A 115,343-nucleotide genomic window follows, 5' to 3' on the forward strand; every position below is an offset into this window, starting at 1 on the left:
GCGACACAAGCGATGATAAAAACGGGATTAAATCCAAATGATAAACTGGTTATTACTCCACTAGGGCAAGTGAGTTCTGGAACTCAGGTAAGTATTTTAGGCGAACAAAGCACAGAGCAACCTAAAAGCCGAGGAGCTAATGGGCAAGGTAAAGGAAAGCGCCCGACGCCAGAGCAGCTTGAGCAAAAAGCAAAAGAGCAGGGTATTAGTGTTGAAGAGCTAAAAAAACGCCGCGCAGCAAAGCAAGGAGATAAGCCATGATCGCTTGGTTTGCCAAAAACCATGTTGCTGCTAACTTATTGCTAGTAACGCTGTTACTGTCGGGACTTTTTAGCTTATCAAGCAAAATACCGCTTGAGGTATTTCCTTCATTCGAAACTGACATGATAAGCGTAAATGTAAGTTTGCGTGGTTCAACACCAGAGGATGTAGAGCAAGGTGTAACTATACGAATAGAAGAAGCAGTACAAGATTTAGAGGGCATAAAGCAAATATTTAGTCGCTCTTCTGAAGGTTCTGGCTCTGTGACAATAGAAGTGGAAAGCGGTTACGACCCTCGTGAGCTTTTAGCTGATATAAAAAGTCGTGTAGACGCAATTAACACTTTTCCAGCCGATGCTGAAAAGCCGATAGTAGCGCTTGCTGAGCGAATTCGTGAAGTTATCGCGGTTACCGTATCGAGTGACTATGGCGAAAAAGAAACCCGCGAATACGCAGAAACAGTACGCGATCAAATCCTACGTTTACCTAATGTAACGCAGGTAGAGCTAAGTGGCGTTCGTGATTACGAAATAGCCATTGAAGTAAGCCAAGATATTCTTCGTCAGTACGATTTAAGCTTGGCACAAATATCGAGTGCTATTTCAAACTCAAGCTCAGATATTTCTGCTGGTAACTTAAAAACAGAAGGCGGGGACGTACTTATAAGCTCTAAAGGGCAAGCATATCGTAAAGATGAATTTGCCAGCATTGTTGTTAAAAACCAAGCCGATGGCACTATTATTCGCTTAGGTGATATAGCGACTATAAAAGATGATTTTGAAGAAACACCAGTACGTACTCGCTTTAATGGTAAGCAAGCTGCATTTATCGACGTATATCGAATTGGTCCACAAAGTGCGATTACAGTTGCTGACGATGTTAAAAACTACATAAAAGAGCAACAAAGCTCTCTCCCGCAAGGGTTTGAACTAAGTTACTGGGATGATGATTCGGAGCTGGTTAAAAGTCGTATTTCGACCCTTACTACCAATGCTTTACAAGGCGGTATTTTAGTACTGGCTTTACTTACTTTGTTTTTACGCCCTGCAATTGCATTTTGGGTATTTATTGGTATTCCGGTTTCGTTTATGGGCGCGTTTATAGCGATGCCTATTTTTGGCGTAACCCTTAATATTATGAGCTTATTTGGCTTTATATTGGTACTGGGGATTGTTGTTGATGACGCCATAGTTACCGGTGAAAACGTCTACACCCATTTAAAAACAGCTACGTCGGGCGAGCAGGCCGCAATTTTAGGTACTCAAGAAGTAGCAACACCAGTAACATTTGGTGTGTTGACTACCGTTGCTGCCTTTTTACCTTTGGCCTTTATTGAAGGGGCGCGTGGTGCCTTGTTTGCACAAATACCGGTAGTGGTTATTCCGGTATTATTGTTTTCATTGATTGAATCTAAATTTGTACTACCAGCACATTTAAAATATATAAAACTACGCCACGAAAAAGGCGAACCTTCAAAGTTTGATGTTATTCAACAGCGTTTTGCAGATGGATTTGAAAACGCGATTTTAAAATACTATCAACCCACTTTAAATTTAGCACTGCGCCATAAATTGGCTTCGGTAAGCTTGTTTATTGGTGTATTTGTTATAATTTTAACCATGATCACCAGCGGTTGGACTAAGTTTGTATTTTTCCCGCGCATACCAAGCGAAACAGTCCGCGTTAACTTAACACTACCAACAGGTACACCGTTTGAAGTAACTAATAAATACGTAATTGACATGTCGCAAAAGGCGCAGCAATTACAAGAAAAGTACCGCGATCCGGATACTGGCGAAAGCGTTATTTTAAATATATTAGCCACAACAGGCGGGCGTGGTGGTGTATCTAATTCAGGCTCTGTACGCTTTGAAATAACACCGGCTGAAAAGCGTGAATCAGACATAGGATCACGAGAACTTGCCAGCGAATGGCGCGATTTAATTGGTGTGATACCAGGCGCCGAAAGTTTAACGTTTAGAGCCGAAATTGGCCGAAGTTCAGACCCCATTGATGTTCAGCTTAGCGGCACTTCGTTGACTATTTTACAAGACGTGGCTGATCACATTAAAACCCGTTTATCGACCTATCCAACGGTATTTGATATTGCCGATAGTATGTCCGACGGTAAAGAAGAGTTACAAATAGAGCTTACGCAACAAGGTTTAGCGCTGGGCTTAAATAGAGTCAATGTAGCAGGACAAGTACGTAACTCGTTTTTTGGCTCGCAAGCACAACGTATTCAGCGAGGCAGGGATGACGTACGTGTAATGGTACGCTTACCTATAGATGAGCGCCGCTCTGTAGCTGACCTACAAAACATACTTATAAATACGCCTGATGGAGGCTCAGTGCCTTTATCGCACGTGGCAACACTTACTGCTGGGCAAAGTCCATCAACTATTAATCGAATAGACCGTTACCGCACATTAAACGTAACAGCCGATATCGAAAAAAATAATACCAACATGACCATACTGCAGGCTGACCTAACGGAGTATTTAGATGGGTTAATGCAGCAATATCCTGGAGTAGATTACAAACTAGAAGGTGAGGCTAAAGAGCAAAGAGAGTCGTTTGGGTCGTTGGCTTGGGCACTTGTGTTTGTATTTTTTATTATTTATGCGCTATTAGCAATACCGCTTAAATCTTACTTACAACCAATCATAGTAATGAGTGTTATTCCATTTGGCATGATAGGTGCTGTAGTAGGGCATTGGATCATGGGAATGGACTTAACTATTATGAGTTTACTCGGTATGCTTGCGCTAACCGGGGTGGTGGTAAATGATTCGCTTGTACTCGTTGATTTTATTAATAAAAAGCGCAGTGAAGGTGGTAAAGTTCTCGATGCTATAAAAATTGCAGGTGCATCACGTTTTCGCCCTGTAATGCTAACTAGTTTAACGACCTTCATTGGTTTAATGCCGCTGTTATTTGAAAAAGCGACTCAGGCGCAGTTTTTAATACCAATGGCGGTAAGCCTAGGGTTTGGAATTATTTTTGCGACCTTTATTACTTTATTGTTAGTACCAATAAATTACATGCTGATGGAGCGTTTTCAAGGTTGGTTTAAATAATACCAATCTGCATAAATCTTTGATCAATTTAACGAATTAAATTGCACTATAACGTCGTTAAAAATTTTTTATTTAGAACAACTAGATATAAAAATTTTTGCCTAGTTCTAGCGTAATTTTCTTAACGTTAAATAGACCTCATATATAAGCAGATTGGTATAACTTCACTCTAATACGTGATTATTAAAGCTGTAGGTAAGTAATTACCTGCGGCTTTTTTTATAAGCTAAAAAGTAATATTAGACAATAGAAGATAAGTGAATAAAAAATTTAGATAAATATAAGAATAAACAGGAAGGTTAATTTTTTTTGATAAAGCCTTTTAAAGGCGAGGGTTTGCTAAAAAGGTGTTCCCCAAGATACGGTACTCGGTTTCAGTCCTGAAACCAGAAGGTTTCAGGGCGGGAATCTGCGGTTTACCGTAGGCTTCTCGGTACATGCCGAGCCTGCACAATAGTAGACGAACAGAAACCCTGGTATAAAATTTATCGGCTCAGGGACTTAACTAAGCTCCGGTACCCCAGGGAACAATTTAAGTATATAAGACATAATCCAATCCTTAAACCCCAAACGTAAAAAATTATATCGTTCGCTTAGTTTTTCCGCACCTTTAACTCATCATTTACTTTATCGCATGGTTTTTGAGCTTGATCATACAATTAATTGGAGTTGCTTTTTATCGAGTGGTAGCATTGCCTTAACTTGCAAAGCGAAGATTCGATTATGAACGATTTACCCGATTACGAAAAAGCTCAACTGCTTTTAGAAAAAAACGAAATATTTGTATCACCTGCTGAAGCGCATGGTGTGATTAGTGGTTTACTTGCGTGTGGTTTAACCATTGACGACAAAGAATACTTAGGCCTTTTGAGTGATGTGTTTAACGATGGTGAATCGTTTAGTAACGATTTAAAGCAGTTTTTTGGCACTATTTATAAGCAAGTAGTCGCGAGCTTTAATGATGATGAATTTCAGTTTGATTTATTTTTACCAAGCGACGACGAAACACTCATCGATCAGGCTAATGGCCTCGTATCATGGGTAGCGGGTTTTATGCTTGGTTTTGGTTTAAAGCAAAAAGACTACGGTAAACTATCGAGTGATGTTAAAGAGGTTATTACTGACTTTAGCGAAATCACTCGCCTAGATACTACTTTTGAAGAAACCGAAGAAGACAGCCAAGCGCTGCACGAAGTGATTGAATATGTGCGTGTATCAGCACTACTTTGTTTTGCAGAGCTTGGTAAAGAGCAAAGCACGCAAAGTACTAAAAAAACACTTCATTAACTTTTAAAAAGTAAAACGGGTTGGTTAATAATGGTTGAAGTACAAAAGTCAGAATTTAAAGCACGTCGCGAGCGCTTACTTGCTCAAATGGATGAAAATAGCGTTGCTATTATTCCCGCTGCGAGCGAAGTGACGCGCAGCCGCGATACCGAATATGCATTTAGACAAGATAGCGACTTTTTTTACTTAACTGGCTTTAACGAACCCGACGCCGTACTTGTACTCTGTAATAACAGCGATGCACCCAGTACTTTATTTTGCCTAAATAAAGACAAGCTTGCAGAAATTTGGCATGGCCGCAGAGTTGGCTTTGATAAAGCTAAAAGTGACTACCTGTTTGATGAAGCTTACCCGCTAAGTGAATTAAACGATAAAACACTCGATATGCTAAATGCAAAAAATGCGCTCTATTTTGCACAAGGTGCGTACCCCTCATTTGATACCAAAGTGTTTTCGTTACTAGGTACCCTTCGAAGTGGCTCTCGAAAAGGCCTCAAAGCACCGAGTAATTTAAAAGAAATACGCGGTCTTATCCACGAAATGCGTTTGTTTAAATCGCCAAGCGAGATAGATGTTATGCGAGAAGGCTGTGAAATTAGTGCGCGAGGGCACATGCGCGCTATGCGTTATTCGCATGCGGGTGCCACAGAGTTTCAGCTAGAAGCAGAGCTACATCATCATTATGCAATGAACGGTGCGCCTCATCCTGCGTACGGCACAATTGTTGGTAGTGGCGACAACGCCAATATTTTACATTACACACAAAATAGCGATGTTTTAAAAAGTGGTGACCTAGTACTTATAGACTCCGGTTGTGAGTTACAAGGTTACGCTGCTGATATAACGCGTACATTTCCGGTAAATGGTCAATTTAGCGAAGAGCAAGCCGCGCTTTATAATATTGTACTTAAAGCGCAAGAAGTTGCTTTTGATGAGGTAAAACCCGGTGGTTATATGTCGCATGCTAATAAACTAGCAATGGAAGTAATGACCCAAGGTTTACTCGACTTAGGTATTTTAATTGGCGACTTTGACGAGCTAATGGCAAAAGGTGCGTGTAAAGAATATTACATGCACGGGCTTGGGCATTGGCTTGGTTTAGATGTACATGATGTTGGCGATTACAAAGTAAATAACGCTGAGCGTGCATTTGAGCCGGGTATGGTACTCACCATAGAGCCAGGGCTTTATATAAGCGAAGACTCAAGCGCACCGCAAAAATACAAAGGCATTGGCATTCGTATCGAAGATAACTTGCTAGTTACCGAAACCGGCCATGAAAACTTGACCCTAAGCGTACCTAAAAAAATTAGCGATATAGAAGCACTTATGCAAAGTGCTAAAAACGTATAAAGCTCGGAGAGTAAAGTGGCTAAGCAGTTTGATGTAGTTATTATTGGCGGTGGTTTAGCGGGAGCAAGCTGCGCATTAAGTGTGGCTAAAACTAATCCCGCGTTAAATATTGCCGTTGTAGAAGCTAATCAAGTAACCGGCGACTACCACCCAAGCTTTGACGACAGAAGCATTGCACTTGCTCAGCAATCGGTAGAGTATTTACAAAGCCTCAATTTATTTGAGCAAAATGCCCCTTACACCGCAGCAATCAAAAAAGTGAGCGTGTCTGATAGAGGCCACTTTGGCAAAGCGCACATTAATTGCGACGAATTTGCTAAGCCCTCACTTGGTTACGTAGTAGAAGTTAACCCTTTTGGCCGAGCGCTTCACCTGCGTTTAACGCAGTCAAATATTACGCTTTTGTGCCCCGATAGCGTAATTGCCATTGAGCAAACTTTGCATAGCAATACACTCACCTTACAAAGCGGCGAGCAATTAAACGCCAAGCTATTGGTTATTGCTGATGGCGCACAATCACCAACACGTAGTTTACTTGGGCTTGGTTTTAATACCCAGCCTTATGAACAAGGCGCAATTATTGCTAATGTAGAAGTGGCTGGTGGGCATAATAATCATGCCTTTGAGCGTTTTACACAAAACGGGCCTATGGCGTTATTACCCATGAGCAATAACCGTTATTCGTTAGTGTGGTGTATGAACCAAGATCAGGTTGAACAGCACATGGCACTCAGTGAACAAGGCTTTTTAAGTGCCCTGCAAAGCGCGTTTGGTTATCGCGGTGGTCAATTTACTAAAGTAGGCATGCGCACGAGTTACCCGCTCGTTTACGGGCAAGTTGAGTCTTTAACTGCGCACCGTACAGTGGTTATTGGTAATGCTGCACATGCGATTCATCCTATCGCAGGGCAGGGTTTTAATTTAGGTCTTCGCGACGTACAAGTACTTAGTAATTTAATAGCAAATAGCCAACACGATTTAGGCAGCTATGCGTTTACACGTGAATATTCAAAAAAGCGCAGTGATGATATAAAAACCGTAATGAGTTTAACCGATGCACTTGTTAGGCTTTTTTCGAACTCATCGCGAGTGCTCGCATTGGGGCGCAGTATTGGGTTGTTTTCGATGGATTTATTTCCCGCATTAAAAGCGCCATTAGCTAAACAGTTAATGGGGCAAGTTAAACAAGGTAGGCGTTTATGAAGCAAGCACAGGTTTGTATTGTAGGTGGCGGCTGTGTAGGGCTAACACTAGCACTTGGATTGGCAAAAGCCGATATAAGCGTCGTTGTACTCGACGGCGCACCAACACAAGCGTTACCAACTGACGAATATGGTTTGCGTGTAAGTGCGTTAAGCATTGCAAGCCAAACCTTGCTTGAACAATTAAATGTATGGCCCGAAATTATCGCACAGCGAGCGTGCGCTTATACACATATGGATGTACGTGATGCCGACAGCTTTGGCAAAATAGCGTTTAATAACGAGCAACTTGAGCTTGAACATTTAGGCCATATTGTTGAAAACGACATTATCCGCTTTGCGCTTATAAAAGAGCTAGAGCAACAAAGCAGTGCAACACTAATGTTTGATACACAGTATCAGCAAATACATCAAAGCGAATCTGATGTATTTATAACACTTAAAAGCGGCGAGCCAATTATTGCAAAACTGCTGGTGGCGGCTGATGGTGCAAATTCAGCTATACGTAAACAATTTAATATGGCGCTTAGTTTTAAAGATTACGATCACCATGCGCTAGTCGCGACAGTTAAAACTAAAGAGCAACATGCAAACACCGCACGCCAAGTCTTTTTACCAACAGGGCCACTCGCGTTTTTACCATTGAGCGATGAGCATACTCATTCAATTGTGTGGTCTACCAGCCCCAATCATTGTGATGAATTATTAGCAATGGACGACACCGCCTTTAATAAAGCCGTAATGGCTGCAATTGATGGTCAATGCGGGCTGTGTGAAGTGCAAAGTGCGCGCACTGCTTTCCCACTTAAAATGCGCTACGCCCAGCAATGGGTTTCAGGCAAAGTGGTACTCATTGGCGATGCTGCACATACAATCCATCCACTTGCAGGGCTTGGTATGAACCTAGGCCTAAAAGATGCGGCTTATTTAATTGAGCTTTTAACAAGCGATAGCAAGGAGTTTGCAAGCACTCGCACACTGCGCGATTACGAGCGCACTCGTAAGCTCGATGCACAAAAGCACATAGCTATGATGCAAGGGTTAAAAGAGTTATTTGAAGGTGCAAACCCAGTTAAAAAACTTATTCGTGGAGTAGGGCTATCATTAGTTGATAATCTTGGGCCAATCAAGCACCTGTTCGCCAAAGAAGCGATAGGAAAGTGATGTAGGTTGAGTGAAACAAAACCCAACGAGAAAAGCGGTTAGTTATTCGCTTTTAATAAAAAACCGATGTTTAATTTAAGCATCGGTTTTTTATTAAAATAAATTAAGTACTTACTTTGTATGTTTTTTCGGTAAACTTTGTTATTTTTACATTAAATATGATAAAAAGTTTTTACTAAATTTTAAGGAAGAAATAAATGTTAAAAATAACACTCTTATTTTTTTTATTAACTGCGTCTGTAGTTCATGCAAAAGATAAACCGTGGGAGTCTTACGCTAAACTTCCAATGGTAGAGCAACCACAAATATCGCCAAATGGAGAAATGATAGCAACACTTTATAATACTGCTGAAGGTCCTACTATTAGTTTAGCTAAATTTCCTAGTATCGAATTCAATATATTAGCAAGTCTCAAAAAAGATAAAGACAGAGTCGACTTTATTCGTTGGTCAGGTAATAAATATATCATTGTTTCTGCTAGTTACCCTGAATATGTCAATGGTCAATACATGAGAGTTTCAAGGTTATATTCGATCAATGTTGAAACCAATGAAAGTAAAATGCTAACTACGCGACGTTTTTCTGAATATAGGTGGTATAGATATCAGAGTTTCAGACTCGTTTCCTCACTTAAAAATGAGCCAGATTTCGCGCTAGTGTCAACGTTTGATGAAAAAGATAAAGCTTATTCTGTTTTTAAAGTTGAATTAGGTGATTCTAGTTTTGATAAAATTCAGAGGAATAAAGAAAATATTGGAAGTTGGTATGCAGACCCTAAGGGAGTTTTACGCCTGGGGATCGCAATTGATAAAAAAGATGATAAGTTTATTGCTTCAATATGGTATCGAGCAAAGAAAGATGAAGCATTAAAAATGATTCATACCCATATTTTGGGTGAAGATAGTACTTTCTCCATCCAAGGCCTTAATGAAGATGGTACAAAAGCTTACGTCCTTTCTGATCGTGTATTACACAGACAAGCTTTATGGTCATATGATATCGAGTCAGGGGAGTTTGAAGAGCTTGTTTATAGTAATGATAAATACGATATAAATAATGCAATCGTTAATAGTGAGGGCGATTTTATAGGGGTTGGCTACTATGATGATTTCTACAAGAGCCATTATTTTTCAGAGGTAGACGGTAAGCAAGAGCTTATGGTTGCTAATTTATTTGGTGATAAGCAAGCTAGTATTGTTAGCCGTAGTAAAGATAGAACACGAATTCTTGTAAATGTAATAAGTGATTCAGTCAGCCCTACTTATTATTATTTTGATTTAAACACAAAGAAAGGCGGCGCTTGGTTATCTAAATTTCCTTATTTAGCACGTAATAAATTTGTACCAGTGCAAAACTATAGCTTTAAAGCGAGCGATGGAGCTGAAATCTCAGGCTATTTTACAAAACCAGAAGGGGTTAAAACTCCGCCGCTAATTGTAATGCCTCACGGAGGGCCTCATAGTCGAGACTACAAATACTTTAATCGAGAGCTTCAATATTTAGTTAGTTTAGGTTATGCGGTATTGCAAGTGAACTTCAGGGGCTCAGAAGGTTTTGGTAGTGCTTTTGAAACTGATGGTTATTATCAGTGGGGTAAACGTATGCAACAAGATGTATATGATGCAATGGATTGGGCTACTAGAACCGGATTAACATCAAAAAATAATGCATGTATTTATGGCGCAAGTTATGGTGGTTATGTTGCATTAACAGCTGCATGGCAAGAGCCCGATCGCTTTAAATGTATTATTAGTATTTCTGGAATATCGGATTTAAAAGGGTTAGTTGAAGATGAAGAGCGACAAGATGCCTACCTAGGTAATATTGTTGATATGACTGATAGTAAAGCCGTTGATGCATTATCTGAGGTTTCGGCAATCAATATGATTAACCGAATTAAAGCCCCACTTTTACTTATCCATGGGACAAAAGATACGAGAGTTGACTATCGACAATCAAAATATTTTTATGATAAAGCAAAGCGAAATTTAGATATAAAGTATGTTGAAATTGATGACGGAACACACTTTTTTGATGACCCAGAAAGCTTAAAAGTACAATACAAAGAGGTTACTGAGTTTCTTAAAAAACACTTGTAAATAAATGAGTGAGCGTTTTTTAACTCGAAACCTATTTTAAATTTACTAGTTATTATAAAAAACCGATGTTTAGTTTAAACATCGGTTTTTTGTTTTAAAATAGTTTTGAACATATTTAAAGCCGCGCTTTTCACGCGAGCAAGTTCGGCGCCTACATGCAAAGTTTAACACTGAGCTTAATTTTACCTGTAGGCGTTTAGCTTGCTGACGCGACGAGCGTAGCTCGTAATTACTATCGTTAGTTAAAAAGCGCTTTGCGTTAAATCAGTTACAAATTCTTTTGTGCTTCATTCACCATATCTTTGAGCGCATCAATTAACAGCGGGTCTTTTTTGTTTTCTTTTGCAAGCTCGAGTGCGTGTTTCATGCTGGTAACGGCTTCTTTAAACTGTTTGTCTGCAGTGTACCCTTGCGATAAACGCATGTGAGAATAAGTTGCATTTGGGTAATGGGTAGTAAAGTGTTTAAGCGTGGTAATAGCTTTAGCTGTATTACCAAACTTTTGCTGGCTATGAGCAAACTCTACGTATACATCTTGTGGAATTTTAAGCTCAAACCCGTACTTATCACTAAGTGCTTGGTAATAACCTGTAATGAGCGATACATCAGCAAACTTTCCGTGCTCGTCAGTAACCTTAAATATTAGGTCGCTAAATAAGTGAATTAGGCTATCGCTAAGCGCTGGTAGTATAGTGCCCATATGAGTAAAAGCGGGATAATGTTTATATTCCCATTTAAGCTGCGAGGGCGTTTGTTGTTCTAAATTTATCAAAGTATTTAATACGCCTGTATAAAAGCGTGCTCCTTCGCTTGCTACACTAATAAATAACGACTGATCACCTTTAGGGTTTTTAGTGTATTTTATAATATTATTTTTTAATTCCTCATCACTCCACCAACTGTTTGGGCTTATAGCTATATAGTTATTAAATAACTCAGGCTGATTAACTAAAGTATAAAGCGCTAAAGTACCTGCATTAGAGTGGCCAATTAAGGTGTTGTAGCCGTTAGTTGAGTAATTACTGTTTATATAAGGCATGAGTTCATCAGACACAAAGTTTAAAAACTTGTCGGTTTGTCCTGCGTCAGGCCATTTGTTTTTAACAAAAGTTTGAAACTCTGTTTTAGGCTCGCCTCCTACTTTTGGTAAATAATCGCGAACACGGTTAGTTGTATCAATACCAACGAGCATTGCGTTAGGTATCTGCTCGTAATCAACAAGGGATTTAATAACACCAGACACCGTATGAAAGTGCTCAACACCATCAAGTAAATAAATAACATAAAGCGGCTGATCGTCTTTTACAGTGTCAGGTATGAAAATTTTAATGGGTCTGTCTTCGTTAAGTATTTTTGACTGCAGAATGACTTTTTTACCAACGGTTATGTCAGTTGTATTGGTTTTTGCGTGGCTTAAAAATGGTGTACTAAAAGTAAGTATTAATACAAGCGATAGTAAGAGCTTCATAAATATCCTTATTTAATAATATATTGCTTAATAATTGCACGGCTTTAAGCTTGAGTAAATGTTTATATTTTCGGGGTAAACATACAGCTTAAGCAATTAAAAGCTATCGCTTTTCACGCGAGTAAGCTCGGCTTCTACAAGAGACATTGCACTCTGTGCTTAACTTTTTCGGTAGGCGAGCAGCTTGCTGACGCGACGAGCGAAGCTCGTAATAATTACCTTTTAACTCTTATCTATAAAAGCTTAAAAAACCTGCTTGCTTAATTATCCGTCTAAGCGTAAAATGCGCGCTCATTTCGGCTTTTAAACTATTAATTCCTTGCCTTAAACCGACCGGCCGAAACGGTAGAAGGCTCTATTAACCGTAAGGAATATCCATGCGTCATTACGAAATCGTATTCATGGTTCACCCAGATCAGAGTGAGCAAGTTGCTGGTATGATCGAACGTTATACTGGTTCTATCACTGAAGCTGGTGGTGTTATCCACCGTCTTGAAGATTGGGGCCGTCGTCAATTGGCTTACCCAATTAACAAGCTTCATAAAGCTCACTATGTTCTTATGAACGTTGAAGCACCAACTGAAGTAATCAGCGAGCTAGAAACTACTTTCCGCTACAACGATGCAGTGCTTCGTAACTTAGTTATCCGCACTAAAACTGCTGAAACTGAAGCGTCTCCTCTTGCAAGAGAAGAGAAGAAAGAAGCACCAGCTGCTTAATTGTTTTGAGTCCTAGCATGGCATGTAATCAGCAGTTACTATAATGGTTAGCCCATATATGAATCAGCTGGTTATATCTGGGGTAGTTTGTAAAACTCCCAAGTTTAGCCAAAGCCCTGCTGGCATCCCGCATTGTATTTTTGTTGTAGAACATAAATCGATGCAAACCGAAGCAGACCTTAACCGTAATAGTTACGTGAGGCTTCAGGTAGTTGCCAGTGGAAAGCAAATGCAACAACAGACTCAACATTTGCACGTTGGGCAGGCATTGCAAGTGAGTGGTTTTTTAAATCGCCACGAAGGTCGTAACGGCCTTAGCCAATTGGTTTTGCATGCTCAGCATATAGAAAGAATTATTTGAGGAATTAATCTCATGGCACGTTATTTCAGACGTCGTAAGTTCTGCCGCTTTAAAGCGGAAGGCGTAAAACAAATCGATTACAAAGATCTAGCTACTCTTAGAAACTATGTTACAGAAAGTGGCAAAATCGTACCTAGCCGTATCACAGGTACTAGCGCTAAATTTCAGCGCCAGCTAGCAACTGCTATTAAGCGTGCTCGCTACTTAGCCCTTCTTCCATACACTGACTTACATAAGTAAGCAGCGGATTAACAGTTTTTAAAAGGTGTAGAAACATGCAAGTTATTCTACTAGATAAGATCGCTAACCTAGGTAGCCTAGGTGAACAGGTTGTAGTTAAATCTGGTTTCGCACGTAACTTCCTTTTCCCTCAAGGTAAGGCAGTTCCTGCGACTAAAGCTAACATTGAAACGTTTGACGCTCGTCGTGCAGAACTTGAAGCGAAAATCGCTGAACAGTTAGTTGCTGCACAAGCACGCGCTGAAAAACTAGAAGCATTAGCAGAAGTTACATTAGTATCTAAAGCTGGTGACGAAGGTAAGTTATTCGGTTCAATCGGTACTCGTGACATCGCTGACGCTATCTCAGCTGTTGGTGTTGAAGTTGCTAAGTCAGAAGTTCGTTTGCCTCTAGGTACTATCCGTGAGACAGGTGAATTTGACGTATCAATTTCAGTTCACTCAGACGTAACGGCTACTATTAAAGTAATCGTAATCGCTGAAGCTTAATTTTTAATTAAGCGACAAAAGCCGTGCTATTAGCACGGCTTTTTTGTGTCTGTAATTTGGCTAATTTTAATTAGTTAAGGGCACAGTTAAATAATATCAATCCGCAATAATACTTAATCATTTTGCGGGGCTAAACGTGTCGCTACCTGTGTTAAAAAATTCTCATTTACGACTGCATGGATGCAGAAGGTAGAGCAATGCAGGAGCAATTGCCGAGAACAACTAAATGGCGAATTTTTTGTCTAGCTATCAACACGTTTTTCCATCCTCAAAATAGATCACTTAATTAAGCGAATTGGTATAAAGCCTCGTACAAGCCCCTTTTTTATTCAATTATTTTTTTATTCCCTTTAAACCTTTTCGAACTGTTATTACGTCTAACTTATCAATACACTAACTCAATAATAATAATTAAAAGGCGACATCACGGATGTTACACGTTAAACCCGAACAAACGCCTTTATGCGAAGCTACACTCATTGAGCGTGTTAAATCAGGTGATCAAGGCGCATACACAACGCTTTATGAGTTACATATAAAACGAGTCTACGGTTTATGTTTACGTTTATTAGCCGACCAAGCGCATGCTGAAGATGCAGCCCAAGAAGTGTTTGTACAGGTATGGCGTAAAATAGCATTGTTTGATGGGCGTTCGCAGTTTTCTACTTGGCTTTACAGTGTTGCAAGTAATGTAGCAATTGGTTACTTACGCAAGCAAAAAAATTGGCTGCAAAAAGTAGTGAGCATTGAACACTGCGGGATGGATGAGCAATCAGCTAATGACTGCAAAGGCTTAAATGGTCTCGATAAATTAATAGTAAGGCTTCCTGAGCGCGCACGTATGGTATTTGTGTTGTTTGCAATCGAAGGTTACAGGCACGAGGAAATAGCCGAGCAGTTAGGTATGGCTGTTGGTTCAAGTAAATCGCAATATCATCGTGCTAGGCAGCTACTACAAGAGTGGTATGAAAATGAATAAACCAAATTTTGACGACTATTTAAATGAGTCATTAAACACGCTTGATAAAGACATTACGCCACAAAAAGACCTGTGGGCGGGAATTGAGCGAGCAATGGTTAGTAATAAGCAGGACCTAAAAGGAACTGCTATTTGGCCAAAACTAACAGCAATAGCTGCCTGCACATTAGCGGCTTTAATTGCTGTAAATCTAATTGTTATAGCGCCCAAGCCACAACCCGTAGTGGCTATAAGTGATTACTTTTCGGCGCAAAAAAACAGTTTGTTGGTTGAATATGAAAATAAAGAAGCATTGACCACTAACTGGCAAACGCAGCTACAAGAGCTTGAAAACGCAGAGCAAGCAATAAAGCAAGTTCTTGAAAATGAGCCACAAAACCAAGCGCTACTAACAATGTTAGCGCAAATATATCAACAACAACTTGATTTAATTAACAAGGTGCACGCGCCACGTTGGCAGCACATTTAGGAGTACGACATGAAAGCGATTTTATTAGGACTGAGCTTATTTCCGTTGGCGGTATTAGCGGGTGAAAAAATAGATAAGCAAATAGACGTACCAAGTGGCGGCACTATTTTTATTGAAAACCAACGCGGTGATATACATATTACAGGCTGGGATAAAAACGAATTTAAAGTATCTGGCGAGCTTGATGACAAAGCCGAGGGTTATGAGCTTAAAACAAATGGTGATAAAACTCAGTTTATTGTAAAAATGCCACGTAAATCAAATTGGGGTAATAATGGCGATGGCTCAAGCTTAACCATATTTATGCCTAAAAGCAGTAGTTTAGAGTTTGCTGGCGTTAATGTATCGGTGACTGCGAAAGAGCTAAAAAATGGCGCTGAAGTTGACGTGGTTAATGGCGAAATTACGGTAGATGATATTACTGGCAACATTAAGCTCACCACCGTAAATGGTGATGTAAATGCAGAAAACCTAAGTGGTAATATTCAATTTGAAACCGTAAATGGCGAAATTAACGATAGAAAATCAAGTGGTGAACTACGTTTTAGCGCTGTTAATGGCGATATTAAATCAACCTCAAGCGCCAATGATGTGCGCCTTGAAAATGTAAATGGCGATATAGATTTTACGCTATCGTCAATTAAAAACTTACGTATTAACACGGTGAATGGCGAAGCCGAAGTACATATTAAAGAGCTTTTAAAAGGCGGTGATGTACGTTTTGAATCGGTAAGTGGCGATGGTGATTTTTACTTTCCTGACAGCGTATCTGCAAATTTTGAAATTAAAGCGCACGCTAATGGCAAAATCATTAATAAAGTTACTAGCGATAAAGTCAGTAAAGCTAAATACGGCCCAGCCAGTGATTTAGAATTTAGCATTAATGGCGGTAATGCTAATGTTGAAATGGATACAATTAGTGGACGCATAGAGCTTCGTATTAAATAACGCTCATTCACTTTCACGATTACAAAAAGCAGGAAAAGATTTCCTGCTTTTCTATTTGCACAGCCCCTTCAAGTCGATAGAATAGAGCCATTCAATTTTACTACTGTGAAGTTATGGCCAAACCAGATAAGCAAGTCGATACACTTAAAGTTCCTCCCCATTCAATAGAAGCTGAACAATCTGTTTTAGGTGGCTTAATGCTTGATAACCAAGCTTTTGACCGCGTAGCGGAGCTTGTTGTATCACAGGATTTTTATACCCGCACGCACAAGTTAATTTTTGAGGCGATGACGGCACTTGCTGAGATTGGCGATCCGATAGATTTAATCACTATTTCTGAAAGTTTAGAAAAAAATAATAAACTGGCAGGAATTGGTGGCTTTGCTTATTTAGCAGAAATAGCTAAAAACACGCCAAGTGCTGCTAACATTGACGCTTACGCAAGTATTGTACGCGAACGTGCTGTTGTACGTGAAATGATTGGCGTAGCGAACGAAATTGCAGAAGCGGGTTTTAACACCGAAGGGCGTACCAGTCACGACTTACTCGATTTTGCCGAAAGCAAAGTGTTTAAAATAGCTGAGCAACGAACAAAAAATAATGAAGGCCCGCAAAGCATTCATAGCATCCTTGAAAAAACCGTTGATAAAATAGAAGAGCTTTATCAATCACCACAAGATGGTGTTACGGGTGTAAGTACAGGTTATGCCGATCTAGATAAAATGACGACGGGCTTACAGCCATCTGACTTAATTATTGTTGCAGCGCGTCCATCAATGGGTAAAACCACTTTTGCGATGAACCTTGCAGAACATGCCGCAATGACTCAAGACAAACCAGTATTAATTTACTCTCTAGAGATGCCTTCAGAACAAATTATGATGAGGATGTTAGCGTCTCTTGGCCGTATAAACCAAACTAAGGTACGTACTGGTCAATTAGATGATGACGATTGGGCACGACTTTCATCAACAATGGGCTTGTTGATGGAAAAAGGTAAAATGTACGTTGATGATGCGTCGGGCTTAACACCTACCGATGTGCGTTCACGTGCAAGGCGTATAGCCCGCGACCACGGTGGCATTAGTATGATCATGGTCGATTACTTGCAGTTAATGCGTGTACCAAGCCTTGCTGATAACCGAACGCTCGAAATTGCTGAAATTTCACGTTCACTTAAAGCACTAGCAAAAGAGCTAAAATGTCCGGTTGTTGCGCTTTCGCAGCTTAACCGTACGCTAGAGCAACGTGCCGATAAACGTCCTATTAACTCAGATTTACGTGAGTCAGGGTCGATAGAGCAGGATGCCGATTTAATCATGTTTATTTACCGTGATGAAGTTTATAACGAAGACAGTACTGACAAAGGTATTGCCGAAATTATCATAGGTAAACAACGTAACGGCCCAATTGGTAAAGTGCGTTTAACATTCCAAGGTCAATTTTCTCGCTTTGATAATTACGCGGGACCAGCGGTAGATGACGATTACTAATGCGCTTAGCCACTGCTGAAATTAATTTAGCTGCACTTGCGCATAATTTAGCGCAAGTTAAGTGCTTTGCACCTAACAGCAAAGTAATGGCGGTGCTAAAAGCAAATGCTTACGGGCATGGTTTAGTAACGATTGCGCAGCATTTAAATAATGCTGACGCATTTGCTGTGGCGCGTATAGATGAAGGGCTTGCCCTTCGAGCTGGGGGCTTAACAAAGCCAATAGTTTTACTAGAAGGCTTTTTTAACAAAGCCGACTTACCTATTTTACTCGCTAATAACTTTCAAACTATTATTCATGACGAATACCAATTAGCCGCGCTTGAAAAAGCAAAGCTCGATGCGCCAATAACATGCTGGTTAAAAGTAAATACAGGTATGCATCGACTAGGTATTGCGCCAGAGCAGTTTGAAGAGTTTTATAACCGCTTACAAAAAACACCTAACGCCAAAAATACCGTTAATTTAATGACCCACTTTTCGTGTGCTGATGATGTTGATAATGCCAAAACGGTTCAACAAATCACGTTATTTGATAACTTAGTGAATGGTATTGACCAAGCACATTGTTTATCAAATTCTGCTGGTATTATTGCATGGCCGAGCGGCCATGGTGATTGGGTACGCCCTGGGCTTATGCTATATGGCGTATCGCCAATGGCAAATAGTATTGGGCAACAACACAAATTAAAACCAGTTATGCGCTTAACTACGCGCGTAATTGCGGTGCGTAATGTACCAGCGAATGAGGCGGTAGGGTATGGTGGTCGTTGGAAAAGCGATAAACCAACCAAATTAGCTGTTGTGGCTATGGGTTATGGCGATGGTTATCCTCGGCACGCTAAAGAGGGCACACCAGTAATAATTGGTAAGCAGCGTTATGGTATTGTTGGCAGTGTTGCTATGGATATGATTAGCGTAGATATAGGCGCTAATGAGCACAATATTAAAGTGGGCGACAGAGTCACTATGTGGGGCCCTGAGCTACCAGTTGAAGAAATAGCATTATGCGCTGATACTATCCCTTACGAGCTATTATGTAATATTACACCGCGCGTAAGTTATGAGTATCAGCGTTAATACAGCTATAAAGCGGTATTTACTCTTTTATAAAGTAAACGTCGCTAAAGCCCATACGGGCAAATTCTTGGTCGCGAAAGTTACGAACAGAAGCAGACCCTTTTGAGGTCATTTCTATTTGCTGTACCATGCTTAAGTAATTAGTTAGATCAATACCTTCGGCGGCAGCAATTGCTTGATACATGTCGTGGTATTTATCTTTAGCGAAATTAATCTCGCGCGGTTCGTTTTTATATTTGTAGGTTATTCTACGTGCCATTTTAAGCTCATTTCAATTGAGTGTTGCAGCGATTTTACACTGTATTTAATAACGGCTCTAGCATTGAATGACTTGTTGTAATCGGTAATTAAAATAAAGAGTCAAAAATGAAATTATCAGTAGAGATCAGTAAATACCCACTTCACCAAGATTATATCCCGTTTATTCAGGGCTTTATTGACAGATTAAACGAATACGATGATTTAAAAGTGATTACTAACACGTTATCAACGCAAATTTTTGGTGATTACGATTTAGTAATGCAGGTGTTAAATACCGAAATTAAGCGCTCATATGAAGAATTTGGTAAAGCTATTTTTGTATGTAAGTTTCTCTCTGGCGACTTATCGCCTGAATAACCTATAATACCAACCTGCATAAATCTTTGATCAATTTAACGAATTAAATTGCACTATAACGTCGTTAAAAATTTTTTATTTAGAACAACTAGATACAAAAATTTTTGCCTAGTTCTAGCGTAATTCCCTTAACGTTAAATAGACCCCGTATATAAGCAGATTGGTATAACAATCTGCACAACTAAACGGTAACTGCATAATATGGACTTTTTAACACAAACCTTAAGTGGTTTTACAGCAATGTCGCATTGGGAGTACATTGCGGTAGGGTTGTCGATGGCTTATTTATTATTAGCAATAAAAGAAAGCTTATGGTGTTGGCCAGCGGCATTTTTTAGCACGCTCATTTATACAATAATGTACTGGAATGGTGCATTACTTATGGAGTCATTACTTAATTTTTATTATATGTATATGGCTGTATTTGGATGGGTTGTATGGCGTAAAGGCAAAGCTGCAAATTTAAATATTACATCGTGGTCGATGAACCGCCATGCTGTTTTAATTAGTTTAACAACTATAGCTGCAATAGCTATTGGTTACGTTATGCAAAACTATACACATGCTGATTTTGCTTATCTTGATAGCTTTACAACTTGCTTTGCAGTAGTAACTACTTACTTAGTTGCTAAAAAAGTCCTCGAAAACTGGCTGTACTGGATTGTTATAGATGCAGCTTCTATGTATTTATATTACGAAAAAGGTTATTACCCAACGCTAGCACTCTTTATATTTTATACCATTATGGCAGCGTGGGGCTTTAAAACTTGGTACGAAGAGTACGAACAAAGCCAAGCTAAGCCTCTAGCACAGCTTTAATCAATGATTGAGCATACTCAGTTAGTAAAAATGTGTAGTGCGTTTATAGAGCCTACAAGCATTGTTTCAAGCGAGCGATTACTTAATGGCTTTAGTAACGATAACTTTTTAATACGTACCGAGCAACAAGGGTATTTGTTAAAGTGTTATAAAAGCCATTGGCCAAGTGACGGCCTTGAAGCGCAGCGCTTTTTAAGTGACTTTAATATATGTCCAGCGCCTATTTGGCTTGATAAAAAAAACGGTCGTGCGGTATTTAATTATATTGAAGGCAAGAGCGCGCAATCGGATATAACGCTTAGCTTTATTAATAAACTTGCTCAAGTGCACAATTACACAGTGTCTACCGTGCCAATGGATATAGCTAAAGAGCTTCATTTTTATCAAAACACCGGCGTATATACGCAATATAAACTTCAAATAGAGCAGGCACTCAAAGCAGTTACAGCTATGTCATTTAATGCAGGTTTTTGTCATAACGACTTAGTAAAAGACAACATTATTGTAAATGCTTCAGGTATGTATTTAATTGATTTTGAATACGCACAAACTAACGATGTGTATTTTGATTTGGCAGCCCTTGCAGTGAGCTTTAATTTTAATGAGAGCAGTGAAAGTGCATTGTTAAATAACTATAAAAATAGCATCGATAAAACAAAAACGTTTGATCTTTCAATAGATAAGCTGAATTACTATAAGCTGTTTTTTTTAGTGTTATGTATTGGCTGGTACGAAGAGCGCGGCATAACTAATAAATCTGTAATGTTACGCGCGCAGCTAACTAAACTCGTTAATAATACTTTTTATAGATGTTAAAGGCCACCAAAGCGCTCGGCTAGCTCTTTGTATTTAGTTACTTCGGCTGTATCAAATTGTGGTTCGCCATTTTCATCTTCTGATTTAGCAATTAATAAACTCTCTCTAGAAAGACGTTTTACACGCTCTACTTTTACACCTAAAAACTCAGCAACTTGCTCAGTAGACATTAAACTCATCATTATTTCCTCGTATTAAATTAATCCGCACAGCGACAATCATAGTTTCAATGTTGCTAAACCGTTACTGTTTCTTATTCAATAAGAATAAATAGCGTGTTTTTAAGCCATTGTGAAGTGTTTTATTTAAAAGAGTTTAATTAATAAGCATATAAGCTGATGTTACTGGTATTTATTTAAAGATCTCTTTATCATTGCTGATGCTAAAGCACTGATATCGCGAGTTGGTGTGGAGGCAACAAATGTGCTCTCGTGGTGAAATGGATATCACGTGGCCCTCCGGAGGCTGAGTTGTAGGTTCGATCCCTACCGAGAGCGCCATTTGCTTTTACATCTACTAATATTCCCTCTATATTATCTAGCTTTTCATTAATTACTTTTGTATTTAAAAATGTATTACTGCATAAATTTTGAAATTTTATTGTAAGAACAGCTTTCTAGTTATTTATACAATGCAAAATTGCATTATTCAAAATGTTATCTAACGTTATGTATGCATATACGACGAAATTATAAATGAGGAAAACCGATTCAATGTTAAATAGTCAGTTAGAAATACTCGCTCAAGGACATGCTTATCTTGAAAGTGTAACTAAAGAGGATTATTCGCAAATCGTTGCTCCTAATTTCATTAGTTCAGCTGGGTCACATATGCGCCACATTATCGATCATTACCAATCTTTAATGACGGGCTTTGGTATAAATAATATTGATTATGATAGTCGCCTACGCGGCAGTAATATTGAAAGTAATCCCTGCGAAGCTATAAAAAAAATTGCCGAGATAGCATCGTGGATTGAACAGCTAAGTACAGATGATTTTAATAAACCGCTGTTACTTTCAAGCGAAGTATCAATTAAAAGTAAAAATGTACAAACTGTAACAACCTCATTAGCACGAGAGCTTATATTTGTAGGAAGCCATGCAGTACATCACTATGCGATGATTTCACAAATTACCTTTGCACAAAAAGCATCATTCGACCAGAACTTTGGGTTAGCACCAAGTACAGCCACTTTTTTGAGAGAAAAAAGCCAACAAAGCCAATTAAAATCACTGCAAAGTTAATATGTGCACTTTAAGTTACTTCCTAACTGATGATGGCTACGAGTTGTTTTTTAATCGTGATGAACAAAAAACGCGAGAAATGGCAATCGCCCCAAGTAAGCACACAGATAACGCAATTTACCCTATCGATCCGCAAGGGGGTGGTACTTGGCTTGGTGTATCGCATTGGGGGCAAACATTAGCTTTATTAAACGATTATCAAAGTGCATTTGATATAACTGCCGTAAAGCACAGCAGAGGCCTCTTAATCCCGCATTTACTAAGCAATAATACCCCTGCATTGTCTCAATTAAAAAATATGGATTTATCGGGTTATGCACCTTTTAAATTGTGTATTTTTCCGGATAAATTATCGCTAAATAATAGTCACATCGCTTTTGTTCGGTGGGACACAAAACAATTAATCGATTGCCAAGTTGAATCGCTTGCAACGTCATCTGGCGTTGAGCTAGAAACGGTGACACAAAAGCGTAAACAACAATTTAAACAATTTATTGACTTAAGATATCCTGCAAGTGAGCAGTTTTTAGCATTTCATTACAGCAAAGCCGAGCAAGGCCAATATGGTGTAAATATGCAAAGAGAAGATGCAATGACAGTCAGTATTAGCCATATTAAAGTTGGTAACACTATACGCTTTAATTATTTTGATAAGCAGTCTCAGCTCATTAGCAGCATTAGTTGTTTAAAAGTGGCTGCAGCTTAACTAAATATTTTTATAGCTATAACTATTACATAATTAAAAACAAAAAAGTCGATGTAATTAATTACATCGACTTTTTTGTTAACTGTATTTTACCTGCTGTATTAATACAGCGATAAAAATTATAAGTGATTTATATAACCATCTTTTTTATCGCCAAGATAGAGCTTAAGTAGCTTTTCAGGTGCGCTTGGTAGGTGCACACTTAAAAGTAATCCTGGGGTGTGATTAAAGTTACTGTCAATTCCCATACAATGAAATTGAGCGCCTAGCTTATGATATTGCCTTAATAAAATTGGTATGTCTTTTTTATCTTCTTCTATTCCCATAACCAATGTTGATACATGATCTATGTTTAACGTGTGATCACTAATAAAGTCTTCAAACTCTGGATGAATTTTATTATTAAAAGGCGTATTGGCGCTAACACCTTGTTTATTATTAACCATAGCATGGTCAATAATTGCGACAGAACGAGGGTCGTAAAGCTTACTTAATGAAACCGTGCCATATAAAGTCCTATAACGTGGGTTTTGCGCCATAAACGCACCGATCCCTTTAAATAGCAGTAATAAGCCATGGTAACTGCCTTGATGTTTTTGAACTATAAACGAGCGACCCATTTCCAAGCACGGCTGTTGTTGATTAATAAAAGAGGGTTCAAAATTAAACATTTGCGATAAATAAAGGGCGCTCACGTCGCTATTTTTTTGTAATAAATCAGTTTGTCCAATTCGATAAGCTCCAATGATCTCTTCATTTTTATGATCAAAAATAAATAAATGCATGTAAGTTGCGTCAAACTTATCGGTATCACATGGCTCGCCGCTTCCTTCGTTTAATGTACGAAAGGTTATTTCTCTAAGGCGTGTTATTTCAGCAACACAATTAGGTATTTGATCTTGATAACCGTAATAAACGGAGTAACTTTTAAAGTCTAATAAGTGCTGCTCGCTTGGTAAGCTAGCAATTTCACTCGTCATTTTTGTTTTATCAACATCCTGCATAATCGCTTTTAGTTGCATTGACTGGGCATCTTCTTGCCAAGGTGTTACAAAGCGTTCATCGTTTAAATAGCAAAGCAGGCGCGCAATATCGTTAATGTCGTCAGTTTTCTCAAATTTATTTAATAACTTGGGTGTAAGTAAATTACCAGCACCTAAATTAATGGACCTTTTTTGAATTTTAAGTAATTCACGTATTAGCATTAATAATCTAAATCGGTAGTAAATACGTCCCAAATTGTAAAACATAGGGCTATTTTGACCACTAATAAACACAGGTAATAAAGGGGCTTGTGTTTTTAAGGCTAGTTGAGCCGCTAAGCGATTCCATTGACCGTCGGTTACACGTTGTTTTTTTGATTGAAAAAACGAAACCCTGCCAGCAGGAAAAACCACAAGTAAACCATCGTTATTTACATGTTTAAAACACTGTTTAATTGCACTGGTATTAATAGCTGCTTTTGGTTTTAGCGGATTGGCAAAAATAAAATAATCTTTAATTTCTGTAAATATTTTTAAACCAACGTTAGCCATTACTTTAGTATCGCTACGATAATGGGTGAGTAATTTGGCAATTATTACGCCCTCAATCATGCCATAAGGGTGGTTACATACTACTATGCAAGGGCCTTGTTTAGGTATTTTGTTAATAACACCTTGTGCGCCAAGTACATTAATACCCAATACATTTAAAAGCTTTTCACTAAACTCCTGCTTATCTAAACCCGATAAATTATTAGAGAGGTATATATCACGCAGTTTATTTATACCTAATAAGCTATCGAGTAGTGGAGCGGCTACTTTTAATATATGACCCAAAGGCGAGGCTGTGTTTATTGCAGCCACACTTAGGTTTGATACGGGGTGGTTTAGTTTTGTCATATATTAGTACTCTTAAGAATTTAAAGCAGTTGTTATTAAGTGCTGTGTATATTGAGACCGAGGCAAAACAATATTATGTTCAAGAAAGGTTAATAAAGTTCGCTTTTTTATAATGATTAGATAAATTTTATAGCTAAATCACCTGCTTTTTAGTGATAAGCAATTTAGTGTAGTTGAGATGAAAGCGTTTAATTATTAAAAAGTAAAATAATCAGAATTACAGTGCAGCTCTAATAGGGCTGTAAATAATGGTTTTAGTTATATATAACTACTTACAACTCAAAAACTAGACTTTTAGGCTTAATTAATGCTATTTAAGGTACATATTCCTTAATAGAAAAATCCCGCCTTTATGCTAATTACTTTGCCCGTGTCTGAGCTTACTCCTGGTATGTATGTTGATAGCGTTACTAAGCAACATGAAGGGATCAATAGCATAAAAATTAAGACCAGTGGCTTAGTACGCGATAGATCTATTATTAAGCGTTTAGTCTCTGAAGGGGTGCTTGAGCTGCTTATAGATTTTGCTAAAGGTGATGCCCCAGTTCCTGCCAAATATAAGCCTCAAAGCAAACCTAAAACATCTAATAGCCAGCAAAAAGCCGAAAAAACACCTATAGCAATCTCAATTGAACAAGAATTTGCTAAAGCGAGTGTCAATTACGATCAGCATGGCCGAAAGCTACAGTCGTTATACGGTGACTTAACATCTGGCCTGAGTGTTAATATAAAAGTGCTTGATGAAATAGCCAGCGAAATAGTCAGCTCAGTTTTTCGTAACGCCAACGCCATGACTATTCTTACTCGTATAAAAGATAAACACAGCTATAACTGGCGGCATATGATCAACTGCGCCATTTTTACCGCTGTATTTGCTAAATACTTAGGGTACAAAATGACTGTTGTGCAAGAGCTTGCCATGGGCGCGTTACTTCATGATTTAGGCCAAGCTAAATTACCGCAGGGTATATTTTCAAAGCCAACTAAGGTTACTAATAATGAGCTCTTAGCGATTAAAAAGCATGTAGCGCAAGGTTTGGGTTTAGTTAAAGGTGAGAAGGGTATAACACCCCTTATGCTTGATATGATAGTGAATCATCATGAGCGCTTAGATGGCTCTGGTTATCCGCGAGGCCTGCAGGCTGAAAAGTTAAGTCGCCCGGCGCGTATAATGGCAATTGTAGATGTGTACGATGCAATGACTGCCGATAGAATGCATCAAGATGGTGATGAACCTATTAATGCATTACGTTATTTATTAGCCAATAAACACTTGTTTGATGGTGAGTTAGTGCAGCGGTTTATAAAGTGTTTAGGGGTTCATCCGGTAGGGACTATTGTAAAATTAACGAATGAGCGTTTAGCGCTAGTGCTTGAGGGAAATGTACTTAATCCTATTAAGCCTAAAATTAAGCTATTTTATAACGCTAAGCACAATCATCATGTTACACCAAAAGACATTGATTTAAGTGAGCACACCCAAGAGCTTAAAATACTATCAAGCGTTAAGCCCTTAGATTATCAGATTAATTTGTCTCGCCTGCTAAAAGAGCATTTGTTGAATTAGCCTTACTGCATTGCCTTTTTTTAGTTTGTTTTGCTGAAATAAATGCACCCAAAAAGCAACTTCCCATCAGTGTTAACCATAGCAAAGTGCCTAGCTCTACGTGCAATGCAAAACAACACAGGGCTAAAGAGATCAACGCATTTAACATTGCCCCTAGCCAATAATGGTTTACGGGATTATCGCATTGTCCTGCTTGAGTACAGGCGCAGTAGTTTGCTTTGTAAAAGCAAAACACACTCGCCCCACAAAATATTAGCCCTGTAATAATAAATAAAATGATCACAGTTTCACTTCCTTTGCGATTTTATAATGAGTGTAAGTGGCCGCTAAACTCAAGTCAATCTAAATGATAATTAATTACAGTTAGAGTGTTTGCTCTAATAGCACACTTCTAGTCCGATGAGTTTTAAATTACCGTTAATTTGTCGTTAAAATGTGGTTAAAAAGCGGGTTTTTTGCTGTTTTTTGACACTTTCATAGAGTTTTTTACAAAAAATTAAGGTAGTGTAGCCAAGTTTTAAATCCTAATAACAACACACATAGTACCCAGACGGTCAGTTTGGTTAAGGACTCAACAATGAAATTTTCTAAAACTATTATTGCAGCTTCGCTTGCATTTGTTTCAGCTGATAGCTTTGCAGCTGCGTTTCAATTATCAGAGCAAAATGCATCGGGTTTAGGCCGTGCATACGCTGGTGAAGCTTCTATCGCAGACGATGCGTCTGTAGTTGCACGTAACCCAGCACTAATGACTTTATTTAAAGACAAGCAACTAAGTGTTGCTGCTATTGGCGTAATTCCAGATGTAAGTATTGAAGGCGAAAGTACTAATAACGGTATTAACCCAAGTGCATTAGATGACGACAGCATTGCACCAAGTGCTGTAGTACCTGCTATTTACTTTACTATGCCTTACAACGATAAAGTATCGATTGGTTTTGGTGCATTTTCTAACTTTGGTTTATCTACAGAGTTTAACGACGAATACGTTGCTGGCCAAATTGCTGGCGAAACAGAAATTTTTACTGTTAACCTTAATGCAAGCGTTGCTTATAAAGTAACTGAGCAATTCAGCTTTGGTATTGGTTTAAACGCTATTTATGCTGATGCAACTGTTATTCGTAAAGTGGGTGCTAATGCAAGCGGTATTGATTTTGGTGCTGATGCTGTAAACCTTCAAGGTGATGATACTGGTTTTGGTTTAAACGTTGGTTTAATGTACCAGCTAGATGATAACAGCCGTTTTGGTTTTAACTATCGCAGCGAAACAGACATCACATTTGATGGTGACTTCTCAAACGAGTTACCAGTAGGCGGTACTGGTGGTGCTAAGCTTCCAGGTGCAGTTGATCTAACACTACCAGCTATTGCTGAGTTTTCTGGCTCACATCAGCTAGATGACAAGTTAGGCTTACATTACAGTGTATTATGGACAGGTTGGAGCAGCTTTGAATCACTAGAAGCACAAGTAACGCTACCAACAGGTGATAAGTTTGTTGCGTTTGAAAAGCAAGAGCAGTTTGATGACTCTTTCAGATACTCTGTAGGTGCTGATTACCAATACAACGAAGATTTACTACTTCGTGCCGGTGTTGCATTTGATGAGTCTCCAGTATCGCAAACACACCTTTCTATCTCTATTCCAGATACAGATCGCTTTTGGTTCTCGTTTGGCGGTAACTACACAATTGATCAAAACTCTAACGTTGATCTTGGTGTAAGTATCATCCGTGGTAAAACACAAACGTTCACAGAAGCTGATGACTCGGGCAGCCAGTGGGGCTTCGAATCTAAAGGCCACGCGGTATTACTTGGCGCTCAGTACAACTACAAGTTTTAATGTAGAAGTGTCTTGTGGTTAATCACAGGGCACAAAAAAGCCGCTCACTTTAATTAAAGTGAGCGGCTTTTTTAATGCCTATTAAATAGTGTTAATAGGCATTTTATGAAAGCTTATAAGCTTTCTATTTTAGTTTTTTGCTCAAGTAGCTTAGTTTTAGCATCGCTAAATTCAGCCAGTTTTGCATTTTCTTTAGCAAGTACAGCTTCAGGTGCGTTGTTTACAAACTTTTCGTTAGCGAGTTTGTTTTGCACTTGTGCTAGGCCTTTTTCTGCTTTTTCGAGTTGCTTATTAATACGCGAAAGCTCGGCTTCTACATCAATTAAGCCCGCCATTGGGATCATGATCTCAAGGTTGCCAACATAAGACGTTGCACATGCTGGTGCGTCGTCTTTGTTTTCAAGCATTGTAAACTCTTCAATTTTTGCAAGTGATGCTAAAAATGATTTGTTTTCTTCAATGCGTCGCACGTCGTCGCTCGATGCATTAGCAAGTAATACGCTAAGTGGTTTACTTGGACTAATATCCATTTCACCACGAATATTACGAATAGCTAAAATGAATTGTTTAACCCACTCCAAGTCATCCATCGCTTTAGCATCAACGCTTGCTTCATTATATACAGGGAACGGCTGAACCATAATGCTGGTACCCGCTGTTTCAAGGCCTGCAAGTGGTGCAACACGCTGCCAAATCGTTTCAGTGATGTACGGCATCATTGGGTGCATTAAACGCAGTAAGCTTTCAAGTACGGTAATAAGTGTATTACGTGTACCACGTTGCTGCGCTTCATTACCTTTAAATAATACCGGCTTAGTTAGCTCTAAGTACCAATCACAAAACTGGTTCCAAGTGAATTCGTAAAGCGTGTTAGCAGCTAAGTCAAAACGGTAGTTATCTAAATGCTCTGTGTAGGTTTTAACGGTTGCTTCATATTGACCTAAAATCCAGCGGTCAGCCAATGAAAGCTCCGTTTGAGCACCGTTTGCAAAACCACAGTCTTGCTCTTCTGTATTCATTAATACGTAACGGCTCGCGTTCCATAATTTGTTACAGAAGTTACGGTAACCTTCAAGGCGGTTCATATCCCAGTTAATATCACGACCGGTAGATGCCATTGCAGCAAGGGTAAAGCGAAGGGCGTCGGTGCCGTGTGCTTCAATACCGCCTGCAAATACTTTACGCGTATCTTTTTCGATTTTAGCGGCAAGTTTTGGCTGCATCATGTTACCAGTACGCTTTTGTACTAGGTCTTCAAGTTCAATGCCGTCAATCATGTCTAGTGGGTCAAGTACGTTACCTTTTGACTTAGACATTTTATCGCCATTGTCGTCACGTATTAAGCCAGTTACATATACGGTTTTAAACGGAACTTGTGGTTTGCCATTTTCGTCTTTTACAAAGTGCAGCGTCATCATAATCATGCGCGCAACCCAGAAGAAAATAATATCAAAACCAGTTACCAGCACGTCAGACGGGTGGAAGGTTTTTAAATCATCGGTATTTTCTGGCCAACCTTGTGTAGAGAACGTCCAAAGCGCTGATGAGAACCACGTATCAAGTACGTCTTCGTCTTGGCTTAGCGTTACGTTATCTGCAATGTTGTTTTCACGGCGAACTTCAGCTTCGTCGCGACCAACGAATACGTTACCTTCATTGTCGTACCAAGCTGGGATACGGTGACCCCACCAAAGCTGGCGTGAAATACACCAATCTTGTACGTCGTTCATCCACGAGAAGTACATGTTTTCGTATTGCTTAGGTACAAATTGAATATCGCCGTTTTTAACAGCGTCTTTTGCAGGCTCAGCAAGTGGTGCAACACGTACATACCATTGGTCGGTAAGTAGTGGCTCAATTACAACACCAGAGCGATCGCCGTAAGGAACCGTTAAACCATGGTCTTCAATTTTTTCAAGTAGGCCTAGTTCTTCAAATTCTGCCACAATCGCTTTACGCGCAGCAAAGCGATCAAGTCCATGTAGGCGCTCAGGAATTGGCGCATCAAACTCAATTTCTTTACCGTCAAAGGTGTATGTTTCACCTTGGGTTAAAATAGCGGCGTCTTTATCGAAAATGTTGATCATCGGCATTTGATGACGTTTACCCACTTCGTTATCGTTAAAGTCGTGCGCTGGGGTTATTTTTACACAGCCCGTGCCTTTATCTTTATCGGCATGTTCGTCAGCAACAATTTTAATACGACGATTAACGATGGGTAATAAAATATCTTTACCGATTAAATCTATGTAGCGTTCGTCATCTGGATTTACTGCAACACCTGAGTCGCCAAGCATAGTTTCTGGACGCGTTGTTGCTACTACAATGTAGTCTTTTCCGTCTTGTGTTGTAACGCCATCAGCTAGTGGGTAACGTAAGTTCCACATGTGGCCTTTTTTGTCTTTGTTTTCAACTTCAAGATCAGAAATAGCCGTATGTAACTTAGGATCCCAGTTTACTAGGCGTTTACCACGGTAAATTAGGTTTTCTTTATGAAGGCGTACAAACACTTCTTTAACGGCTTCAGATAGGCCATCATCCATTGTAAAACGTTCACGATCCCAATCAACCGATGCGCCAAGGCGACGAAGTTGCTTGGTAATAGTGCCGCCTGATTCTTTTTTCCATTCCCAGATTTTATTAATAAAATCTTCGCGGCCTAAATCGTGGCGTGTTTTACCTTCTTCAGCATGCAGTTTACGCTCAACCAACATTTGCGTTGCAATACCTGCGTGGTCAGTACCTACTTGCCATAATGTGTTGTTACCTTGCATACGTTTAAAACGCGTCAAGGTATCCATTATTGTATCTTGGAAGGCGTGGCCCATGTGTAAGCTACCAGTGACATTTGGCGGCGGGATCATAATTGAATATGGTACGCCTTTGCCAGATGGCTTAAAGTAGCCTTTTTGTTCCCAGTCTTGATATAGAGACTGTTCAATATCTTGCGGATTGTAGGTTTTATCCATTACACAGAACCTTAAATAAGTACTTAAATTAGTTGGTTAGTTTGCCTGATTGGCTAGCTATTAATATCTTGCGTGGTGAGATTGGCACCGAGTTGGCGTAGCTTTTTAAAACGCTCGCGGGCTGCTTGTTTAGCCGCTGCTTCTACGGGTACAAAATCAAAAACTTGGTTAAACCGACGAATGTAATCCGGTAACTGAGTAGCCAAGTTAATTAAAACTTTACGATTGCCAACAGGTGGCGTAATACCAATTTCTACAGGTGCGCCGCCTTTAGGGCCTTCACCTTGTAAATTATGTGGCACAAAACTATCTGGATCGAATGCCCAAATTATTTCATCAATGGCACAGGCTGCTTCGTTATCGTTAACACAAATAAACACACGCTGCCCATTTCGATACTGATCGGCCGCAATTTGAGCAGCCAAAGCAAAATGATCGTCAGCCTTCGCTTTAGACTCATCTTGTTGCTTTAGAACGAAAAATTTAGCGTTCATGTTCATTGTATCGGGGTTTCCCATGACATTGAATGTATACCAAATTGATATACATAAATTAAGAGGCAGATTTTGCCATATAACGGGGTTTGCTTCAATTAATACACAAATAAATAAGGCGCCAAATGGCGCCTTATAAGTAGCTAAACAGTGTGTTTAATCTTGAGCGGCTTCACTTACGCCAGCTCTATTTAATAAATACTGAGTAAGCATTGGTACAGGACGACCCGTTGCGCCTTTTTTAGCGCCACTGCGCCACGCTGTACCGGCAACATCTAAATGCGCCCAATGATACTTTTTAGTAAATTTAGACAAGAAACATGCCGCAGTAATAGTACCGGCAGAGCGTCCACCTAAGTTTGTAAAGTCAGCAAATGGGCTCTCTAGTTGATCCTGATAGTCATCCCATAACGGTAACTGCCATGCACGGTCGCCACTTTGCTCAGACGCTTTTAATAAATCGTGTGCAAGTGGGTTATGGTTTGATAGTAAACCAGTCGCATGCGCGCCAAGGGCTACAATACAAGCGCCAGTAAGTGTTGCTACGTCAATAACCGTATCCGGGTTAAAACGTTCAACGTACGTTAGTGCGTCGCACAATACTAAACGACCTTCAGCGTCGGTGTTTAACACTTCAACTGTTTGCCCCGACATTGTTGTTAAAATATCACCCGGGCGATACGCGTTTGAGCCAGGCATGTTTTCACAGCCAGCTAAAACACCAATAACGTTAATTGGCAATTGCATTTGTGCAAGTGCACGCATTGCGCCAATAACACCTGCAGCGCCGCCCATGTCGTATTTCATTTCGTCCATGCCTTCGCCTGGTTTTAATGAAATACCGCCTGAGTCAAACGTTAAGCCTTTACCAACAAGTACAATAGGGGCTTGGTCGTCAGCGGCGCCTTTGTAGTTAATAATCGACATAATCGATTCGTTATCACTACCTCGGCCAACAGCTAGGTAAGAATTCATACCTAGTTCTGCCATTTGCTTTTCGCCAATAATATCAACAGTGATGTTGTCAAAATTAGTCGCCAACTCTTGTGCTTGCTCGCCTAAGTACACTGGATTACAAATATTTGGTGGCATATTAGCCACGTCTTTACACAGCTTACTACCTGCAGCAATGGCTAAACCATGCTCAATGGCACTTTCGCCAATCGTTAGTTCGCGTCGTGTTGGTACGTTAAACACCATTTTACGAAGTGGACGACGAGGGTCTACTTTTTTACTTTTTAATTGGTTAAACGTATATAAGCAATCTTGCGTTGTTTCTACTGCTTGACGAACTTTCCAGTAAGTGTCGCGACCTTTAACGTGTTGTTCTGTTAAAAAGCAGACTGCTTCCATAGAGCCTGTTTCGTTTAAGGTATTAATAGTTTTAGAAATAATTTGTTTATATTGCTTATCATCAAGCTCGCGCTCTTTGCCACAACCAACAAGCAATATGCGCTCGCTTAATACATTGGGTACATGATGCAATAATAAAACTTGGCCTGGCTTACCTTCTAAGTCGCCACGGCGAAGTAAATTAGAGATATAGCCATCACTAATTTTATCGAGTTGTTCACCAATGGGGGATAACCTACGTGGCTCGTAAACGCCAACCACAATACATGCGCTGCGCTGTTTTTCTGGGCTACCACTTTTTACGTTAAATTCCATTGTCACTCCTGATTTTGAGTCATTTAAGTTAGTAAGTTGGGGCTAAAAAAGTATTTTCTAGTCTTATCTACGTAACTTATGTGCGGATAATTTTAATTTTAGCTGATTTTGTTAGACTCTTACTGTGTAATTGAACTTTATATGCTTAAGGGCTACTAATGCAACATTATATCGTGCACTTAGGTAGGATAATTAAATTTGATGGCTTATAATAATAGCCTATTTGCCGGTATTAATTGGGTAAAATAGCTATTTAACTATTCAATTCTCACTATCGTAGTGAAATTCCATGTTTAACAGGGGCGAGCATTGCTAATTTTCCGTTATTTGACCGCTGAGGTTTTAAAATCGCAGGTCGCCGTATTTTTAACTTTAATGACAATCTTTTTGTCACAAAAGTTAGTTGGTATTTTAGGTGATGCCTCTGAGGGCAGCATTCCTGCTAAATTAGTGCTATCGATGATTGCACTAAAGCTTCCACAACTGGCCTCGCTAATACTTCCGCTGAGTATATTTTTAGGCATTATTTTGGCTTACAGCCGTATATATGCAGATAGCGAAATGACCGTCCTTAAAGCCTGTGGCGTAAGTGAATGGTATGTTGTGCGCGTAACGCTTATATCAAGCGTTGGGCTTGCCATATTAGCCGCTGCATTGACTATGTATATAGCGCCGTGGGCAAGCGAGCAAGAGTATCAATTAAAAGAACAAGCCAAAGCCGATGCAGGGTTATCTGCACTCAGAGCTGGGCGGTTCCAAGAAACCGGTAACGAAAAAGCCGTGGTGTTTATTCATAATATTGAAAAAGGCGGCAAAGAGCTCAATAAGGTATTTGTTGCACAGTTACCTGATAGCGAAAAAGGCAATCTAGCGCGCTTAGTATATGCACAGCAAGGTGTTGTGGTTGAAGCCGTAAATGGTGAGCAACAGCTAGTACTAACAGACGGTAAACGTTACGAAACAGACGGCACAACGCCTGCACTTAATTTAACAGAATTTGATGGTTACAGCGTACAAATACGAGAACAAGAAATAGAGCATCAACGCCGTAAATTAGAGGCTGTGCCAACTAACCAATTATTGGCTATAAACACTCCTGAATCTATTGCTCAATGGCAATGGCGACTCGCTATTCCGTTATCAATCCCGCTACTTACCTTACTGGCAGTGCCGCTAAGTGTGGTTAATCCTCGCCAAGGTAAATTTGCAAAACTAGTGCCTGCTATTAGCTTGTACTTAGGCTATTTTATTTTACTAAATGCCGCTAAATTTGCAGTTGAAGATGGCAAAATCCCGCCTTCAATCGGCTTGTGGTGGATTCATCTAAGTGCCTTGTTTATAGGTGGGTTATTAATTATAAAAGGGCGACCGCTGGGCGCTTGGCTTAAAGCCGTAGTAACTAAGCGGGAGTTAGGCTCATGATGAAAACGCTTGATTGGTATTTAGGCCGCAGTATTTTACAAACTACCGGCTTTGCATTGTTGGTACTTGTTGGTATTAGCACCTTAATTAAATTTATCGACCAGTTGAAGTCGGTAGGGCGCGGCAGTTACGACTTAATGACCGCAATGCTTTACACGCTTTACACAATACCTGGCGATTTAGTGGTGTTTTTTCCGATGGCTGCGCTAATTGGTGGCTTAACGGGTTTAGGGGCGCTTGCCTCAAACAGTGAGCTGGTAGTGATGCAAGCCGCCGGTATGTCGCGCTTACAAATAATTGGCTCTGTGATGAAAACAGCCATATTTATGGCTGTATGCATGATGGCTCTTGGCGAATGGGGTGCACCTGAAGCGCAATTACACGCTAAAGAAATGCGTAACCAAGCAATACATGGCGGCGATGTGTTTAATACACAAAAAGGTGTATGGGCTAAAGACGGCAATAATTTTATTAATATTGAAGATGTTGATGAAAACGGCAGGCTCAACGGGGTACACATGTACCACTTTGATAAATCGTTAGAGCTTACCCAAATTACTAAAGCAAGAGATGCACTAAGCCGAAAAGAAGGCTGGCTACTTCGTGACGTAAATAAGGTTATTATTACTAGCGAAAAAACCACAACAGAGCAATTACCAGAAGAGTTTTATCCTTCGCAACTCACAGCTGAAAAGTTAGGGGTTGTTTCGGTAAAACCGGAGTCACTTTCATTTACTGGGCTTTGGTCGTATTTAAGTTACTTAGAGCAAAACGAACAAGACACAAGTACCTACGAGCTTGCTCTATGGCGTAAGTTGATGCAGCCAGTATCTGTTGCGGTAATGCTGCTGGTGGCGCTCTCGTTTATATTTGGCCCGTTGCGTACAGTAACAATGGGTGCGCGTATTATTATGGGCGTTGTAACGGGGATCGTGTTTCATTTAACTAATGAAATATTTGGCCCTGTCGTTATGGTTTACCAAATACCTGCCATTATAGGGGCGGTATTACCCAGTATTATATTTATAGGCTTTGCGACATATTTGATGAATAAACGGGTATAGAGTACCTATTCAAAGCATGGAAAAGGGTGACCAGTGGTCACCCTTTTTGCTTTTTAACTACTGCTTAACTCACGATTTGAAAAGTTGCTATTAATCAAGCTCACTATAAATACGTCTGTTTTCTTCTTTAGTAAGTGCAATAACTTCTGTTTTAGAGATGTAATCTTGCAGTGCTTTTTTGTTTTTAAAATCGACTAACACCACCAAATTACCTAAACCGAGTAAAGCGCTAACGCTGCGGATAATCGATTGCGGCCAGCTAATTAAATTACCTTCAAGAGTTTGTACTTTTAAACGCCATGCACGCATGCCAATTGTTTGCCCGCTTTTAGTCCAAAAGTAGCCAAAAAATACTAAGGTAACAATAATTAAAAGAGCGGTACGAATACCCGAAAGAAGATTTGAATTTTGAATAAAGGCAGATACATCCTCTGCGCCATTTAAACTAATTACATCGAGAGAAATAAGCCCTTGAACGGCAAATAAATACAGCACTACAGTTAACATCGCAAACGCAATAATGGCTAACGTATCGTAAACTAACGACGCAAAACGGCGCCAAAAACCAGCACGTGGAAACTCACCCGACATAAATACACTCTCACTATTAATATGCGAGCTAGTTTAGCAAAAAAGCTTACAAATACTAAGACATGTTAATGTTTAGAGAGGGAATTGATTTTATTGCTTTAAGTTATTACCTACAGGGGAAATGAAAAAGACCCTGCTATTGGTAGCAAGGTCTTTTAATTTATAGCGGATTTAACCTAGCTTGATAGCAAGGTATTTTATGTCGTCACCACTTATTTGCGGTAAAAAATAAATATCGCCGTATTTAAAATACTGCTGCGAGTTAATTATTACGGCCTGTGCTGCCTGAGGCAATGAATCGTAAGTTTGGCCCAAGCTATAATCATTCACATTCCCCACTTTTATTGCCTGATTAAGACGGGTTGGTGGCTCATCAACCACTGTATAACCGTCATTCTTTGCGACGTAATACACGTTTTGATATGTGTAGTAGGTGGTATTGTGATGCTTAAAATGCCTGTAATTTCTTGGTAGCGTATTTATACGCAGGCCTCTAGGTGGCGTAACTACGTGGTAGCCTCTTTTAGCTTTACGGTAGTAAAGGCCGTCGTTAAACGTAAACGAAATACCATTAAATCTGATTGATGCGCTATTGCGTGGTAAATGGTTTATAAATCGATTTTGTCTGTAAGCGACTGAATTATTATGGTTTGTTAAGTAGTTATATTTGCGCTGGTTGTAGCGGTATTGTTCACGCTTTTCCTGCTTGTACTTAGCAAGTTTACGTTTTTCTTGCTTACGGTCTTCTCGTTTTTCTTTTTTATGCTCAATACGCTGCTTTTTTTCATGGCGGCGTTCATCGCGTTTATATTCAACACGTTTGTCGTGGTCACGTTTAAAGCTTTTATCATTCTCTCGCTCGTTTTGTGCTCCAAGCGCAGAGCCTGATACTGCGCCAATGGCGAGCAGTGCAGGTAGTAAAAAAGTAAGTTTCATAGTATTGCCTCGTTTATGTTTTTACATAACTGGGTTCAATACTAGCGGTTCAAACTGAATGTTAACTGACATACAGCAGCAAACGGAGCTATGCTTACAGCTTTTTACATTTTACTGACGGTTCTTGACATAATATCTAGTTTTTGACGATTTTTAAGGGTAATTATGTTTTTTGTAAGTATATTTATTACGAGAGATATTTTAATAATATTGCTATTAAATTATGTATTTGGACTTTTTTGTTGTGCTTAGAAAACGTTATTTCTGTGCATTTTAAGATGGGGTAATACCAATAATAGAATTTAAGTGGTGTAAAAAGCTAAGTTTGCGGCACGTTGTTTATTGCCGCAAACATGACTTTATATTTTAAAGTACGCATCTATCTTTTAATAAATTTAAGGTTTGGGTGATACGTTATGACATTAACTTTAACAAATGCTGTGTTATTAACGTTTCTTTTAACAACTTTAACTGGAACATACTTGATTACCTTAGTCTGGTTAGTTTTTTTCAGTTCTCGTTTTAGCTGAACCTTTTTATATTCTTGCTTTGTATATCTATCATGTGGTGCTGCAAATGCAGAACTAGATAAAGTGCCAATAACTAATAGTGCAGGTAGTATAAATGTAAGTTTCATAATATTGCCTCGTTTGTGGTTAACATGGCTAGTATTGACGTTTGAAACTGAATGCCAACTGCATATAGGGGCAACTGTAGGGAGGCTTTACACCCTTTTACTTATCTTTACTTATCTTTACTATTCTTGACGCTAATACCAATCCGCAGTAATACTTAATCAATTTGAGGGATTAAATCTAACGTTAACTCTATTAAAAAATGACTGATATATGGCTGCATAAATGCAGAGGGTAGGGCAATGAAAGAGCAATTGTCGAGAACAACTAATAACAAAATTTTAGCTGTGTTATCAACATTGTTTTCTTAGCTCAAAACAGGTAGCTTAATTAAGGTACCAGGTATAAAACCGTATCGGTTCTATACCAATTCCATATATCGTTTAGAGTTTAGGTTAGCTACTTTTGATAAAACGGGTAATCGCTATAACCTACTTCGGTGCCGCCATACATAGTGGCTGCATCGGCTTCGTTAAACGTCCAATTATTCGCTATACGCTCTGGTAAATCAGGGTTAGCTATAAATGGGCGACCAAATGCAAATAAGTCACCGTAACCTTCACCTAAAATACGCACCGCTTTTGCTACTGTGTATTTACCAGCATAAATAATGCGACCTGAAAATTCAGCTCGTACTGCTTTATAAAATTCTTGTGGTAAATCAGGAGCATTTTCCCAATCAGCTTCCGCTATTGATAAGTAAGCAATGCCAGCTTGCTCAAGCACTTTAACGGCTTGTACATAAGTATGATGAGGGTTTGATTCAACAAGTCCTAGATACACTCGTGTTTCATCTGTACTTTCAAATAAAGGAGCAAAGCGAACACCTAAACGATCAGAGCCTACAACGTCACTTACCGCTTCAACTATCTCTTTTAAAAAGCGCAGGCGATTACTAAGCGTTCCACCGTATTGATCGTCACGGTTATTAGTATGTTCAGAAATAAACTGATTAACTAAATACCCGTTAGCACAATGAAGCTCTACGCCATCAAAGCCTGCTTCTAGAGCATTACGTGCAGCTTGCGCATACATGTTTACCAGTTCGCCAACTTCAGTTGTTGTTAGTGCACGAGGCTCACTTGGGTCAGCCAATGCGCCTTCACCAGGTGCGGTTTCAATAAATACTTTTACATTGTCAGCAATAATATCTGAAGGGCCAACCGGTTTACCTGAATTTGGTTGTAGTGTGGCGTGCGATACGCGCCCTACATGCCAAAGCTGAGCAAAAATAACACCGCCTTTAGCATGTACTGCATGTGTTACTTTTTTCCAGCCTTCAATTTGTGCTTGTGAGTGAATACCTGGGGTCCAAGCGTAGCCTTGACCTCGAGGTTCTATTTGTGTGCCTTCGGTAACCATAAAGCCAGCCGATGCCCGCTGCGCATAATACTCAGCCATTAATTCATTAGGAATATTGCCAGGCTGAGTGCTGCGAGAGCGAGTAAGAGGTGGCATCACAATACGGTTTTTAAGTGTAAAAGGGCCAAGCTCAATTGATGAGAATAAAGGGGCGGTATTAACTAATTCTGATTTCATTTTAAATTCTCTTATAAAGCAAACAAAGGCTTAAATAGTGGTTAAGCAACATTGGCAGCATAGAGATTTAAGGATACAATTTGAAACAACACTTTTTTGTGCAGCATACAATTATGAATGGTATTAGTCGGCTCGATATAAAACAGTTAAGAGTACTCAGTAGCTTATTAGAACTGCAAAATCTTTCGCAAGTAGCCAAAAAAATGGGGTTAACGCAACAAGCTATTAGTGAGCAACTACGAAAACTACGAGACTTATTTGACGATCGCTTGTTTATTCGCCAAGGTAATAGCATGGTTGCTACTCCTAAAGCGCAAGGACTCAAGGCGCCTGTTAATCATATTTTAAAGCAATTAGAATCGTTACTAGAGCCCGAGCTGTTTAGTCCGCAAACTTATAAAGGTGTGTTTACCATAAGCGCAACCGACTACGCCACGCAGGCTTTATTGCCGCAATTATTTAATATTACCCGCCGCGAAGCGCCAGGTTTAAAGCTGATTGTGCGCGACTTTGCGTCTGACAACGTTAATCAACTTATAACAGCAGGCGAGCTTGATTTGCTGATAAGCTTTCCAGAATTTATACCCGACAACCTTTCTTATATCACTTTGTTTGAAGAGCAGCATTTGTGTATTACCGGTATAGGTAATACTACTTACACTGAACCTTTGAGCTTGGCGCAATTTGCAAAGCATCCACAGCTAGTGGTATCGCCATCGCGCGCTAATTTGCGCGGATCGCACGATCAGTGGTTTGAAAGCCAGGGGCTAAAACGTAATATTGTAATGTCGGTACCGAGCTTTTCAGCGGTGCCCGACATTTTACATACAACCGATATGCTAGCGTTTTACCCATCAAGATTATTACCAAATAGCAAAGTTAAACAGCTAAAAATAGAAGCTCTGCCTCCTACCTTTAAAGTAATAGCCGCATGGCATCCGCGTACCAATAACAGCCCAATCCATAAATGGTTGATAGAGCAGCTACAAAATTTATAACGATGTAAAAAATCTAAAGTGATTACTTTTTACTGTTAAATTAGCAACCCAATATTTAGATTTAATCATTTAACCCCTCCTTAACCCTCGACCTAATAAGCTATGTGTAATAGTACGAATTAGGCATAGTTAAATGGTTTATTTTAAAAAGCACTCAACCGGTTTTTTATTTGCACTTAGTTGCACGCTTGCTGCGTGTAGTAGTCAGCCAAGCTATCAAGGTAATGGCATATTGCACAGCGAGATCTCTATAAGTAAATAGCAGCGTACAAACGGATACGCCACACACTGCTAATAACACAAATAAGCCCGCCAATATTGGCTACGGTTTAGGGGTGGAGTTAAGCGAAAAAATAATAAAACGACACGGTTGGGTATACGAAGTACACGACATGCCTGGGCGTTATGAAGTGGTGGTTGATTTTAGTTAATAGACTTTCTTAATACTTAGGTTTTTTACATTCAAAAATATTTAATTTAACGCTGAGAATATAAAAAACTTAGTGATAGTAATGTGTTAAGTAATTTGCTAAAACTATAAATAGAAAGGATGCGAGTGTAGCGCGAATGGAAATACACGTGAATTATGTGCTACTAAATTATTAGGGTTAATGGAGTAACATGCAATATATCGACTATTATAATTCAATTAAAGATAAGGTTCTAAAAGAGCTTACTTTTAATGAACTAGCATTTGTTCATCTAAATGCTCGAGACTATAACGACATAAAGCATGGACAAATACAATCTGTTCTTCCTTTAGTTATAGGAGAGATCAGGCACGCTAAATTTTATAGGTATTCTCAGAATTTTCTACCCCTTGCTTCAGCATTCACTGTTTTAGATCAGCTTGGTTTTTGTTATTCAAGAAGTGATATCCCTACTTATAGTGACATTAATGCAAGCTCAATAAAAAAGTCTCTATATTATTTTTGTGGTTTTTCTGAGAATGATAGAGATACAAAAACATTATATGCATTAAGAAATTCATTTTTGCATACGGCATCATGTTTATCGAAAGCTGAACGACCTAACCAACCAAATCATAGTTTCGTATTTGATAAAAATTCAGATGATTTGATAAAGTATCCAGACATACCATGGGATGGTGATTTTAATAACCTAAATAACAGCATGTCTACGATTGTCAATCCTGTGATGTTGGTAGACTTAATTGAAGCTTCGGTTGAAAATGCACTTAAATACTTATATGACGGAAGTTTGGTAGTATCTTGTGATAGTGGGAGAGCCGAGTTTTACTATCGTTTCCTTAAGTTCTATTCTGAAAAAAATCTAGCATAAACAATCAATATGAACGGTTTTAAAGCACTTAAAGTAAACCTGCTCTTGCTGCTATTAATTAGCTCACGGAAGTCTTATGGAGGATATCGAGTTTAAAGTTTTAAAGTCTTTTCTCGTTGAGTCTAAGAGCCATCGCTGGATTCAGGAAATGTATTAAAAATAGTTGCTCCTGAAAGAGGTGGTGGCTACGAAACAATGAAAATACTCCATGCTTATGTTAAAGGCGAACTTAAAGGAGCTTTAACTGGATATGACATAACTAAAAATAATGTAGTTTGCCCAATAAAAGATTTGATCCCGTTATGCTCTAATTACTACTCAGTCGCGCATAGGAAGAGCCTTCCGTACACAATAGAGGAAATTAAAAGTATGAACGCTAATTAACCATGCTTTCGAGTTTTGCTAGTCAGGTTTTTTCAGTATTTTAGAAAAGTATGGAAGTAGCTGAAAATAAGATCGCAAGCGGATATTAGTAACGTTTAGATTGCTAATTTTACTCAATCAAAGAGTTTTTATCGAGCCTTACAATGCCAATGATCATCGTGTTTAGTGCAGGCTTGATTTGTGGGCTTGGCTTTTACGATAATAATGTTTGGAGAGTTGTGCTCAGTTACTAAAACAGGTGTAACTACTTTAACTACTTTTTTATGTGGTTTATACGCACTGGGACCATGTTGATATACAGTGCAGCCGCTCATAATAAGCGCGGTCGTCATTACTAAAACTATTTTTAAAGATAAGTTCATGTTTATTAGTCCTATATAGCTTAATGCTAAGCCTAGGATAAACTTTTTTTTGTATAGTGCTGTCAGCAAATGTAAGGACATTGTAAAGGTGACTTATATGACTTTTGATGCCTTATTTAACTAATTAATAAGTACATTGGTACTGCGTTAAATATACCAATGCTTATAATATTGAGTTTAGAGCTCAGAGCTTAGTCCGCTGAGTTCAAACTTATAAATCGCTGCGCCAACCCATACCAGACTCTTCCATTAAACGCTCGTACACGCCTTCTATGTTAAGCGGTAACCATGCATCAAACTGTTTAAAGTCACTAAATTGGTCTAACTTTACATTTTGTTTAATTTCGTCAAGTGTATTACCGGCTAAAACGCCTGCGGTTACTTGGCTATATAAAAGTTCTAAATAACTTAAGTAACGCGCTACATCAGCCTTGCTGCCAATATCGGCATGTCCGCCTACAAAAGTATTAAAGTCATATTTGAGTACCGCTTGGGTTGAGTTAATCATGCCTTGAATATCGTAACTCCACAGTTTTTGCCACGGCATTCTGCCAATAACAATCCAATCAACCACAAACAACGTTTTTTGCTTTTCAAATAATATACTAACCGAACCACGACCATCGTTTGGACCATGATAGTTAAGCTTTACTGTTGACTCACCAAGGGTAAGTAGTAGCTCGTCATCAAAAGTAAGGCTGGGCGCTACCGTTTTCATTTTTGTGTTTTTAATATCTTGCGCGGCGAGTTTATGCGCTACAAAAGTGGTGTGTGGGCTTTTAAATACCTCGGCGCCGTAAATATGATCGCTGTGATTATGGCTATAAATTACATATTTTACAGGCACGTTATAGCGGGTTTTAATTTGCTTGTTTAACCATGTGGCGGCTTTTTTATTAAGTGGGTCGGTAACAATTGCGCCCTCAGGAGTGATTAAAAATATTGAGCGGTGTCTGTCGTCTATAAAGCGGTGTAAGCCATTGCCTAAGTCTTCTATTTCAAAGGCTTGTGTGGCAAAGCCTATAAATAATAGGGCTGTAGTTAATAGTTTTTGTAGCAAGCGGGGCATACACCATTCCTTTTAAAATTGATTAAATTAATAACGCTATTAAAAGAAGAAAGCATAAAGCTGTAAAAAATTTCAGTTGCTAGTTAAATTAAAAATTAAAACTTAAAACTTAAAACTTAAGCCTAAACCTAAACCTAAGTAAAAGGATCAAATATAAGGATGAAATAAAAAGCCATTATAAAAATGGCTTTAGATAGGTTGGTTGGGTTTATCTTTGTGTTAGTTGTTGGTTTATTTCTTCAAAGATACTGGCATCATCTATGGTTGAAGGTATTTGTAGCTCTTCGCCATCAACTAGTTGACGTAAATTTTTACGCAGTATTTTACCCGAGCGGGTTTTAGGTAACCTATCTACGCTAACTATATTTTTAAGGCACGCAATAGCGCCAATCTGATCACGAACACTTAAAACAAGCGCTTGTTCTACGTCGGTACTTGAGCCTATAAAATCATTTTTAAGCACGATCATTCCCATAGGGAGTTGCCCTTTTAGAGGATCGTTTACACCAAAAACAGCGCATTCGGCAACAGCAGGGTGCGCGGCTACTATCTCTTCCATTTCGCCAGTAGAAAGCCTATGCCCTGCTACATTTATAACGTCGTCGGTTCTGCCCATAATAAATAGGTAGCCGTCTTCATCAATATAACCGCCATCGCCAGATAAATAATAACCTTCGTATTCATTTAGGTAGCTTGCTTTAAAGCGCGAGGTATCTTGCCAAATTGTTGGCAGGCAACCCGGTGGAAGTGGCAGTTTAATTACCACGGCGCCTTGCTCGTTAGCTGCGCATTCATTGCCATCCATATCTAATATTCGCACGTCAAAACCTGGAGTAGGCACGGTAGAGCTGCCAGGTTTTGTTGCTAAGTACTCAAGCCCTACAGGGTTACAAGCAATAGCCCAGCCGGTTTCTGTTTGCCACCAATGATCGAGCACTGGCAGTTTGGTTTTTTCTTTAAGCCACTCGTAAGTGGGAGGATCTAACCGCTCGCCGGCTAAAAACAAACGTTTTAAGCTAGAGGTATCGTATTGATTAAAACCATCGGCATTGGGGTCTTCTTTTTTGATTGCTCTAAATGCGGTGGGGGCACTAAATAATGCATTTACTTTATATTCTTCAACCACGCGCCAAAATGCACTAGCGTCGGGTGTTTTAACCGGTTTACCTTCATATAATACGGTCGCGCAGCGATACATTAGCGGCGCGTAAACTATATAAGAGTGCCCAACTACCCAGCCAATGTCAGACGCTGCCCAAAATACGTCGCCGGGCTTCATACCATAAACGGTTTCCATGCTGTATTGCATTGCCACTGCGTGACCACCATTTTCGCGCACTACGCCTTTGGGTGTGCCTGTCGTGCCTGAGGTATATAAAATATAAAGCGGATCGCTACCATTTACAGGCACCGGATCTGCGCTTGCAGCCGTTTGCATTGCCTGAGTCCAATCTATGTCTCGTTTAGGCTTAAGAGTGGCGGTTACTTGTGGACGCTGATAAATAACGCAGTGTTCTACTTTGTGAGTAGCTAAGTCTATTGCGTTATCAATAAGTGGTTTGTATTCAATAACGCTGTTTACTTCAACACCGCATGAGGCGCTAAGTATAAGTTTGGGCTTGGCATCATCAATGCGTACAGCCAATTCGTGTGCAGCAAACCCACCAAATACCACCGAATGAATAGCACCAAGGCGAGCGCACGCCAACATACCAATAACCGCCTGTGGGATCATTGGCATATAAATAACAACGCGATCGCCTTTTGTAACACCTAAAGATTGTATTACGCCTGCAAATTTAGCAACTTCTTGTTGTAGTTGTGAGTAGCTATAAGTTTGCTTTGTATTAGTGACTGGGGAGTCGTAAATCAGTGCAGTTTGCTCGCCAAACCCGGCAATAACATGCTGGTCTAGCGCTAAAAAACTGGTGTTTAATTGTCCGTCACTAAACCAATGGTAAAGCCCGTCGTCGTCTTGTGTGTATGCTTTTGTGGGGGTTTTATACCATGGAATATTTTTACTTTGTTCGAGCCAAAATTGGGCTGGGTTTTGTTTAAAGGCATTATATTGCTGTTTATATTCGCCTGACATGTAAGGCTCCTAAAGCTAAATTTGTGTGTGAGAGACCTTACAAAATGTAGGCTTTTTTTAGCAAGCAAGCTATTCGACCTTGGTCGGCTAAAAGTTAATCAATGCACAGGCTTTAAAAATACAAAATTGACAATACAAAGCGTGTGGTTCAGCATGGCGGGCAGTAAAAATAAGAGAAAACACGATATGAGTAACGTAGTAAGAGTAGGGGTTGCGGTTATCATAATGCGCCAAAACACAATTTTACTAGGTGAGCGCATTGGCGCGCATGGTGCTAATACATGGGCAACACCAGGTGGGCATTTAGAGTTTGGTGAAAGTGTTGAGCAATGTGCAATACGAGAAGTGTTTGAAGAAACAGGTTTAAAGGTAAGTAAAATTACTAAGCTTGATTTTACCAATGATATTTTTACAGCAGAGAACAAACACTATATTACGTTGTATGTAAAAGCTGATTTTGAAGGCGGAGAGCCTGAGCTTAAAGAGCCTAATAAATGTTTAAAGTGGCGCTGGTGCGATATTAATAATCTACCAACGCCACTGTTTACATCACTAAAAAATTACTTATCTGAGGCTGTACTAGCCTAGTTATTTTGTTGGCGGTGTCGCTGGGCTTAACTCTAGTTTACTAAAGCTTACTTGAGCGTAATCGCCATTTTGTTTATCTGTAGACCAATCGCCAGTACCTAAACACCCTGGGTACCAAATACCTTTCGCGCTTTTAGTACTACATTGGTTATAAGCGCCGGCTTTAAAGTAATGCCAATCTGCAGCGTAACCATGTGGATGGTCTTTTTCGTCCACTTTGCCATAAGCATCTACGTTATTACCTAAGTTAATAGAGTAATTAACGTCTTCTTTGCCTTGTGCGCTAAATGTAAGGTGCATAACATTTTTATACACATTTACCGTGTAGCTAAATTCTTCACCTAGTGCAATACCGGCACCGCCTGGCTCGTTAGGGTTTTCCCATGTATTACCCCAAACTGGGTAAGTAATATCTGTACGGTCAGGATTCGTTTTAGCTAAGTTACGTTCATAGTTCCAAAAAACTGAGCCTGTTTTATGCCCTGGCCATTTTTTGTAATATATTTTAAGTGGCTCATTGCCCCAGCCATAACCAAGCTTGGTATCAATAAGTGCCTGATCTTTACCCGCGTGAATTTGCCCTACAACAACCGAGTAAGCTGCTTTTTTATCAGGGTCGGTAGCACGTAGCGCAACGTGATCTACTTTTAATGTTGCTTCCATTTTTCCACCAACAGAACCAAATCGGTCAGATAGCGGGTGAACAGCTAAAGCAAAGTTGTTTTTAGAGTGTTTAGTTTTAATTTTAGTATTTGATCCACGGATCATTTGTCTAAGTTCACTACGGGTATTAGTAGAGTTAGCACTTGTAAGCGCTTTATTAGGGGAGGTAAATACCATGTAGCCTTTACCATCAAGATAGAAAAAATCAGGGTGTGCGTAAGTCTGAATTTCTTCTACATCTATTTCATCAATTTTACCGTCGTTGTTTAAATCTACTGGTACATTTATTTTCCAGTGTGATAAATCAAACTTTGTTGCAGGTACCGGCGCATCGCTTTGCTGATTAGTGCTTTGGGTACTTGAACAAGCGGTAAAAAGTAAAGGGGTGATAACGGCTAAAGCCGTAAGTTTAAATGTGGATGTATTTTTTATCATTATTGTCTCTGTGTGATGAAGTAAAAATTGTGCGGTACAGGCATCGCTTAATCTCAATCTAGCATACCAATTTAACAATTAAAACTTACCAATTAGTAAAATTAAATATTTTTTAAATGATTTTTTGTTATACCAATTTGGTTTAGGTGTTTTTTAACGGCTTTTATGGAAGTGTTTGCGGTATGTATTTTTTATGTGCTTGGCTCTTCATTTAGTGATGTTTAACGTAGATTTTGGCGCTAATGTGTAGTCTATTTTTTGGGGGGGAGGAGATTTTTAATTTTGTAGTTTGCTTTGCCGCGTTTAGCAAATAACTAAATAACCACTGCCAATAACTAATGTCGGGCTTTAACTATGGTTAGTGCTGCATGTTAGTCGTGTTTGGTAATAAAAGTTGCCACTTGTTTAAAATGGCATGGTATTCACCATTTTCTTTAATGTTACTTAATGCGTCAGAAAGTGCTTTAGCTGTTTTAGGATTAAGTTGATTACTTGCTGCAAAATTAAGTGAGGAGGGAAGATCGCTTAAATGAATTCGTTTTGTTATTAGGCTAGGATCGAGTCCTAGGCTTTTTAGCTCGTTATTAAGTGTAAGTGTATTAGTTACTACAAAGTCGATCCGGTTTTTATAAAGCATTTGCCAAAGTTGATTATAGTAACTGACCAGTATTAAATTGTTATTTTCGGTAAAGCCTTTTTGCTTTAAGTAGGCTTCGCTCAGGTAGCCACGAATGGTTGCTACTTTATACTCTTTAGCAAAATTTAAGTGAACAACTTCATCTACATGGCTTTTTAAGCTAATTAAATAAGCATCTGCAAAATACACTTCGCCTAACCATGTATATTTATTAATCCGCTCTGGGGTTTTTAACAAAGACAACATTATGGCGTTGGTATTTGTTTTATGCTCTTTAAAAACGCGGGCCATAGGCATTATTTCAAAATTAGCGGTTAAGTTTGTTTGCTTCACAACTGCTTTGGCAATGTCGACTAAAGCGCCGCTTACTTCACCTTGCTGATTTTTAAAGTGATAAGGAGGAAGGTCTTCAGCTATAAAAGTAACCGAATCGGCGTTACACAGGGGGCTATATAAAATAAATACAAAAGCACTTAATAAAACACGCAAAAACATAAAAAATCTTTTAAAGCAATAATACACCTAGTGTAGAGAGTATTAACTAAAACATATATATATTATGTTTATATAACGTAAATAATTTGTATTTACTTGGCTGTACTTGCTGTTTTGTATTTTATAAATTGTAATGGCGAGCATTTATGCCAGCGTAAAAATGCGCGATTAAAAGAGCTTTGATCTTTAAATCCTAAAATATTAGATAAATCAGCAAGTGGCATGCTGGCTATTAATGTATCTGCACGTTTTTTACGTTCTTTTTCAAATAGTTGAGCAAAGGTTAAGTCTTGTTGTTTTAAGCGTCGTTGTAGCGTTCGGGGTGTTAAATTAAGCGCATCAGCTATGCCTATTAGGTTGCAGTTTTGCAAGGTAGTTTTAGCTGTAAGTAACTGATTAACTTTATCGTCAATACACTGCTGGCTTTTAAAGTTAGAGAGTTGCTGCTCTGACAATTGCTTAAAAGTAGAATTAATAATGGCGTTATCGGTTTTAAAGGGCAGCGTTAAATAATGGCTCGGAAAGCTAATTTGATTATATTCAGCACTGCTTTTTACAGGGCATTTAAACCATGATTCAAGGGCGCGCCTTTGCGATGGCAACCAATTATAAGTGAAACTAATACTACTTGGCGAAAGCGTTAAATTTATTAACTGGCGAATCACACTTACCCACGCGGTCATGTTTCGTAAAACAACATGCTCATTACAACTTTGGTGAGCAATCCAACGAATAGTTGCTGTATCAGTATTTAGTTCAAACTTGGCTTTACCAATATCAGCCACCAAGCTGTCGTAGCTTAACAATGCTTTAATGGCACTGCTTAAGTTATCGCTTGATTCAATTAAGTAACCTAAAACGCCGTAGTCAGCAGTGCGAATTTGCTGACCTAGGGTAAAACCAAAAAGAGGATCGTTAAGTGTTTTTTTGCCATAAACTAATAAAGCATTGTAACTATTTAAACTAATACGCGGCGCTAATTGATGGGTACGCTGATTACTAAATTCGTCAAAGCTAATAGCGTGCAAAGCCGTTTTAGTATTAATGCCTTGTGCTTGTAAGTAATCAAGAATACTTGAAAAGTAATGATCAGCCAATGTGTGCATTTGTCATCTAAAGCTAAAAAATAGTCGTGTATTAGCAAGTTTGCCACGTTAAATTTTTATATGCTAGTTGAATGCCTAATAACCTCTTGCTGTAAAAATGATACTTATAACAATAAAACAAACGCTTAATGCACAGCCAAAACAAATAATAAGCACACTATTGGATCATCAACAGTTGCATCGATTTTTTAATGCCAAATTTACGCTGCTACAAGCACAAGACGAAGGGCAAATAGAAGGCGGAAAAGGATCTGTTAGGCAAGTGAAAATAGGTAAAATAACGTTTTCAGAGCAAATAATCAGTGCCGATCAAAATCAGATCAGTTACCAAATAGTAGGCGATAAACCAGTAGCTAATCATCGAGGCGATATATACCTCACTGCAAATAAAGACATCAATACTTTAGTTACCGAACTTAACTATTGCATAAGCTGCTCAGCTCCATGGTGGATGCCAAATGCATTACTTAAATATGTTATTACAAAAGATATAACCCAAGCGTTAAACAATTTAAATAATTATTTTTTGGCGGGTAAAGTATGAACTCAGAAATTATTTTGCTCGCTCTTAGCCCGTTATTTTTGATATTTGTTTGCTGTGAGTTTATTAAGTTTAAGCGCTATTACGACATAAAAGATAGCCTAGCAAATACAGTGTTAGCGCTATTACACCAAGGCGCAGATGCTATTGCGTTACTGCTGTTAATGCCTTTATTTAATTGGTTGTATGACTATAGATTGTTTGATATTGAAGTGAGTGTATTAAGTATTGCATTTGCATTTTTACTGCAAGATTTTTTATATTATTGGTTTCATAAAGCATCGCATCATATTCATTGGTTGTGGGCTGCACATGTGGTGCACCATAGCTCAACTAAAATGAATTTCACCACCGCATTTAGGCAAAGCTTAATGTACCCCGTAGCCGGTATGTGGGTGTTTTGGTTACCTATGATTTTAATTGGATTTGAACCGCTAACAGTATTTAGCGTGGTTGCATTAAATTTGGCGTATCAATTTTTTGTACATACTCAAATAGTAGGTAAGTTAGGCTGGTTTGAAAAAGTATTTAATACGCCTTCGCATCACCGAGTTCATCACGCAATAAATGCAGGTTACCTTGATAAAAACTTTGCAGGTGTACTTATTATTTGGGATAAGTTATTTGGCACCTTTGTAGAAGAAGATAAATCAAAGCCTTGTAAATACGGCATTATAGGGCAGCTTAATAGCAATAACCCAGTCGTTATTACGTTTCATCAGTGGGAGCACTTATTGAAAAGTGTTTATAAGGCATCGGGAATAAAAGCTAAATGTAGAGTGCTATTTGGCTACCCTACAAGTAGCATTAAATATAAAGAATATTGAAAAAGTTAAAAGTAAAACTGCATAGCTAAACTCATTGATGAATTATGGCTATGCCATTGAGCATGCTGTACTTTGCTGCGCAGCGATACATTGCGAGAAACAGCGTAATTCCATGTTATAGCTATTTCGCTGTGCTTACTTGCTGCGTTATCAGTTAGCCATAATATATTGCCAGTTAAAGCGAGTTTATGGTTATTGTTTATTTGCCAAATTACACCGGCTTCGCTGCCTATTCCAGTACTAAGTTGGTCGGTTATATCGCCTGTATTTAGCTCAAATTGACCAAGAATATAGCCGTGTAGATTATTAGGATCGCCATAAGATTTACCATAACCTCCTCTTGTAAAAAAGCGGCCTAAACGTTTATTGTCACTTGGTTGTCGGTCAAAGCCCATTTTAAAGTTCCACGACCAGCTATCAAATACGCGGTTATCGGGTGCAAGCGACATAGCATCTAATAAGTAAAAATGTTCAATATCTGCATTTCCTTCATCAGTAATAGCGGCTTCCAAATCAAAAAAACTAATTTGTGCACCCGCTATAAAACCTTCAGGCCTATCTAGTAAGTCATGGTACGCAAGCCTATAACCAAAATTTGTAAGGTTTGCTTGGTTATTATTTTGTACCCTACCTAGCGATACTTTAGAAGAACCATGACCTTGCTCAGGGGAAGCAATAGGGCGGCTTGGCTTAGTAAATGGCGAAGCTACATTATATTTGCTGCGCATTAGGAGTAGCTTAGTTAGTCGCGGGGCAATTTCTTCACGATTTAACGCTTTATCGTAAAATTCAAAATTTAACCATTCATACGCCATTTCTAATATAGCGACTAATTGCGACTGTGAGTAATTACGAGTATTGAGGGAGCCACCTTGCATTAACTCTCTTGCATCATCAAGTTGTTCGTCAGTCATTTGAGTAGAGTAATGGTATAGCTTAGTACCAAAAGCAGGGCGGTAATTAGGTGTTTGTAATAAGTTGTTATTTCTTAGTACTGCAACGGTATCTGATGGAATAGCTTGCATATTAAATGACGATGTTAAATCAAGGTCCTCTTGTGCAAGTTGTAATAATGCAAGTAATTGGTAAGAGCAGTTTTCATCAATAAAAAAGTAATCGAATGTAGCTAATTGTAGCTCCCACAAGTGCAATAAAATAAGCTCTACCTGTGGCTCTGATAAATTAAGTTTGTATTCCCAAATATCACGAGATTCTAAGTCATTATATTCGCGTACTTTTTTATAGTACGGCATAAGTGAAAACTTACCTGGGTAGCTGCCAATCAAGCCTTTTAGTGCATACATAGCTGCGTTATCTGAGCCATCTGGCTCTGCTGCAAAATTAACGGCGAATGCGAGCAACTCTTTATGGCGAGTCTGATCTTTTGCATCAATACGAAGTAAAGTGTGGCCAAACATTGATGATGGGCTATTCATAAATGCAGTTGGAAAAACTAACGTAACCCCTTTAGGGTTTATTATTTTTTGCCACGCCTGTAGTTCTGGGCAATTAAGTTCGGGCCAGTTATTTTTAATTTTTGTTTTTAGCCATTTATAACGTGCAGGAAACTGACAACGATATTGTGTTGTTTTTGGGTCAGTATTTTTACCACTAAATGCAGCTATAGTGGCTTTAAGTTCGTCATATGGGCTTGTTTTACCTGTAGGAGATAAAAAAAACTCAGCACTGTCTACTTCACTTTTCCAATCACCTAATGTGGCCAAGCGGTAGTGACCTAATTTAAGCCAGTAAGGGTGTGTTGCTAATGTATTTGTTTCAATACTTTGAGCGTTTGAGTAAGTACTAAAAAGAGCGAGCAGTAAACCAAATAATATTTTTTTCATAATCACTAAATTACAAAAGCCGCTAGAGAAATACTCCAGCGGCTTTATTTATACGTATAAAACCGGCTAATTTAGCTGATTAAGAAAGAGTATAAGAAGCAAGTTGTGCGTTACTTGCAAGAACAGTGTTTAGGTTTTCTAAAACTGTTTGTGAAGTTACGTTTTCAGAAGTAAATACTGAAGAAAACTGTGCTTGAGCAAGCTTATTGAACGCTGCTTTATCTTGATCTGCAACACCCCAAGCTTCAGCTAGAGTAGCTAAAGTTTCGCCTTCACCTTTTGACATATCACGAGCAAGTTGCTCCATGTTACCGTCAATGAATAAAGCGATTTTTTCTGAAGAAGTTACTGTACCAGTACCATCACAACCAAGAGTACCAAAAGTGATACCAAAAGTTTGGTTACCAGATGTACCATTTGTTGTAGCGCCTAAAATTTTAACGCCTTTACCTTGCTGACCAGCAAATAACATAGAACCAAGACCACAACCAATATCTTGGTCAGCCATTGCGTTTGAGAAAGGAAGTAAAGATAGAGCTGCTACTGCGATTAGTTTTTTCATTTTCATAAATCCATATATGATTGTCTTTATTTAGGGTAAATAAAGTTCGCGGAAGATTTTAACAGACTTGCAGAAAAAAGGAACAGGCTAAAACATGAATATTTTACACTCTAATTTTTAAATATATTAAAGTTAATGTCAGGATAAAAACCAGCCTAGTTTCCACTTTTTATTGAACTGGTGGCGGTTTTTTACTTCTTGGGGCACCTAATAAAATACAAGTATGGCAAATACATACAGATAAAAATGCACTAATACCTAATGCACCGCCATAGCCGTCAAGTTTTGGTACAAGAAATTCAAATAAGATTGAAAACAAAATAGATGAGCTTGCTACAGTATAAATACCAAATCGATGTGGGGCGCTCATACCTATGAATGTGCCGCCAAAAAATACAATTGCGTATAAATCGGGGTTCAAATTTAAAGCGCTAAAAATTAAATAAGCAATAATAGAAAGTGAAGACGACGCTCTAACCCCGTCAAAGCGACTATGCTTAGCTAAATAAAATGTTAAAAAAGCCCCAAGCAGTACAAGTAATGGATATTCAATACTCATAATACAATTCCTTTGGCTAATACAAAAAGTGCCACGCTTGCAAAAGCTACGCTGCCAAGCTTGCCACCAAAACCTGTAAACATATTCATAGTAAGCACATACAAACTTGAGCCAATAAGCGAAATAATAGCAATTTCCCAGTAACTGGTAATTAAATGAGTTGAACACATGCCTGCAAAGCTACCAGCATAAATTGCAGCATACGGATGGTTTTTATAATGTGCAGGAAAAGGAATAAACGAGCCAATAAGCCCCGTTAGCGCAGCAGAAATCACTAAAGGTAATGCAAAAGTAGTGTGCATAGCAAAGCAAGCTACAAAGCCTAAAAAGAAAGTGATGAATTTTAAAAGTAAGAATTTAATCATAGCGGCGCATTTTAAACTAATCCTTTTGCGCTTTCTAATACTCTCTAACAAATAAATGTTATAAGTAATTACAAACTTTAAAAGCGTGTTTTTTAAACGGCTTTTAGGTATTAAATATGCTTAATAGTGCCGCTGTTAATGTTCTATAAATCACAAGTTATGTATAATGGCGATAATTTAATGTATTAAAGTGTTAACCAAGGGTTATTTATGTCTAACTGTTTACATCTGGCTATTCCGGCTGGCGATTTAAAAGTGGCTAAAGCGTTTTATTGTGACGTACTAGGCTGTAAAACGGGTAACAGTGAAGAAGGTCGCTGGGTAGATATAGATTTTTGGGGTAATGAACTTACCTTGCACCAGAGTGTTGAGCGCTTACCAACAGTTCGCCATGATGTAGATATGGGAGCTGTGGCAGTACCTCACTTTGGGATTCACTTATCTGAAGATGAATTTAACGGGTTAAAAACACGTATTGAAGATGCGGGTATTGAATACTTAGATAAACCATACCGCCGATTTATTGGTGATGAGTTTGAGCAAGAAACGTTTTTTATTGAAGATCCAAATGGCAATGTGCTTGAAATGAAAACCATGGTAAACCCAGAGGTTTTATTTAAAAAAGTATAAATGCTGTTGTTTAAGGTAAGCTAAAAAAACCACTTTAATAAGTGGTTTTTTTATAACTATTAATCAGTGTTTTGATAAATTAGTTAATATTTACAGGTGAAAAAAATTACACTACATGCATGATTTTTATTCACTCTACAATGTAGGTATAGACACGTAGACTTAATTTCAATTCTCATACTTTATTGTTATTTATGCTGCTTAAACTCATAATTGCACCTTTGCTTATTTTACTAATAACATTCGCCCAAAAACGCTTTGGTAGTTTTGTTAGCGGCATAATTCCTGGCTTGCCTATTACCTCTGGGCCTATTTCTTATTTTATAGCATTAGAGCAAGGTAAATTATTTGCAGCTAACTCAGCGGTGGCCTCTCTTTATGGTATGAGCGGTATAGGCTTATTTTGTTTTAGTTACTTGGTTGTATCACGAAGATTTGGAATGCTTAAATCGCTTTTTACAGCGTTGAGTATTTGGTGCGTATTTAGCGTTATTACTTTATTTTTACCAGTGAATATTATTGTGGCGAGTGTGGTTTCGCTTTGTATTTTACTCGGTTTAACTATTATCTCTACAAAGCTAAATATATCAGTTGATGCAAAACCATTAAATGCCCGCTGGGAGCTTCCGGTAAAAATGATATTAGTGACGAGCTTTATCGTGCTTGTTACGTTTATATCGCAGCATATAGGGTCTGCATGGAGCGGGTTAATATCTACCTTTCCGGTTATTTTGGCGGTAATGGGCAGTGTTGCCCATTTTAGTGACAAACAAGCCTCAACGTTTAAAATTCTTAATGGCGGTATTATTGGTTCATTAGGTGGGTGTGTATTTTTTGCGGTGATTGCGTTTATGTTAAAACATAACTTTATGATTTGGCAGGTGTACGCAACAGCTGCCATTTTCTCAACGTTATTTACTATTATTTTTAGCCAATTTATTAATCGCCAATTTACCAAGCAAGCTATGCTAAACACCAAAAAAGCAGTGCTTAAGATTGACTCGCTCGGTTAATTTACATCTCTAAAACTATTACCTAGTTATGTAGTTGAATTAACATTTCACTGGGGGTTTTATTAAAGTGGCGTTTAAATTCGCGGCTAAATTGCGATGGGCTGGTATAGCCAACCTTTAATGCAGCTTCGTTGGCTTTGCTTCCACTACTGGTTATAAGCTCTTTAGCCTTAGCTAAGCGTACTTTTTTTAAATACTGCAAAGGTGACTCAAATGTTACTTGCCTAAAAGCACGATGGAACGACGATACGCTCATGTTTACATCTTCAGCCAACCCCTCAACTGTAATTTGATTGGCATAACTACTGTGCATAGTTGAGAGCGTACGGGCGATACGCGCATAATGCCCATCATGCATAGCAAGCCCTATTAAAGTATGTCCTTGTGGACCACAAAGTACACGATATACCAATTCTTTTACTATATCTTCGCCAAAAATATCAGCCTCAATGGGGTTATTAAGCACGCTAAGTAAACGGTGGGTTACTTGCTCCATTGCGCCATCTATTTTAGCCGATTGAACGCCACTCATTTGCCCAGTAGTGAATGGCTTATGTGTACCAATTTGGTTTACTAATTTATGTAACATTACCGGGTTTATATCTATAACAATCCCCATAACAGGCAGGTTGTTATCGGTAAAAGCTTCGCATTCAAGTGGCACAGGTACACCTAAAACAAGGTAGTCGCCTTCACCATATTTTATTTGATGATCAGGAAAATGAATTATCTTATGTCCTTGCCCAACAATAATAATACCTGAGTTATATATAAGTGGTTGGCGCGGCGAGCTTTTACTTGCACGATGAAAATACACACCTGGAATAATGGTTTCCATGTTGCCTTCAAAGTTAAGTAAATTATTGTGCTCTGCAAATTTTTGCATCATGTTGGCTATTGAGGACATTAAAACTTCTACTATCGTACGAATTTTGCGTAAAATATCAATCCTGACAGTTTTAGGCAAGCTTTTGCGAGTTATTGGGCTTTTTTTATGTTTATTTTGCCACTAATATGCACTCATTGAAGTTTAGCTTAGTTAGTAACTAAGCATTATATTTAGTATTTAACCGTCACCTAGGAGCAAAATAATGAAATTTAGCTACGTAAACCCAACACTTATCCAGTTCGGCCAAGAACAAATTGCCTCACTAACTGATTTGATCGCAAAGGATCAAAAAGTACTTGTAGTGTACGGCGGCGGTTCAATTAAAAAGAACGGCGTGTACGACCAAGTTGCAGCAGCACTTGAAGGCTTTGACTGGGTTGAATTTTCGGGTGTAGGCGCTAACCCAACTATAGAAGTACTAGACCAAGCAGTAAAAATTTGTAAAGAACAAGGTATCGACTTTGTACTAGGTGTAGGCGGCGGTTCAGTAATCGACGGCGTTAAATACATTGCAGCATCTGCAGTTTATGATGGAGAAGGTTGGGATATTCCTACTGGTAAGCACACTATTACTAGCGCATTACCAATTGGTGCAATATTAACATTGCCTGCAACGGGTTCAGAGTCTAACCAAAACTCAGTTGTGAGCAAAGAAGCAACAAAGCAAAAACTACCGTTTGCATCACCAGAAGTACTTCCTAAATTTGCGATTATGGACCCTGATGTAATGAAAACATTACCACAGCGCCAACTTGTGAATGGATTAGTAGATGCATGGGTACATACCTGTGAGCAGTACCTAACATTCCCTGAAACAGCATTGGTTCAAGAAGGTTACGCAGAGGCACTTTTAAGAACGCTTAAAACACTGGGCGATAACTTTGAAAACCAAGACGACGCATGGCGTGCAAACCTTATGTGGGCAGCTAACCAAGCACTTAATGGTTTAATTGGTTCTGGTGTATCGCAAGATTGGGCAACACACATGATTGGCCACGAGCTTACAGCTGCTTACGGCGTTGATCATGCTCGTTCACTTGCTATTGTTCAGCCTTCTTTACTACGCAACCAATTTGCAGTTAAAAAAGCAAAACTAGAGCAAATGGGTAAAAACGTATTTGGTCTTGAGCAATCTGACGATTTAGCTGAGAAAACAATTTTAGCAATCGAAGCGTTTTACCACAGCCTTGACGTAGCGACCCAGCTTACTGAACATGGCGATGATAAAGCCGCTGCTATTGACAATATTATTGGCAAACTTGAAGCACACGGCATGGTTGCTCTAGGCGAAAACCAAGCTATTACGCTAAAAGAAAGCCGCGAAATTTTAGAGCAAGCAGTTGCTTAATTTTCAAAGCTAAGCGCTTACTTAAATATACTAAGTTTTAGCGTTAATAAAAAACCGTCAACCTTTAGGTTGGCGGTTTTTTTATGGTTTATTATAAATACTGCGTTGCTAATTAACCAATAAAGTCTGTATTAATGTTTTTTAATGATGATAGTAAACTGTGCTCAACGGTTAGAAAAAATCTAACGATTAAATAAATTAAAACAGGACTAAACTCATGAAATTACTAAACACATTACTTAGCTCAAAAGCAGGCGTAGCAGCATTAATTTTACGAGTACCAGTTGGCCTTATTTTAGCGGCGCATGGTGCACAAAAACTATTTGCTTGGTTTGGCGGTTACGGGCTTGAAGGTACAGGCCAATGGATGGCGAGTATTGGTTTAGAGCCTGGCTATTGGTTAGCAATGATGGCAGGTAGCGCTGAGTTTTTTGGTGGCATTGCATTAGCAATTGGTTTGTTAACTCGCCCAGCTGCTGTAGTTGCCGGCTTTACTATGATGATTGCTATTTTTAGCGTACATATTAGTAATGGCTTATTTATGGCAAACAATGGCTATGAATACGCATTAACGTTACTTGTAGTAACTGTAGTTTTAGCAATTCAAGGAGCGGGAAGCTTTTCGCTTGATAACGTATTAGTTAAAAAACTAGCTAATAAATAGAGTTTATTAATTGAAGAATAGCGGCCAATTTGGCCGCTATTTTTGTAGGTTAACTACTAAATTATTTAGCTGAAAAAGTTAAAGAATAACTGTACTGCTTTTGCTCAAGTAAATACTCTTTATGAGTACTTGGGCTCCATGAATCATCGCCACCTACACCCATATGTTGATGATCAATGTGTACATGTACGCAATCATCAGCAATTAGTTCGTTAGTGTGTTTTGCTTGCGTTAGCGTACTTTGCGAATACTCGCTGGCTGCAAACAAAAACGCGCCAGTTACGGTTAAGTTATTAATACTCAGCAATTGGCAATCGCTACGCAGGCCATTATCAGTTGGGAATATATACGGTGTATGTAGCTCATTTAAGCTCAAGCTGTAATAACCTAAACGTGCCGCGGTTTTGCGATCTGGGTAGTTTTCAAAAGGCCCTAAACCTAGCCAGTTTATTTTTGTATCGCTTTGCTTGTTAAGCGTTGTACTTAGCCCTATACGCGGCATTGGTGGCAGAGTGTCGTTTAAGTGCACGTCAATATTTAAGCTAATATTGCCGGTATTATTTAGTGTATATAGCCACTGTGTTTGAGCCTGTAGCACGCCATTAAATTCGTAATTAAATACACAAGTAATACGTACATCAACGCTTGATTGCACTGCGTGAATTGAGCTGCATGTGCGCTGCCATTGCCCTATACCTGCACGCAACCAACGAGCCTCCCATGCATTGGGGTCTAGATTGTCTACTTCGCTTACACCAATGTCGTTATCAAGTGGGGCACGATAAAAGTTATCAACCAATGGGCTACTAATAACCTGAGTATCGTTTTGTAACCACTGCTCTATAAGCCCTGATTGCTTGCTAAAAACAAGTTTAAATTTATCGTTTTCAATACTTAGTTGAGAGTCGGTTTCGCTAACACTTATAGCGTTTTGCTCAGATGATGATACAAATAACTTACTGCTTAAATTGTTACTATTTATAAGCTTAAACTGCTCTGAATCCATAACGTGATTAGCGTTTGCAAAGTGTGAGTCGTTAACTAATGCTACATCTAAATTAAGGTAATATTGCGCACCTTGCTCAAACGCTGTTTCAGTTTTAATAGTTAACGTGTGTGTACTTTGCGGAGCAATATTAAGTACATGCTCGCCTTGCTCAACACAGATGCCATTTTGCATTAACTGCCAAATAAGCTTTTCGTTATCGGTATGTCTAAATACGTAATCGCTAAATACATCAATGGTGTATTGGTTTTGATTTTGCTCACGCAATGTAAATTGTAAATGTTGCTGGCTGTATTTAGCTTCAAACAGGCTAGGGTGCGGTGTTCGGTCTGGGAACAATAAGCCGTTTATACAGAACTGTCGGTCATTTAGTTCATCACCAAAGTCGCCACCGTAAGCCCAGTAATGCTCACCGTTTTCGTCTGTTTTAGATAAACCTTGATCTACCCAATCCCAAATAAAGCCGCCTTGCAAACGCGGGTATTCTCTAAATGCTTGCCAGTAATCGTCAAAGCTACCTAGGCTGTTACCCATTGCGTGAGCGTATTCACATAAAATAAGTGGGCGAGTTTCACCCGGTAGGCTCAACCATTTTTTAATAGAGTATTTAGGTACCGCATCGTCTTTAATATCGGTATCTACACGGGCGTACATTGGACAAATAATGTCGGTAGCCGTTGTATTTGCGCCGCCGCCTTCGTATTGCACTGGGCGAGAGGGGTCAAAGCTTTTTGACCAGCCGTACATAGCATCATGATTTGCGCCGTGTCCGCATTCGTTTCCTAGTGACCAAATAATAATTGAGGTGTGGTTTTTATCGCGCTCAACCATTTGTGTATAACGCGACATAAATGCACCAGCCCACTGCGGATCGCTAGCTAAACGCCCCATAGGAAACATGCCATGGGTTTCTATATTAGCTTCGTCCACTACGTATAAACCTAGCTCGTCACATAACTCGTAAAAACGAGGGTGGTTAGGGTAGTGAGCAGTACGCACGGCATTAAAGTTATTTTGCTTCATCAGCTTAATATCTTCAATCATATCGGCGGTAGTAACTGTATGGCCGTTTTCTGGGTGGTGTTCGTGGCGGTTAACACCGCGAATAAGTAGCGGTTTGCCGTTTAAGCAAAGCTGCCCGTTAAGCATTTCTACTTTTCTAAAGCCAATGTCGTAGGCTTCAACATCGACGGTATTGCCATGCTCATCAAGCAGACTTACAACGCAGCGGTATAAGTACGGGGTTTCGGCGGTCCATTTTTTAGGGCTTTGTATATCAATTGTTTGAAATACAACATCGCTCCAGCCACCTTTTTCATCAACACGTTTATTGTTAGTATTTTGAATTTGCGGCTCACATAACGCCTGTTCGCCATCAAAAACTTGCACTGCTATTTGATAGTTATTTGGCGCATTAATCGCCGTTTTTATATGTAGCGTTGCATCGCGATAGCAAGCGTCTAAATTGGGGGTTATAAACACATCACGTATTTGGTTTTGTGGTTTTGTAAGTAAGTTAACATCGCGGAAAATACCGCTTAGCCACCACATGTCCTGATCTTCTAAATAACTGCCATCGCTCCAACGAATAACCATAACGGCAATACGGTTAGTGCCTGCAACTAACAGTTCGCTTAAATCAAACTCGCTCGGTAAACGGCTATCTTGTGAATAACCCACCCACTGTCCGTTACACCACAGGTGAAACGCCGAGTTAACGCCTTCAAAAATAATATGATTACGCTGAGTTAGCTGACTTTCGCTTATATTAAATTCAGTGCGGTAACAGCCTGTAGGGTTGTCGCTTGGTACAAAAGGCGGGTTAACTGCAAATGGGTACTTAACATTACAGTAAATAGGTTTATCAAAGCCGTGTAATTGCCAGTTAGAAGGCACTGTAATACTTTGCCAGTTGCTATTTAGTGTTTCACTTAGCAACGATTCATCAACTGCTTCGGGTTTATCAAATAATTTAAAGTCCCACTGACCGTTTAAACTTTGTTTTTGCGATTGCGTGTTAGTACGGGCATGGTCAACGCTTTTAAATCCATTGAGTGGGCTGTGCGCTTTTACTTGATTAACTTGTACTGAAATTGGGTTTTCCCAATCTCGGCGATTAATTATGTGCTGTAAAGAGGTCATGTTTATCCTATTGCATAAGCGGGCAATTATAATGCGGTAAATATAGCTAAAAATAATCGCAGGGGTTATGCTTAAAGCTCTCCTTTATTTGTCCAAAACTATCATTGTAATTATGTGCTATAACATTAAAGACATACTCGATATTGGTCCGCGTTGTATAGAACGCTTTATTGATTCACAAACGCTCGCGCAAATGCCAAACCTTGAAATAGCACTTGCGGGTTGCTCAAACCTATCGGGTCGTTATTGCGTAGCACGCTCAGCACCGCTAGAACATACACTTTTTTATACGCTTGCAGGGCAGGGTAAATTAACAACACAAAATGAGCAGTACACACTTAATGCCAATACACTTATTGTGCTACCAGCAAAGCAAAGCTTTGAAGTGAAAATTGATGCTGAACATTGGGATGTTATTTGGTTAAACCTTGCAAATACTAAACGTTGGCAGCATTTAAACTTAGCGCAAGCACTGGTACTAACCGAGCAAAAACTTGAGCCGTTACACCTTGCTATGGAGCTTTTATACAGCGAGCCCAATGCTAATTTACGCGAAAGCGTAACGCCTATTTTAAGTCATTACTTAAATGCTACGCTGCAAAATAACTCTCAGGGTGCGGCGCATAATCGTTTAATTAGTCTGTTTGAAGAGGTAGATAAGCGCTTGCAGTTTGATTGGACAATAGAGGCAATGTGCGAACATGTGCATTACTCATCGCCGCATTTGCATCGTTTATGCCAAGCGCAATTTGGTAAAAGTCCAATACAACAACTTATTTATTTACGCATTGAGCGAGCTAAAAACTTACTGTTAAACACGGCTTGGCCAATTTCGCATGTGGCAAGTTATGTGGGGTACTCTAATATTTTTAATTTTTCCAAACGTTTTAAGAAGTCGGTAGGTGTGTCGCCAAGCGAATTTAGAAAATAACGTTAGCGGCTCTCTACATTTGAATAAATTTAAGGTATTGTGCGATTTCTTAAATTGCATTTTAGAGTTTTAGGTAGGCAATGCGCTCAAACCGTTTTTTAATAGTGATATTATTAGTGCTTGTACACAGCTTTATTAGCTGTGATGGCGCTGCGTATCATTTGCAAGAAGACGTTGATCACGTAACCAGTTCGTTATCGCAAGGCGACTCCACTGCCGATGATAACCAAAGCGATAAAACATCAACTACCGAGATTCATGCCCACCAACATTGCCATTGTGGCTACAACAGCACTTCTAGCCACTCAATAAGCCCAGAGCAAAGTAAAGCAACTTCGCCTGCGTGCTATAACGGGTTAAATTACCCGCCAGATGTACCGCCACCCAATTCACTTAGTTAGTTTTTAATTTTAAATACTTTGTAAAAAACTGCCTGCGCTTGTGCGCTATTAGGCTAGTTATTTACATATTTAGGTTGCTTGATCGCGCTTTTTTTTAAAATAGGCGTAGTGATTAAGTTAACTCTGTTTGTTAAAAAACGGACACGCTATATGAATAAAAAACCAATTATGCTGGTGGTGCTAATGTGCGCGCTACCTGCTTTTAGTACTTTGGCGAATGTTAAAACACTAACCCTAAAGCAGGCACTGAGTAATACCGAACAACAAAATCTGGTATTAAAACGCTACCCGTATCATCAAAAAATATTGAGTGCGCTTAAAACCCAAGCTGCTCTTTCGCCTAATCCTGTATTGAATGTTGAAGCTGAAAACTTACTGGGCACAAACAAGGCGCGTGGCATTCAAGGCGCTGAAATAACGCTCGGGCTTAGCCAACTAATAGAGCTGGGCGATAAGCGCCAAAGCCGTATTAATTACGCAACCGCCAATATTAAAGCCCAAGCAATACAGTATCAAAATACCCGTTTAGCCTTATTAGCAACCACTGCTGAGCGATACTACCAAGGGCTTAAATTTCAAACATTATTAAGTTTAAATAGTGAACGTAAACAGGTAGTTACTCAGGCGCTTAAAGCGATTGAACAAAGAGCCAATGCGGGTGCTGCGTCGCAAGCTGATGTAACGCGCATGCGTTATGCACTTAGCCAAGTAGAGCTTGATAAAGCCATGCTTAATAGTGAATTTGAGCGAGCAAGTTTATCGCTTAACGAGCTGTGGAGTGAGGAGCAACCCTACGATACTTTTGCTGGCAATATTAATGCAATTACTGCGCTTAAATCAGCGCAAGCACTTTTAGATGCGGTTAACCAAGCCCCTGAATTTGCATTATTACAGCAGCAATATTTACAGCAAACAGCTAACTTAACACTGCAAAAAGCAAACGGACAAACCGATATTAATATAGGGGGAGGCGTGCGCTATAACCAACAAAGCGACTCCAGCTCATTAGTGTTTTCGTTTTCTATGCCACTGCAATTAAGTAATTCAAATAGCGGAAATATTGCAGCTGCAAATAGTCAGCTCATGCTTTTAAATGAGCAGCAAGGGCAATTGCGCATCCAGTTACGCCAGCAAGTACGTACTTTGTACGCTTATTATCAAGGTCGAGCTAATCAGGCAAAGCTATTATCTGATCAAATTATTCCTCAGGCACAAACATTGATTGAGCAAAGCTTAAAAAGTTATCAACGCGGACAAATTTCGGTGTTGCAATTACTTGATGCTCAACAAGCACTTTTTGATTCTAAACGCACACTTATTACAACTCACGCAGAGCTGTACCAAGTGCTACTTACTCTTGAGCGTTTAACAGGCCAATCTTTAATTGAGACTCATCAATCATGAATAAAAATATAATCGCATTACTAGTATCACTTTCGTTTGCCAGCAGCTTTGTAAGCACAGATGTATTTGCCTCTGCTGAGCATGGCGAGTCAGGTCATAAAGAAACAGAGCAACACGAGCAAAAGCAAGGTCCACACGGCGGCTTTTTATTAACTGATCCTAAATTAACCCTTGAGCTTAAATTGCAAGAATTTGCAGGTAATGTTGAGCTACGTGTATACGGCTATAAACAAAATCAGCCGATAAATATAAACGACTTAAACATAACAATGAGTTTAAAGCGCTTAGTTGAAGCGCCGCAAAATATACAGTTTACAGCTGAGGGCGACTACCTTGTTAGCACGCAATCAATTAACGAACCGCATTCGTTTGCACTTGCCGTTACTGCTAATTATAAAGGTGAGAGCATTAGCTATGAGTACGATCAACACGAAGGGCAAACTACGCTGACAGAGCGAGCTATTGAGCGCGCAGGAATTAAGACCGAGATAGCGCAAAGTGGTGAAGTGGATATTACCGATACGCTTTTTGGCGTTATTGCACCAACACAACATGGCACGGTAGAAGTAATGGCGCCATATGCCGGATTGATCAGTGATATTTTTATAAGCATTGGTCAAAACGTTAAAAAAGGCGAAGTACTTGCCAATGTAACCAACCGTGAAACACTGCAAAATTACCCCATTAAAAGCCCAATTAGCGGCGTTGTAACCGAGCAATACTTAAAGCGTGGCGAGCTTGCAAGCACCAGCGCACTTATGCAGGTAGTTAACCTTGATAAAGTATGGGTTGAGTTATCGGCTTTTCCTGAAAACATTGAAAAACTCGCCATTGGTCAAAGCGCTAAAGTGTACGACCTACATCACCATTTAAATACGCAAGGAAAAGTGTTTTTTATAGCCCCAATGATGACTGGCGGGCACATAGCGCGCGCCCGTATAGAGCTTAATAACCCAGACGGGCATTGGCGCCCAGGCATGCATATAAATAGCGATGTAAGTGTGGCTAAAATAAATGCCAGCGTGCGTGTTAAGCCACAAGCAATTCAAGAATTTAACGGTCAACCCAGTGTGTTTGTTCGTAAAAATAATGTATTTGAAGTGCGTCCCGTTACCTTAGGTGCAAAAAATAGCGAGTGGGTAGAAGTACTTACAGGCTTAAACGCAGGTAGCGAATACGTAACAGACAATAGTTATGTCATTAAAGCTGATATTTTAAAAAGCGGCGCAAGCCACGCTCACTAGGAGGCACCATGATTAATTGGATAGTTTCTTTTGCGGTTAAACGCCGCATGCTGGTGCTTGCGCTTACATTTTTATTTGCTGGATTTGGTGTATACAACATTCAAAATTTAGCAGTAGACGCAGTACCCGATATAACTAACGTACAAGTGCAAATTAATACCAAAGCGCAGGGTTTTACGCCATTAGAGGTAGAGCAACGCATTACTTATTTGGTAGAAACCGCCATGGCGGGCATACCTAAGCTTGATTATACCCGTTCGCTTTCGCGTTATGGGCTTTCGCAAGTAACGGTTATTTTTAATGAAGGCACCGATATTTATTGGGCGCGTCAGCAAATTGGTGAGCGTATTCAAAGTATTCGATCCGACTTACCTAATAACGTAGAGCCAAACTTGGGTCCTATTGCCAGTGGTTTAGGCGAAATATTTACTTATAGTGTGCACGCCGCGCCTAATGCGTTAAAAGAAGATGGCACTGCTTACAACGCCGAAGACTTACGCACTTTGCAAGATTGGGTTATTCGTCCGCAGCTTTTAAAAGTAAAAGGCGTTACCGAAATAAACAGCCAAGGTGGTTTTGAGCGCCAATACCAAGTAGCGCCAGTGCCCGAAAAACTCATTGCCTATAAGCTTACTATTAGCGATGTAATTAGTGCACTTGAGGTTAATAACAGTAACCGAGGCGCAGGCTATATAGAGCGCTTTGACGGGCAATATTTAGTACGCTCGCCTGGGCAGCTTAAAACCATTGATGACATAGCCAATACCGTTATAGCTAAGCGCGACGATGCACCTGTACGCATTAAAGATGTGGCTAACGTGCTTTTAGGCAAAGAGCTTAGAACCGGCGCGGCCACTTATAACGGCGAGGAAACCGTGCTCGGCACCGCCATGATGCTAATTGGCGAAAACAGCCGCATAGTGGCAAAAGCCATGGCTGATAAGTTAATTGATGTGCAAAAAAGCTTACCCGCTGGCGTTATTGTTGAGGCAGTTTACGACCGTACTACTCTTGTTGATAAAACCATAGCAACCGTGCAAACCAACTTATTTGAAGGTGCCATTTTAGTGATAGTAATTTTGCTATTACTGCTGGGTAATGTAACGGGCGCGCTTATTACGGCAATGGTTATTCCGTTGAGTATGTTGTTTGCCGTTACAGGTATGGTAGGTAATCGCGTATCGGGTAACCTAATGAGTTTAGGCGCAATCGACTTTGGTTTAATTGTTGATGGTGCTGTAATTGTAGTTGAAAACTGCCTGCGCCAACTCGGTGTAGCTCAGCATAAACATGGCAGGCTACTTACTTTAAACGAGCGTTTAAATGTAGTGACCGCAGCCACCAAAGAAGTATTTACACCGGCTGTATTTGGCATTGTTATTATTATGCTGGTTTACTTACCTTTATTTGCACTAAGCGGCGTTGAAGGCAAAATGTTTCAGCCAATGGCGTTTACTGTAGTTGCGGCGTTAATTGGCGCGCTTATATTTGGCGTTACATTTGTACCGGCTGCTATTGCAGTGTTTGTTCGCGGTAAGGTTGATGAAACCGAAAACGCAGTCATGCGCGGCGTTAAAAAAGTGTATAAGCCATTACTTGGTATATCGCTTAAATTACCGTGGTTGATGGTGGGTATAGCCACTGCATTAGTATTGGTGCTTGGTTTTAAAGTTAAAAACATGGGCGCAGAATTTTTACCAAAACTTGATGAGGGCGATATTGCTATGCACGCGCTGCGCATTACTGGCACCGGTATTGAGCAATCTGTGCAAATGCAAAAAGAGCTTGAGCAAGCCATATTAGATCAGCCTGAGGTTGCTAACGTATTTTCAAAAATTGGTACTGCCGATGTAGCAAGCGATCCTATGCCGCCTAATGTGGCCGACACCTTTTTAATACTCAAACCGCAAGATGAGTGGCCTAATCCAGCACTTACTAAAGCAGAATTGGTTCAGCAAATTCGTACCCGTGTTAACGATGTACCGGGTAATAATTACGAATTTACACAACCAATAGAAATGCGCTTTAACGAGTTAATTGCTGGCGTGCGCGCCGATGTGGCACTGCGTATTTATGGTGACGACTTAAGCGTACTTAAAGAGTTTGGCGAAAAAGCCACAGGGCTAATGCGTAATATTGCAGGCGCTACCGATGTACGTTTGGAGCAAATGGAAGGATTGCCAACACTTTCGGTAACACCAATGCGCGACCATATGGCGTTATTGGGTTTAAGTGTAAACGATATTCAACAAACACTTGCCGCCGCTGTTGGTGGTGTGCAAACCGGACTAATTTACGAAGGTGATAAACGTTTTTCGTTATTAGTGCGCCTTGATAAGCGTTGGTCTAGCGATGTATCAGCACTTGCTCGTTTGCCAGTTGCTTTACCTAAAGATAGTAACCCAGAACTTGCATTTGTACCGCTTGGCGAAGTAGCAACAATCAGCATTGAAAAAGGGCCTAATCAAATAAACCGCGAAAGTGGTAAGCGCAACGTCGTAGTAACTGCCAATGTAGAGGGGCGCGATTTAGCAAGCTTTGTAAGTGATGCGCAAGCGAGCATGAATGAATCACTTAATTTACCAAGTGGCTATTGGCTTGAATACGGCGGCACGTTTGAGCAGCTACAATCGGCAAGTAAGCGATTGTCGTTGGTTGTGCCGGTCACTTTACTGCTTATATTTGGCTTACTGTATAGCGCCTTTGGATCGCTTCGTGATTCATTGATTATATTTAGTGGTGTGCCACTGGCATTAACGGGTGGTGTGCTTGCGTTATTGCTGCGCGATATGCCGCTTTCAATATCAGCGGGTGTCGGCTTTATTGCCCTAAGCGGTGTCGCGGTATTAAACGGCGTGGTTATGCTGTCGTTTATTAAGCAATTACGAAGCGATGGTTTAAGCTTGTTTGATGCAATTCACAGCGGTGCATTACAGCGCCTGCGCCCAGTATTGATGACTGCGCTGGTGGCAAGTTTAGGCTTTATACCTATGGCGCTTAATTCGGGAACGGGTTCTGAAATGCAAAAACCTCTCGCGACAGTAGTGGTTGGCGGGATTATTTCATCAACTTTACTGACACTGTTAATATTGCCTGCGCTTTATAAGTTAGTACATTCTAAATTTACTAAAAAAGCAGAAGCTGAATTAGCTTAAATACTAGCTATTAATAATGTAATAAAAAAGCAGCTGTACTTACAGCTGCTTTTTTATTTGGGTATTATTTAGCAAAAATACTACATTAATTATATTGAAACAGATTATCCCAACGCTCATCTAATATCGTTTTTGCGTGTTCTAAATTTATTGCGCTATACACATCACTAGTGCACGTTACCAAACGCATACGTACCAGCTTTTCAAGTGCGTCGCTAATTTCAAAATCAAGATCGCACTGGTATTTACTTTTAAACCAATGCTCTATTTGTTCATCAAGCGTTTGGGCGGTTAAGGCGCTTTCTGATTTTAGTAAAAAGGTATACGCAAGCAGGGCTTCTTTTATGTCTTCTTCTTCGGCAGCGTCAATAAGCGTGTGAAAAACACCCGCATTATTATCAAGGTTTTTAAAGTAGAGGTTATCGCTAAGCGCTTTCATAAATTTAATTTTACGGTTTTTAAACTTACTCCATTCTTTAAAAATAAAGCTGCCAAATACTCCCATGCCAATAGCAAAGGTAATAAAATGTTGTTGGGTCATTTCTACAGCTTCACTTCTAAAGCCACCCCAAAAAGCAAACAGAGCAAGCAATAATACGATTGATGCGCCAAGTTTAGTTATAAGTACCACTGCACCGCCAACTAAAGCCGATGAGCCAATAATTGCTTTATCAATAGGGCGCATGCGTACTTCGCTATTAGGAAATAGCATTTCGAGATCGGCCTTTGGCACATTTTGAAACAGCTTTACTATGGTTGAGCTTGGCTCAAATCCCATTGGCGTTTTATTTTTAGCTTCAAAATAAGCGCTATCTTTAAAGCGAATAAACACGGCAACACGGTCGTAATTAGTAAAGTGCAGCGGCTTTTTACGCAAGCCCCAAAAGCTGGTGATGGTTTCAGTGAGTTGCGACTCGCCACGGCGATAAAATACCACTTCTTCAAAGTCGTCAAATTCAACTTCAAGGCGCACCTTAAATAATGACTCTTCATTTAATGCATCTTGTAAGTCTTCATTGGTTATCACTTCAAAATTAGCGGCATTAAGCACCTTAGCAAAATCTTTAGCAAACTCATGTTGGCACTGCGCTTTTTGATCCGCCGATACTGGCGCTAACGATCGCGTGTCACTATTGGGATCAAATGGGGCGTAGTTGTTTTTAAGTGACTCAAGTGTTGAGTGGTAATCGTAATGAATAAGGCTTGCTAGTAAATCGCAAAATTGTTTAAACGATGTTTTTTGTGTACTGCTTTTAAGCTCTTCGCTACACATATCAACAATATCTTGCTTTCTAAAGGGAATAAAACGCGCACTTTGCATAAATTAATAACTACTGTGATAGGGAATCTAACTGCATGGGCACATAATAAAATATTCTTATGGATATTACTAATTTGTTAATGCAGTAGGGCGTATTGATCATTGGTGGTTGAATTTGCAGCTGTGTGTTTGGTTTTTAGGCAAGGCAGAGCCTATGTAGTGTGGTTATTCCCCATAAATAAGGCGATAACGCAGCATAAATACCAAACATGCGCTGCCCTCTGGGTTCTTTCTAGGGACGATTAACTCTTTGTTGCCTACATGGATGTAGGTAAGGGGCGTGAGCAGGACGCGGAAGCTTTGCTCGATTTTTACTTAGCCCACTAGGTTACAAACCTCGCGCCGCGATTTAATCGCCCCTAGATTGAACAAATTTCAATCCACAAAGATGAATACGCCCTAGGACCTGATAAATTTAGTACACTGTTTTCAGCGTGTATTAACCTAAATATGTAATTATTAGCTCATTGAATACTCTTGTTCTTATTTATAAGTGAAAAGGATTTACTATGGCCATTCAAAAAAAGCTAAAAGAAAAAACGCGTAATTTTATTGACTCTAAGCATATGCTTAGCGGTATTACAGTGGCGTCGTTTTTAGAGTCAACCATAGTTCCTATTCCACTTGAGGCTGTATTAGTACCGCTAATGCAAGCTCGTCGTGAAAAGCTATGGCTTATAGCATTAATGGCGACCTTGGGCTGCATAGTGGGCGCATTGTTTGGTTATGCGTTGGGTTATTATTTATTTGATGCGGTTGGCGATTGGATTATTAATACGTTTTCGAGCCCTGAGCAATTTGAAAACGTTAAACAGCAAATGCAAGATCAAGGTTTTTGGTTTGTAATAACACTAGGCATAGTGCCTATTCCGTTTCAAATAGCGATGCTTGCAGCAGGCGCGACTAAGTACTCTATTTGGCTGTTTTTGTTGGCCTCAGGTATTGCGCGTTCTATTCGTTACTTTGGTCTGGCTATTATTGTTTATTATGCAGGTAATGAAGCTGAGCGAATCATTAGTAAACACAAAACTAAGGCAATGGTTTTAATAACGTTACTTGTGTTAGGGGTTTGGGGATTAAGCTTGGTGATTTAAGCTCATTATTAAAGGTTATTAACCACCTTATTCTAATAAGCCTTTTTGGTAATGTGCTATAGTTTTTTAATATAGTATCGAAAAGCTTAGGGTTAATATGATTGAAACGGTAAAACTCACTATCAGGCTTTCTAATTTTTTTAAAATGAGCTGGAAAAATAAAACTGTAAGCCTATTTTTATTAGCTTATATTGTTATTTTTTCAGCCTACTCCCTAACTAACTTTCCTCCCTTACAAGTTCAAAATAATGTTTACGGTTTTACAACTGATTTTATTAATTTAATTGTTCTTATTTTTTTATTTTGGATGGTTCAGTGCTCCAAACTTTCAAAGCTTGCATATACATTTTCGACTCTCGGATTAATGCTTTGGTCCATGGGTAATACAGCTGATTTAATCGATGAGATAGTGATACAGCCTTACTGGGTAAGTATTTATTTTGAAGATTTATGCAGAACCAGCGGCATGCTTTTAACTTCCTATGGTTTATTTAAAACGATGCGCTTTATACAAAGTATTAATAATCGATTAGCGCGTGAGCTAATTATTGACGATTTAACCAAGGTACATAACAGACGTTATTTTTATCAGCACGCTAAAGATGCTCAGCACTCACCTTACGTTATTTTAATTATCGATATAGACCACTTTAAAGCAATTAATGATGAATTTGGTCATGATGTTGGTGATGTAGTGCTTAAAGAACTAGCAACTAAATACGACAATGCTTTTACGCACCAAAACAAATTTGCTCGCCTCGGTGGTGAAGAATTTGGTGGCTACTTGCCTACAAATAATATGACGCAAGCATGTGATTTTTCGCAGCAATTAATTGATCTTGCGCACACCATAAATGTTCAAAATTCTCGCCACTTAACAGTAAGTATAGGTGTTGCAATGCAAACGCCTAATGAGCCTTTAGATAAAGTAATGAAGCGCGCTGATCAAGCTTTATATTTAGCTAAGAAGAGTGGCCGAGATCGTTTTGAAATTGCCCCGTAAGCGTTTTTAACTATATAAAAACACGTCCTTATTGTTTGCACATTTACTACACTTTTTAACGTTTTCGTAAGGAAATGTCAGTGAGGGTAATGCTTTGTAAATCATGAAATTAAAATAGAATGTTTGGGTCATAATGGGGATATTAATAATAAGGAATAACCTTAATGACCAACTCCCTTTTAAAAGCTGCATTACCCTTAAGTCTAATTACTATTTTGTCGGGCTGCGGCTCTGATGATAGCTCAAGCTCTACAGGTTACATCCAATTGTATAACGGCTCTTACAATAGCCCATACACGCGTTTGTTTGTTGAAGAAACAGAACGTTCAGGCGCTGATTTTGCTGATGTAACTACTCGCCATAACTACAGCACAGGCACTTATGATGTAAGTTTTGAATACCTAGATGCTAACGACAGCTATATAACAATTAGCGACCAAGAAATTTCTATTAAAGGTGACAAAACACAGTTAGTAGTAATGAGCGGCAACTTTGATGAGCCTACATTTACAGAGCTTAGCGTACCTATCACAAGCGATACGGGTGAGTTTAACTTAGGGTTTTATAATATTGCAGGGGAGGATACTAACTACGATATTTACTTAGCAACTGATGATGGCGTATTTGAAAGCGCGACACTTTTTTCATCGGCTCAATATTTAAGTGAGTTAGATCTACAAAGCGTTGATGAAGGTTATTACACTATTTACATAACCGAAGCGGGCAGCAGTGATGTTGTGTACGAGTCGTCATCTGTTTATTTATACGATGAAGCAAGCTATGTAGCAATGATCCGCCCAAGTTATGCTACAGAAGAAGGCGGTATTACGCTTGATGTAGTAACCGATAATAACTACGTTACTGAGCTTAAACATCAATCTGCCCTGGGGCAATTACGTTTTATAAATACGGTTGATGACTACTCGCCAGTAAGCTTTTCTGCTACACGCGGTACAACTGTAAACACAACAAATACAGTTGCTAGTGACTCTTATACCGATTATGTTGAACTTTCGCCCAATAGTTACAGCGTAGCGATGTACGACGAAGAAGGTACAAAACTAGCTGATAACTTTTTAATGACGCTAGAGCGTGAGCAAAGTGCGGTGGGTATTTTTTATAACGACGTTGATAACGGTTTACGTATGATGAGCGTTGAAGAAAACCTAACACCAAGTAGTTACAGCCATACGGTATCGGTTGTAAACCTAATTGAAAGCTACGCAGGGCAATCGGTTTCAGATGTTGATGTGTACTTTACACTTAACGGCGAAACAGTAGACGACACCAGTAACGTAGTCGATGGCCTAGATAAGTATGACCAAGAAGAACAGGTTGTAGATAACGAAATTTACACGGTTTATGTTGTCTATGAAGATAATGGTCAGCAAATTGTGCTTATTCAACAAAGCGATATGGACTTTACACAAGAGGGTAACTACATATTGATTTTAGAGCATGATGAAACAACAAGCTCAGGTTATAAAATGACCCTAGAGCGCACTATTACCGATAGTGTTGAATAAATCTAAACATATTAAGTAGCATAAAGCCTAAGCACTTTAAGTACTTAGGCTTTTTTATTGAACAAAATTTACCTACTCATTAATAATTAGGTACACTCAGGGCATAATAATTAATAAGAGTGTGCCATGGATGATTTAGTTGGGTTAGCCGTCATAGTAATACTGGTTGTAGTTGCCGGTGCTATCTGCGGTTTAATAGCGCTAGTGCAGTTAAATGGATTAAAACAAGAAGTGGCTGTTTTAAGGGCCAAAGTAACACACTTACAAACACATAAACCGATATCGCAAAGTGAACCTCAAAGCGAAGCATCTACTGCTCAGGCAGCGCTTTCAAGGTCTGAGCCAATTGCTCATAAAACACAGCCAAACTTAACGTCCCAAAGCGTGTCGCCACCTGTAATAAATCAGCCATCAGCGCCTCCTAAAAAAGCCAAACCAGCTGAAGCATCAGCCATAGAATTACTATTTAATAAATTACGCGCAGGGTTTGAGCAAAACTGGATGACCTGGATAGGCGCAATAGCGCTTGCGTTTGGTGGCATATTTTTAGCTAAATACAGCCTAGAAGCTGGATTATTATCGCCTGTAATGAGGCTGAGCTTAGGCGGCTTATTTGGGCTTGGCTTAATTGCAGCTGCGGCTTATTTACACCATAAACGTATTATATTTGAAGGCTTTAATAATTACATACCCGCAGCGCTTGCAAGCGGCGGGTTTATTACCTGTTTTGCTTTAACGCTTTTAGCCTACAGTAGCTACGATATGCTTAGCCCTACCGTGGCATTTTTTACACTGGCAGTTATTGCAATTAGTGCAAGTGCAATGGCGCTTAGGTTAGGCCCATTATTAGCGGTATTAGGTATTATTGGCGCTTATAGTGTACCAATATGGGTTAGCACTGGCAGTGGTAACTTGTTTGCATTATTTATGTATGTTGGCTTTGTAAGTTTGTCAGCCGCGTTAGTTGCACATAAAGTACAGCGAGCTTGGTTGTGGTATTTATTATGGGCAGGGCATATTGGTTGGTATTTAGTTGGTTTTACATTACTTAAAATTAATACCGTTTGGTTAATGGGAACGTTTGCTCTACTGAGTATTATTGGGTTAATTGCTATACCGCGCTTAGGTCTAAAACTGAATGTTATTGAACATCGCCCGCACAGTTTAAAACGCTTAATTAACGTGCTTCCAGATCATGCATTATTACTCGCCTTTATAGCACCCTTAATATTTACCATGCTAATAAGTCACTTTGATATGCAGTGGCAAACAATCGGTGTGTTGAGTATTGTACTAATGTTATTTTTAGTCCTTAAAAATAGCCGCTGGGATATTTGGCAAGCAGTAGCATTAGCAAGTGCAGCGCTATTGGTTATAAGTGCTGAACGCACGCATCTTTCGCCAAACCTATTTGATGACGCACTCTTTATATTCAAAAATGAGTATGGTTTGGGTTTATTTCTCGGATTGTTACTTACCGCTTTTGGGCTTTATTACGGTAAAAAACAGATTAAGCGTTTAGCGTTTCATATTACGGGGGCATTTAGTGTATTTGTAATGATAGCGACTTTATATACGCTTATTCCTAATTCCGCGTTAAGTACTGCATATCCACTTTGGGCCGTTGTATTGTTTGTAGTGGCGGCTATTTTAATAAAGCTCGCGCAGCATAATACAACGCTATTTCAGCGTTTTACTTATTGGGTAGGCGCTAATGCCAATATTACGTTAGCAATTACCATGCTACTAAGTGACAGCGGCCTAACCATTGCTCTTGCTGTACAAGTATTACTTATAAGCGTACTTATTAAACGCTATAGCGTGCCTATGCCACATTGGCCTATAAAAGCCTTGGTTGCTGCGTTATTACTGCGCTTAACGCTTTCACCTTGGACGCCAAGCTACGATGCGCTCACGGTATTTGGTTTGCATTGGAGTATTGTGGTTTATCCGTTATGTATCGCGTTATTTTTTGCCGCAGCTAAGTGCTTTGACTCATCAAAACTTAAAATATGGCTGGAAGGTGCAGCCCTTCATTGTTTAGCGCTTTTTATTACAACCGAAACAAGTTATCAGTTAGTAGGGCATTATCCGCAATTTGATTCACTTAATTTTTATGAACAAATACTCCTTACCTGTAACTGGCTGGCATTAGGGTGCGTGTATTTACATAGAGCAAAACTTGCCGGTACTTTAGCTAAGTTATACCAAGTGGCGGGCTTTGCACTTGTAGGGTTAGCAGGGCTTTTTGCTATTAAAACACTGCTTGACGACAACCCATTATTTGAATCACTTTACATAGGTGAGCTGCCAATATTTAACTGGTTATTACTATTGTGGTTAGTACCTGCAGGATTAACGCTTTGGCTGGCCAAGCTTGTAAAACCAATAAACGCTAAAGCTACGCCATTTATATTGGCCGTTGCGGGTGGGTTTATATTATTGGCAATAAACAGCTTTATTCGCCAATACTGGCAAGGGCCTTATATTTACTTATCAAAAGGCGCAAGTAATGCAGAGCTTTATAGCTACTCTGTTATTTGGTTAGTAATGGGGGCGGGTACTGTTATTTTTGGTCATTTAAAAAATCAATTATTAATACAAAAAGTAGGCCTAGGCATACTAGCTGCCGTTATTGTTAAAGTGTTTTTAATTGATATGGCTAACTTGGAGGGCTTACTTAAAGCGCTTTCGTTTATTGGATTAGGGCTTTCGTTGGTGGGGTTAAGTTGGTTATTCCAAAAGCTTAGAAGCCGAGTAAATCCAGTTTAACTTTTGAACACTTTATAAAGCAAAGCCCAGTGAAGATACTGGGCTTTTTGTTTTACGCTATTACTTGATAGCTTTTAACTAGAATACTTTTAACTAGAATACTTTTAACTAGATCACTTTTTACTAGAACACTTTTTGCTCGCTTATTATGTACTGTGATTAAGCAGTGCCTTTAGTTTGCCCGGTTTAATTGGTTTACTTAAATAATGAATATTAGCGGCTTTGGTTTCTTGTTTAAGCTCGGTGTCGCGTACTGCGGTAATTAAAATAGCGGGTACCTGGCTTTGCCAAATTTCGCGCAGGGTTTTAATTAGCGTTATGCCATCGCAATCACTACCTAATTGATAGTCCATTAAAATAACATCGGGTGCGCGGTTTTGCTTAGCATGCGCCAGTACATTATCTACGTTATCAAACAAGGTGTAATTAGCTTGCCACTTTTTAAGTAAGCTTGCCATTGCTGCTAGGTTTTCAGGATCGTCGTCCACGGCAACAATATTAATTGTTGCACGGTTTTCTATTAGGCTGTTTGTCGTACTTTTTTGTTGTACAAACTGCTCGTCACCATAAGGTACTTCAATGCTAAAACGGCTACCTTTATTGGGCTCAGAATGCACATCAAGCGGCAAACTTAATAAGTCAGCCATACGTTTTACAACACCTAAGCCTAAGCCTACGCCTTTGTTATCGCCCGACTCAACACGGTAAAAGTCGTTAAATATTTTAGCTTGCTCTACTTCGCTAATACCAGGGCCTGTATCCCATACTTCTATTCGTAAATTGTGCTTTCGGTTCCTACAGGCAATTAATACACGGCCATTATCGGTGTATTTAACTGCATTAGAGACCAAGTTTTGAATAATTCGGCGCAAATAGGTTATATCGCTGTGCACAATTTGCTGGTTTGAACGCACACTAAGCTTAAGGCCTTTATCACTTGATAAAATAGCGTATTCACTTTGCAATGGCGCTAAAATATCTTCAATATAAAAGTGGCGAGGGGTTGGGGTCATAGCGCCTTGTTCTAGCTTGGCTATTTCAAGTAGTGCCGACATTAAATGCACGGTTGAATCGAGACTGTCGCCTAATTTTTCAAAGCTGTTTTGGTTAGTGCTGTCGAGTTGCTTTTCGTCAATGGCAGCAAGGTATAAACGTGCTGCGTTTAACGGCTGTAAAATGTCGTGGCTCGCCAGTGCTAAAAAGCGCGTTTTACTGTCGTTGGCTTGCTCTGCTTCTCGTTTGGCTAAAGTAAGTGCTTGCTCGGTTTGTACCCTGCTATCTATTTGAGCTTGTAAGTCTCTATTAATGGTTTGCACTTCTTGAGTTCGCGCTTCTATGCGGTTTTCAAGATCCATGTTTACTTCTTCAAGCGCATTTTGCGTACTTATGTGATTGGTAATATCCGAAAAGCTGGTAACAAATCCGCCATCGGGCAGCGGATTACCAATCATTTCGTATACTTGGCCATTACGACGGTGGCGAATAAAGTGATGCGAGCTGCCGTATTTTAAATGCTGCACACGTTTTTCTACTTGGCGTTCTATTTCGCCAGGGCCACATTCACCACGGTTAGCGTTGTATCTAATAATATCTTCTATGGGTTGGCCTACTTCTAAAAATCCTTCAGGGTAGCCGAACATTTCGCTGTAGCGTTTATTCCAAGCTACTAGCTTTAAATCTTTATCGACAACTGAAATACCATGGCTTAAATTTTCTAGTGAGGTAAATAACAGATTTTGATTAAATTGCAGCGCTTGTGTGGTTTCGTCAAAAAAGTTTACAACTTCTTCAAACGCCATACGCTTACCCGACGATACCGTATGTATTAATGCTTGCGCTGACGATGCGCCAAGCACGCCTGTTAACGCGCGTTCGCAGTAGGCTATAAATTCAGGCTCTGGGTGTGCGTTGTTATCGCTTAAGTGATGGGCGAGTGCGTAATGCGCCAATACTTGTTGGCTGCGCTGAATACCTAAAAAGGTTTGCAGTAGTATTTTAAAGTCGTAAACAGTGGCTTTTACGTCTTTATTTAAGCGCCTTGATAAAATAGCCTGATCTTTAGGGTTAACAAAAGCAGCTGCCTGAATCTTATCAATTAAGCGTTCCTCAGCCCCAAGTGAAAAACTAATATAACACCCAATATTGGCAAACAAAGCTATCAAGGTTCCGCGTGTTATAAGCGTTTGTTGTAGCTCGCTATCAAGCGTTGCACCGGCATCGAGTATTGGCAGCATTAAAAATAGTACCCAGCAAATAAAGCCCGCTACTAAACCTGCATAAACCCCATAAGCATGGCCTTTTCGCCAGTATAAACCGCCCACAATAGCGGGTAATAATTGAGTAACAAGTGAAAAAGCAACTAAGCCCATACTTGCCAGTGCGCTGCTATGGCCAAACCATTGCTGATAGAAATAGGCCAAAATTAATATGCCTGCAATAGCAAAGCGCCTTACAAGCAAAATACGAGACTTATAACTGGTGGTAATTAAGTTGCGTTTAAATTTACGACGTAGCATTAGGGGTAATACCACATCGTTTGAAATCATCGTGCTTAATGTAAGCGTTGCTACCACTATCATTGCGGTGGCGGCCGATAAACCACCTATAAATACAAAGGTGGTTAAAAAGGCGTTGTCGTTAATTAACGGTAGGGCAAGTACAAAGCTATCTGGTGAATAGCCGCTGCCAATTTCAGGATGAATTGCCGCAGTCGCAATAGGTAAAATCATTGCGGCAGTTAATAGTAAATACAGCGGAAAAGCCCAGCGAGCGGTAAGTAAGTGGCGTTTGTTTTGGTTGTCGACCACGGTTACATGAAACTGGCGTGGTAAACATATAATAGCCGCCGCAGCCATTAAAGACTGGCCAATAAAGTTAAAGCTAAAGAAGTTAAAGTCGCTCCAATGGGCCCAAATCGACTCGGTTACTTTATTTGAAGTAGGCTCTGGCATATTAAATAAGGTGTAAACAGCAAGGCCTGCTACAGCAATAAGTGCAATAAGTTTAATCATTGATTCAAACGCGACAGCAAGCATTAACCCAGAGCGATACTCTGTTACGTCCACTTTGCGGGTACCAAAAAATATTGCAAATAAGGCCATAATTAATGTGGCAGAAAGCGCGAGCATATCGCCTGATATTTTATTACTGTTTTGCAAAAGTAAAAAGCTGGTACTAAGCGCTTTTAATTGCAGTGCAATGTAGGGAATAGTCGCCAGCAACGCAATAACAGTAACCATAATAGCGGTAGTTTGGCGTTTGCCGTAACGAGCTGAAATAAAGTCAGCAATAGTGGTTATGTTTTGTTTTTTGCTTACCAGTACCAGCTTACGTAAAAACCCTTGGCCGAATAAAAACAGCAGCGCAGGGCCCAATAATATCGGCAAATAACTCCAACTGCTGGTGGCGGCTGTACCCACTGAGCCGTAGTAAGTCCAAGAGGTACAGTAAATCCCAAGTGAGAGTGAATACACAAAAGGGTGATGGCTAATACGCTTTGCCAAAGGGGTTGTTTTATCGCCCCAATTGGCGAGCCAAAACAGCACACCTATATAACTTAAAGCAACAATAATGAGTACGGCAGTCATGTTGTTATTAAACCTTATTATTTTAAATAGTCCCTCAACCCTATGAGGGATTAACACAATACCAGAACTGAGGTTAAGTGTGAGGCTTGAATTTAAAATAAAACTTTCATTTTATTTCTATCTTATTGAATATTAATAACAAAAATAAAATCATCTCAAGCATTAGACTAATGTCGCATTAATAACCAACTTACCAATTTAATCATAAAGCCAGCTTACAAAAACAGCCTAAGCAATTGAAATAATATAAAAATATATAAAACACGCTTGAATGATAAATACAGTTTACGTAAACGTTAACAAGCTGTTACGACTATGGTCTCAATTCAATATGTAACCAGCGTTGCTAAATTGGTAAGCGAAGATAAAAAACCACTCATCGCGATATTGCGGTGCTTAAAGGGGAAAACAAAAATGGCTTTTAAAGATGAAGAACAAGCAAAAGCTTATTGGGCAGAAAACATTTCGCTGTTATTTAAACTGTTAGCAGTGTGGTTTGTTGTGTCTTTCGGCTTTGGCATATTACTGGTTGATGTACTTAATGAAGTGCGTTTTTTTGGGTTTAAACTTGGCTTCTGGTTCGCCCAGCAAGGCGCGATTTATACCTTTGTTGCTTTGATTTTTGTGTACGTTTTCAAAATGAATACGTTAGATAAAAAATACGGCGTAGACGAATAGGAGCTAAGCAATGGATGTTCAAACACTCACGTTTATAATTGTTGGTTTAAGCTTTGCGCTTTATATCGGCATAGCAATTTGGGCCCGTGCGGGTTCAACTAAAGAGTTTTATGTAGCAGGTGGCGGCGTACCTCCTCTTGCTAATGGTATGGCAACGGCTGCCGATTGGATGAGCGCCGCGTCGTTTATTTCAATGGCGGGTATTATTTCGTTTGCAGGTTACGATGGCAGTGTTTACTTAATGGGGTGGACAGGTGGTTATGTACTATTAGCCATGTGTTTAGCGCCTTACTTACGTAAATTCGGCAAGTTTACTGTTCCTGACTTTATTGGCGACCGTTACTATTCACGCACCGCACGTTTAGTGGCAATTGTATGTGCCATATTCATTTGCTTTACTTACATTGCAGGGCAAATGCGTGGCGTAGGCGTGGTATTTTCACGCTTTTTAGAAGTAGAAATTGAAACCGGTGTTTACATTGGTATGGTGATTGTATTCTTTTATGCGGTACTTGGCGGCATGAAAGGCATTACCTACACACAAGTAGCGCAGTATTGTGTACTTGTATTTGCCTACCTTGTACCAGCCATTTTTATCTCGATGATGATGACGGGTCACTTCTTCCCACAAACCGGTTTTGGTGCCACATTAATTGGCAGCGATGGCGTGTACGTACTTGATAAACTAGACGGCTTAAGCGCTGAACTTGGTTTTGCGCAATATACCGAAGGCTCTAAGAGCATGATTGACGTGTTCGCTATTACTGGTGCATTAATGGTAGGTACTGCTGGTTTACCACACGTAATTGTTCGCTTTTTCACTGTACCTCGTGTAAAAGACACGCGTATTTCTGCAGCATGGACACTTGTGTTCATCGCGATTGTTTATACTACAGCACCTGCGGTTGCAGCCTTTGCTCGCGTAAACATGGTTGATACTATTAATGGTAAAGACGGTAGCGGTACAGCTTACGCAGAAGCACCAGGATGGATTAAAAACTGGGAACGCACAGGTTTAATTACATTTGATGATAAAAACGGCGATGGCAAAATGTTCTACACGGCGGGTAAAATCACCGATCCGAACAGTGCTAACGAAGTAAACGTAGACCGCGACATTATGGTATTAGCAAATCCAGAGATTGCTAACTTACCAGCATGGGTAATCGCACTTGTAGCTGCTGGTGGTATTGCCGCTGCACTTTCTACAACAGCAGGTTTACTACTGGTTATTTCGACCTCCGTTTCGCACGATTTACTCAAGCGAACCCTCAAGCCCGATATTACCGACAAGCAAGAGTTACTTGCAGCGAGGTTGGCAGCCATGGTCGCTATTGTTATCTCCGCGTACTTTGGTATTAACCCGCCTGGGTTTGTGGCGTCGGTAGTGGCATTTGCATTCGGCTTGGCGGCAGCGAGTTTCTTCCCAGCAATTATTATGGGTATATTCTCTAAAACAATGAACCGCGAAGGCGCAATTGCAGGCATGGTAACGGGTATTGGCTTTACCGCTGCGTATATCATCTTCTTCAAGTTTGTTAGCCCAGAGCTAAACAGCCCTGAAAACTGGTTCTTAGGTATTTCGCCTGAAGGTATTGGCTTAATTGGTATGATTATTAACTTTGCAGTTGCTGCAATTGTTCTTAAGTTTACTAAACCCACACCGGTTGAAATTCAAGAAATGGTTGAAAGCATCCGTAACCCTAAAGGGTCTGCAGAAGCACACGACCACTAGGCTACAATTTATAGATATAGTTTAGAAAACATAAAGCACCAAAAGCCCGACTTTAGTCGGGCTTTTTATTTGTTTAATAAATAAGTACATTAGATTGGTACATCACCATTTAAAGAGCGAATACAATGAGTGTAGAACAACAAGAAATAGCCCAATACGTTTGTTTGCAAGCGCCTTTTACACTGCTTGATATCAGCGCATACGAATATTTTGTAAATCATCTTGATATTATTTACCTCACCCGCGAAAACCAAACTCAGTGGTTACAAAGTGAAAACCCTAAACTGTTTTTAATTCGCTCTGGTTTGTATGACCTAGTTGATGGTAAGGGCGATGTTGTTACACGCTTAGCGCAAGGTGACTACTTTGGTTTTCCGTCGCTGTTAACCGGTGAGGCAATTCAAAATAGGTTGGAAGTACAAAAAGAGGGCATAGTGTATATGCTCTCTCAAACGCATTTTGATTTTTTACGCAGAGAATATAAATCGTTTGAGCAATACTTTGTACGCGCTCATGCTAACCGGTTGTTGTCATCGCATTATAAAAGTAAAAACGATAGTTGGTCTGAACGTAAAATATCAGAGCTGATGACGCGCACAGCAATTACGCTTACGCCCGATGCAAGTATTAGGCAAAGCGCTAAAAAAATGAAAGAGCATGGCGTATCGTCAATAATGATAACGCAGCACGCGCACTTAGTTGGGGTGGTAACCGACCGCGACTTACGTAACCGAGTACTTGCCGACGAGGTAGATCCACAAGACGCAGTAAGCAGTATTATGACCGCCAAGCCCAAGTTTATATTTGAAAATAACCGGGTGTTTTCGGCGCTGCACCTAATGCTTAAATACAATATTCATCATTTGCCCGTGCTTGACGAAAACCATAACCCTATAGGGATGATAACCAGCACCGATTTACTGCGCCAACAAAAAAGCGACCCCGTACAGCTTATTGGGCGCATATATAAAGCGCATACTGTTACTGATTTAAAACGCTACGCAAAAGAAATTCCCGAACTTTTGCGTGGTTTTTCGTACAACATTGACGACATATCGCTAATTGGTAAATTACTCAGTGGTTTAACCGATGCGCTTACATCGCGCCTTATTCACTTATTTCAAGAAGATCATGGCGCAGCGCCAACCAGCTTTAGTTTTATTTGCTTTGGCTCGCAAGCACGCGAAGAACAAACTCTGCATTCGGATCAAGACAACGGCTTATTACTCCCTAACGACTTAACCCCCGATCAACACGCTTACTTTAAAAGCATGGGAGAGTTTGTATGTGAAAACTTAGTTGAATGCGGCATTAGGCGTTGCCCAGGTAATATAATGGCAAGCAGCGATGAGTGCCGGATGAGCGTAAACGACTGGAGCGAGCGCTTTTTTAAATGGATAAAAAGCCCTACTCCTAATGCAATGCTCAACTGTAAAATATTTTTTGACCTGCGATTTATTGAAGGTTCAAATGCTTTATACACCGCTTTTTGCGAGCAATTAATTCGTATATCGCGTAACGACTTATTCTATGCCGCAATGGCAACCGACATAAGCAGCAACAGCGTGCCAATTGGTTTATTTAATAAATTTAAAACCGAAAAAACAGATCAAAATAATAAATACATAGATTTAAAAAAACGTGGTGTCGTAATTATAAATGACATAGTGCGGTTATACGCTTTAAAAGCGGGTATTAGGCGCGCCAACACACAAGAGCGGTTGGACGCACTACTAAAACATAAACTGATCAGCAAAGAAGATATATACAACCTAAAAGACTGCTGGCGGTTCTTAACGCAGCTTCGTTTGAGTACACAAATAAACGAAGAGGGCTTACCGAGTAATTGCATTAACCCTAATAAATTAAACTCACTAGAGCGCCATCAACTAAAAGAAGCGTTTTACCTTGTTAAACAAGCGCAGCAAGCCGCCGCGTTTAAGTTTGCTCGCGGCAGTTTATAATGATGAATTACTAACATGGTAAAAAAGCTGCTCACTCGGTATTTAAAGCGCCGTAAATTACTAGGTAAAAATGCCTTACAACAACGTTATTTGGTGATTGATTTAGAGCTCACTGGCCTTGATGCAAAACAGCACGAAATTGTATCGGTAGCGTGGGTGATAATAGATAACCAATGTATAAAAATGAGCGAGTCACAGCACCTTATAAATAAAGACGTAAAAAGCCTTGAGCAAAGTCCTGTTTTTCATGGGATTAGCGACGATGCTATAACAAAAGGACAGAGCTTGTGCAGTATATTAACGCAATTGAGCTGCCATTTTAGCGACTGTATTTTAGTGTTTCATAATGCCATGCTCGATTGGGGGTTTTTAAAAATAGCGCTTAAAAATGCCAATATAACTATACGTCCTAAACTCATAATCGACACACTCCATATTGAACAAAAGCGCTTACTCCATCATTCAACTGAAATAAAACAAGATGATTTAACCCTTAATGCTTGCCGCACACGTTATGAGTTACCAAGCTATCATTGCCATCATGCACTGACCGATGCACAAGCCACCGCCGAGTTACTGCTAGCGCAGTGCCATCAAATAAGCCGTGGCAAAGAGTTAAAAGTAGCAGAGTTGATGTAGGTTGGCTGTAGGCGCGAGATAAACTCCCGCCTACAATAAAGAGCAGTTTACTTTTATTGTTATCCGTATGACTATAGGTACAGTTACGTAGTCATTATTTAACTAATTACTCCAAGGAACGAATATGAAACTCATTATCACTATTTTTCTAACATTATTCCCACTTATCACTTTTGCTAATTCAAGCTTGCCTGCTAATCGCCATATTGCAGTGCAGGGTACTGCAGAGGTATTAGCAAAGCCCGATATGGCTAAGATTTCTTTTGAAGTAATAAGCTTTAAAGACAAATCACTTGATGCAAAACGTGATGTTGATGACCGAGTAAATTTGTTACTTAAAGGTTTAAGCAAGTATGGTGTTAAGGAGACAGATGTTTCTGCTACAAGCCTGTTAACTTACAATGATGACGACAAGTTTAATGTTGAGAGTGGCACAATGATTAATGCAGGATATGTAGCAACAAGAACACTTAAAGTAACATTAAGAAATATTGAAAAGTTGAATGATTTTATCGATTTTGCATTAAGTGTAAAAATTAATGAACTGACGAATATTGAGCTTATGTCTTCAAAAGCCGCGCAGTTAAAAGCTGAAGCAACACAAGGCGCAATAAATAACGCTATAGTTAAAGGGGGTAAGCTTGCCAAAGCATTTGGCGCAGAGCTTGGAAAAATTTACAGTATTAATTCCAATTCTAACCGTTCAAGTTATGGTTATGGCGTAGATGATTTTGAGAGAATAGTTGTGAGCGGTTCTAAAGTTATTAGAAATCCATTTGAGCAAGGTAGATACCTGCAAGAAACTATTACATTTAAATCATCAATAAACGTGGTGTTTGATTTAGAAGTAAATGATTAAGTTGAAATTTTCATTTCAAATACATTTTCATAATGTAAGCTGGCTTTAAGTTTTTGATTAATTTGAAGGTAGCCATATAATGAGCGATGAAAATAACACGTTAAAAGCACAAACTGAGGCAAAAATAGCAGCAGGGCGTAAAGGTAATCCTGATTTTATGAAAGGTGTTGATGAAACGATTGCACAAGCAAAAGCGTTTCAGCAAGGTGCTAATGCACTTGATTTAAACCAAAGCGCACCAAGTTTTGAGTTACCAAATCAACATGGTCAATCGGTGCAGTTAACCGAGTTACTTGCTAAAGGACCTGTGGTTGTTACTTTTTATCGTGGAAGTTGGTGTCCGTACTGCAATTTACAGCTCAAAGCGCTTCAAGCACGTTTACCTGAAATTCACGCATTAGGCGCACAATTGGTGGCTATTAGCCCGCAAGTACCCGATGGCTCACTTAGTGATGATGAAATAAGTAAAATGGATTTTTTAGTGCTGAGTGATCAAAATGCCGATGTAGCAGCAAGCTACGGCGTAGCATGGCAAGTACCCACATTTTTACTAGAGCATATGCGAGTAGACCGAGGCCTAGATTTAGAGTCGGTTAACAATGGCAATAGTAGTGTTTTACCGATCCCTGCCACCTTTGTTTTAGATAAACAAGGTAAAGTGACTTGGCGTTATGTTGATGTTGATTATCGTACTCGTTCTGAGCCAGAAGATATAATTAACGCATTGAAAAATTTAGTATAAAAAACTTAATTTAAAAAGTCAGAACCATCGAAGAGCTTGCAATGCGTAAGCTCTTTAACCTTAATTTAAAGTTTCTAATGCTACCCTCTTATAATAATGCTCAAGGTCGATTACAATACAGCCATCTAAAAGGCGTATTGCCTTTATCTGCACGCTAAAAGAGTGGATTTTATATTTCATGGCAATCAAACTTGCAATTAATGGTTTTGGTCGTATTGGTCGAAATATTGTCCGCGCGTTATACGAGTCTGGTTTGAGCGACGATATAAAAATTGTTGCGATTAACGAACTTGCTGATCCTGAAGCTATTGCTCATTTATTAAAATACGACACATCCCACGGTCGTTTTTCTTTTCCTGTAAAACTTGGTGAAGACACCATTAGTGTTGCAGGCGATACCATTGCACTTTTTTGTGAAGAAAACCCAATTGAATTACCTTGGCAAACGCTCGATGTAGACGTTGTACTTGAATGTACGGGTGTTTATCACTCGCGTGAACATGCGCAGTTACATATTACCGCAGGCGCTAAAAAGGTGTTGTTTTCGCATCCGGCCGATAACGATGTTGATGCTACGATTGTGTATGGCATTAACGACGATGAGCTTAAAAACGAACACACAATTGTGTCTAACGGCTCGTGTACAACTAACTGTGTTGTGCCGGTTATTAAAGTATTAGATGATGCATTTGGTATTGAGTCGGGCGCTATTACAACTATTCATGCGTCGATGAACGATCAACAAGTGATTGATGGTTATCATCATGATTTACGCCGTACTCGCGCTGCAAGCCAATCAATTATTCCAGTTGATACAAAGCTCGCCCGTGGTATAGACCGTATTTTACCTAAATTTAAAGGCCGTTTTGAAGCCATCGCCGTACGTGTACCGACTATAAATGTAACGGCAATGGATTTAAGTGTAACGGTTAATACCGATGTAGATTTAAACGCAGTAAATAACGCACTTAAAGCACAAGCAAAAGACCGCTTAGAAGGTATTTTAAGTTATACCGAAGAGCCGCTTGTGTCGGTTGATTTTAATCACGACCCACATTCTTGTATTATTGATGGCACACAAACACGTGTTAGTCACAAACGACTGATAAAGTTATTAGTATGGTGTGATAACGAATGGGGTTTTGCTAATCGTATGCTCGACACAGCGCGTGCTATGATGGCAGTGAATAAGTAATTTATTAATATAATAATTTTAAACGTATTTTTCAGGTTCAGTATCGTTAACTAAGGAGATGTTCATGTCGGTCATAAAAATGGCAGATTTAGATTTAAACGGCAAACGCGTATTAATTCGTGAAGATTTAAATGTACCAGTTAAAGCAGGTAAAGTGACGTCAGATGCGCGTATTCGTGCAGCACTACCTACTATTAAATTAGCGCTTGAGATGGGTGCTAAAGTAATGGTTATGTCACACCTTGGCCGTCCTACGGAAGGGGAATATGATGAAGCGTTTTCGCTAGCACCTGTCGCTGATTACTTAAACGATGCCCTTGAGCAAACTGTACGTTTAGAAAAAGATTACCTAAACGGTGTTGATATTGCTGATAACGAAGTTGTTGTTTTTGAAAATGTGCGCTTTAACAAAGGCGAGAAGAAAAACGACGAAGCGTTATCTAAGCAACTTGCAGCACTGTGTGATGTATATGTAATGGATGCATTTGGTACGGCTCACCGTGCACAAGCATCTACGCATGGCGTTGGCTTATTTGCTGATGTGGCATGTGCAGGTCCATTGTTATCAGCTGAACTAGAAGCGTTAGGCAAAGCACTTGATAACCCAGCTCGTCCATTAGTGGCGATTGTTGGTGGTTCTAAAGTTTCAACTAAGCTAACCGTTTTAGATTCACTTTCTAAAATTGTTGACCAATTAGTTACCGGTGGCGGTATTGCAAATACCTTTATTGCTGCATCAGGTAGCCCAGTTGGTAAATCGCTTTACGAACCAGATTTAATGGATGAAGCTAACCGCTTATGTGCAGCAGCGATTGCTAATAATGGTGAAATTCCGGTACCGACTGACGTAGTTGTTGGTAATGAGTTTTCTGAATCTGCTGTAGCTACGCTTAAAGATGTAAGCGAAGTAACAAGCGACGATATGATTTTTGATATTGGTCCTGATACAGCGAGCAAGCTTGCAAAAATTATTGCAAATGCGGGCACTGTTGTATGGAATGGCCCTGTTGGCGTGTTCGAGTTTGACCAATTTGGTAATGGCACACGTGCTATTGCACAAGCAATTGCTAACTCAAATGCGTTTTCAATTGCTGGTGGTGGTGATACCTTAGCCGCAATTGATAAATACGGCATTGCCGATAAAGTTTCTTATATTTCTACTGGTGGTGGTGCGTTCTTAGAGTTTTTAGAAGGCAAAAAACTTCCAGCAGTTGAAATGCTAGAGTCGCGCGCTAAGTAATTTTAGTAGCGTAAGGTGAGGGGGTAATAGCCCTCACCGACAATTAATTATTAAATACCTCTCACCCTAATTTAATAGTTAATTTAGATGGAATATTACTGCAAAGCAGTGGTTTTTCGTGGCGTTGTTATAACGCCAAACTAACACATCCGTTCAAACTAGATGGTAGGGAACTACTGTCGATAAATTGGAGAATACCCAATGGCTTTAATCAGTATGCGACAACTTTTAGATCATGCAGCAGAGCATGGTTACGGCGTACCTGCTTTTAACGTTAACAATCAAGAGCAAATGCGCGCAATAATGGAAGCGGCTGACAAAACAAACAGCCCAGTAATCGTTCAGGGATCAGCTGGCGCACGTGCTTATGCTGGTGCTCCATTTATTCGTCATATGATTTTAGCAGCCGTTGAAGAATGGCCACATATTCCGGTTGTTATGCACCAAGATCACGGCACATCGCCAGGCGTATGTCAGCGTTCAATTCAGCTTGGTTTTTCATCAGTAATGATGGATGGCTCGTTAATGAGCGACGGTAAAACTCCTTCAAGCTACGAATACAATGTAGAAGTAACGCGCGAAACTGTTGCTATGGCGCATGCTTGTGGCGTATCGGTTGAAGGCGAGCTAGGTGTACTTGGTTCACTGGAAACCGGTGAAGCTGGCGAAGAAGATGGTGTTGGCGCAGAAGGGTTACTAACCACTGAGCAAATGCTAACAGACCCAGAAGAAGCGGCTGACTTTGTAAATAAAACACATGTTGATGCACTTGCAATTGCCTGTGGTACTTCGCACGGAGCTTATAAATTTACTCGCCCACCAACAGATGACATTTTAGCGATTGACCGCATTAAAGCGATTCATGCACGTATTCCTAACACGCATTTAGTGATGCATGGTTCATCTTCAGTTCCTCAAGAATGGTTAGAAATTATTAATCAGTATGGTGGCGAAATTCCAGAAACTTATGGTGTGCCAGTTGAACAGATTGTTGAAGGTATTAAGTTTGGTGTTCGTAAGGTAAATATTGATACCGATTTACGTTTAGCATCTACCGGTGCAATTCGCCGTCATATGGCGCTTAACCCATCTAACTTCGATCCACGTAAATACTTAGCTGAAGCAACTAAAGCGATGACAGAGATTTGTGTTGCACGCTATAACTCGTTTGGTACTTCTGGTCAGGCTAGTAAAATTAAGCCAATTTCACTTGATGAAATGCACCTTAAATACTTAAGCGGCGAACTAGACCCTAAAATTAGATAATAGATCAATTTATAATTGATCATTTAAGCCAGTAACTTTGTTGCTGGCTTTTTTAATGTCAGCCCTTTTTATATTGCAGGTTACGGCTTCTATTGATCAGATCGCTGTACTATCAACGCCGTACTTTGGGATCACGCATTTACTAACATAGCCTTTTCGGATCATTACTTTACTAAGCCAAATACACTTTTTCGCTATTTTAGGCTCTGAGATAATTTGATCGTTATTTATTTGTATAAACAATCAACAACTTATGGCTTTGACTAGGTACAACTCTGATCTGAGAGTGGATCGGCTTGGTAAAAATCTGATCCTTTATTTGGAGCTTAGTAAAATTTAGATCTATTTTTAAACGTATTGATTGTTACACAGGCGGGTTTGTTAATTTTAAAATAGCTTTAAAGTTACTTTTAAACGATCGATCTGTAAAAATGTCTTGGTTAGTAAAACAATGATCCCAGCTAATTTTGTATTATTTAATGATTTAACTAGCGACAAAAAGTAGATAATTTCAAAAATTAGCTATTTTATAAATTTATCGTAAATCTCTTTTTATTACGTTAAATATTAAAAAGGTTTTAAAAATATGACGTTAATGAGGTTTTTTGTCACTAATTTGTGTTTTTTTTACCACCATTTTAATTTACACGTTACACTTTCATAAAAATGTCATACTTAGTCATAATAATGAAAACTAATTCGATAGCGTAAGAGATAAATTGGAATGTCACGTAAAGTACTAGTCGTAGATGACGAAGCTCCTATTAGGGAGATGTTGGTTTTTGTTTTAGAGCAAAATGGATTTCAAGCAATTGAAGCAGAAGATTACGACTCTGCTATTGCAGCTATGGTTGAACCTTACCCAGATATGGTTTTACTTGATTGGATGTTACCAGGTGGAAGCGGTATTCAAATTGCTAAAAAGTTTAAGCAAAACGAACACACCCGCCAAATCCCAATTATTATGCTTACAGCCCGCGGCGAAGAAGAAGACAAAGTACGCGGTCTTGAAGTAGGTGCTGACGATTACGTCACTAAGCCGTTTTCTCCTAAAGAGCTTATGGCGCGTATTAAAGCGGTTATTCGCCGTGTATCGCCAACCTCATTAGAAGAAGCTATTGAAGTACATGGCCTGCGTTTAGACCCTATTTCGCATCGTGTTACCTCAGAAGGTAACGAGCTTGATATGGGGCCAACCGAATTTAGATTACTGCACTTTTTTATGACTCACCCAGAGCGTGTTTATAGCCGTGAACAACTGCTTGATCATGTATGGGGAACTAATGTTTACGTAGAAGATCGCACGGTTGATGTGCACATTCGTCGTCTGCGTAAAGCAATTGGCCCACTTGGACATGACCGTTTGGTGCAAACTGTACGTGGTGCTGGATATCGTTTTTCAAGTAAGCTGTGATCAGCTTAAAGCTTAGCTAATGTATGAAATACGCATGTATTACTACTCTAAGGTAAAGTGAGTGTATGTATCGAGTTGTTAATAAGCAGGCGTTAGTAAAGCGCCTGTTTATCTATTTTTTACCCTTACTATTAATTGGTGTGCTAGTTGGCGCGCCATTTTTGCTTTTATTTTTAGGATCTTTTTCCCTCCTTATTTGGCACTACCATCAACTTTATCGTTTGAGCGATTGGCTACTTAATCAACGTAGCTTTAATCCACCTGAGGGCGAGGGTGCATGGGAGCAAGTGTTTGAAGGTATTTATCATCTACAGCACCGTAATCGTAAAAAACGTAATGAGCTTGCTGATTTAATTCGTCGCTTTCGCGATGGGGCTGAAGCAGTACCTGATGCGGTAGTGGTATTACAAAACGATTTAAGTATTGTGTGGTGTAATCAATTAGCCCTTAAAGTGCTTGGTTTGCAGTGGCCAACCGATCATGGTCAGCGTCTTGATAATTTAATTCGCGAACCTAAGTTTGCTAAATACATGCACAAAGGTGAATTTGACGACGCGCTTGAGCTGGATAATGGCCATAGCATTGAGCAAGTACTAGAATTTAGGGTAATGCCTTATGCAAGCACGCAACTTATGGTTGTTGTGCGTGATGTAACGCGCTTAAAACAGCTAGAACAGATGCGTAAAGACTTTGTAGCCAATGTGTCACACGAACTACGTACACCGCTTACAGTGGTTACTGGGTATCTTGAGATGATGGATGGCGACATGATGCCGCCGCCAGCAATGTGGAACAAAGCGCAAAATACTATGCTTGAACAATGCAAGCGCATGGATAGCTTAGTCAGCCAATTATTATCGCTTTCACGTATTGAAGGTGCTCGTCGCCAAGATAACGATAAAGCCATAAACGTACCGCAATTACTTGGTTATATTCACACTGAGGCAAACTCAATTAATCAAGACAAAGGCCATGAGCTTATTTTTAATATTGATAAAACCCTCGATATTAAAGGCTCTGAGGATGAACTGCGTAGTGCGTTTTCTAATTTAGTATTTAACGCCATTCATTACACTAAACCCGGTGGCAAAGTGGAAGTGTGTTGGCAGCGCAAAAACAATAAAGCGTGTTTTAGTGTTACCGATAATGGTGATGGTATTGCGCCAGAGCATATTAACCGTTTAACTGAGCGTTTTTATCGTGTTGATAAAGCCCGCAGCAGAACAACAGGTGGCTCAGGTTTAGGGCTTGCGATTACAAAACATGTACTAACGCGCCACGATAGTAAATTAAATATTAGCAGTGAAGTTAACAAAGGTTCGTGTTTTTCTTTCGAATTTTCAATAGATAAGATAGTTTCGCTAGCTAAGTAATTAGGCTGAAAAGCAAAGTCATAAAAGTGTCATTTAAGAGTAATGTAACTGTCATGTACTCACTTTAGAGTGGGCAGCAGTTAGAAAATGGGACGAACAAACCGGAGAACCCTACATGAAATTTAAAAACTTAGTTGCCGCAATGGGTGTGGCTGTTACAACTTTCGTATCTGCACAAGCAGTTGCTTTAGATCAAGATATTCCTGAGTATCAAAAAATTAGTGGTGTTTCAGGTAACTTCTCATCAGTAGGTTCTGACACTTTAGCCAACATGATGACGTTCTGGGCTGAAGAGTACAAACGTATTTACCCAAATGTAAATATTCAAATTCAAGCGGCAGGTTCTTCTACTGCACCACCGGCACTTACCGAAGGTACAGCTAACCTAGGTCCAATGAGCCGTAAAATGAAATCTAAAGAAATCGAAGCGTTCGAAAAACGTTACGGTTACAAGCCAACAGAAGTTCGCGTAGCTATTGATGCACTTGCTGTATTTGTACATAAAGATAACCCAATTGAAGGTCTTCGTATTGACCAAGTAGATGCTATTTTTTCATCTACTCGTAAATGTGGCGCACCAGAGCAAGTTAATCGTTGGAGCGATGTCGGCCTAACAGGTGATTGGGCAGCTAAAGATGTGCAACTTTACGGACGCAACTCAGTATCAGGTACGTATGGCTACTTTAAAAAGAAAGCACTTTGTAAAGGTGATTTCCGTAATAATGTAAATGAGCAACCGGGTTCTGCATCAGTAGTACAGTCAATTTCATCTTCATTAAATGCAATTGGTTACTCTGGTATCGGCTATAAAACATCGGGCGTACGTACAGTACCGCTTGCTAAAAAAGGCGATAACTTTGTTGATGCAACACTTGATAACGTTGCGCAAGGTAAATACCCGCTATCGCGCTTTTTATATGTTTATGTGAATAAACACCCGAATAAGCCACTATCACCTATGGAAGAACAATTTTTAAGAATGGTACTTTCAAAAGATGGTCAGCAAATTGTAGAAAAAGATGGTTATGTACCACTTTCTGCAAAGCTAGTAAAAACAGAACTTAAAAAGCTTGGTTTGAACTAATACCAATTGCATTAAATTAGTGAGTTATTATAGCGATAAGAAAATAGCGCAATAACAAGGCTAAAATTATGATACATAGTTGTTCTATATAAATAATTTTTAACGTAGTTAGTGAGTTATTTAATACGCTAGAATGGTCATGTTTTTAATAAAATTGGTATGATAAACCATAGGCAATAAAAAACCGCTCATTGAGCGGTTTTTTTGTGCCTAAAACTAAAAACTTTAAGGAATTAAATATTACCTAATTTTTCGGCTTGTGCTTTACATTGGTTGTAGCTCTCAACACATTTTCCAGAGCATACTTGCTGCTTTAAGCCCTCAGCAGTTGTTTGCTGTTCACATGTACTTTCGCATTGGTAATTTTGCTGAGCACACTGATTCATTTCAGGGTTTTCAACTTGGTTTTGGCAACCTACTAATAGTGCAAAAGTAAGGGCGACTACGCTTGTTTTTATTAAAGTGTGCATGCTTCTTATCCTTAAAATGGAGTCGCAATAATATTAAATTTCGACTTGAATATTGTCGATCAATCTAACACCACCAAAATAGGCTGCGGCTAAAATAACAAATTGAGTATCTTCGATTGTAGCAGTTTTTAATGTATCTCGTTGAGCAATCTCAAAATAGTCTGGCTTTAGGCCAGCTTGCTCTAAGCTCTGTTTAGCTAAGCTTTCAAGTTTTACGAAGTCTTTTTCGCCGCTTTTAAGTTGCTCAGCGCATGTATTAAGTGCTTTAAATAATACGGTTGCAGTCGCTTTTTGCTCATCAGATAAGTAACCATTACGTGAGCTCATAGCAAGGCCAGAAACTTCTCGCATTGTAGGTACACCAATAACTTCAACCGGAATTGATAGGTCGCGTGCCATGGTTTTAATTACTTGCAGTTGCTGAAAATCTTTTTCACCAAAGCAGGCGTAATCGGGTTGTACAAGGTTAAATAATTTTGTAACTACCGTGGCAACACCTCTAAAGTGACCAGGACGTGAGCCACCACAGTAACCTAATGAAATATCAGGCACATCTACAAAGCTCTGTGCGCCAAGTCCATTTGGATAAATTGTTTCTACACTTGGGGTAAATACAATATCAGTGCCTAGTTCTGCAAGGCCTTGTTTATCTTCGTTTAGTGTACGAGGATAGTTATCTAAATCTTCGTTAGCACCAAATTGCATTGGGTTAACAAAAATACTCACAACGACTTTATCGGCTAAGTTTTTTGCTTTTTCTACTAGCGAAAAATGCCCACGGTGCAAGTTGCCCATTGTTGGCACAAGTGCCACACTAAGACCCGCTTGGCGCCATGCTTTAATTTGACTACGTAACGATCTGATTTCAGTAATTGACTGCATTATTTAAACTCGTGTTCAGCGCTTGGAAACGCGCCATTTTTAACGTCTGTACAATACTTTTGAACGGCTGCAGGCATATTGCCTGTTTCGAGCAAAAAGTTTTTAGAAAATTTAGGAATGTAACCTGCTGAAATACCAACAAGGTCATGCATTACCAGTATTTGGCCGTCAGTTAAGCTGCCTGCACCAATACCAATAGTTGGGATGCTTAGGGCGTCTGTAATGCGTTTTGCCAGTGCACTTGGAATACACTCAAGTACTAATAATTGTGCGCCAGCAGCTTCAAGTGCTTTTGCGTCATCAATCATTTTTTGTGCTTTGTCTTCTTCGCGACCTTGTATTTTAAAGCCGCCAAATACATGTACTGACTGTGGTGTAAGGCCTAAATGCCCACAAACTGGAATACCTTGTTGAGTAAGCGTTTTAATGCTCTCGTAAAGCCATTCTCCGCCTTCAAGCTTAATCATGTTTGCGCCAGCGCGCATAAGCTCAGCTGCATTTTTACAAGTATCACTTACGCTTGAGTAGGTCATAAAAGGTAAGTCAGCAATTACAAATAATTCGCGGCTACCCGCGCGTACACAGCGGGTATGATATGCAATATCTTGATTGGTTACGCCAAGGGTGTCATCGCCGCCTTGTAGTACCATGCCCAAAGAGTCGCCCACTAAAATAACTTCAACGCCGTTATCATGAAATAACTTTGCAAAACTAGCGTCGTAGGCTGTTAATGCAGTAATTTTGTTATTTTCTGCTTTCATTTTATTTAAAGTAGAAACGGTTATTTTAGACATAATATCCTCGCAGGCAAAAGCCTAGGTTAATTACAGAGGTAATTGTTGTAAGTCGTTGAGCGGTAAATTATTTGCAATGGTTTTTAATGCAATGCCGCTAGGTAAAATAAGTTCAGGTGCAAGCTCTAATAGTGGATAAACCACAAACTCGCGATTATTCAAACCATAATGAGGCACAGTTAAGCGCACCGTATTTATAATTTGATCATCAAATAATAGAGTATCGATATCAAGTGTGCGTGGACCCCAACGCTCAGCCTTTCTTACTCGACCATGCTCAAGTTCAATACGTTGCGTTAAATCAAGTAATTGCTCTGGCTCAAGGGTCGTTTTAATGCACGCTACTGCATTGATATAGTCTGGTTGATCTTGTGGGCCCATAGGCTTACTTGCATAGTAATGCGATACGTTTATAAATTCACAATTAGGCAGCTTTTTAAGCGCGATTACCGCGTTATCAAGCTGCTCTTTTGGTGAGTTTAGGTTGGCACCTAAACCCAAATAAACACAGTACATGTTATTACTCAGCTGGCTTTTTAGTAGGTCGACGGCGCTTTCGCGGCTTAGGACCACCTTGGTGGCCTAAGTTTTTAACCATCTCTTTTTGGCCGTTTATATCTTGGCTTAAGTATTGTGTCCACCACTGGGCAAGCTCAGTATGCTGTGTTTCGCCCGCGTCTACGCGTAAGAGTAAAAAGTCGTAGGCGGCTTTAAAGCGAGGTTGCTGCGTTAGTCTGTAAGCACGTTGGCCTGCGCGTTTATCCAAACGGTGTTGAATATGCCAAATATCGCGAGCACCTAAAGTAAAGCGTTTAGGAACCGCAATGTGTTGTGAGTTATCGCTTAGTACTTTATTCATTGCTTGTGCGAAAGCATCGTACTCAGGTAGTTGCTCTTGGCTTTGAATCTTTTTAGTACGTTCAAGCAGTGGGAACCAAAGTAGTGCGGCAAAAATAAACGCTGGTGTTACTTTTTTATCTGCATTAATACGTTTGTCGGTATTTTGAAACATTTGCTGAATAAGCGTGTGTTCTAAGCCACTTGGGTTTTTATCTAAGATTTTATCAAGCTCAGGAAACAGTGAGCGGAATAAGCCGTATTTACGCAGCATTAAAAAGTTAGCTTCGGCCTTGCCATTTAAAAACAGCTTAAGAATTTCTTCAAATAAACGTGCTGGCGGAATGTTATCAAGCAAACTTGCAAGCTCGCTAATTGGTTTTTCACTTTTAGGCGCAATGCTCATATCAAGTTTAGTAGCAAAGCGAACTGCACGTAACATACGAACAGGATCTTCGCGGTAACGCGTTTCAGGGTCGCCGATTAGCTCAATTTGTTTAGCTTTAATTGCCGCTAAGCCGTTGGCGTAATCGTGAATACTAAAATCTTTGATTGAGTAATAAAGTGCATTGATTGAAAAGTCGCGGCGTTCTGCATCTTCTTCAATACTGCCAAATACGTTGTCACGTAGTAACTGGCCTTCATCGCTTGATTGGCTTATTTGATTTTTGTCTTCTTGCGCTTCGTGGTGGCCACGCATAGTCGCCACTTCAATAATTTCACGGCCAAATACAATATGTGCTAAACGAAAGCGACGGCCAATAAGGCGACAGTTTCTAAATAGTTTTTTTACTTGATCTGGCGTCGCGTTAGTAACTACGTCAAAATCTTTTGGCTGTTGGCCTAACAATATATCGCGAATACAACCACCAACAAGGTAGGCATCGTAGCCACCGTCTTTTAAGCGGTATAATACTTTGATTGCATTTGGGCTAAATTGTTTGCGAGAAATACCATGCTCACCACGAGTGACAACAATAGGTTCACTGCTTACAGAAGCGCTTTCGGCACTGGTATTCGGGCCGATTATTTGTCGGCAAAATTGAAAAAGCTTGGAAATAATAGTCTGTCTCCTAGAAGGTGTGATTGACTCTGCATCGCAATCAAAAGTTACAGCAAATGGGGCGGTTATAGCCCAGTACAAGCTGTTTGACGTAATTAGCATATATTTAGGCGGCTATCATATACCAGCAGGGTTTAAAAATTAAGTTGATGTGTTGAAATTAAGCCGTTTTTAGCTATTTTATTTACTTAAATGTGTAAATTGGACTTTCTGACTACGTGGATGCTGAGAAATTTGTATTTCGGATACTTGTGGTACCTGTTTTAAGCTAAAGTTTTTAATTCCCCAAGCGATTAATTGTTCAATATTTAAATCGATTAAATCAGCTATAACAGGCAATCCTAAAAATTCAAATGCACTAATTAAAGCAGGCTTTGGATTTTGTTTGCTAATGGCAGGAGCATAATTTTGTTTAGACAATTTGAAACCAGGCTTGGCAACCGCTAAAGGTAAATGAGCAAATTCAGGCACAGGGCTATCGAGTTGTTTAAATAAACTAATTTGCCGTGCGGTTGGCTCAATTAAATCAGCGCCTCTTACAATTCGGTTAATCCCTTGATCAATATCATCGACGACCACAACAAGTTGATATGCAAATAAGTCATCGCTGCGTTTAATTAAGTAATCTTCATGGGAAAGGGCACTATTTACTGTTATATCACCTTGAATTAAATCATTAAATTTAGTCGTTGGATGTTGCTGAATTAAGCGAAGCGCACCAGATTGAGTATTATGATTAAGTGCTTGGCAATGCCCCTGATAAATACCGCCAATAGCTTTTATTTGTTTGCGAGTACAGGTGCAACCATAAACAAGTTTTTGTTTTAAAAGTGAGTGGGTAATATCTTGGTATAAAGGCAGACGCTGCGTTTGATATACAACAGGTTCGTCCCAGTGAAGGGCGTAGGCATGTAAGGTATTAAGAATATCGGAGTCGGCGTTTTTAACCACGCGCGTAGTGTCAATGTCTTCAATACGAACTAACCAATCTCCTTGGTTAGCTTTTGCATCTAGATAACTACCCACAGCCGCTACAAGTGAGCCAAAATGTAATGGCCCAGAAGGAGACGGTGCAAAACGACCGCGATATTTACGCATAGGCGCAGTAACGGCTGTAGGAGACATAACTAATTAATAAATATTAATTAGCCGCGTCCAGATTGCTTTTCTTTGATTTCTGCAAGTGTTTTGCAGTCTACGCATAAATCGGCAGTAGGACGTGCTTCTAAGCGACGTATGCCAATTTCGATGCCACAAGACTCACAAAAGCCAAAATCATCTTCTTTAATCAAATTAATTGTTTTTTCAATTTTTTTGATTAATTTACGTTCGCGGTCACGAGTACGAAGTTCTAAAGAGAACTCTTCTTCTTGTGCAGCGCGGTCAACTGGGTCAGGAAAGTTAGCAGCTTCGTCTTGCATGTGTGATTTAGTACGATCAACTTCGTTACGTAAATCATTACGCCAAGTTTCTAAAATCGCTCTAAAATGAGCACGTTGTGCATCATTCATGTACTCTTCGCCTGGTTTTTCTTGGTATGGTTCTAAACCGGCTTGAGCCAATAAACCATGTTTCTTTTGGTCTGGCATAACTCTCTCCTAAATCCTTAATTTAATGCCTCAGCATTAGCCGGCGGTATAAATAACAGAATCTTATATCCTAGGCAAATTTATTTTTAATTAATCGAATTAGCTTCAACCATGCTTACTGAGTAAAAAGTGTATTAATAGTCTATTTACACTTTTAATTAATTCACATATTCGCTTTCTAAAACTTGCCTTGTTATGTGGGCAAAAGCTTTAAAAACAAGTTAATTTTTATAATTCACTTTGTATAACTTTTTTTAATTTGAGTACTTTGCTTATTTTGCAAATTACGCTTAGTTCAATCCCTTGGTTTAATACACTATTGTGCAAATACTATTTTTTTATGAAGTAAAACTTCATTAGCAGAAATTGTGGCCTTGTATGCTAATACTTCAACGCCGGCTATTATTGCTTGGCTTAATAGCGTGGCGTATTTTTTATCAATATGCGCAGCTGCACTTACTGTATTTATTCCTTCATGCAAAACAGCGAACAGTAATACTGCTCGGTGGCCTTGTTCGATCATTTCTATTAGTTCGCGAATATGCTTTTGTCCGCGCAGTGTTTGCGCATCAGGAAAGTAGCCTTGCCCGCTTTGTGGTGCATCTTCGCTTAATAATGTGACTGATTTAACTTCTACGTAGCAATCAGGCTTATTTTCGTCAGTGAGCAAAAAGTCGATTCTGCTGTTTTCGCTGCCGTACTTTACTTCGCTTTGCAATTGACTGTAGTCGAGTAGCTCGCTTATTACATTATTGTTTATTGCTTCTTCTACTACTTTATTAGCCACTGCTGTATTTACACAAATAAGCTGCGATAAGTTATTTTGCGTAAGCTCTAATGAATGCGGGTATTTTCGTTTTGCGTTATCGCTTGTTGAATAAAAAGCAGCAAAACCCGGCTCTGCGCATCCCGTCATTTTACCCGTATTAGCACAGTGGGCGGTAAATTCACTGCCATCACTTAATTGTAAATCAGCTAAAAAGCGTTTGTAGCGTTTTAATAAGGTGGCAGGTTGCAGAGTTGGCGTGTACTTCATGATAACTTCCAAAGCGTAAATACTGCACAGCAGTGTGGTTTATGTTATTTATCTCAAGCTGTTGGGAACTTAAGCGCTCTATAGTAAACTCGGTGGCACATTTAAGTGCAAGGGTATTCTAACATGAGTGAAAAATTTGTTGTTCAACTAAGCGAACAAGCAGCAGCGAGTCATTGGGGCGATAATGCGTCATTGTCTTTTAATGAGCGCGGTGCAACTGTTCATTTGTCTGAGCAAGAAACATTGAAAAATGTTCAAAAAGCTGGTCGTACTATTGCAATCCAAGGTATTAAAAACGTTGAATTAGCAGGCGATGCTTGGTGTACAGAAAGCCAGTGGGCTTTTTATCAAGGCTTTGTAACACCAAAATCGTTAAATGGTGTTGAGTTTGTTGATAACGCACAATCAGATATTAAAGAACTTGCTCACTTAAAAACGTCAGCAATTTGGGCACGTGAAATGGTTAACGGGACTGCCGATGACATTTACCCAGAAAGCCTTGCTGAAAAAGCAGCTGAGTTTATTCAATCATTAGCGCCTGAGCATGTAAGTTACCAAATTATTAAAGGTGATGCGTTACTAGAGCAACAGTGGATTGGTATTCATGCTGTTGGTCGCGGTAGTGTTCGCCCGCCAGTATTGCTTGAGCTTGATTACAACCCAACAGGCGACGAAAATGCACCAGTAAGTGCAGCGCTTGTAGGTAAAGGTATTACGTTTGACTCAGGTGGTTACTCAATTAAATCAAGCGAAGGTATGCTTGGTATGAAGTGCGACATGGGCGGCGCTGCAACAGTAACTGCAGGTTTAGCATTGGCTATTAACCGTGGTATTGAAAAACGTATTAAACTGTTTTTATGTTGTGCTGAGAACTTAATTTCGGGTCATGCATACAAATTAGGTGACATTCTTACTTATAAAAATGGCACGACAGTTGAAATTGTAAACACGGATGCTGAAGGTCGCTTAGTACTTGCAGATGGCCTAATGGCCGCAGGGGAGACTGGCGCTCCACTTATTATTGATGCAGCAACACTAACTGGCGCAGCGCTTGTTGCTGTTGGCCAAGAGTACAATGCATTATTTGCACTTGATAAAGAACTTGTACGTGAAGTTGAGAGTTTTGCATCTCAAGAAATGGAAGCTGCTTGGCCACTTCCTCTTGAAAAATGGCATCAACAAAACTGCCCATCTCCTTATGCTGATACGGCGAATAGCCGTGCACAAAAAGGTGGCGGTTATGGCGGTGCATCGAATGCTGCAGGCTTTTTATCGCGCTTTGTGCCAAACGATGGCAAAGGCTGGGTACACATCGATTTAGCGGCTGCATTTAACATGGGCAGTACAAGTCAATGGGCAGCGGGTGCAACAACTCAAGGTATGCGTACAGTTGCTCGTACTTTACAAGAAAAAGCATAATATTTACTAAATTACGCTTTTTACGCTAAAAATAGGCACCCTTGGGTGCCTATTTTTTAATTTACAGGCAAGCAATTTTATTTCATTTACGGTAAAATCAGTCGCCAATACCTGTTTGAGTTTAATTTTTGCTTAACTCTAAGCTGCGCTCAAATCTTATATCCACCACTGGGGTTTCTAATTATGTCAGATAAGTGCTACATCACAGCTCAACAGCTGCTTGAAGATTCGTTCCGCGTAGCGGCACAAGTATACCAAGATGGCTTTCGTCCTGATTTTATTATTGGTATTTGGCGAGGTGGTGCACCGATCGGTATTGCTGTTCAAGAATATTACGATTACAAAGGCATTGAGACTGATCACATTGCAGTACGTACATCGTCTTATTACGGTATTGGTAAACAGTCGAAAGAAATTAAAGTACACGGCTTACATTACATTGTAGAGAACGCAAATGCAGGTGATTCATTATTAATTGTTGATGATGTATTTGACTCAGGTCGTAGTATTGTTGCATTAAAAGAAAAGCTTTCAGAGCTTATGCGCTTAAACTTGCCACGTGATATTCGTATTGCATGCCCGTACTACAAGCCAAAAAACTCAAAAGTAGACACTGTTCCAGATTATTATATTCATGAATCTGAAGAGTGGTTAGTGTTCCCGCATGAATTATCGGGTTTAACACCGGATGAAATTATTGCTGGTAAATCTGATCTTGCGAAAATTCATGACATTTTGCTAGAGAAGTAATTAGTAATTTGCATAAATAAAAAAAGGCCGTTAAGGCCTTTTTTTATTTTAAAGCTGAGCAAAGCTATCTACGTATTCACTTAGTTTTGGTATATCGACTGCTTGCAAGCCATCGTTACTTCTAAGTACCAAGCCTTTTTCTACGAGTTCTGTAACAACACGTCTGTAAGCTCGCTCAGTGGTAGCAAAACGTTCGGCTTCAGCATTTACAGTTGGGTAGGCTCTAAGTAGCGTAGGGTTGTTGTTCTCGGCCCTTAGTAAGCAATCTTTAGCTATGTTATAGCTAAGTGGTAGTAATAACTTATCTAAATTGATTTTTTGGTTTTCCTGAAACTTAGCCGCAATAGTTTGTGCTGTGTATAAGCTTAGTTCTGGTTTTTCAAGCAGTAGAGCACGCCAATGCCTTAATTCAATAAGGTTATAAGTGACATCGCTAAAGCACGTTACCGTATATATACACGGATTATTATTTAGCGCTTCTATTTCACCAATAAGGGTGTTGTTACAATCCAATTGTCCTAACAGCAGGCGTCGTCCATTACCTACGTCGTAACTAAACGACACAGTGCCACTGCGTACAAGCACAAGCTTGCTTAAAGGCTGATCTTGATGGATCAGAACTTCTTTTTTTGATTGTTGATAGCTGCTACCGGCAAAGGTTAAAAGCTGATCAACAAGGTAACTAGAAAAATGGTATTGAAACATCAATGTGCTCTTCGGACATTTGTCCTATTTATTACATCTTAATGACGATAGCATTAAGACACTAAGAATTTACGCTAACTTGCTACTAATATTATTAGCTTTGCTAAGAGTATTATTTTACCTTCATTTCCCGTGTAATGATTTAAGAATTTGCTGGTATTTTCCGGCAAACTTTTTCAGGTTTTTTAAGCAGGTTAGCTTTTTTATTTTGTTGTAACTTTGCAATACTTACAAGTGCCATAAGATAGCAGTACATGTAATGCTAACCTAAAGGCTAGGAGAGAACAATTGAGTTGGGAATATTTAGGTTATATTGCATCAGCTTTATTGGTTGCATCGTTAACAATGACAGATGTAGTAAAACTACGTTGGTACAACATGTTTGGTTGTATTGTATTTACTGCTTACGGTGTTGCCATTGGCGCAGTGCCTGTTATTTTTACCAACGGCTTATTGTCGCTTGTAAATTTATACCACATTATAAAAATATATCGCCAACCTAAAGTTGAAGACGCTAAAAGCTAAAATAAGTTATCTGCACAAAGTAAGTTAATGGTTTTAATTAAAATCAAAAACTTCAGCTTTTGTGCAGTCCAGCTTGAAGCGTATATAGATAATCTCATATCACTCTACATAACTTACCTCTGAACCATGCTGTAATCTCCTACTTAAAAGATGATTACCTTAGGTTTTAATACGTCGATCGTTAGCTAATACCAACCTGCATAAATCTTTGATCAATTTAACGAATTAAATTGCACTATAACGTCGTTAAAAATTTTTTATTTAGAACAACTAGATACAAAAATTTTTGCCTAGTTCTAGCGTAATTTTCTCAACGTTAAATAGACCCCGTATATAAGCAGATTGGTATAAACTCTGTTCGCGGTTAATAAATATATAAATAAGTGCTTCTAAGTTTCATAAAAAAATCCGATAGCAGTAAACTGCTATCGGATTTTTATCTGTTATACCAACCTACTTACATATGCTATTTAATTCATTAAATTGCTTAAATATTTATGCAGGTGTAGGCACTATGGTATTTACGCTTTTTCTAAATCTTCAACGTCACCTAAACCTGCAGTTAGCTCTTCAAGTAATTGCTTTATTTCTTCAGAAGCTAAAATAAAGTCAGCATCAAGTTTTAAAGCCATATCTTCTTTAGGAATATCTGCGTTTTCTTCTTTTAGAGTTTCAGAGTAGCTTAAACGTTTGATAGAGCCATCGTTTTGCAGCATAAACTTAAGACGCTCTTGCCAATCAAGTGCAAGTTTAGTTACGCGTTTACCACTCTCTAAATGCGATTTAACTTCATCACACGATAGATCATGACCTTTAAGCTTTACTTGTGCGCCGCTGTCGTCTGCTTCTTCAAGTTCAGCGTCTGAGCCAATAGCAAAACCTTCTGGTGTACTAAAGTTAGTTAACCAATCAGTTAAAAATACATCTAGGTCGTAGTTAGCAAACGCAGGTACAACCGGAAGCGTTCCTAACGATTTACGAAGTAGTGCTAGTAGCTCTTCTGCTTTATTAAAGCTGCCACTATTTACAACAACCCAACCGTTTTCTTGGTCAATAAAGGCAAATTGTAAGCTCGACTTTTTAAATGCTTGAGGTAGAAGAGTATGAAGAATGTTTTCTTTTAATTCGTCTTTTTCTTTCTTTTTAACTGGGCGGTTTTCTTCAGCTTCTATCAGATCAACTTTCTCAGCAACTAGTTCATTAATAACAGAAGCAGGGAGTACTTTTTCTTCGCGTTTAGCGCAAACTAGAATACTTTTTTGAGAAAAATGTGATAGCGTATCGCCATGTTTTCCAAACGCTTTTGTCCAACCAAATGTTGCAAGCTCTTGACCAGTACATGGGCGAAATAAATCTTGCTCTAATGCTTTATCAAAGTCTTCTTGAGTATATGAAACGTCTTGCTTAAAGCGGTAACAAATAAGGTTACTAAACCACATAGGGGAATTGATCCATTTGAAAAATTTGTACAATCATAGCAATAAAAACAGCATCTCGAAATGACTGATTTGTTACTAGGGCGTGTTGAACTTTATGGATTGAAATTTGTTCAATCCAAGGAAGATTAAATCGCGGCGCGAGATTTGTAACCTAGTGGGCTAAGTAAAAACCGAGCAAAGCTTCCGCGTCCTGCTCACGCCCCTTACCTACATCCATGTAGGCAACAAAGAGTTAATCGTCCCTAGAAAGAACCCAAAGGGCAGCGCATGTTTGGTATTTATGCTGCGTTGTCGCCTATTTATGGGGAATAACCACACTACATAGGCTCTGTCTTGCCTAAAAATCAAACATGTTGCTGTAAATTCAACCACCAAAGAACAACACGCCCTAATAATTTAATGCATATACTTTTATTTATTCATATTTATCAAAAATAGGCAGTGGCTTAGCCATGTTCTTCGGAAATTGAATATAGTAACGCAGACCTTTGCCCGGTTCACTCGTTGCATCAATAGAGCCACTAAGGGTTTGCTTGACCAAATTAAGCATTATATGGGTGCCTAATCCGCTACCGCCTTCATCGCGTTTGGTAGTAAAAAATGGGTCAAATAATTTTTTTAATTGCTCGTTAGTAACACCGTTACCGTCATCTTTGTAATCAATAGTTAAGTTGGTGTCATCAGCGCTTATTTTAATATCCATTACACCGTTGCTTTTACCTTCAAAGCCATGAATAAGTGAGTTCATAATTAGGTTAGTAAAAATTTGGCTTATAGCCCCAGCAGGTAGATTTAAAACTAAATCATCAGGACATTCTAATTTTATAGTATGGGATGTCTTTTTTAGTTTTGGGTGCAGTGAGCGTATTACTTCGTTAGTGTAATCTTTAAAGTTAATGGTTCTTACTGCTTCACTGGCTTGATCGACCGCTATTTGTTTAAAGCTAGCTATAAGCTCCGAAGCTCTATCTAAGTTAGTGGTTAGTAAGCTTGTGCTTTGTTTTGCTTCGTTAATGAATTCTTCTAGCGCTTTTGGCGAAAGTGTTTTTTCGGTATAGGCATTTTCGAGTTTATTTAAGCGTTCTTGTAAAAATGATATTGCCGTTACACCTATCCCAATAGGGGTGTTTATATCGTGTGTAATACCTGCTACAAGTCCGCCTAGCGCAGCCATTTTTTCTGTGCCTAGTAAACGTTCCTGTGCAAGGCTTAACTCTTCTATATAGCGCTGAGATTCAGTTTGCTTTGTAATTAACTCTAGCTCTGTGCTGCGGCGTAAGTCTACTTCTTCGGTGAGGACAATTTTTTGCTTTTCGAGTTCGTATTTTTGCTGCTGTAAATCCATCATTGCTTGGCTTAAGTTGGATGTTTTACGGGCTACGTCTTGTTCAAGTTGTATGTTGTGTTGATCAAGCTTTTCGTTACTTATAATGAGTTCTTTTTGGGTGTGTTCAAGCTCTTTTCTATACTGAACCACTTTATCTATTAGTTTGTTAAATGACTGCTCCATCACTTTTAGTTCATTATGTTCTTCTGTTTCTATTTCTATATGTTGACCTTCTAGCTCGTCTAGTTCTAAATTTTCTAGTTGCTCAGTGAGTTCTGCTAAAGGGTCTGTAAGAAGTTTTCTAAATGCCATTAAAAATAAGATGATCAAAAAGGTGGTTTTAATCATCGCATTACCAATCAAAAAGTAGATTGATACCATAATGCGGCTAAAAACAACTTCTCGACTTGAAAATAAGGTAACGTCACCAACTTGAGTAGCACGACCTGAAAATTCAAAAATAAGTGGAAAGGTATAACCAAATAAACCCGATTTTGCGTCTTCTAAAATAACCTCTTCTTGTACTAACTGTTGGTTATATAGCTTGTGTATATCAAGAGAGCGCCCTAGCTGTGAAATAATTTCGCCGCTGTCGTCTCGAACAATAATCCCTTCAATCATGGGGATGGCGAGTAAACCTTCTGCTGTTGTAATTGTTTGCTTGGTATTAAGCTCCCAAATTGCACGTGTTAAGCTGCGACTAAAGGTTTTTTGTAAGGTACTAAGTTCATCGCGAATATAGTCTTTAGTATTGACGTATTCAGCAAGCACTTGTCCACAGGTCACTACAAAGGTAAGCAAAAAATAGACGGATAAAACGCTAGTCAGTAGCTTCTTAGAAAGACTTTTTTGTAACATGAGTGACTTGTTCATCCTTTATTATTTTTGTAACGTTACGATAGTAATTTAAAAGTTAGTCAATAAACCTCTAAAAATAAATAAAAAAGTTAAAATTTAATAAGATAAATCCAAAAAGTGAGCGTGTAGTATCAAAGTATTTAAACCAAGGTATAAATTAATAAATTCGTTATCTGTTATGTATTGTAGGCTTAATTAGTATTTGCTTTGGTTAATTATATCTTAAACGGATTTATTCTATATTTATCATTGTATTAAATTATTAATGCGCTGAGTGCTTTGAGGCGTGTTAAAGTGTCTAAAATGCAATGGAAGGCATTAGTTTAATAACCTTTTAATAACTTTGATGGTTGTGTAGTAGTAAACATGATGAAATTTTCGATATTAGTCTGTGACGATTCTGCAGTTGCCCGTAAACAAGTCGTGCGGTGTTTAAATGAATGTATAGACGCTCAAATACAACAAGCTACAAATGGAGCGCACGCTCTAGAACTTTTACGAGCACAAAGTTTTGATTTATTGTGCTTAGATCTCACCATGCCCGAAGTTGATGGTATACAAGTACTCGAGACTATAAAAACAGAAAAAATAGAGTGCTTTGTTTTAGTTATTTCTGCCGATATACAAGAAAAAATGAAGCAACGAGTCGCACAACTTGGCGCAATAGACTTTATCGATAAACCTATCAATAAATCTAACTTAAACGAAATATTGCATAAATTTGGCATTCATTAGGTTTTTTCATGTTAAAAAAGGCTGTTTTATCTTTTAATTTAGGGTTGACAGCATAGCCTTTGTTAAGGCAGTCTTAACATATGAAAACAATTAATCGCGTACTGACCATTATTATTACAACCATCATTCTTACTGGATAGTGGCATAGGTCGGTGCAACAAATTTAAAGGCCTGTGTTCACTTAGAACACAGGCCTTTTTTCGTTTTATGGGATGAGGAACATAAACAATGCGAGTTTTAAAATTTGGTGGGTCTTCGCTTGCCGACTATGCATGCTTACAACAGGTAGCTCAGCTAGTTAAAGCACAATTAAAAGATGAAATGCTTTTGGTACTTTCTGCTCCAGGTGGAATGACCGATTCGCTAGTTGCACTTGCAAGTGCAGCAGAACAAGGCTCTGACTTTTCGCAGCAATGGCAAGCATTAGTTAGCCGCTGTGAAGGTTTGAAAGCTGACGTTGAAAAAAGTGGTGTAGTAGTTACAAGTTGGCCAAACTTAAGGGAACTTAAAAATAAACTAGATGGCGTATCACTTATACAATGTTGCCCCGATCAAGTTCGCGCATTTGTAATTAGCTTTGGAGAGCGCGTTAGTGTTTCTTTAATGCAGGCTTTATTGAATTCGCACGATGCAAGATACTTAGAAGCAACAAGCTGTATCGCTTCAACTGGCGGTTATATCGACGCCGAGGCTGATTTAGTAACAAGTAAAGCGCGCTTTCAAGCTGTGCTTAAAGAAAGTCCTGCAACTATCTATATCATGCCTGGTTTTACAGCGAGTAATGACAAAGGTGAGCTTACAACGCTTGGCCGTAATGGCTCAGATTACTCAGCAGCCATTGCTGCGGCTTGTTTAGAAGCTGAGATTTGCCAAATTTGGACTGACGTTGATGGTGTATACAGTGCTGATCCTCGTTATATTAAAAAAGCGACTAAAGTAGATTTTTTATCTTATAAAGAAGCGATGGAGCTTTCTTATTTTGGTGCAAAAGTACTTCACCCTAAAACAATTTTACCGTGTGCTAAAGCAGGCGTGCCGTGCGAAATTAAAAATACGCATAACCCAGACGCACAAGGCTCATTAATTGGTAACGATTATTCATCAGATGAGCCAGTAAAAGCGCTTTCGAGCCTACAAGACCTTGCAATGCTAACTGTCTCAGGGCCAGGCATGAAAGGCAAAGTAGGTATGGCGTCTAAGGTATTTAACGCGCTTGCTCACGATAACGTATCAATTGTATTGATCACGCAGTCATCATGCGAATTCAGCATTAGCTTTTGTGTACACGAAACAGACCTAGCACTTGCACTTGATGCGCTACAAACTGCATTTGAACTTGAATTACAAGCAGGGCTTATTGAGCCTGTACAAGTGCAGCGCAATTTAGCCATTGTTACTTTAGTGGGCGATAACATGCGCGCGCACCGTGGCTTAGCGGCTAAGTTTTTTGCATCGCTTGCACAAGCGCAAGTAAATATAGTGGCAATTGCACAGGATTCTACAGAAAGTGCTATTTCAGCAGTAATTGATGGCGAACTTTGTAACGACGCCGTAAAAATATGCCATGAAAACTTTTTCACGCATGTGCCGTCAATTGATGTGTTTTTACTAGGTTGTGGCTTAGTAGGGCAAGAGCTTATTAATCAGCTTGAACGTCAACAAGCGTGGCTTGAAAAGCGTAATATTAAACTCAACTTGTATGGTGTTGCTAACTCTCGTCAATTACACCTTGATAGTGAAGGTATAGCTTTTGGTGATTGGCAGCAAAAATTGGCCTCATCCGAGCAGGCGTTTGATTTAAAACTAGTAGAGCAGTTTGTTAAGCAAAATCATTTAGTAAACCCTGTGCTTGTTGATTGTACGTCGTCGGATGCACTTGCTGCGCAGTATGTAGACTTTTTAAATGCAGGTTTTCATGTGGTTGCTGCCAATAAAAAAGCAACAACAAGCTCATACACGTATTACCAAGATTTAATTGCAGCAACACAAAAAAATAATCGTAAATTTTTATACGAAACAAACGTTGGTGCAGGCTTACCAGTAATCGACAACTTACAGTCATTATTTGGTGCCGGTGATGAGTTATTAGAGTTTAGCGGTATTTTATCAGGTTCACTTTCGTATATGTTTGGCGCACTTCAAGATGGTTTATCACTTTCTGAGGCAACTATTAAAGCCAAAGAAAGTGGCTTTACTGAGCCAGATCCTCGTGATGATTTATCGGGTACCGATGTCGCACGTAAGTTATTGATCATCGCTCGCGAAGCCGGTATGAAATTAGAGCTAAGCGATATTGAAGTTGAGTCAGTATTACCACCAGGTTTTGCACAAGGTGATAGCGTTGATGAGTTTATGGCAAAACTACCAAGCTTAGATGCTGATTTTAACGACCGTATCAAAAGCGCTGCGAGCGAGGGTAGGGTACTTCGCTATGTAGGCACAATTAAAGAAGGCCACTGTAAAGTAGGTATTGAAGCGGTAGATGCAAAGCATGCGCTTAGTGTCATTCGTGATGGTGAAAACGCACTGGCTATTTTAAGCCAATACTACCAGCCACGTCCGTTTGTAATTCGTGGTTATGGCGCCGGCTCGGAAGTAACAGCCGCGGGTGTATTTGCTGATATTTTAAAAACGTTGTCGCGCTAGGAGCTCGTTATGATTGAAGTATATGCTCCGGCGTCTATTGGTAATTTTGCAGTGGGCTTTGATGCCCTTGGCGCAGCGCTTGCGCCAATTGATGGCAGTTTGTTAGGTGATGTAGCCGTTGTAAGCGCCGCACCAAGCGATGAGTTTATTTGCACTGGCGAATACGCTCATAAGTTACCCAGTGATGCTAATGAAAATTTAGCGTACCAGTGTTTAGTGCATTTTAGAGCGCATGTTGCGCCTACTATGCCAAGCGTAAAGCTCGAGCTTAAAAAGAACTTACCAATTGGCTCAGGGCTTGGCTCTAGTGCATGTTCGGTCGTGGCTACCTTTGCTGCCCTTGATAAGTTTGCAAAAACTAATTTAAGTCAGGTTGAGCTTATTGAGCTTATGGCTGACTTTGAGGCTGTGGTAAGCGGTGGTCGCCATTACGACAACATTACGCCATGTTATTTAGGTGGTTTGCAATTAACCGGTGATTTAATCCCTGATAAATCGATTGCACTGCCTGTTGATAAAAGTTGGTACTACGTTGCTGCGTTTCCTGGTTTTTCACTCAACACTGCAAAAGCGCGCTCGGTTTTACCAAAAGAGTTGAGCATGCATGCAAGTGTTGAATTTGCTCAGCGTTTGTCGGCATTTAGTAGCTTACTGTTAACTAGCCGTTTTGACGATGCGCTAAGCATAATGAAAGATGAAATAGCAGAACCTTACCGCGCACCGCTCATTAAAGGCTTTAGTGAAGCCAAAGCAAGCTTGCCAGCACTGGGCGCTGAAATAGTCAGTATTTCGGGCGCAGGGCCCACCTTGTTTAGCGTATGTAAAACACTTGAAGCTGCACAGCAATGCGCGCAGTGGTTAGAAACCAATTACATTAACGAGCAAGGCTTTTGCCACATTTGTAAATTAGATAACGACGGCACGCGTCAATTAACAGTTTTATAGGATAGTTAGTCATGCAATTACATAATTTAAAAGATAGCTCACAAAAAGTGTCGTTCGTTGAAGCCGTAAAAACAGGTTTGGGTCGTAACCAAGGTGTATTTTTCCCAGAATCACTGGCCCCATTGTCTGATGTTGATGCATTGCTTGATATGGACTTTGTTACGCGCAGCGGCAAAATATTATCGCACCTAATTGGTGATGAGCTACCAAGCGATACTGTGGCACAAATGGTTAAAAATGCATTTAACTTTCCAGTTAAGCTGGTGGAAGTTGAAGAGAACACATACTGTTTAGAGCTGTTTCATGGTCCTACACTTGCGTTTAAAGACTTTGGTGGTCGCTTTATGGCAGAGTGTTTAACGCAGTTTAATAAAGACGAGAAAGTAACTATTTTAACAGCAACATCGGGCGATACCGGTGCAGCTGTAGCGCATGCTTTTTACAATAAACCAAATATCGATGTTGTTATTTTATACCCTAAAGGCAAAATTTCACTTGCTCAGCAAAAGCTATTTACTACGCTAGGTAACAATATTCATTGTTATGCAGTTGAGGGCAGCTTTGATGATTGCCAAGAGCTAGTTAAAAATGCCTTTTTAGATGAAGAAGTTAAATCAACACTTGGGCTTAACTCAGCTAATTCAATTAATATTAGCCGTTTAGTTGCTCAGGTTTGTTACTACTTTGAAGCCATTGCACAGCTACCAAAAGAAAAGCGCGCAACAGCGCATATATCAGTGCCAAGTGGTAATTTTGGTAATGTGTGCGCCGCAATGATTGGTGCGGTTATTGGTTTACCTGTTGGCAAATTAAGTGCAACAACAAACCAAAACGATACTGTGCCGCGCTTTATGCTTGATAAAAACTGGACGCCAAAAGCAACGCTTGAGTCGCTTTCAAATGCGATGGATGTAAGTAAGCCAAACAATTGGCCGCGTGTACAAACAATGTTAGATAATAACTGGTTTAGCTACGATAATTTTTATTCAACTAGCGTAAACGAGCAAGACACGCAAGCCGTGATGAAAAAAATTCAACAAACTGGCTATGTTGCGGAGCCTCATACTGCTATTGCTTACCAAGGTCTTGTTGAAAATCGTGCACCTGGTGCAGCGGGTATCTTTTTAGCGACAGCTCATCCTGCTAAGTTTAAAGAAAGCGTAGAGGGTATTCTAAATATTGAATTAGGTATGCCAAAACCACTTGCTGATGCACTAGCAAAACCATGCCTAGCAAGCGATATGAACGCCGATTACGACGAGTTACGTACCGAAATGCTCGCTAAATTAGGCTAAGTTAAATTAAAAGGAAAAGCGGCTTGAGCCGCTTTTTTTATAACTTTATACGGATGAATACACTTAGTTATATTTACTAATTAAATGTAGTAAATATAATTCATTTAAAATTATTATGGCTTTATAAAAAAATATCATCTTAAAAGAGCTGTGAAATAGTTTCAATCCCTGTTTAAATATCCTCAACTTAAGAGCGTAGGCAAAGAGTCGTTTAAAGCGTACAATAAAGCCTCTAAAAAACACCATACACGTTGCCCTAGGAGACCCCAATGTTAGAACGTAGCATGAATATTTCGGATTTTGATCCAGAGTTATTTGACGCGATAACCAAAGAAACTGCTCGCCAAGAAGAGCATATCGAACTAATCGCTTCAGAAAACTACTGTAGCCCACGCGTACTAGAAGCGCAGGGTTCACAGCTTACAAACAAATACGCAGAAGGTTACCCAGGCAAACGTTATTATGGCGGTTGTGAGCATGTAGATGTTGTTGAGCAATTAGCAATTGACCGTGCTAACGAATTATTTGGTTCTGACTACGCTAACGTGCAGCCACATGCTGGTTCGCAAGCTAATGCTGCTGTTTTTCTAGCATTATTAGACGCTGGCGATACTGTATTAGGTATGAGCTTAGCTCATGGTGGTCACTTAACTCACGGTTCTCACGTAAGCTTCTCTGGTAAGCTTTACAATGCAATCCAATACGGACTAGATGAAGCAACGGGCGAAATTGATTACGCACAAGTTGAAGCACTAGCACTTGAGCACAAGCCAAAAATGATTATTGGTGGTTTCTCAGCGTACTCTGGTATTGTTGATTGGGCTAAATTCCGTGAAATTGCTGACAAAATCGGTGCTTATCTGTTTGTTGATATGGCTCACGTTGCGGGTTTAATTGCGGCAGGCGTTTACCCAAGCCCTGTTCCTCATGCACACGTTGTAACTACAACTACGCATAAAACACTTGCAGGCCCTCGTGGTGGTTTGATTATTTCTGCATGTGGCGACGAAGCAATCTACAAAAAGCTTAACAGCGCTGTTTTCCCTGGTGGCCAAGGCGGTCCTTTATGTCATGTTATTGCAGCAAAAGCAGTGGCATTTAAAGAAGCACTTCAACCAGAGTTTAAAGTATACCAAACACAAGTTGTTAAAAACGCAAAGGCAATGGTTGCTGTAATGCAAGAGCGCGGCTACAAAATCGTATCTGACAAAACTGAAAACCACTTATTTTTACTTGATTTAATCGATAAAGATATCACTGGTAAAGATGCAGACGCAGCCCTAGGCAACGCTAACATCACAGTTAATAAAAACTCAGTACCGAACGATCCACGCTCACCATTTGTAACATCTGGTTTGCGTATTGGTTCTCCTGCA

The 115,343-nt window shown here is 39.5% G+C and carries 101 protein-coding genes, 1 tRNA gene and 1 other RNA gene (2 of these 103 cut by a window edge); 65 read left to right on the forward strand and 38 right to left on the reverse strand.

The genetic code is table 11. The features are described 5' to 3' along the window. Positions 1-261: the 3' portion of an efflux RND transporter periplasmic adaptor subunit gene (locus tag I6F47_RS09895; RefSeq protein ID WP_010554901.1), read on the forward strand. It extends 1,056 nt beyond the left edge of the window; the window shows 261 of its 1,317 coding nt (coding positions 1,057-1,317); the start codon falls outside the window, past its left edge; its stop codon occupies positions 259-261. After that, on the forward strand, positions 258-3,341 hold the full coding sequence (locus I6F47_RS09900) for an efflux RND transporter permease subunit (protein WP_007587324.1): 3,084 nt from the start codon (positions 258-260) through the stop codon (positions 3,339-3,341). Before I6F47_RS09895 ends, I6F47_RS09900 begins: the two co-directional genes overlap by 4 nt. A 347-nt stretch (positions 3,342-3,688) precedes the next feature. Here I6F47_RS09900 and ssrS read toward each other — a convergent pair. Further along, positions 3,689-3,871, reverse strand: a non-coding RNA gene (gene ssrS, locus I6F47_RS09905) — 6S RNA. A 193-nt stretch (positions 3,872-4,064) separates the two neighbouring features. Between ssrS and I6F47_RS09910 the strand changes: the two genes are divergently transcribed. The 5 genes from I6F47_RS09910 to I6F47_RS09930 all read left to right on the forward strand — a co-directional run bounded on the left by I6F47_RS09910 (position 4,065) and on the right by I6F47_RS09930 (position 10,446). Further along, on the forward strand, positions 4,065-4,628 hold the full coding sequence (locus tag I6F47_RS09910) for a UPF0149 family protein (protein ID WP_007587323.1): 564 nt from the start codon (positions 4,065-4,067) through the stop codon (positions 4,626-4,628). Between the two features lie 30 nt (positions 4,629-4,658). Next, positions 4,659-5,981 carry a Xaa-Pro aminopeptidase gene (pepP, locus tag I6F47_RS09915; RefSeq protein WP_197183759.1) on the forward strand — a complete coding sequence of 441 codons (1,323 nt, stop codon included), beginning with the start codon at positions 4,659-4,661 and terminating at the stop codon, positions 5,979-5,981. A 15-nt stretch (positions 5,982-5,996) separates the two neighbouring features. Beyond that, positions 5,997-7,184, forward strand: coding sequence for a 2-octaprenyl-6-methoxyphenyl hydroxylase (ubiH, locus tag I6F47_RS09920; protein WP_197183760.1), 1,188 nt, complete (start codon positions 5,997-5,999; stop codon positions 7,182-7,184). Beyond that, the gene (locus tag I6F47_RS09925; RefSeq protein ID WP_101216069.1) at positions 7,181-8,347 is read left to right on the forward strand and encodes an FAD-dependent monooxygenase; all 1,167 of its coding nucleotides are present in this window, start codon (positions 7,181-7,183) and stop codon (positions 8,345-8,347) included. The genes ubiH and I6F47_RS09925 overlap by 4 nt, the downstream gene beginning before the upstream one ends. A 197-nt stretch (positions 8,348-8,544) precedes the next feature. Then, on the forward strand, positions 8,545-10,446 hold the full coding sequence (locus tag I6F47_RS09930; RefSeq protein WP_024608972.1) for an alpha/beta hydrolase family protein: 1,902 nt from the start codon (positions 8,545-8,547) through the stop codon (positions 10,444-10,446). Positions 10,447-10,714: 268 nt separating this feature from the next. Here I6F47_RS09930 and I6F47_RS09935 read toward each other — a convergent pair whose 3' ends face one another. Beyond that, positions 10,715-11,914 carry an alpha/beta hydrolase-fold protein gene (locus tag I6F47_RS09935; RefSeq protein ID WP_197183761.1) on the reverse strand — a complete coding sequence of 400 codons (1,200 nt, stop codon included), beginning with the start codon at positions 11,912-11,914 and terminating at the stop codon, positions 10,715-10,717. A 377-nt stretch (positions 11,915-12,291) separates the two neighbouring features. On the opposite strand from I6F47_RS09935, the gene rpsF reads away from it, so the two are divergent. The 9 genes from rpsF to alr all read left to right on the forward strand — a co-directional run bounded on the left by rpsF (position 12,292) and on the right by alr (position 18,690). Beyond that, positions 12,292-12,633: a 30S ribosomal protein S6 gene (gene rpsF, locus I6F47_RS09940; RefSeq protein WP_007378473.1), complete on the forward strand. Its 342-nt coding sequence runs from the start codon at positions 12,292-12,294 to the stop codon at positions 12,631-12,633. Positions 12,634-12,676: 43 nt separating this feature from the next. Further along, on the forward strand, positions 12,677-12,994 hold the full coding sequence (gene priB, locus I6F47_RS09945) for a primosomal replication protein N (protein WP_004588456.1): 318 nt from the start codon (positions 12,677-12,679) through the stop codon (positions 12,992-12,994). A 12-nt stretch (positions 12,995-13,006) separates the two neighbouring features. Further along, positions 13,007-13,234, forward strand: coding sequence for a 30S ribosomal protein S18 (gene rpsR, locus I6F47_RS09950; protein WP_007378475.1), 228 nt, complete (start codon positions 13,007-13,009; stop codon positions 13,232-13,234). A 35-nt stretch (positions 13,235-13,269) separates the two neighbouring features. Then, a complete protein-coding gene (gene rplI / locus I6F47_RS09955; RefSeq protein ID WP_002962755.1) occupies positions 13,270-13,722 on the forward strand; it encodes a 50S ribosomal protein L9 in 453 nt (150 codons plus the stop codon). A 430-nt stretch (positions 13,723-14,152) separates the two neighbouring features. After that, complete coding sequence (locus I6F47_RS09960) at positions 14,153-14,701, forward strand: RNA polymerase sigma factor (RefSeq protein ID WP_197118040.1); 549 nt, start codon at positions 14,153-14,155, stop codon at positions 14,699-14,701. Further along, positions 14,688-15,170 (forward strand): hypothetical protein, encoded by a 483-nt coding sequence (locus I6F47_RS09965; RefSeq protein WP_197183762.1) that lies wholly within the window; start codon positions 14,688-14,690, stop codon positions 15,168-15,170. Before I6F47_RS09960 ends, I6F47_RS09965 begins: the two co-directional genes overlap by 14 nt. 9 nt (positions 15,171-15,179) lie before the next feature. Beyond that, positions 15,180-16,118, forward strand: coding sequence for a DUF4097 family beta strand repeat-containing protein (locus tag I6F47_RS09970; protein WP_165735845.1), 939 nt, complete (start codon positions 15,180-15,182; stop codon positions 16,116-16,118). A 113-nt stretch (positions 16,119-16,231) separates the two neighbouring features. After that, positions 16,232-17,611 (forward strand): replicative DNA helicase, encoded by a 1,380-nt coding sequence (gene dnaB, locus I6F47_RS09975; protein ID WP_007587308.1) that lies wholly within the window; start codon positions 16,232-16,234, stop codon positions 17,609-17,611. After that, positions 17,611-18,690, forward strand: coding sequence for an alanine racemase (gene alr, locus I6F47_RS09980; RefSeq protein WP_007587306.1), 1,080 nt, complete (start codon positions 17,611-17,613; stop codon positions 18,688-18,690). Before dnaB ends, alr begins: the two co-directional genes overlap by 1 nt. Before the next feature lie 19 nt (positions 18,691-18,709). On the opposite strand, the gene I6F47_RS09985 is transcribed toward alr, so the two are convergent. Beyond that, the gene (locus tag I6F47_RS09985) at positions 18,710-18,949 is read right to left on the reverse strand and encodes a DUF2960 domain-containing protein (RefSeq protein WP_007587305.1); all 240 of its coding nucleotides are present in this window, start codon (positions 18,947-18,949) and stop codon (positions 18,710-18,712) included. 107 nt (positions 18,950-19,056) lie between these two features. On the opposite strand from I6F47_RS09985, the gene I6F47_RS09990 reads away from it, so the two are divergent. The 3 genes from I6F47_RS09990 (at position 19,057) to I6F47_RS10000 (ending at position 20,943) form a co-directional block, all read left to right on the forward strand. Next, positions 19,057-19,308 carry a hypothetical protein gene (locus I6F47_RS09990; protein WP_007587304.1) on the forward strand — a complete coding sequence of 84 codons (252 nt, stop codon included), beginning with the start codon at positions 19,057-19,059 and terminating at the stop codon, positions 19,306-19,308. Between the two features lie 201 nt (positions 19,309-19,509). Continuing rightward, positions 19,510-20,127: a nicotinamide riboside transporter PnuC gene (gene pnuC, locus I6F47_RS09995; protein ID WP_182195042.1), complete on the forward strand. Its 618-nt coding sequence runs from the start codon at positions 19,510-19,512 to the stop codon at positions 20,125-20,127. 3 nt (positions 20,128-20,130) lie between these two features. Next, complete coding sequence (locus I6F47_RS10000; RefSeq protein ID WP_197183763.1) at positions 20,131-20,943, forward strand: phosphotransferase; 813 nt, start codon at positions 20,131-20,133, stop codon at positions 20,941-20,943. On the opposite strand, the gene I6F47_RS10005 is transcribed toward I6F47_RS10000, so the two are convergent. Beyond that, complete coding sequence (locus I6F47_RS10005) at positions 20,940-21,122, reverse strand: hypothetical protein (RefSeq protein ID WP_007587299.1); 183 nt, start codon at positions 21,120-21,122, stop codon at positions 20,940-20,942. The two genes, I6F47_RS10000 and I6F47_RS10005, sit on opposite strands and share 4 nt — an antisense overlap. Before the next feature lie 246 nt (positions 21,123-21,368). Between I6F47_RS10005 and I6F47_RS10010 the strand changes: the two genes are divergently transcribed. From I6F47_RS10010 to I6F47_RS10020, 3 genes are all read left to right on the forward strand, one after another. After that, positions 21,369-21,443, forward strand: a tRNA-Arg gene (locus tag I6F47_RS10010). Between the two features lie 213 nt (positions 21,444-21,656). Further along, positions 21,657-22,190, forward strand: coding sequence for a hypothetical protein (locus I6F47_RS10015; RefSeq protein WP_024589710.1), 534 nt, complete (start codon positions 21,657-21,659; stop codon positions 22,188-22,190). Between the two features lies 1 nt (position 22,191). Then, complete coding sequence (locus I6F47_RS10020) at positions 22,192-22,896, forward strand: NRDE family protein (RefSeq protein WP_197183764.1); 705 nt, start codon at positions 22,192-22,194, stop codon at positions 22,894-22,896. Positions 22,897-23,015: 119 nt separating this feature from the next. Here I6F47_RS10020 and I6F47_RS10025 read toward each other — a convergent pair whose 3' ends face one another. Further along, entirely contained in the window at positions 23,016-24,779 is a 1,764-nt protein-coding gene (locus I6F47_RS10025) for a lysophospholipid acyltransferase family protein (protein WP_197183765.1), read from the reverse strand. Between the two features lie 352 nt (positions 24,780-25,131). Between I6F47_RS10025 and I6F47_RS10030 the strand changes: the two genes are divergently transcribed. Then, a complete protein-coding gene (locus I6F47_RS10030; protein ID WP_197183766.1) occupies positions 25,132-26,346 on the forward strand; it encodes an HD-GYP domain-containing protein in 1,215 nt (404 codons plus the stop codon). On the opposite strand, the gene I6F47_RS20590 is transcribed toward I6F47_RS10030, so the two are convergent. Further along, positions 26,306-26,629, reverse strand: coding sequence for a hypothetical protein (locus I6F47_RS20590; RefSeq protein ID WP_024600722.1), 324 nt, complete (start codon positions 26,627-26,629; stop codon positions 26,306-26,308). The two genes, I6F47_RS10030 and I6F47_RS20590, sit on opposite strands and share 41 nt — an antisense overlap. 294 nt (positions 26,630-26,923) lie before the next feature. Between I6F47_RS20590 and I6F47_RS10035 the strand changes: the two genes are divergently transcribed. After that, positions 26,924-28,186 carry an outer membrane protein transport protein gene (locus I6F47_RS10035; RefSeq protein ID WP_197183767.1) on the forward strand — a complete coding sequence of 421 codons (1,263 nt, stop codon included), beginning with the start codon at positions 26,924-26,926 and terminating at the stop codon, positions 28,184-28,186. A 113-nt stretch (positions 28,187-28,299) separates the two neighbouring features. Here the strand turns inward: I6F47_RS10035 and I6F47_RS10040 are convergent, their stop codons facing one another. From I6F47_RS10040 to pepA, 3 genes are all read right to left on the reverse strand, one after another. Continuing rightward, on the reverse strand, positions 28,300-31,155 hold the full coding sequence (locus I6F47_RS10040) for a valine--tRNA ligase (RefSeq protein ID WP_197183768.1): 2,856 nt from the start codon (positions 31,153-31,155) through the stop codon (positions 28,300-28,302). Positions 31,156-31,208: 53 nt separating this feature from the next. Further along, positions 31,209-31,655: a DNA polymerase III subunit chi gene (locus tag I6F47_RS10045; protein WP_007587285.1), complete on the reverse strand. Its 447-nt coding sequence runs from the start codon at positions 31,653-31,655 to the stop codon at positions 31,209-31,211. Positions 31,656-31,805: 150 nt separating this feature from the next. Beyond that, on the reverse strand, positions 31,806-33,317 hold the full coding sequence (pepA, locus tag I6F47_RS10050) for a leucyl aminopeptidase (RefSeq protein WP_007587283.1): 1,512 nt from the start codon (positions 33,315-33,317) through the stop codon (positions 31,806-31,808). Positions 33,318-33,626: 309 nt separating this feature from the next. Between pepA and lptF the strand changes: the two genes are divergently transcribed. Continuing rightward, positions 33,627-34,739: an LPS export ABC transporter permease LptF gene (lptF, locus tag I6F47_RS10055; RefSeq protein ID WP_007587281.1), complete on the forward strand. Its 1,113-nt coding sequence runs from the start codon at positions 33,627-33,629 to the stop codon at positions 34,737-34,739. Then, complete coding sequence (lptG, locus tag I6F47_RS10060; RefSeq protein ID WP_007587278.1) at positions 34,736-35,803, forward strand: LPS export ABC transporter permease LptG; 1,068 nt, start codon at positions 34,736-34,738, stop codon at positions 35,801-35,803. The genes lptF and lptG overlap by 4 nt, the downstream gene beginning before the upstream one ends. A 90-nt stretch (positions 35,804-35,893) precedes the next feature. Here lptG and I6F47_RS10065 read toward each other — a convergent pair whose 3' ends face one another. The 4 genes from I6F47_RS10065 to I6F47_RS10080 form a co-directional block, all read right to left on the reverse strand. After that, positions 35,894-36,394 (reverse strand): RDD family protein, encoded by a 501-nt coding sequence (locus I6F47_RS10065; protein WP_007587274.1) that lies wholly within the window; start codon positions 36,392-36,394, stop codon positions 35,894-35,896. A gap of 171 nt (positions 36,395-36,565) precedes the next feature. Then, complete coding sequence (locus I6F47_RS10070; RefSeq protein ID WP_197183769.1) at positions 36,566-37,330, reverse strand: DUF6515 family protein; 765 nt, start codon at positions 37,328-37,330, stop codon at positions 36,566-36,568. A 379-nt stretch (positions 37,331-37,709) separates the two neighbouring features. Next, a complete protein-coding gene (locus I6F47_RS10075; protein WP_197183770.1) occupies positions 37,710-37,967 on the reverse strand; it encodes a hypothetical protein in 258 nt (85 codons plus the stop codon). Between the two features lie 397 nt (positions 37,968-38,364). After that, positions 38,365-39,504 (reverse strand): alkene reductase, encoded by a 1,140-nt coding sequence (locus tag I6F47_RS10080; protein ID WP_197183771.1) that lies wholly within the window; start codon positions 39,502-39,504, stop codon positions 38,365-38,367. 80 nt (positions 39,505-39,584) lie between these two features. Between I6F47_RS10080 and I6F47_RS10085 the strand changes: the two genes are divergently transcribed. The 3 genes from I6F47_RS10085 (at position 39,585) to I6F47_RS10095 (ending at position 41,804) form a co-directional block, all read left to right on the forward strand. Next, positions 39,585-40,502, forward strand: coding sequence for a LysR family transcriptional regulator (locus tag I6F47_RS10085; protein ID WP_197183772.1), 918 nt, complete (start codon positions 39,585-39,587; stop codon positions 40,500-40,502). Positions 40,503-40,635: 133 nt separating this feature from the next. Continuing rightward, positions 40,636-40,764 (forward strand): hypothetical protein, encoded by a 129-nt coding sequence (locus tag I6F47_RS20680; protein ID WP_269435551.1) that lies wholly within the window; start codon positions 40,636-40,638, stop codon positions 40,762-40,764. A 359-nt stretch (positions 40,765-41,123) separates the two neighbouring features. Beyond that, complete coding sequence (locus I6F47_RS10095; RefSeq protein ID WP_197180957.1) at positions 41,124-41,804, forward strand: hypothetical protein; 681 nt, start codon at positions 41,124-41,126, stop codon at positions 41,802-41,804. A gap of 512 nt (positions 41,805-42,316) precedes the next feature. Here the strand turns inward: I6F47_RS10095 and I6F47_RS10100 are convergent. The 3 genes from I6F47_RS10100 to I6F47_RS10110 all read right to left on the reverse strand — a co-directional run bounded on the left by I6F47_RS10100 (position 42,317) and on the right by I6F47_RS10110 (position 45,711). Beyond that, positions 42,317-42,550, reverse strand: coding sequence for a hypothetical protein (locus tag I6F47_RS10100; protein ID WP_197183773.1), 234 nt, complete (start codon positions 42,548-42,550; stop codon positions 42,317-42,319). 211 nt (positions 42,551-42,761) lie between these two features. Beyond that, on the reverse strand, positions 42,762-43,619 hold the full coding sequence (locus I6F47_RS10105; protein ID WP_197183774.1) for an MBL fold metallo-hydrolase: 858 nt from the start codon (positions 43,617-43,619) through the stop codon (positions 42,762-42,764). Between the two features lie 208 nt (positions 43,620-43,827). Beyond that, entirely contained in the window at positions 43,828-45,711 is a 1,884-nt protein-coding gene (locus I6F47_RS10110; RefSeq protein ID WP_197183775.1) for a propionyl-CoA synthetase, read from the reverse strand. Between the two features lie 186 nt (positions 45,712-45,897). Here I6F47_RS10110 and I6F47_RS10115 point away from each other — a divergent pair, with 186 nt between their 5' ends. Continuing rightward, complete coding sequence (locus tag I6F47_RS10115) at positions 45,898-46,299, forward strand: nucleotide triphosphate diphosphatase NUDT15 (RefSeq protein ID WP_165783606.1); 402 nt, start codon at positions 45,898-45,900, stop codon at positions 46,297-46,299. On the opposite strand, the gene I6F47_RS10120 is transcribed toward I6F47_RS10115, so the two are convergent. The 3 genes from I6F47_RS10120 to I6F47_RS10130 form a co-directional block, all read right to left on the reverse strand. Further along, entirely contained in the window at positions 46,300-47,397 is a 1,098-nt protein-coding gene (locus I6F47_RS10120; protein WP_121955074.1) for a polysaccharide lyase family 7 protein, read from the reverse strand. 358 nt (positions 47,398-47,755) lie between these two features. Further along, positions 47,756-48,529, reverse strand: coding sequence for a substrate-binding periplasmic protein (locus I6F47_RS10125; RefSeq protein ID WP_007587234.1), 774 nt, complete (start codon positions 48,527-48,529; stop codon positions 47,756-47,758). A gap of 92 nt (positions 48,530-48,621) precedes the next feature. Next, positions 48,622-49,635, reverse strand: coding sequence for an AraC family transcriptional regulator (locus I6F47_RS10130; RefSeq protein WP_197183776.1), 1,014 nt, complete (start codon positions 49,633-49,635; stop codon positions 48,622-48,624). Between the two features lie 97 nt (positions 49,636-49,732). Here I6F47_RS10130 and I6F47_RS10135 point away from each other — a divergent pair, with 97 nt between their 5' ends. Together I6F47_RS10135 and I6F47_RS10140 are read left to right on the forward strand one after the other, a co-directional pair. Further along, positions 49,733-50,179 carry an SRPBCC family protein gene (locus I6F47_RS10135; RefSeq protein ID WP_101216759.1) on the forward strand — a complete coding sequence of 149 codons (447 nt, stop codon included), beginning with the start codon at positions 49,733-49,735 and terminating at the stop codon, positions 50,177-50,179. After that, positions 50,176-51,003: a sterol desaturase family protein gene (locus I6F47_RS10140; protein WP_165722064.1), complete on the forward strand. Its 828-nt coding sequence runs from the start codon at positions 50,176-50,178 to the stop codon at positions 51,001-51,003. Before I6F47_RS10135 ends, I6F47_RS10140 begins: the two co-directional genes overlap by 4 nt. Before the next feature lie 5 nt (positions 51,004-51,008). On the opposite strand, the gene I6F47_RS10145 is transcribed toward I6F47_RS10140, so the two are convergent. The 4 genes from I6F47_RS10145 to I6F47_RS10160 all read right to left on the reverse strand — a co-directional run bounded on the left by I6F47_RS10145 (position 51,009) and on the right by I6F47_RS10160 (position 54,270). After that, positions 51,009-52,847, reverse strand: coding sequence for an Lnb N-terminal periplasmic domain-containing protein (locus I6F47_RS10145; RefSeq protein WP_165722063.1), 1,839 nt, complete (start codon positions 52,845-52,847; stop codon positions 51,009-51,011). A gap of 79 nt (positions 52,848-52,926) precedes the next feature. Next, positions 52,927-53,409 (reverse strand): DUF3015 domain-containing protein, encoded by a 483-nt coding sequence (locus I6F47_RS10150; RefSeq protein ID WP_024589733.1) that lies wholly within the window; start codon positions 53,407-53,409, stop codon positions 52,927-52,929. A 169-nt stretch (positions 53,410-53,578) separates the two neighbouring features. Next, on the reverse strand, positions 53,579-53,968 hold the full coding sequence (locus tag I6F47_RS10155) for a hypothetical protein (RefSeq protein WP_007587227.1): 390 nt from the start codon (positions 53,966-53,968) through the stop codon (positions 53,579-53,581). Then, positions 53,965-54,270 carry a hypothetical protein gene (locus I6F47_RS10160; protein ID WP_007587218.1) on the reverse strand — a complete coding sequence of 102 codons (306 nt, stop codon included), beginning with the start codon at positions 54,268-54,270 and terminating at the stop codon, positions 53,965-53,967. The genes I6F47_RS10155 and I6F47_RS10160 overlap by 4 nt, the downstream gene beginning before the upstream one ends. A 273-nt stretch (positions 54,271-54,543) precedes the next feature. Here I6F47_RS10160 and I6F47_RS10165 point away from each other — a divergent pair, with 273 nt between their 5' ends. Then, the gene (locus I6F47_RS10165; protein WP_010554617.1) at positions 54,544-54,963 is read left to right on the forward strand and encodes a VOC family protein; all 420 of its coding nucleotides are present in this window, start codon (positions 54,544-54,546) and stop codon (positions 54,961-54,963) included. 194 nt (positions 54,964-55,157) lie between these two features. Beyond that, positions 55,158-55,976: a hypothetical protein gene (locus I6F47_RS10170; RefSeq protein ID WP_010554616.1), complete on the forward strand. Its 819-nt coding sequence runs from the start codon at positions 55,158-55,160 to the stop codon at positions 55,974-55,976. A gap of 22 nt (positions 55,977-55,998) precedes the next feature. Here the strand turns inward: I6F47_RS10170 and I6F47_RS10175 are convergent, their stop codons facing one another. Next, positions 55,999-56,883, reverse strand: a complete 885-nt coding sequence (locus tag I6F47_RS10175; RefSeq protein WP_197183777.1) for an AraC family transcriptional regulator — start codon at positions 56,881-56,883, stop codon at positions 55,999-56,001. 184 nt (positions 56,884-57,067) lie between these two features. Here I6F47_RS10175 and I6F47_RS10180 point away from each other — a divergent pair, with 184 nt between their 5' ends. After that, on the forward strand, positions 57,068-58,213 hold the full coding sequence (locus I6F47_RS10180; RefSeq protein WP_197183778.1) for an iron-containing alcohol dehydrogenase: 1,146 nt from the start codon (positions 57,068-57,070) through the stop codon (positions 58,211-58,213). A gap of 217 nt (positions 58,214-58,430) precedes the next feature. Beyond that, positions 58,431-58,877 carry a DoxX family protein gene (locus I6F47_RS10185; RefSeq protein ID WP_197183779.1) on the forward strand — a complete coding sequence of 149 codons (447 nt, stop codon included), beginning with the start codon at positions 58,431-58,433 and terminating at the stop codon, positions 58,875-58,877. 61 nt (positions 58,878-58,938) lie between these two features. On the opposite strand, the gene I6F47_RS10190 is transcribed toward I6F47_RS10185, so the two are convergent. Further along, positions 58,939-62,025 (reverse strand): beta-galactosidase, encoded by a 3,087-nt coding sequence (locus I6F47_RS10190; protein ID WP_197183780.1) that lies wholly within the window; start codon positions 62,023-62,025, stop codon positions 58,939-58,941. 112 nt (positions 62,026-62,137) lie between these two features. On the opposite strand from I6F47_RS10190, the gene I6F47_RS10195 reads away from it, so the two are divergent. From I6F47_RS10195 to I6F47_RS10215, 5 genes are all read left to right on the forward strand, one after another. Continuing rightward, complete coding sequence (locus tag I6F47_RS10195; protein ID WP_197183794.1) at positions 62,138-62,956, forward strand: AraC family transcriptional regulator; 819 nt, start codon at positions 62,138-62,140, stop codon at positions 62,954-62,956. Between the two features lie 80 nt (positions 62,957-63,036). Next, positions 63,037-63,357 carry a hypothetical protein gene (locus I6F47_RS10200; protein WP_007378232.1) on the forward strand — a complete coding sequence of 107 codons (321 nt, stop codon included), beginning with the start codon at positions 63,037-63,039 and terminating at the stop codon, positions 63,355-63,357. Between the two features lie 150 nt (positions 63,358-63,507). Beyond that, on the forward strand, positions 63,508-64,761 hold the full coding sequence (locus tag I6F47_RS10205; protein WP_197183781.1) for a TolC family protein: 1,254 nt from the start codon (positions 63,508-63,510) through the stop codon (positions 64,759-64,761). After that, positions 64,758-66,005: an efflux RND transporter periplasmic adaptor subunit gene (locus I6F47_RS10210; protein ID WP_197183782.1), complete on the forward strand. Its 1,248-nt coding sequence runs from the start codon at positions 64,758-64,760 to the stop codon at positions 66,003-66,005. Before I6F47_RS10205 ends, I6F47_RS10210 begins: the two co-directional genes overlap by 4 nt. An 8-nt stretch (positions 66,006-66,013) precedes the next feature. Further along, positions 66,014-69,160 carry an efflux RND transporter permease subunit gene (locus tag I6F47_RS10215; RefSeq protein ID WP_197183783.1) on the forward strand — a complete coding sequence of 1,049 codons (3,147 nt, stop codon included), beginning with the start codon at positions 66,014-66,016 and terminating at the stop codon, positions 69,158-69,160. An 85-nt stretch (positions 69,161-69,245) separates the two neighbouring features. Here the strand turns inward: I6F47_RS10215 and I6F47_RS10220 are convergent, their stop codons facing one another. Then, complete coding sequence (locus I6F47_RS10220) at positions 69,246-70,481, reverse strand: TMEM143 family protein (protein ID WP_197183784.1); 1,236 nt, start codon at positions 70,479-70,481, stop codon at positions 69,246-69,248. A 509-nt stretch (positions 70,482-70,990) separates the two neighbouring features. Between I6F47_RS10220 and I6F47_RS10225 the strand changes: the two genes are divergently transcribed. The 4 genes from I6F47_RS10225 (at position 70,991) to I6F47_RS10240 (ending at position 76,876) form a co-directional block, all read left to right on the forward strand. Continuing rightward, on the forward strand, positions 70,991-71,575 hold the full coding sequence (locus I6F47_RS10225) for a YqaA family protein (RefSeq protein ID WP_010554604.1): 585 nt from the start codon (positions 70,991-70,993) through the stop codon (positions 71,573-71,575). A 97-nt stretch (positions 71,576-71,672) separates the two neighbouring features. Next, complete coding sequence (locus I6F47_RS10230) at positions 71,673-72,578, forward strand: GGDEF domain-containing protein (protein ID WP_197174161.1); 906 nt, start codon at positions 71,673-71,675, stop codon at positions 72,576-72,578. Between the two features lie 164 nt (positions 72,579-72,742). Then, positions 72,743-74,104 (forward strand): hypothetical protein, encoded by a 1,362-nt coding sequence (locus I6F47_RS10235; protein WP_121954641.1) that lies wholly within the window; start codon positions 72,743-72,745, stop codon positions 74,102-74,104. 126 nt (positions 74,105-74,230) lie between these two features. Continuing rightward, positions 74,231-76,876 carry a DUF2339 domain-containing protein gene (locus tag I6F47_RS10240; protein ID WP_197183785.1) on the forward strand — a complete coding sequence of 882 codons (2,646 nt, stop codon included), beginning with the start codon at positions 74,231-74,233 and terminating at the stop codon, positions 76,874-76,876. Between the two features lie 146 nt (positions 76,877-77,022). Here the strand turns inward: I6F47_RS10240 and I6F47_RS10245 are convergent, their stop codons facing one another. Then, complete coding sequence (locus tag I6F47_RS10245) at positions 77,023-80,463, reverse strand: PAS domain-containing hybrid sensor histidine kinase/response regulator (RefSeq protein ID WP_197183786.1); 3,441 nt, start codon at positions 80,461-80,463, stop codon at positions 77,023-77,025. A 414-nt stretch (positions 80,464-80,877) separates the two neighbouring features. Here I6F47_RS10245 and I6F47_RS10250 point away from each other — a divergent pair, with 414 nt between their 5' ends. The 12 genes from I6F47_RS10250 to I6F47_RS10305 all read left to right on the forward strand — a co-directional run bounded on the left by I6F47_RS10250 (position 80,878) and on the right by I6F47_RS10305 (position 94,652). Next, positions 80,878-81,141: a DUF4212 domain-containing protein gene (locus I6F47_RS10250; RefSeq protein ID WP_002961535.1), complete on the forward strand. Its 264-nt coding sequence runs from the start codon at positions 80,878-80,880 to the stop codon at positions 81,139-81,141. 10 nt (positions 81,142-81,151) lie between these two features. Beyond that, positions 81,152-82,876 (forward strand): sodium:solute symporter family protein, encoded by a 1,725-nt coding sequence (locus I6F47_RS10255; protein ID WP_007587184.1) that lies wholly within the window; start codon positions 81,152-81,154, stop codon positions 82,874-82,876. Positions 82,877-83,001: 125 nt separating this feature from the next. Further along, positions 83,002-84,840, forward strand: a complete 1,839-nt coding sequence (locus I6F47_RS10260; RefSeq protein ID WP_197183787.1) for a DUF294 nucleotidyltransferase-like domain-containing protein — start codon at positions 83,002-83,004, stop codon at positions 84,838-84,840. Positions 84,841-84,855: 15 nt separating this feature from the next. Continuing rightward, positions 84,856-85,479, forward strand: a complete 624-nt coding sequence (locus I6F47_RS10265; RefSeq protein ID WP_165736254.1) for a 3'-5' exonuclease — start codon at positions 84,856-84,858, stop codon at positions 85,477-85,479. A gap of 124 nt (positions 85,480-85,603) precedes the next feature. Further along, the gene (locus tag I6F47_RS10270) at positions 85,604-86,338 is read left to right on the forward strand and encodes an SIMPL domain-containing protein (RefSeq protein WP_197183788.1); all 735 of its coding nucleotides are present in this window, start codon (positions 85,604-85,606) and stop codon (positions 86,336-86,338) included. Positions 86,339-86,417: 79 nt separating this feature from the next. After that, positions 86,418-87,080: a peroxiredoxin-like family protein gene (locus I6F47_RS10275; protein ID WP_024589750.1), complete on the forward strand. Its 663-nt coding sequence runs from the start codon at positions 86,418-86,420 to the stop codon at positions 87,078-87,080. A 178-nt stretch (positions 87,081-87,258) separates the two neighbouring features. Then, on the forward strand, positions 87,259-88,275 hold the full coding sequence (gene epd, locus I6F47_RS10280) for an erythrose-4-phosphate dehydrogenase (RefSeq protein WP_007587176.1): 1,017 nt from the start codon (positions 87,259-87,261) through the stop codon (positions 88,273-88,275). Between the two features lie 64 nt (positions 88,276-88,339). Further along, complete coding sequence (locus I6F47_RS10285) at positions 88,340-89,515, forward strand: phosphoglycerate kinase (protein WP_007587175.1); 1,176 nt, start codon at positions 88,340-88,342, stop codon at positions 89,513-89,515. Between the two features lie 201 nt (positions 89,516-89,716). After that, on the forward strand, positions 89,717-90,781 hold the full coding sequence (fba, locus tag I6F47_RS10290; protein ID WP_007587174.1) for a class II fructose-bisphosphate aldolase: 1,065 nt from the start codon (positions 89,717-89,719) through the stop codon (positions 90,779-90,781). Between the two features lie 724 nt (positions 90,782-91,505). Then, the gene (gene phoB, locus I6F47_RS10295) at positions 91,506-92,195 is read left to right on the forward strand and encodes a phosphate regulon transcriptional regulator PhoB (protein ID WP_006791869.1); all 690 of its coding nucleotides are present in this window, start codon (positions 91,506-91,508) and stop codon (positions 92,193-92,195) included. 65 nt (positions 92,196-92,260) lie between these two features. Continuing rightward, positions 92,261-93,568 (forward strand): phosphate regulon sensor histidine kinase PhoR, encoded by a 1,308-nt coding sequence (gene phoR, locus I6F47_RS10300; protein ID WP_007587170.1) that lies wholly within the window; start codon positions 92,261-92,263, stop codon positions 93,566-93,568. A 115-nt stretch (positions 93,569-93,683) separates the two neighbouring features. After that, positions 93,684-94,652 (forward strand): PstS family phosphate ABC transporter substrate-binding protein, encoded by a 969-nt coding sequence (locus tag I6F47_RS10305; protein WP_010554592.1) that lies wholly within the window; start codon positions 93,684-93,686, stop codon positions 94,650-94,652. A gap of 233 nt (positions 94,653-94,885) precedes the next feature. Here I6F47_RS10305 and I6F47_RS10310 read toward each other — a convergent pair whose 3' ends face one another. The 8 genes from I6F47_RS10310 to sfsA form a co-directional block, all read right to left on the reverse strand. Beyond that, a complete protein-coding gene (locus I6F47_RS10310) occupies positions 94,886-95,122 on the reverse strand; it encodes a hypothetical protein (protein WP_007587168.1) in 237 nt (78 codons plus the stop codon). A 33-nt stretch (positions 95,123-95,155) separates the two neighbouring features. Beyond that, the gene (panC, locus tag I6F47_RS10315; protein ID WP_007587167.1) at positions 95,156-96,004 is read right to left on the reverse strand and encodes a pantoate--beta-alanine ligase; all 849 of its coding nucleotides are present in this window, start codon (positions 96,002-96,004) and stop codon (positions 95,156-95,158) included. Continuing rightward, positions 96,004-96,798 (reverse strand): 3-methyl-2-oxobutanoate hydroxymethyltransferase, encoded by a 795-nt coding sequence (panB, locus tag I6F47_RS10320; protein ID WP_007587166.1) that lies wholly within the window; start codon positions 96,796-96,798, stop codon positions 96,004-96,006. The genes panC and panB overlap by 1 nt, the downstream gene beginning before the upstream one ends. A 30-nt stretch (positions 96,799-96,828) precedes the next feature. Continuing rightward, positions 96,829-97,314 carry a 2-amino-4-hydroxy-6-hydroxymethyldihydropteridine diphosphokinase gene (gene folK / locus I6F47_RS10325; RefSeq protein ID WP_024593696.1) on the reverse strand — a complete coding sequence of 162 codons (486 nt, stop codon included), beginning with the start codon at positions 97,312-97,314 and terminating at the stop codon, positions 96,829-96,831. Positions 97,315-97,318: 4 nt separating this feature from the next. Continuing rightward, positions 97,319-98,800: a polynucleotide adenylyltransferase PcnB gene (pcnB, locus tag I6F47_RS10330; protein WP_024608323.1), complete on the reverse strand. Its 1,482-nt coding sequence runs from the start codon at positions 98,798-98,800 to the stop codon at positions 97,319-97,321. A gap of 78 nt (positions 98,801-98,878) precedes the next feature. After that, positions 98,879-99,823, reverse strand: a complete 945-nt coding sequence (gene gluQRS / locus I6F47_RS10335) for a tRNA glutamyl-Q(34) synthetase GluQRS (RefSeq protein ID WP_197183789.1) — start codon at positions 99,821-99,823, stop codon at positions 98,879-98,881. A 20-nt stretch (positions 99,824-99,843) separates the two neighbouring features. Next, complete coding sequence (gene dksA, locus I6F47_RS10340; RefSeq protein WP_002962671.1) at positions 99,844-100,287, reverse strand: RNA polymerase-binding protein DksA; 444 nt, start codon at positions 100,285-100,287, stop codon at positions 99,844-99,846. 316 nt (positions 100,288-100,603) lie between these two features. Continuing rightward, positions 100,604-101,323, reverse strand: a complete 720-nt coding sequence (gene sfsA / locus I6F47_RS10345; protein ID WP_007587160.1) for a DNA/RNA nuclease SfsA — start codon at positions 101,321-101,323, stop codon at positions 100,604-100,606. A gap of 123 nt (positions 101,324-101,446) precedes the next feature. Between sfsA and pepB the strand changes: the two genes are divergently transcribed. Both pepB and I6F47_RS10355 read left to right on the forward strand, forming a co-directional pair. After that, positions 101,447-102,742, forward strand: a complete 1,296-nt coding sequence (gene pepB / locus I6F47_RS10350; RefSeq protein ID WP_024589754.1) for an aminopeptidase PepB — start codon at positions 101,447-101,449, stop codon at positions 102,740-102,742. Between the two features lie 183 nt (positions 102,743-102,925). Further along, positions 102,926-103,492: a phosphoribosyltransferase gene (locus I6F47_RS10355; protein ID WP_007377478.1), complete on the forward strand. Its 567-nt coding sequence runs from the start codon at positions 102,926-102,928 to the stop codon at positions 103,490-103,492. A 48-nt stretch (positions 103,493-103,540) separates the two neighbouring features. Here I6F47_RS10355 and I6F47_RS10360 read toward each other — a convergent pair whose 3' ends face one another. Next, a complete protein-coding gene (locus tag I6F47_RS10360; protein WP_002962665.1) occupies positions 103,541-104,197 on the reverse strand; it encodes a Crp/Fnr family transcriptional regulator in 657 nt (218 codons plus the stop codon). A 288-nt stretch (positions 104,198-104,485) separates the two neighbouring features. On the opposite strand from I6F47_RS10360, the gene I6F47_RS10365 reads away from it, so the two are divergent. Next, a complete protein-coding gene (locus I6F47_RS10365; RefSeq protein ID WP_002962663.1) occupies positions 104,486-104,722 on the forward strand; it encodes a YgjV family protein in 237 nt (78 codons plus the stop codon). A gap of 521 nt (positions 104,723-105,243) precedes the next feature. Here the strand turns inward: I6F47_RS10365 and rdgC are convergent. Together rdgC and I6F47_RS10375 are read right to left on the reverse strand one after the other, a co-directional pair. After that, positions 105,244-106,161, reverse strand: a complete 918-nt coding sequence (gene rdgC / locus I6F47_RS10370) for a recombination-associated protein RdgC (RefSeq protein WP_007587156.1) — start codon at positions 106,159-106,161, stop codon at positions 105,244-105,246. Positions 106,162-106,576: 415 nt separating this feature from the next. After that, on the reverse strand, positions 106,577-108,346 hold the full coding sequence (locus I6F47_RS10375; protein ID WP_024593692.1) for a sensor histidine kinase: 1,770 nt from the start codon (positions 108,344-108,346) through the stop codon (positions 106,577-106,579). Between the two features lie 366 nt (positions 108,347-108,712). On the opposite strand from I6F47_RS10375, the gene I6F47_RS10380 reads away from it, so the two are divergent. From I6F47_RS10380 to glyA, 5 genes are all read left to right on the forward strand, one after another. Beyond that, positions 108,713-109,081, forward strand: a complete 369-nt coding sequence (locus I6F47_RS10380) for a response regulator (protein ID WP_007587152.1) — start codon at positions 108,713-108,715, stop codon at positions 109,079-109,081. Positions 109,082-109,309: 228 nt separating this feature from the next. Beyond that, positions 109,310-111,727, forward strand: coding sequence for a bifunctional aspartate kinase/homoserine dehydrogenase I (gene thrA, locus I6F47_RS10385; protein WP_197183790.1), 2,418 nt, complete (start codon positions 109,310-109,312; stop codon positions 111,725-111,727). A 9-nt stretch (positions 111,728-111,736) separates the two neighbouring features. Continuing rightward, positions 111,737-112,672 (forward strand): homoserine kinase, encoded by a 936-nt coding sequence (thrB, locus tag I6F47_RS10390; RefSeq protein WP_165736261.1) that lies wholly within the window; start codon positions 111,737-111,739, stop codon positions 112,670-112,672. 11 nt (positions 112,673-112,683) lie between these two features. Continuing rightward, on the forward strand, positions 112,684-113,967 hold the full coding sequence (thrC, locus tag I6F47_RS10395) for a threonine synthase (RefSeq protein ID WP_197183791.1): 1,284 nt from the start codon (positions 112,684-112,686) through the stop codon (positions 113,965-113,967). 269 nt (positions 113,968-114,236) lie between these two features. Next, positions 114,237-115,343, forward strand: partial view of a serine hydroxymethyltransferase gene (glyA, locus tag I6F47_RS10400; RefSeq protein ID WP_024593690.1) — the 5' portion only. Its footprint extends 150 nt past the window's final position; only the first 1,107 of its 1,257 coding nucleotides appear in the window; it begins with the start codon at positions 114,237-114,239; the stop codon falls past the right edge of the window.

This window comes from Pseudoalteromonas sp. NZS37 (genome assembly GCF_015864265.1).
In the GTDB taxonomy this organism is placed as follows: Bacteria; Pseudomonadota; Gammaproteobacteria; order Enterobacterales; family Alteromonadaceae; genus Pseudoalteromonas; species Pseudoalteromonas arctica.

Bases quoted from the DNA above. Each gene is read 5' to 3' on its own strand.
- I6F47_RS09900 (WP_007587324.1), top strand. From the start codon at position 258: ATGATCGCTTGGTTTGCCAAAAACCATGTTGCTGCTAACTTATTGCTA.
- I6F47_RS09910 (WP_007587323.1), top strand. From the start codon at position 4,065: ATGAACGATTTACCCGATTACGAAAAAGCTCAACTGCTTTTAGAAAAA.
- pepP (WP_197183759.1), top strand. From the start codon at position 4,659: ATGGTTGAAGTACAAAAGTCAGAATTTAAAGCACGTCGCGAGCGCTTA.
- I6F47_RS09925 (WP_101216069.1), top strand. From the start codon at position 7,181: ATGAAGCAAGCACAGGTTTGTATTGTAGGTGGCGGCTGTGTAGGGCTA.
- I6F47_RS09930 (WP_024608972.1), top strand. From the start codon at position 8,545: ATGTTAAAAATAACACTCTTATTTTTTTTATTAACTGCGTCTGTAGTT.
- I6F47_RS09935 (WP_197183761.1), bottom strand. From the start codon at position 11,914: ATGAAGCTCTTACTATCGCTTGTATTAATACTTACTTTTAGTACACCA.
- rpsF (WP_007378473.1), top strand. From the start codon at position 12,292: ATGCGTCATTACGAAATCGTATTCATGGTTCACCCAGATCAGAGTGAG.
- priB (WP_004588456.1), top strand. From the start codon at position 12,677: ATGGTTAGCCCATATATGAATCAGCTGGTTATATCTGGGGTAGTTTGT.
- rpsR (WP_007378475.1), top strand. From the start codon at position 13,007: ATGGCACGTTATTTCAGACGTCGTAAGTTCTGCCGCTTTAAAGCGGAA.
- rplI (WP_002962755.1), top strand. From the start codon at position 13,270: ATGCAAGTTATTCTACTAGATAAGATCGCTAACCTAGGTAGCCTAGGT.
- I6F47_RS09960 (WP_197118040.1), top strand. From the start codon at position 14,153: ATGTTACACGTTAAACCCGAACAAACGCCTTTATGCGAAGCTACACTC.
- I6F47_RS09965 (WP_197183762.1), top strand. From the start codon at position 14,688: ATGAAAATGAATAAACCAAATTTTGACGACTATTTAAATGAGTCATTA.
- I6F47_RS09970 (WP_165735845.1), top strand. From the start codon at position 15,180: ATGAAAGCGATTTTATTAGGACTGAGCTTATTTCCGTTGGCGGTATTA.
- dnaB (WP_007587308.1), top strand. From the start codon at position 16,232: ATGGCCAAACCAGATAAGCAAGTCGATACACTTAAAGTTCCTCCCCAT.
- alr (WP_007587306.1), top strand. From the start codon at position 17,611: ATGCGCTTAGCCACTGCTGAAATTAATTTAGCTGCACTTGCGCATAAT.
- I6F47_RS09985 (WP_007587305.1), bottom strand. From the start codon at position 18,949: ATGGCACGTAGAATAACCTACAAATATAAAAACGAACCGCGCGAGATT.
- I6F47_RS09990 (WP_007587304.1), top strand. From the start codon at position 19,057: ATGAAATTATCAGTAGAGATCAGTAAATACCCACTTCACCAAGATTAT.
- pnuC (WP_182195042.1), top strand. From the start codon at position 19,510: ATGGACTTTTTAACACAAACCTTAAGTGGTTTTACAGCAATGTCGCAT.
- I6F47_RS10000 (WP_197183763.1), top strand. From the start codon at position 20,131: ATGATTGAGCATACTCAGTTAGTAAAAATGTGTAGTGCGTTTATAGAG.
- I6F47_RS10005 (WP_007587299.1), bottom strand. From the start codon at position 21,122: ATGAGTTTAATGTCTACTGAGCAAGTTGCTGAGTTTTTAGGTGTAAAA.
- I6F47_RS10015 (WP_024589710.1), top strand. From the start codon at position 21,657: ATGTTAAATAGTCAGTTAGAAATACTCGCTCAAGGACATGCTTATCTT.
- I6F47_RS10020 (WP_197183764.1), top strand. From the start codon at position 22,192: ATGTGCACTTTAAGTTACTTCCTAACTGATGATGGCTACGAGTTGTTT.
- I6F47_RS10025 (WP_197183765.1), bottom strand. From the start codon at position 24,779: ATGACAAAACTAAACCACCCCGTATCAAACCTAAGTGTGGCTGCAATA.
- I6F47_RS10030 (WP_197183766.1), top strand. From the start codon at position 25,132: ATGCTAATTACTTTGCCCGTGTCTGAGCTTACTCCTGGTATGTATGTT.
- I6F47_RS10035 (WP_197183767.1), top strand. From the start codon at position 26,924: ATGAAATTTTCTAAAACTATTATTGCAGCTTCGCTTGCATTTGTTTCA.
- I6F47_RS10040 (WP_197183768.1), bottom strand. From the start codon at position 31,155: ATGGATAAAACCTACAATCCGCAAGATATTGAACAGTCTCTATATCAA.
- I6F47_RS10045 (WP_007587285.1), bottom strand. From the start codon at position 31,655: ATGAACATGAACGCTAAATTTTTCGTTCTAAAGCAACAAGATGAGTCT.
- pepA (WP_007587283.1), bottom strand. From the start codon at position 33,317: ATGGAATTTAACGTAAAAAGTGGTAGCCCAGAAAAACAGCGCAGCGCA.
- lptG (WP_007587278.1), top strand. From the start codon at position 34,736: ATGATGAAAACGCTTGATTGGTATTTAGGCCGCAGTATTTTACAAACT.
- I6F47_RS10065 (WP_007587274.1), bottom strand. From the start codon at position 36,394: ATGTCGGGTGAGTTTCCACGTGCTGGTTTTTGGCGCCGTTTTGCGTCG.
- I6F47_RS10070 (WP_197183769.1), bottom strand. From the start codon at position 37,330: ATGAAACTTACTTTTTTACTACCTGCACTGCTCGCCATTGGCGCAGTA.
- I6F47_RS10075 (WP_197183770.1), bottom strand. From the start codon at position 37,967: ATGAAACTTACATTTATACTACCTGCACTATTAGTTATTGGCACTTTA.
- I6F47_RS10080 (WP_197183771.1), bottom strand. From the start codon at position 39,504: ATGAAATCAGAATTAGTTAATACCGCCCCTTTATTCTCATCAATTGAG.
- I6F47_RS20680 (WP_269435551.1), top strand. From the start codon at position 40,636: ATGGTTTATTTTAAAAAGCACTCAACCGGTTTTTTATTTGCACTTAGT.
- I6F47_RS10095 (WP_197180957.1), top strand. From the start codon at position 41,124: ATGCAATATATCGACTATTATAATTCAATTAAAGATAAGGTTCTAAAA.
- I6F47_RS10100 (WP_197183773.1), bottom strand. From the start codon at position 42,550: ATGAACTTATCTTTAAAAATAGTTTTAGTAATGACGACCGCGCTTATT.
- I6F47_RS10105 (WP_197183774.1), bottom strand. From the start codon at position 43,619: ATGCCCCGCTTGCTACAAAAACTATTAACTACAGCCCTATTATTTATA.
- I6F47_RS10110 (WP_197183775.1), bottom strand. From the start codon at position 45,711: ATGTCAGGCGAATATAAACAGCAATATAATGCCTTTAAACAAAACCCA.
- I6F47_RS10115 (WP_165783606.1), top strand. From the start codon at position 45,898: ATGAGTAACGTAGTAAGAGTAGGGGTTGCGGTTATCATAATGCGCCAA.
- I6F47_RS10120 (WP_121955074.1), bottom strand. From the start codon at position 47,397: ATGATAAAAAATACATCCACATTTAAACTTACGGCTTTAGCCGTTATC.
- I6F47_RS10125 (WP_007587234.1), bottom strand. From the start codon at position 48,529: ATGTTTTTGCGTGTTTTATTAAGTGCTTTTGTATTTATTTTATATAGC.
- I6F47_RS10130 (WP_197183776.1), bottom strand. From the start codon at position 49,635: ATGCACACATTGGCTGATCATTACTTTTCAAGTATTCTTGATTACTTA.
- I6F47_RS10135 (WP_101216759.1), top strand. From the start codon at position 49,733: ATGATACTTATAACAATAAAACAAACGCTTAATGCACAGCCAAAACAA.
- I6F47_RS10140 (WP_165722064.1), top strand. From the start codon at position 50,176: ATGAACTCAGAAATTATTTTGCTCGCTCTTAGCCCGTTATTTTTGATA.
- I6F47_RS10145 (WP_165722063.1), bottom strand. From the start codon at position 52,847: ATGAAAAAAATATTATTTGGTTTACTGCTCGCTCTTTTTAGTACTTAC.
- I6F47_RS10150 (WP_024589733.1), bottom strand. From the start codon at position 53,409: ATGAAAAAACTAATCGCAGTAGCAGCTCTATCTTTACTTCCTTTCTCA.
- I6F47_RS10155 (WP_007587227.1), bottom strand. From the start codon at position 53,968: ATGAGTATTGAATATCCATTACTTGTACTGCTTGGGGCTTTTTTAACA.
- I6F47_RS10160 (WP_007587218.1), bottom strand. From the start codon at position 54,270: ATGCACACTACTTTTGCATTACCTTTAGTGATTTCTGCTGCGCTAACG.
- I6F47_RS10165 (WP_010554617.1), top strand. From the start codon at position 54,544: ATGTCTAACTGTTTACATCTGGCTATTCCGGCTGGCGATTTAAAAGTG.
- I6F47_RS10170 (WP_010554616.1), top strand. From the start codon at position 55,158: ATGCTGCTTAAACTCATAATTGCACCTTTGCTTATTTTACTAATAACA.
- I6F47_RS10175 (WP_197183777.1), bottom strand. From the start codon at position 56,883: ATGTCCTCAATAGCCAACATGATGCAAAAATTTGCAGAGCACAATAAT.
- I6F47_RS10180 (WP_197183778.1), top strand. From the start codon at position 57,068: ATGAAATTTAGCTACGTAAACCCAACACTTATCCAGTTCGGCCAAGAA.
- I6F47_RS10185 (WP_197183779.1), top strand. From the start codon at position 58,431: ATGAAATTACTAAACACATTACTTAGCTCAAAAGCAGGCGTAGCAGCA.
- I6F47_RS10190 (WP_197183780.1), bottom strand. From the start codon at position 62,025: ATGACCTCTTTACAGCACATAATTAATCGCCGAGATTGGGAAAACCCA.
- I6F47_RS10195 (WP_197183794.1), top strand. From the start codon at position 62,138: ATGTGCTATAACATTAAAGACATACTCGATATTGGTCCGCGTTGTATA.
- I6F47_RS10200 (WP_007378232.1), top strand. From the start codon at position 63,037: ATGCGCTCAAACCGTTTTTTAATAGTGATATTATTAGTGCTTGTACAC.
- I6F47_RS10205 (WP_197183781.1), top strand. From the start codon at position 63,508: ATGAATAAAAAACCAATTATGCTGGTGGTGCTAATGTGCGCGCTACCT.
- I6F47_RS10210 (WP_197183782.1), top strand. From the start codon at position 64,758: ATGAATAAAAATATAATCGCATTACTAGTATCACTTTCGTTTGCCAGC.
- I6F47_RS10215 (WP_197183783.1), top strand. From the start codon at position 66,014: ATGATTAATTGGATAGTTTCTTTTGCGGTTAAACGCCGCATGCTGGTG.
- I6F47_RS10220 (WP_197183784.1), bottom strand. From the start codon at position 70,481: ATGCAAAGTGCGCGTTTTATTCCCTTTAGAAAGCAAGATATTGTTGAT.
- I6F47_RS10225 (WP_010554604.1), top strand. From the start codon at position 70,991: ATGGCCATTCAAAAAAAGCTAAAAGAAAAAACGCGTAATTTTATTGAC.
- I6F47_RS10230 (WP_197174161.1), top strand. From the start codon at position 71,673: ATGATTGAAACGGTAAAACTCACTATCAGGCTTTCTAATTTTTTTAAA.
- I6F47_RS10235 (WP_121954641.1), top strand. From the start codon at position 72,743: ATGACCAACTCCCTTTTAAAAGCTGCATTACCCTTAAGTCTAATTACT.
- I6F47_RS10240 (WP_197183785.1), top strand. From the start codon at position 74,231: ATGGATGATTTAGTTGGGTTAGCCGTCATAGTAATACTGGTTGTAGTT.
- I6F47_RS10245 (WP_197183786.1), bottom strand. From the start codon at position 80,463: ATGACTGCCGTACTCATTATTGTTGCTTTAAGTTATATAGGTGTGCTG.
- I6F47_RS10250 (WP_002961535.1), top strand. From the start codon at position 80,878: ATGGCTTTTAAAGATGAAGAACAAGCAAAAGCTTATTGGGCAGAAAAC.
- I6F47_RS10255 (WP_007587184.1), top strand. From the start codon at position 81,152: ATGGATGTTCAAACACTCACGTTTATAATTGTTGGTTTAAGCTTTGCG.
- I6F47_RS10260 (WP_197183787.1), top strand. From the start codon at position 83,002: ATGAGTGTAGAACAACAAGAAATAGCCCAATACGTTTGTTTGCAAGCG.
- I6F47_RS10265 (WP_165736254.1), top strand. From the start codon at position 84,856: ATGGTAAAAAAGCTGCTCACTCGGTATTTAAAGCGCCGTAAATTACTA.
- I6F47_RS10270 (WP_197183788.1), top strand. From the start codon at position 85,604: ATGAAACTCATTATCACTATTTTTCTAACATTATTCCCACTTATCACT.
- I6F47_RS10275 (WP_024589750.1), top strand. From the start codon at position 86,418: ATGAGCGATGAAAATAACACGTTAAAAGCACAAACTGAGGCAAAAATA.
- epd (WP_007587176.1), top strand. From the start codon at position 87,259: ATGGCAATCAAACTTGCAATTAATGGTTTTGGTCGTATTGGTCGAAAT.
- I6F47_RS10285 (WP_007587175.1), top strand. From the start codon at position 88,340: ATGTCGGTCATAAAAATGGCAGATTTAGATTTAAACGGCAAACGCGTA.
- fba (WP_007587174.1), top strand. From the start codon at position 89,717: ATGGCTTTAATCAGTATGCGACAACTTTTAGATCATGCAGCAGAGCAT.
- phoB (WP_006791869.1), top strand. From the start codon at position 91,506: ATGTCACGTAAAGTACTAGTCGTAGATGACGAAGCTCCTATTAGGGAG.
- phoR (WP_007587170.1), top strand. From the start codon at position 92,261: ATGTATCGAGTTGTTAATAAGCAGGCGTTAGTAAAGCGCCTGTTTATC.
- I6F47_RS10305 (WP_010554592.1), top strand. From the start codon at position 93,684: ATGAAATTTAAAAACTTAGTTGCCGCAATGGGTGTGGCTGTTACAACT.
- I6F47_RS10310 (WP_007587168.1), bottom strand. From the start codon at position 95,122: ATGCACACTTTAATAAAAACAAGCGTAGTCGCCCTTACTTTTGCACTA.
- panC (WP_007587167.1), bottom strand. From the start codon at position 96,004: ATGCAGTCAATTACTGAAATCAGATCGTTACGTAGTCAAATTAAAGCA.
- panB (WP_007587166.1), bottom strand. From the start codon at position 96,798: ATGTCTAAAATAACCGTTTCTACTTTAAATAAAATGAAAGCAGAAAAT.
- folK (WP_024593696.1), bottom strand. From the start codon at position 97,314: ATGTACTGTGTTTATTTGGGTTTAGGTGCCAACCTAAACTCACCAAAA.
- pcnB (WP_024608323.1), bottom strand. From the start codon at position 98,800: ATGCTAATTACGTCAAACAGCTTGTACTGGGCTATAACCGCCCCATTT.
- gluQRS (WP_197183789.1), bottom strand. From the start codon at position 99,823: ATGTCTCCTACAGCCGTTACTGCGCCTATGCGTAAATATCGCGGTCGT.
- dksA (WP_002962671.1), bottom strand. From the start codon at position 100,287: ATGCCAGACCAAAAGAAACATGGTTTATTGGCTCAAGCCGGTTTAGAA.
- sfsA (WP_007587160.1), bottom strand. From the start codon at position 101,323: ATGAAGTACACGCCAACTCTGCAACCTGCCACCTTATTAAAACGCTAC.
- pepB (WP_024589754.1), top strand. From the start codon at position 101,447: ATGAGTGAAAAATTTGTTGTTCAACTAAGCGAACAAGCAGCAGCGAGT.
- I6F47_RS10355 (WP_007377478.1), top strand. From the start codon at position 102,926: ATGTCAGATAAGTGCTACATCACAGCTCAACAGCTGCTTGAAGATTCG.
- I6F47_RS10360 (WP_002962665.1), bottom strand. From the start codon at position 104,197: ATGTTTCAATACCATTTTTCTAGTTACCTTGTTGATCAGCTTTTAACC.
- rdgC (WP_007587156.1), bottom strand. From the start codon at position 106,161: ATGTGGTTTAGTAACCTTATTTGTTACCGCTTTAAGCAAGACGTTTCA.
- I6F47_RS10375 (WP_024593692.1), bottom strand. From the start codon at position 108,346: ATGTTACAAAAAAGTCTTTCTAAGAAGCTACTGACTAGCGTTTTATCC.
- I6F47_RS10380 (WP_007587152.1), top strand. From the start codon at position 108,713: ATGATGAAATTTTCGATATTAGTCTGTGACGATTCTGCAGTTGCCCGT.
- thrA (WP_197183790.1), top strand. From the start codon at position 109,310: ATGCGAGTTTTAAAATTTGGTGGGTCTTCGCTTGCCGACTATGCATGC.
- thrB (WP_165736261.1), top strand. From the start codon at position 111,737: ATGATTGAAGTATATGCTCCGGCGTCTATTGGTAATTTTGCAGTGGGC.
- thrC (WP_197183791.1), top strand. From the start codon at position 112,684: ATGCAATTACATAATTTAAAAGATAGCTCACAAAAAGTGTCGTTCGTT.